The sequence below is a fragment of the Rhodococcus sp. ACS1 genome, assembly GCF_002300155.1.
GTDB classification, from domain to species: Bacteria; Actinomycetota; Actinomycetes; order Mycobacteriales; family Mycobacteriaceae; genus Rhodococcus_F; species Rhodococcus_F koreensis.
Map to the genome: position 1 here is coordinate 746,275 of NZ_NSDZ01000005.1, position 113,495 is coordinate 859,769.

110 protein-coding genes and 3 pseudogenes (2 of these 113 only partly in view) are annotated in these 113,495 nt (G+C 67.8%); 55 read left to right on the plus strand and 58 right to left on the minus strand.

Annotated features, from left to right (window positions below; translation table 11 throughout):
* The 3 genes in view from CJ179_RS24175 to CJ179_RS24185 are tightly spaced (at most 21 nt apart) and all read left to right on the plus strand, a layout consistent with a single transcriptional unit that may run on beyond the window.
* Window positions 1-1,036, plus strand: partial view of an arylsulfatase gene (locus CJ179_RS24175; protein WP_095863121.1) — the 3' portion only. Its footprint begins 503 nt before the window's first position; only the last 1,036 of its 1,539 coding nucleotides appear in the window; the start codon falls outside the window, past its left edge; its stop codon occupies window positions 1,034-1,036.
* Window positions 1,037-1,041: 5 nt separating this feature from the next.
* A complete protein-coding gene (locus CJ179_RS24180) occupies window positions 1,042-1,983 on the plus strand; it encodes an HAD family phosphatase (protein WP_095863122.1) in 942 nt (313 codons plus the stop codon).
* A 21-nt stretch (window positions 1,984-2,004) separates the two neighbouring features.
* Entirely contained in the window at window positions 2,005-2,943 is a 939-nt protein-coding gene (locus tag CJ179_RS24185) for a formylglycine-generating enzyme family protein (RefSeq protein WP_095863123.1), read from the plus strand.
* Here the strand turns inward: CJ179_RS24185 and CJ179_RS24190 are convergent.
* From CJ179_RS24190 to CJ179_RS24205, 4 genes are all read right to left on the minus strand, one after another.
* Window positions 2,935-3,282: a YidH family protein gene (locus tag CJ179_RS24190; RefSeq protein ID WP_095863124.1), complete on the minus strand. Its 348-nt coding sequence runs from the start codon at window positions 3,280-3,282 to the stop codon at window positions 2,935-2,937. The genes CJ179_RS24185 and CJ179_RS24190 overlap by 9 nt on opposite strands.
* Window positions 3,279-4,766 (minus strand): hypothetical protein, encoded by a 1,488-nt coding sequence (locus tag CJ179_RS24195; protein WP_095863125.1) that lies wholly within the window; start codon window positions 4,764-4,766, stop codon window positions 3,279-3,281. The genes CJ179_RS24190 and CJ179_RS24195 overlap by 4 nt, the downstream gene beginning before the upstream one ends.
* 138 nt (window positions 4,767-4,904) lie before the next feature.
* Window positions 4,905-6,275, minus strand: coding sequence for an amidase (locus CJ179_RS24200; protein ID WP_095863126.1), 1,371 nt, complete (start codon window positions 6,273-6,275; stop codon window positions 4,905-4,907).
* Window positions 6,276-6,311: 36 nt separating this feature from the next.
* Window positions 6,312-7,286 (minus strand): D-2-hydroxyacid dehydrogenase, encoded by a 975-nt coding sequence (locus tag CJ179_RS24205; RefSeq protein ID WP_095863127.1) that lies wholly within the window; start codon window positions 7,284-7,286, stop codon window positions 6,312-6,314.
* Between the two features lie 80 nt (window positions 7,287-7,366).
* Here CJ179_RS24205 and CJ179_RS24210 point away from each other — a divergent pair, with 80 nt between their 5' ends.
* From CJ179_RS24210 to thpD, 4 genes are read left to right on the plus strand one after another with little or no spacing between them, the layout of a single operon-like run.
* Complete coding sequence (locus CJ179_RS24210; protein WP_083395640.1) at window positions 7,367-8,110, plus strand: Asp/Glu/hydantoin racemase; 744 nt, start codon at window positions 7,367-7,369, stop codon at window positions 8,108-8,110.
* A gap of 32 nt (window positions 8,111-8,142) precedes the next feature.
* Window positions 8,143-8,883 carry a maleate cis-trans isomerase gene (locus tag CJ179_RS24215; protein WP_095863128.1) on the plus strand — a complete coding sequence of 247 codons (741 nt, stop codon included), beginning with the start codon at window positions 8,143-8,145 and terminating at the stop codon, window positions 8,881-8,883.
* On the plus strand, window positions 8,870-9,547 hold the full coding sequence (locus tag CJ179_RS24220; protein ID WP_072939146.1) for a GntR family transcriptional regulator: 678 nt from the start codon (window positions 8,870-8,872) through the stop codon (window positions 9,545-9,547). Before CJ179_RS24215 ends, CJ179_RS24220 begins: the two co-directional genes overlap by 14 nt.
* 36 nt (window positions 9,548-9,583) lie before the next feature.
* On the plus strand, window positions 9,584-10,498 hold the full coding sequence (thpD, locus tag CJ179_RS24225; RefSeq protein WP_095863129.1) for an ectoine hydroxylase: 915 nt from the start codon (window positions 9,584-9,586) through the stop codon (window positions 10,496-10,498).
* A 41-nt stretch (window positions 10,499-10,539) separates the two neighbouring features.
* Here the strand turns inward: thpD and CJ179_RS24230 are convergent, their stop codons facing one another.
* Window positions 10,540-10,983 carry a MarR family winged helix-turn-helix transcriptional regulator gene (locus tag CJ179_RS24230; RefSeq protein ID WP_072939140.1) on the minus strand — a complete coding sequence of 148 codons (444 nt, stop codon included), beginning with the start codon at window positions 10,981-10,983 and terminating at the stop codon, window positions 10,540-10,542.
* A gap of 155 nt (window positions 10,984-11,138) precedes the next feature.
* Between CJ179_RS24230 and CJ179_RS24235 the strand changes: the two genes are divergently transcribed.
* Window positions 11,139-12,338, plus strand: coding sequence for an MFS transporter (locus CJ179_RS24235; protein ID WP_095863598.1), 1,200 nt, complete (start codon window positions 11,139-11,141; stop codon window positions 12,336-12,338).
* A gap of 102 nt (window positions 12,339-12,440) precedes the next feature.
* On the opposite strand, the gene CJ179_RS24240 is transcribed toward CJ179_RS24235, so the two are convergent.
* From CJ179_RS24240 to CJ179_RS24250, 3 genes are read right to left on the minus strand one after another with little or no spacing between them, the layout of a single operon-like run.
* Entirely contained in the window at window positions 12,441-13,217 is a 777-nt protein-coding gene (locus tag CJ179_RS24240) for an enoyl-CoA hydratase (protein ID WP_095863130.1), read from the minus strand.
* The gene (locus CJ179_RS24245) at window positions 13,214-14,290 is read right to left on the minus strand and encodes an enoyl-CoA hydratase/isomerase family protein (protein ID WP_095863131.1); all 1,077 of its coding nucleotides are present in this window, start codon (window positions 14,288-14,290) and stop codon (window positions 13,214-13,216) included. Before CJ179_RS24245 ends, CJ179_RS24240 begins: the two co-directional genes overlap by 4 nt.
* The gene (locus tag CJ179_RS24250; RefSeq protein WP_095863132.1) at window positions 14,291-15,439 is read right to left on the minus strand and encodes an isobutyryl-CoA dehydrogenase; all 1,149 of its coding nucleotides are present in this window, start codon (window positions 15,437-15,439) and stop codon (window positions 14,291-14,293) included. It lies immediately after the preceding gene.
* A gap of 131 nt (window positions 15,440-15,570) precedes the next feature.
* Between CJ179_RS24250 and CJ179_RS24255 the strand changes: the two genes are divergently transcribed.
* Entirely contained in the window at window positions 15,571-16,065 is a 495-nt protein-coding gene (locus CJ179_RS24255) for a MarR family winged helix-turn-helix transcriptional regulator (protein WP_095863133.1), read from the plus strand.
* Entirely contained in the window at window positions 16,062-16,973 is a 912-nt protein-coding gene (locus CJ179_RS24260) for a LysR family transcriptional regulator (RefSeq protein WP_095863134.1), read from the plus strand. The genes CJ179_RS24255 and CJ179_RS24260 overlap by 4 nt, the downstream gene beginning before the upstream one ends.
* Before the next feature lie 75 nt (window positions 16,974-17,048).
* Here CJ179_RS24260 and CJ179_RS24265 read toward each other — a convergent pair whose 3' ends face one another.
* The 6 genes from CJ179_RS24265 to CJ179_RS24295 all read right to left on the minus strand — a co-directional run bounded on the left by CJ179_RS24265 (window position 17,049) and on the right by CJ179_RS24295 (window position 23,702).
* Window positions 17,049-18,263: a CaiB/BaiF CoA-transferase family protein gene (locus tag CJ179_RS24265; RefSeq protein ID WP_095863135.1), complete on the minus strand. Its 1,215-nt coding sequence runs from the start codon at window positions 18,261-18,263 to the stop codon at window positions 17,049-17,051.
* 14 nt (window positions 18,264-18,277) lie between these two features.
* Window positions 18,278-19,780 (minus strand): aldehyde dehydrogenase family protein, encoded by a 1,503-nt coding sequence (locus CJ179_RS24270; protein WP_095863136.1) that lies wholly within the window; start codon window positions 19,778-19,780, stop codon window positions 18,278-18,280.
* A 51-nt stretch (window positions 19,781-19,831) separates the two neighbouring features.
* Complete coding sequence (locus CJ179_RS24275; protein WP_095863137.1) at window positions 19,832-20,401, minus strand: adenylate kinase; 570 nt, start codon at window positions 20,399-20,401, stop codon at window positions 19,832-19,834.
* Between the two features lie 37 nt (window positions 20,402-20,438).
* On the minus strand, window positions 20,439-21,365 hold the full coding sequence (mmsB, locus tag CJ179_RS24280; protein ID WP_373560151.1) for a 3-hydroxyisobutyrate dehydrogenase: 927 nt from the start codon (window positions 21,363-21,365) through the stop codon (window positions 20,439-20,441).
* A gap of 503 nt (window positions 21,366-21,868) precedes the next feature.
* A complete protein-coding gene (locus CJ179_RS24290) occupies window positions 21,869-22,342 on the minus strand; it encodes an SRPBCC family protein (RefSeq protein WP_095863140.1) in 474 nt (157 codons plus the stop codon).
* A gap of 46 nt (window positions 22,343-22,388) precedes the next feature.
* On the minus strand, window positions 22,389-23,702 hold the full coding sequence (locus CJ179_RS24295; protein ID WP_306454249.1) for a PDR/VanB family oxidoreductase: 1,314 nt from the start codon (window positions 23,700-23,702) through the stop codon (window positions 22,389-22,391).
* 109 nt (window positions 23,703-23,811) lie between these two features.
* Here CJ179_RS24295 and CJ179_RS24300 point away from each other — a divergent pair, with 109 nt between their 5' ends.
* The 3 genes and pseudogenes from CJ179_RS24300 to CJ179_RS24310 all read left to right on the plus strand — a co-directional run bounded on the left by CJ179_RS24300 (window position 23,812) and on the right by CJ179_RS24310 (window position 27,275).
* On the plus strand, window positions 23,812-24,252 hold the full coding sequence (locus CJ179_RS24300) for a winged helix-turn-helix domain-containing protein (protein WP_072939107.1): 441 nt from the start codon (window positions 23,812-23,814) through the stop codon (window positions 24,250-24,252).
* A gap of 214 nt (window positions 24,253-24,466) precedes the next feature.
* Window positions 24,467-24,829, plus strand: a complete 363-nt coding sequence (locus CJ179_RS24305) for a transposase (RefSeq protein WP_072939104.1) — start codon at window positions 24,467-24,469, stop codon at window positions 24,827-24,829.
* Window positions 24,830-25,399: 570 nt separating this feature from the next.
* Window positions 25,400-27,275, plus strand: a pseudogene (locus CJ179_RS24310) (zinc ribbon domain-containing protein).
* A 109-nt stretch (window positions 27,276-27,384) separates the two neighbouring features.
* Here the strand turns inward: CJ179_RS24310 and CJ179_RS24315 are convergent.
* Entirely contained in the window at window positions 27,385-28,236 is an 852-nt protein-coding gene (locus CJ179_RS24315) for an NAD(P)/FAD-dependent oxidoreductase (RefSeq protein WP_257015743.1), read from the minus strand.
* A gap of 230 nt (window positions 28,237-28,466) precedes the next feature.
* Between CJ179_RS24315 and CJ179_RS24320 the strand changes: the two genes are divergently transcribed.
* Entirely contained in the window at window positions 28,467-29,135 is a 669-nt protein-coding gene (locus CJ179_RS24320; RefSeq protein WP_257015745.1) for a TetR/AcrR family transcriptional regulator, read from the plus strand.
* Window positions 29,128-30,096, plus strand: coding sequence for a helix-turn-helix domain-containing protein (locus CJ179_RS24325; protein WP_095863141.1), 969 nt, complete (start codon window positions 29,128-29,130; stop codon window positions 30,094-30,096). Before CJ179_RS24320 ends, CJ179_RS24325 begins: the two co-directional genes overlap by 8 nt.
* Window positions 30,097-30,129: 33 nt before the next feature.
* Here CJ179_RS24325 and CJ179_RS24330 read toward each other — a convergent pair whose 3' ends face one another.
* From CJ179_RS24330 to CJ179_RS24345, 5 genes and pseudogenes are all read right to left on the minus strand, one after another.
* The gene (locus tag CJ179_RS24330) at window positions 30,130-31,350 is read right to left on the minus strand and encodes an MFS transporter (protein ID WP_095863142.1); all 1,221 of its coding nucleotides are present in this window, start codon (window positions 31,348-31,350) and stop codon (window positions 30,130-30,132) included.
* 33 nt (window positions 31,351-31,383) lie between these two features.
* Window positions 31,384-31,521 (minus strand): annotated as a pseudogene (locus CJ179_RS52805) (ester cyclase); the annotation flags it as partial.
* 64 nt (window positions 31,522-31,585) lie between these two features.
* Window positions 31,586-31,807 carry a nuclear transport factor 2 family protein gene (locus CJ179_RS52810; RefSeq protein ID WP_257015746.1) on the minus strand — a complete coding sequence of 74 codons (222 nt, stop codon included), beginning with the start codon at window positions 31,805-31,807 and terminating at the stop codon, window positions 31,586-31,588.
* Window positions 31,808-31,854: 47 nt separating this feature from the next.
* Entirely contained in the window at window positions 31,855-33,453 is a 1,599-nt protein-coding gene (locus tag CJ179_RS24340; RefSeq protein WP_257015747.1) for an amidohydrolase, read from the minus strand.
* 59 nt (window positions 33,454-33,512) lie between these two features.
* Window positions 33,513-34,370, minus strand: coding sequence for an SDR family NAD(P)-dependent oxidoreductase (locus CJ179_RS24345; protein ID WP_083395639.1), 858 nt, complete (start codon window positions 34,368-34,370; stop codon window positions 33,513-33,515).
* A 165-nt stretch (window positions 34,371-34,535) separates the two neighbouring features.
* Between CJ179_RS24345 and CJ179_RS24350 the strand changes: the two genes are divergently transcribed.
* The 5 genes from CJ179_RS24350 (at window position 34,536) to CJ179_RS24370 (ending at window position 40,027) form a co-directional block, all read left to right on the plus strand.
* Complete coding sequence (locus CJ179_RS24350; protein ID WP_072939089.1) at window positions 34,536-35,117, plus strand: TetR/AcrR family transcriptional regulator; 582 nt, start codon at window positions 34,536-34,538, stop codon at window positions 35,115-35,117.
* 258 nt (window positions 35,118-35,375) lie between these two features.
* Window positions 35,376-36,824, plus strand: coding sequence for an aldehyde dehydrogenase (locus CJ179_RS24355; protein WP_072939086.1), 1,449 nt, complete (start codon window positions 35,376-35,378; stop codon window positions 36,822-36,824).
* A 57-nt stretch (window positions 36,825-36,881) separates the two neighbouring features.
* Window positions 36,882-37,709: a MoaF C-terminal domain-containing protein gene (locus tag CJ179_RS24360; protein WP_095863143.1), complete on the plus strand. Its 828-nt coding sequence runs from the start codon at window positions 36,882-36,884 to the stop codon at window positions 37,707-37,709.
* A gap of 88 nt (window positions 37,710-37,797) precedes the next feature.
* Window positions 37,798-39,258, plus strand: coding sequence for an APC family permease (locus CJ179_RS24365; protein ID WP_095863144.1), 1,461 nt, complete (start codon window positions 37,798-37,800; stop codon window positions 39,256-39,258).
* A 79-nt stretch (window positions 39,259-39,337) separates the two neighbouring features.
* Entirely contained in the window at window positions 39,338-40,027 is a 690-nt protein-coding gene (locus CJ179_RS24370; protein ID WP_072939078.1) for a response regulator transcription factor, read from the plus strand.
* Between the two features lie 85 nt (window positions 40,028-40,112).
* Here the strand turns inward: CJ179_RS24370 and CJ179_RS24375 are convergent, their stop codons facing one another.
* Window positions 40,113-40,871 (minus strand): alpha/beta hydrolase, encoded by a 759-nt coding sequence (locus CJ179_RS24375; protein ID WP_095863145.1) that lies wholly within the window; start codon window positions 40,869-40,871, stop codon window positions 40,113-40,115.
* A gap of 371 nt (window positions 40,872-41,242) precedes the next feature.
* On the opposite strand from CJ179_RS24375, the gene CJ179_RS24380 reads away from it, so the two are divergent.
* The 8 genes from CJ179_RS24380 (at window position 41,243) to CJ179_RS24415 (ending at window position 49,061) form a co-directional block, all read left to right on the plus strand.
* Window positions 41,243-42,604: an NAD(P)-binding domain-containing protein gene (locus CJ179_RS24380; RefSeq protein WP_072939073.1), complete on the plus strand. Its 1,362-nt coding sequence runs from the start codon at window positions 41,243-41,245 to the stop codon at window positions 42,602-42,604.
* Entirely contained in the window at window positions 42,601-43,938 is a 1,338-nt protein-coding gene (locus tag CJ179_RS24385; protein ID WP_072939070.1) for a TRAP transporter large permease subunit, read from the plus strand. Before CJ179_RS24380 ends, CJ179_RS24385 begins: the two co-directional genes overlap by 4 nt.
* A 20-nt stretch (window positions 43,939-43,958) precedes the next feature.
* A complete protein-coding gene (locus tag CJ179_RS24390) occupies window positions 43,959-44,234 on the plus strand; it encodes a hypothetical protein (protein ID WP_095863146.1) in 276 nt (91 codons plus the stop codon).
* Entirely contained in the window at window positions 44,231-45,226 is a 996-nt protein-coding gene (locus CJ179_RS24395; RefSeq protein WP_095863147.1) for a cyclase family protein, read from the plus strand. The genes CJ179_RS24390 and CJ179_RS24395 overlap by 4 nt, the downstream gene beginning before the upstream one ends.
* 54 nt (window positions 45,227-45,280) lie before the next feature.
* Window positions 45,281-46,045, plus strand: a complete 765-nt coding sequence (locus CJ179_RS24400; protein WP_095863148.1) for an IclR family transcriptional regulator — start codon at window positions 45,281-45,283, stop codon at window positions 46,043-46,045.
* 85 nt (window positions 46,046-46,130) lie between these two features.
* Window positions 46,131-46,916, plus strand: a complete 786-nt coding sequence (locus tag CJ179_RS24405) for an alpha/beta fold hydrolase (protein WP_095863149.1) — start codon at window positions 46,131-46,133, stop codon at window positions 46,914-46,916.
* Window positions 46,917-47,006: 90 nt separating this feature from the next.
* The gene (locus tag CJ179_RS24410) at window positions 47,007-47,441 is read left to right on the plus strand and encodes a YciI family protein (protein ID WP_072939544.1); all 435 of its coding nucleotides are present in this window, start codon (window positions 47,007-47,009) and stop codon (window positions 47,439-47,441) included.
* Between the two features lie 99 nt (window positions 47,442-47,540).
* A complete protein-coding gene (locus tag CJ179_RS24415) occupies window positions 47,541-49,061 on the plus strand; it encodes a carboxylesterase/lipase family protein (RefSeq protein ID WP_095863150.1) in 1,521 nt (506 codons plus the stop codon).
* On the opposite strand, the gene CJ179_RS24420 is transcribed toward CJ179_RS24415, so the two are convergent.
* The 6 genes from CJ179_RS24420 to pruA all read right to left on the minus strand — a co-directional run bounded on the left by CJ179_RS24420 (window position 48,994) and on the right by pruA (window position 55,931).
* Window positions 48,994-50,265: an MFS transporter gene (locus tag CJ179_RS24420; protein ID WP_257015748.1), complete on the minus strand. Its 1,272-nt coding sequence runs from the start codon at window positions 50,263-50,265 to the stop codon at window positions 48,994-48,996. The two genes, CJ179_RS24415 and CJ179_RS24420, sit on opposite strands and share 68 nt — an antisense overlap.
* Window positions 50,266-50,278: 13 nt before the next feature.
* Entirely contained in the window at window positions 50,279-51,064 is a 786-nt protein-coding gene (locus CJ179_RS24425; protein ID WP_095863151.1) for an ABC transporter ATP-binding protein, read from the minus strand.
* Window positions 51,061-52,068, minus strand: coding sequence for an iron ABC transporter permease (locus CJ179_RS24430; protein ID WP_095863152.1), 1,008 nt, complete (start codon window positions 52,066-52,068; stop codon window positions 51,061-51,063). The genes CJ179_RS24425 and CJ179_RS24430 overlap by 4 nt, the downstream gene beginning before the upstream one ends.
* 56 nt (window positions 52,069-52,124) lie before the next feature.
* Window positions 52,125-53,174, minus strand: a complete 1,050-nt coding sequence (locus CJ179_RS24435; protein ID WP_095863603.1) for an ABC transporter substrate-binding protein — start codon at window positions 53,172-53,174, stop codon at window positions 52,125-52,127.
* A gap of 154 nt (window positions 53,175-53,328) precedes the next feature.
* Window positions 53,329-54,294 carry a proline dehydrogenase family protein gene (locus CJ179_RS24440; RefSeq protein WP_095863153.1) on the minus strand — a complete coding sequence of 322 codons (966 nt, stop codon included), beginning with the start codon at window positions 54,292-54,294 and terminating at the stop codon, window positions 53,329-53,331.
* Window positions 54,294-55,931 carry an L-glutamate gamma-semialdehyde dehydrogenase gene (pruA, locus tag CJ179_RS24445; protein WP_095863154.1) on the minus strand — a complete coding sequence of 546 codons (1,638 nt, stop codon included), beginning with the start codon at window positions 55,929-55,931 and terminating at the stop codon, window positions 54,294-54,296. The genes CJ179_RS24440 and pruA overlap by 1 nt, the downstream gene beginning before the upstream one ends.
* 163 nt (window positions 55,932-56,094) lie before the next feature.
* Between pruA and CJ179_RS24450 the strand changes: the two genes are divergently transcribed.
* Window positions 56,095-57,807: a CdaR family transcriptional regulator gene (locus CJ179_RS24450; protein ID WP_095863604.1), complete on the plus strand. Its 1,713-nt coding sequence runs from the start codon at window positions 56,095-56,097 to the stop codon at window positions 57,805-57,807.
* A gap of 127 nt (window positions 57,808-57,934) precedes the next feature.
* On the opposite strand, the gene CJ179_RS24455 is transcribed toward CJ179_RS24450, so the two are convergent.
* From CJ179_RS24455 to CJ179_RS24480, 6 genes are all read right to left on the minus strand, one after another.
* Window positions 57,935-58,426, minus strand: a complete 492-nt coding sequence (locus CJ179_RS24455; protein ID WP_072939043.1) for a helicase associated domain-containing protein — start codon at window positions 58,424-58,426, stop codon at window positions 57,935-57,937.
* A gap of 140 nt (window positions 58,427-58,566) precedes the next feature.
* On the minus strand, window positions 58,567-59,385 hold the full coding sequence (locus CJ179_RS24460; protein ID WP_095863155.1) for an amino acid-binding protein: 819 nt from the start codon (window positions 59,383-59,385) through the stop codon (window positions 58,567-58,569).
* Between the two features lie 213 nt (window positions 59,386-59,598).
* Entirely contained in the window at window positions 59,599-60,939 is a 1,341-nt protein-coding gene (locus CJ179_RS24465) for an MFS transporter (RefSeq protein WP_095863156.1), read from the minus strand.
* A gap of 126 nt (window positions 60,940-61,065) precedes the next feature.
* The gene (locus CJ179_RS24470) at window positions 61,066-61,455 is read right to left on the minus strand and encodes a RidA family protein (RefSeq protein ID WP_143548917.1); all 390 of its coding nucleotides are present in this window, start codon (window positions 61,453-61,455) and stop codon (window positions 61,066-61,068) included.
* A complete protein-coding gene (locus CJ179_RS24475) occupies window positions 61,452-62,186 on the minus strand; it encodes a hypothetical protein (RefSeq protein WP_095863157.1) in 735 nt (244 codons plus the stop codon). The genes CJ179_RS24470 and CJ179_RS24475 overlap by 4 nt, the downstream gene beginning before the upstream one ends.
* Complete coding sequence (locus tag CJ179_RS24480) at window positions 62,183-63,139, minus strand: membrane dipeptidase (protein ID WP_095863158.1); 957 nt, start codon at window positions 63,137-63,139, stop codon at window positions 62,183-62,185. The genes CJ179_RS24475 and CJ179_RS24480 overlap by 4 nt, the downstream gene beginning before the upstream one ends.
* 86 nt (window positions 63,140-63,225) lie before the next feature.
* On the opposite strand from CJ179_RS24480, the gene CJ179_RS24485 reads away from it, so the two are divergent.
* Entirely contained in the window at window positions 63,226-64,368 is a 1,143-nt protein-coding gene (locus CJ179_RS24485) for an RNA-guided endonuclease TnpB family protein (RefSeq protein WP_095863159.1), read from the plus strand.
* 137 nt (window positions 64,369-64,505) lie between these two features.
* Here the strand turns inward: CJ179_RS24485 and CJ179_RS24490 are convergent, their stop codons facing one another.
* The gene (locus CJ179_RS24490) at window positions 64,506-66,149 is read right to left on the minus strand and encodes a hypothetical protein (protein ID WP_257015750.1); all 1,644 of its coding nucleotides are present in this window, start codon (window positions 66,147-66,149) and stop codon (window positions 64,506-64,508) included.
* A gap of 70 nt (window positions 66,150-66,219) precedes the next feature.
* A complete protein-coding gene (locus CJ179_RS24495) occupies window positions 66,220-67,701 on the minus strand; it encodes an aldehyde dehydrogenase (protein ID WP_095863160.1) in 1,482 nt (493 codons plus the stop codon).
* Window positions 67,702-67,811: 110 nt separating this feature from the next.
* On the opposite strand from CJ179_RS24495, the gene CJ179_RS24500 reads away from it, so the two are divergent.
* Window positions 67,812-68,699: a LysR family transcriptional regulator gene (locus CJ179_RS24500; RefSeq protein ID WP_095863161.1), complete on the plus strand. Its 888-nt coding sequence runs from the start codon at window positions 67,812-67,814 to the stop codon at window positions 68,697-68,699.
* Window positions 68,700-68,737: 38 nt separating this feature from the next.
* On the opposite strand, the pseudogene CJ179_RS24505 reads toward CJ179_RS24500, so the two are convergent.
* The 3 genes and pseudogenes from CJ179_RS24505 to CJ179_RS24515 all read right to left on the minus strand — a co-directional run.
* Window positions 68,738-69,193 (minus strand): annotated as a pseudogene (locus CJ179_RS24505) (neutral/alkaline non-lysosomal ceramidase C-terminal domain-containing protein); the annotation flags it as partial.
* A gap of 196 nt (window positions 69,194-69,389) precedes the next feature.
* Window positions 69,390-70,118, minus strand: coding sequence for an acetoacetate decarboxylase family protein (locus CJ179_RS24510; RefSeq protein WP_095863162.1), 729 nt, complete (start codon window positions 70,116-70,118; stop codon window positions 69,390-69,392).
* Window positions 70,115-70,966, minus strand: coding sequence for an SDR family oxidoreductase (locus tag CJ179_RS24515; protein ID WP_095863163.1), 852 nt, complete (start codon window positions 70,964-70,966; stop codon window positions 70,115-70,117). Before CJ179_RS24515 ends, CJ179_RS24510 begins: the two co-directional genes overlap by 4 nt.
* A gap of 141 nt (window positions 70,967-71,107) precedes the next feature.
* Between CJ179_RS24515 and CJ179_RS24520 the strand changes: the two genes are divergently transcribed.
* Window positions 71,108-72,283 carry a cytochrome P450 gene (locus tag CJ179_RS24520; RefSeq protein WP_095863164.1) on the plus strand — a complete coding sequence of 392 codons (1,176 nt, stop codon included), beginning with the start codon at window positions 71,108-71,110 and terminating at the stop codon, window positions 72,281-72,283.
* A gap of 66 nt (window positions 72,284-72,349) precedes the next feature.
* Here the strand turns inward: CJ179_RS24520 and CJ179_RS24525 are convergent, their stop codons facing one another.
* Window positions 72,350-73,231 carry an aldo/keto reductase gene (locus CJ179_RS24525; RefSeq protein WP_072939013.1) on the minus strand — a complete coding sequence of 294 codons (882 nt, stop codon included), beginning with the start codon at window positions 73,229-73,231 and terminating at the stop codon, window positions 72,350-72,352.
* A 66-nt stretch (window positions 73,232-73,297) separates the two neighbouring features.
* Between CJ179_RS24525 and CJ179_RS24530 the strand changes: the two genes are divergently transcribed.
* The gene (locus tag CJ179_RS24530) at window positions 73,298-74,110 is read left to right on the plus strand and encodes an HAD family hydrolase (protein WP_072939011.1); all 813 of its coding nucleotides are present in this window, start codon (window positions 73,298-73,300) and stop codon (window positions 74,108-74,110) included.
* A gap of 51 nt (window positions 74,111-74,161) precedes the next feature.
* Here CJ179_RS24530 and CJ179_RS24535 read toward each other — a convergent pair whose 3' ends face one another.
* The 5 genes from CJ179_RS24535 to fadD3 are packed head-to-tail and all read right to left on the minus strand — an operon-like array spanning window position 74,162 to window position 79,750.
* Window positions 74,162-75,211, minus strand: a complete 1,050-nt coding sequence (locus CJ179_RS24535) for an acyl-CoA dehydrogenase family protein (protein WP_095863165.1) — start codon at window positions 75,209-75,211, stop codon at window positions 74,162-74,164.
* Window positions 75,208-76,176: an acyl-CoA dehydrogenase family protein gene (locus CJ179_RS24540; protein ID WP_095863166.1), complete on the minus strand. Its 969-nt coding sequence runs from the start codon at window positions 76,174-76,176 to the stop codon at window positions 75,208-75,210. Before CJ179_RS24540 ends, CJ179_RS24535 begins: the two co-directional genes overlap by 4 nt.
* Entirely contained in the window at window positions 76,173-77,333 is a 1,161-nt protein-coding gene (locus CJ179_RS24545; RefSeq protein ID WP_095863167.1) for an acyl-CoA dehydrogenase family protein, read from the minus strand. Before CJ179_RS24545 ends, CJ179_RS24540 begins: the two co-directional genes overlap by 4 nt.
* Window positions 77,334-78,206, minus strand: coding sequence for an enoyl-CoA hydratase (locus tag CJ179_RS24550; protein WP_072939001.1), 873 nt, complete (start codon window positions 78,204-78,206; stop codon window positions 77,334-77,336).
* Window positions 78,203-79,750, minus strand: a complete 1,548-nt coding sequence (gene fadD3 / locus CJ179_RS24555) for a 3-[(3aS,4S,7aS)-7a-methyl-1,5-dioxo-octahydro-1H-inden-4-yl]propanoyl:CoA ligase (RefSeq protein WP_095863168.1) — start codon at window positions 79,748-79,750, stop codon at window positions 78,203-78,205. Before fadD3 ends, CJ179_RS24550 begins: the two co-directional genes overlap by 4 nt.
* A 48-nt stretch (window positions 79,751-79,798) precedes the next feature.
* On the opposite strand from fadD3, the gene CJ179_RS24560 reads away from it, so the two are divergent.
* From CJ179_RS24560 to CJ179_RS24630, 16 genes are all read left to right on the plus strand, one after another.
* Complete coding sequence (locus CJ179_RS24560; RefSeq protein WP_095863169.1) at window positions 79,799-81,019, plus strand: acyl-CoA dehydrogenase family protein; 1,221 nt, start codon at window positions 79,799-79,801, stop codon at window positions 81,017-81,019.
* Window positions 81,016-81,819 (plus strand): SDR family oxidoreductase, encoded by an 804-nt coding sequence (locus tag CJ179_RS24565; protein WP_095863170.1) that lies wholly within the window; start codon window positions 81,016-81,018, stop codon window positions 81,817-81,819. Before CJ179_RS24560 ends, CJ179_RS24565 begins: the two co-directional genes overlap by 4 nt.
* A gap of 91 nt (window positions 81,820-81,910) precedes the next feature.
* Window positions 81,911-82,522, plus strand: coding sequence for a TetR/AcrR family transcriptional regulator (locus tag CJ179_RS24570; RefSeq protein ID WP_072938993.1), 612 nt, complete (start codon window positions 81,911-81,913; stop codon window positions 82,520-82,522).
* A gap of 13 nt (window positions 82,523-82,535) precedes the next feature.
* On the plus strand, window positions 82,536-83,684 hold the full coding sequence (locus CJ179_RS24575; RefSeq protein WP_072938991.1) for an acetyl-CoA C-acetyltransferase: 1,149 nt from the start codon (window positions 82,536-82,538) through the stop codon (window positions 83,682-83,684).
* 117 nt (window positions 83,685-83,801) lie between these two features.
* A complete protein-coding gene (locus CJ179_RS24580) occupies window positions 83,802-85,430 on the plus strand; it encodes a transposase (RefSeq protein WP_095863605.1) in 1,629 nt (542 codons plus the stop codon).
* A 165-nt stretch (window positions 85,431-85,595) separates the two neighbouring features.
* On the plus strand, window positions 85,596-85,925 hold the full coding sequence (locus tag CJ179_RS24585; protein WP_072938989.1) for a hydrogenase maturation nickel metallochaperone HypA: 330 nt from the start codon (window positions 85,596-85,598) through the stop codon (window positions 85,923-85,925).
* A gap of 5 nt (window positions 85,926-85,930) precedes the next feature.
* Entirely contained in the window at window positions 85,931-86,725 is a 795-nt protein-coding gene (gene hypB / locus CJ179_RS24590; protein ID WP_095863171.1) for a hydrogenase nickel incorporation protein HypB, read from the plus strand.
* 160 nt (window positions 86,726-86,885) lie between these two features.
* Window positions 86,886-87,941 (plus strand): hydrogenase expression protein HypE, encoded by a 1,056-nt coding sequence (locus CJ179_RS24595; protein WP_095863172.1) that lies wholly within the window; start codon window positions 86,886-86,888, stop codon window positions 87,939-87,941.
* Window positions 87,942-87,998: 57 nt separating this feature from the next.
* Window positions 87,999-89,792 carry a nickel-dependent hydrogenase large subunit gene (locus CJ179_RS24600; protein ID WP_072938983.1) on the plus strand — a complete coding sequence of 598 codons (1,794 nt, stop codon included), beginning with the start codon at window positions 87,999-88,001 and terminating at the stop codon, window positions 89,790-89,792.
* 10 nt (window positions 89,793-89,802) lie between these two features.
* Window positions 89,803-90,759, plus strand: a complete 957-nt coding sequence (locus CJ179_RS24605) for a NifU family protein (protein ID WP_072938981.1) — start codon at window positions 89,803-89,805, stop codon at window positions 90,757-90,759.
* Window positions 90,759-91,403 carry a DUF5947 family protein gene (locus tag CJ179_RS24610; RefSeq protein WP_072938979.1) on the plus strand — a complete coding sequence of 215 codons (645 nt, stop codon included), beginning with the start codon at window positions 90,759-90,761 and terminating at the stop codon, window positions 91,401-91,403. Before CJ179_RS24605 ends, CJ179_RS24610 begins: the two co-directional genes overlap by 1 nt.
* Window positions 91,400-92,047, plus strand: coding sequence for a DUF6084 family protein (locus tag CJ179_RS24615; RefSeq protein ID WP_095863173.1), 648 nt, complete (start codon window positions 91,400-91,402; stop codon window positions 92,045-92,047). Before CJ179_RS24610 ends, CJ179_RS24615 begins: the two co-directional genes overlap by 4 nt.
* A complete protein-coding gene (locus tag CJ179_RS24620; RefSeq protein WP_095863174.1) occupies window positions 92,044-93,468 on the plus strand; it encodes a hypothetical protein in 1,425 nt (474 codons plus the stop codon). Before CJ179_RS24615 ends, CJ179_RS24620 begins: the two co-directional genes overlap by 4 nt.
* On the plus strand, window positions 93,465-93,584 hold the full coding sequence (locus tag CJ179_RS54070) for a hypothetical protein (protein ID WP_371851542.1): 120 nt from the start codon (window positions 93,465-93,467) through the stop codon (window positions 93,582-93,584). Before CJ179_RS24620 ends, CJ179_RS54070 begins: the two co-directional genes overlap by 4 nt.
* 6 nt (window positions 93,585-93,590) lie before the next feature.
* On the plus strand, window positions 93,591-94,097 hold the full coding sequence (locus CJ179_RS24625) for a hydrogenase maturation protease (RefSeq protein WP_095863175.1): 507 nt from the start codon (window positions 93,591-93,593) through the stop codon (window positions 94,095-94,097).
* Window positions 94,098-94,100: 3 nt separating this feature from the next.
* Window positions 94,101-94,355, plus strand: a complete 255-nt coding sequence (locus CJ179_RS24630) for a HypC/HybG/HupF family hydrogenase formation chaperone (protein WP_072938967.1) — start codon at window positions 94,101-94,103, stop codon at window positions 94,353-94,355.
* On the opposite strand, the gene CJ179_RS24635 is transcribed toward CJ179_RS24630, so the two are convergent.
* Both CJ179_RS24635 and CJ179_RS24640 read right to left on the minus strand, forming a co-directional pair.
* On the minus strand, window positions 94,352-95,146 hold the full coding sequence (locus CJ179_RS24635; RefSeq protein WP_072938965.1) for a hypothetical protein: 795 nt from the start codon (window positions 95,144-95,146) through the stop codon (window positions 94,352-94,354). The genes CJ179_RS24630 and CJ179_RS24635 overlap by 4 nt on opposite strands.
* 103 nt (window positions 95,147-95,249) lie before the next feature.
* Window positions 95,250-96,227, minus strand: coding sequence for an NAD(P)-dependent oxidoreductase (locus CJ179_RS24640; RefSeq protein ID WP_095863176.1), 978 nt, complete (start codon window positions 96,225-96,227; stop codon window positions 95,250-95,252).
* Between the two features lie 35 nt (window positions 96,228-96,262).
* On the opposite strand from CJ179_RS24640, the gene CJ179_RS24645 reads away from it, so the two are divergent.
* On the plus strand, window positions 96,263-96,910 hold the full coding sequence (locus tag CJ179_RS24645; RefSeq protein WP_095863606.1) for a ScbR family autoregulator-binding transcription factor: 648 nt from the start codon (window positions 96,263-96,265) through the stop codon (window positions 96,908-96,910).
* Here CJ179_RS24645 and CJ179_RS24650 read toward each other — a convergent pair.
* The 8 genes from CJ179_RS24650 to CJ179_RS24685 all read right to left on the minus strand — a co-directional run bounded on the left by CJ179_RS24650 (window position 96,907) and on the right by CJ179_RS24685 (window position 103,910).
* A complete protein-coding gene (locus CJ179_RS24650) occupies window positions 96,907-97,857 on the minus strand; it encodes a ScbA/BarX family gamma-butyrolactone biosynthesis protein (protein WP_095863177.1) in 951 nt (316 codons plus the stop codon). The genes CJ179_RS24645 and CJ179_RS24650 overlap by 4 nt on opposite strands.
* Before the next feature lie 96 nt (window positions 97,858-97,953).
* Window positions 97,954-98,529, minus strand: coding sequence for a hemerythrin domain-containing protein (locus CJ179_RS24655; RefSeq protein ID WP_095863178.1), 576 nt, complete (start codon window positions 98,527-98,529; stop codon window positions 97,954-97,956).
* Window positions 98,530-98,627: 98 nt separating this feature from the next.
* Window positions 98,628-99,392 (minus strand): HpcH/HpaI aldolase/citrate lyase family protein, encoded by a 765-nt coding sequence (locus CJ179_RS24660; protein WP_095863179.1) that lies wholly within the window; start codon window positions 99,390-99,392, stop codon window positions 98,628-98,630.
* Between the two features lie 14 nt (window positions 99,393-99,406).
* The gene (locus CJ179_RS24665; protein WP_095863180.1) at window positions 99,407-100,363 is read right to left on the minus strand and encodes an aldo/keto reductase; all 957 of its coding nucleotides are present in this window, start codon (window positions 100,361-100,363) and stop codon (window positions 99,407-99,409) included.
* A complete protein-coding gene (locus CJ179_RS24670; RefSeq protein ID WP_095863181.1) occupies window positions 100,363-101,220 on the minus strand; it encodes an ATP-binding cassette domain-containing protein in 858 nt (285 codons plus the stop codon). The genes CJ179_RS24665 and CJ179_RS24670 overlap by 1 nt, the downstream gene beginning before the upstream one ends.
* Window positions 101,217-102,032 carry an ABC transporter ATP-binding protein gene (locus CJ179_RS24675; protein ID WP_095863182.1) on the minus strand — a complete coding sequence of 272 codons (816 nt, stop codon included), beginning with the start codon at window positions 102,030-102,032 and terminating at the stop codon, window positions 101,217-101,219. Before CJ179_RS24675 ends, CJ179_RS24670 begins: the two co-directional genes overlap by 4 nt.
* Before the next feature lies 1 nt (window position 102,033).
* Window positions 102,034-102,978, minus strand: a complete 945-nt coding sequence (locus CJ179_RS24680) for an ABC transporter permease (protein ID WP_095863183.1) — start codon at window positions 102,976-102,978, stop codon at window positions 102,034-102,036.
* A complete protein-coding gene (locus CJ179_RS24685; RefSeq protein ID WP_072938939.1) occupies window positions 102,975-103,910 on the minus strand; it encodes an ABC transporter permease in 936 nt (311 codons plus the stop codon). Before CJ179_RS24685 ends, CJ179_RS24680 begins: the two co-directional genes overlap by 4 nt.
* 400 nt (window positions 103,911-104,310) lie before the next feature.
* On the opposite strand from CJ179_RS24685, the gene CJ179_RS24690 reads away from it, so the two are divergent.
* The 5 genes from CJ179_RS24690 to CJ179_RS24710 all read left to right on the plus strand — a co-directional run bounded on the left by CJ179_RS24690 (window position 104,311) and on the right by CJ179_RS24710 (window position 110,940).
* Window positions 104,311-105,885, plus strand: coding sequence for an ABC transporter substrate-binding protein (locus tag CJ179_RS24690; RefSeq protein WP_095863184.1), 1,575 nt, complete (start codon window positions 104,311-104,313; stop codon window positions 105,883-105,885).
* A complete protein-coding gene (locus CJ179_RS24695; RefSeq protein WP_257015752.1) occupies window positions 105,878-107,173 on the plus strand; it encodes an exo-alpha-sialidase in 1,296 nt (431 codons plus the stop codon). Before CJ179_RS24690 ends, CJ179_RS24695 begins: the two co-directional genes overlap by 8 nt.
* Window positions 107,170-107,856, plus strand: a complete 687-nt coding sequence (locus tag CJ179_RS24700; protein ID WP_072938933.1) for an SDR family NAD(P)-dependent oxidoreductase — start codon at window positions 107,170-107,172, stop codon at window positions 107,854-107,856. The genes CJ179_RS24695 and CJ179_RS24700 overlap by 4 nt, the downstream gene beginning before the upstream one ends.
* A gap of 76 nt (window positions 107,857-107,932) precedes the next feature.
* Window positions 107,933-110,161 (plus strand): 4-hydroxythreonine-4-phosphate dehydrogenase PdxA, encoded by a 2,229-nt coding sequence (gene pdxA / locus CJ179_RS24705; protein WP_095863185.1) that lies wholly within the window; start codon window positions 107,933-107,935, stop codon window positions 110,159-110,161.
* A gap of 11 nt (window positions 110,162-110,172) precedes the next feature.
* Window positions 110,173-110,940 (plus strand): DeoR/GlpR family DNA-binding transcription regulator, encoded by a 768-nt coding sequence (locus tag CJ179_RS24710; RefSeq protein WP_072938927.1) that lies wholly within the window; start codon window positions 110,173-110,175, stop codon window positions 110,938-110,940.
* A gap of 7 nt (window positions 110,941-110,947) precedes the next feature.
* Here CJ179_RS24710 and CJ179_RS24715 read toward each other — a convergent pair whose 3' ends face one another.
* The 4 genes in view from CJ179_RS24715 to CJ179_RS24730 are tightly spaced (at most 36 nt apart) and all read right to left on the minus strand, a layout consistent with a single transcriptional unit that may run on beyond the window.
* On the minus strand, window positions 110,948-111,448 hold the full coding sequence (locus CJ179_RS24715; RefSeq protein WP_095863186.1) for a hypothetical protein: 501 nt from the start codon (window positions 111,446-111,448) through the stop codon (window positions 110,948-110,950).
* 36 nt (window positions 111,449-111,484) lie between these two features.
* Window positions 111,485-112,276: a DUF6390 family protein gene (locus CJ179_RS24720; RefSeq protein ID WP_095863608.1), complete on the minus strand. Its 792-nt coding sequence runs from the start codon at window positions 112,274-112,276 to the stop codon at window positions 111,485-111,487.
* A 7-nt stretch (window positions 112,277-112,283) separates the two neighbouring features.
* Window positions 112,284-113,411, minus strand: coding sequence for a hydrogenase formation protein HypD (gene hypD, locus CJ179_RS24725; protein WP_095863187.1), 1,128 nt, complete (start codon window positions 113,409-113,411; stop codon window positions 112,284-112,286).
* Between the two features lie 25 nt (window positions 113,412-113,436).
* Window positions 113,437-113,495, minus strand: the final stretch of a protein-coding gene (locus tag CJ179_RS24730; protein ID WP_005244643.1) for a HypC/HybG/HupF family hydrogenase formation chaperone. It continues 214 nt past the right edge of the window; only the last 59 of its 273 coding nucleotides appear in the window; its start codon lies beyond the right edge, outside the window — the gene reads right to left on this strand; the stop codon is at window positions 113,437-113,439.

A 113,495-nucleotide genomic window follows, 5' to 3' on the forward strand; every position in this document is an offset into this window, starting at 1 on the left:
CACCGAGGAAGACGCCGGTGAGGTCGATCCGCGATACGGGCCGCTCGGGAAGCAGCGCATCGAGGACACCGGGCCGCTGACCAAGAAGCGGATGGAGACCATCGACGACGAGACGGTCGCCGCGGCAATCGACTTCATCACGCGGCAGAAGGAGGCCGAAACCCCGTTCTTCGTGTGGATGAACACCACACACATGCACCTGCGGACGCACACGAAGCCGGAAAGCATCGGGCAGGCCGGGCACTGGCAGTCGCCCTACCACGACACCATGGTCGATCACGACAAGCATGTCGGCCAGTTGCTCGACGCCGTCGACGAACTCGGTCTCGCCGAGAACACCATCGTCATCTACAGCACCGACAATGGCCCGCACGCGAACACCTGGCCGGACGGCGCGACCACACCGTTCCGCAGCGAGAAGGACACCAACTGGGAGGGCGCGTTCCGCGTCCCGGAAGTGATCCGCTGGCCGGGCAAGATTCCCGCCGGCGTGGTCTCCAACGAGATCGTTCAGCACCACGACTGGCTGCCCACCTTCCTCGCCGCCGCGGGTGCGCCCGAGGTCGTCGAGCAACTGAAGAGCGGTCACGACGCCGGCGGCAAGAGGTTCAAGGCGCACATCGACGGCTACAACCTGCTGCCGTATCTCACCGGTGAGGTCGACAAGTCCCCGCGCCGGGGCATGGTCTATTTCTCCGACGACTGCGACGTGCTGGGCATCCGTTTCGACAACTGGAAGATCGTGTTCATGGAGCAGCGGGCGCAGGGCACCCTCGGACTGTGGGCGGAGCCGTTCACTCCACTGCGGCTACCGAAACTGTTCAACCTGCGCACCGACCCGTTCGAGCGGGCCGATATCACGTCGAACACCTATTGGGACTGGTTCCTCGACCACGACTACATCGCGATCTACGGAACGGTCATCACGACTCAATTCCTCGAGACGTTCAAGGAATTTCCTCCGCGGCAGGAGCCGGCAAGCTTCACGATCGACCACGCGGTGGCGAAGCTGCACGCCTTCCTGTCGAAGGACTGACCGGGATGGGTGCCGGACTGGGTGGTTCCTGGGCGGACGGATCGACGCGGTCCGCGATCGAGGACTTCGTCGGACGGGTAACGGCGCGCGGGCCGGACTTCGTCGAGCCTGCGGACCGGGTCGCCGTTTTCGACAACGACGGCACACTGTGGTGCGAGAAGCCGATGCCGATCCAACTCGACTTCACGATCCGGCGCTTGGCGGAAATGGCCGCTGCCGATCCCGATCTGCAGCAGACGCAGCCCTGGCAGGCCGCGCACGAGCACGACCTGAAATGGCTCGGCGCCGCGATGGTCAAGCATTATCACGGCGACGACGCGGATCTGAAGCTGTTGATGGGTGCGATCACCCGGGCGTTCGACGAGGTCAGCGTCGAGGACTACGACGCCCGCGTCACCGCATTCTTCGACGGGGCGGACCATCCGACGCTCGGTCGACCGTACCGGGGCTGCGGATACGCACCGATGGTCGAACTGCTGCGCTACCTGGAGGCGAACGGATTCACGATCTACCTCGCGTCCGGCGGTGACCGGGACTTCATGCGCCCGATCGCCGGGCAGCTCTACGGGGTGCCGCCGGAACGGATCATCGGCAGCGCACTCGGCCTCTCCTACCGCGCCGAGGAAGGCCGGACGGAGCTGCTGTACAAGGCGGCGATGGATTTCTTCGACGACGGACCGGAGAAACCGGTCCGGATCTGGAGCAGGATCGGGCGTCGGCCGATCCTGTCGGTCGGCAACTCCAACGGCGACCTGCCGATGCTGGCGTTCTCCGGGCTGCCCGACCGGCCGTCCCTGCGGGTGCTGATCCTGCACGACGACACCGATCGCGAATTCGACTACGTCGCCGGCGCCGAGCAGGCCCTCGAAGAGGCACGAGCGAACAACTGGACCGTGGTAAGCATGAAGAACGATTGGACGAGCGTCTTCTCGCCAGCCGTCACCTGAGCAGTCGGAAGGGGAGACTTCGTGGATACCGTGACCGTTTCCGATGTCCGTCGCATCCCCGCCCAGACGTTCACCATGGGCTCGGATCGGCACTATCCGGAAGAGGGTCCGGCGCATCGGGTGGCGGTCGACGCGTTCGCGATCGAGGCGTACCAGGTCACCAACGAACAGTTCACGACGTTCGTGCGGGACACCGGTTACGTCACGGTCGCCGAGCGTCCGCTGAACCCCGCCGACTTTCCCGGGGCTCCGGCGGAGAACCTGCAACCCGGATCGATGGTGTTCACTCCCACCCGCGGGCCGGTCGATCTCCGTCACCTGAGCCAGTGGTGGACCTGGACGGTCGGCGCGTCCTGGCACCGCCCCACCGGACCGGCGTCGACGGTCGCGGGTCGTGAACGGCATCCCGTCGTCCACGTCGCCCACGAGGACGCGGCCGCGTACGCACAGTGGGCCGGACGGTCCCTCCCCACCGAGGCGCAGTGGGAGGCCGCGGCGCGCGGCGGTCTCGACCAGGCCGAATTCACCTGGGGCGACATCCCGGACGCCGAGTCCCCGCCGCCGGCGAACTACTGGCACGGGGACTTCCCGTGGCGCGCCGACCCCGGGTACGGCACCACGACCGCCGTCGGTAGTTATCGGCCCAACGACTACGGTCTGTTCGACATGGCGGGAAACGTGTGGGAGTGGACCGCCGACTGGTACGCCGATCGGCACGACGACACCGCGCAGTCGTGCTGTGCGCCACGCAATCCGCGTGGACCCGGCATGGCGGAGAGCTTCGACCCGCGTCAACCCCAGTTCCGGGTTCCGCGGCGGGTGATCAAGGGTGGATCGTTCCTCTGCGCAGACAGCTACTGCCGCCGGTACCGGCCCGCGGCCCGGCGGCCGCAGATGGTCGACACCGGGATGAGCCACATCGGATTCCGCTGCGTCGAGGCCGCGCCGGGGTCAGAGTAGAACCAGCACGGCGAGGAGCGCGAGCAGTGTGACGACGCTGGAGGTGACGACGGCGGCGAACGTCGCCGGCGCGAATACCCCGGATTCGATCTGCCTGCTGATGACCCGGTATCGGTAGGTGCCGTAGGCGGATACCAGCAGGCCCGCGCCGATCAGAATGAATCCGGCGGCAATGGCGTGGTCGCCGCGGTGTGGGGCGAACTTCGCCACCGCCACACCGAGTGCGGCGACACTGATGCCGGTGCGATGCCACGCGAGATAGGTGCGTTCGTTCGCGAGGTGGTCGCGCGCGGTGCTTCCCGTGTTCGGCTGGGTGGGGCCGAAGATGTCGCGACTCATGCGCCGCCGCCCAGGAACCCGATCTCCGACAGGCTCGACTGGAATCCGGATTCGACCGGGGACAGGCCCGAGATCCACACGAGGACGCGGGTGGTGGGTGCGGGCGTGCGGGCGGCGATCCGGGTGACTCCGGGCGCGAGCGTGGCGGCGCCGAGCAACTGGGTGTGGCCGATGTTGGCCCAGGCGGCGGGCGCGGTCCGGATCTCGACCCTGGTGCCCGGCGTCGGTGATTCGATCCAGACGGTCCGCAGATCGACGGGCTTGGGGAACGACACGATCAGGCCCACTCCGCCCTTCGTCGGCGGCAATTGCTGCGGGTAGCGGTCGGTGGCCCAGAACGTTGCCGGGTTCGCGTCGACCGCGAGCGACGCCCTCGTCCCGTTGTCCGGGAAGTGCTGGGGGGAGTAGACGGTCGCGGACGACGGGATCAGCGGTACCGGGTCGGGTTCCGGCGCGGGCACGATCTCGCTGAGCGTGCTGTCCGCGACAGCCGCGGGCGGTGCGTCCGACGCGGTGAACGAGGTGCCGATCGCCCACCCGGCGGCGCCGAGGGCGACGACCACGGCGAGTGCAGCGCTCATCGCGGGAAGCGGCGCCCTCGATCGGGCCGACCGGTCGTCGGCCTTCGGGCGGACCTTCTTCTTCGGGGCGAACGCGGGAGCCGACCGAGCCCGCGCGTCCGCCAGCATCCGGTCGAGGGCGTCGACCACCGCCTGCGCGGTGTCCATCCCGGGTCGCCGGGTGAGCGCGTTGACGGCCACGTCGGACAGTCGCCGGGGAATCGTGGGCCGCACCCGATGCGGCGGGACGACGGAACCGTCACCCCGACGACCGGCGGGGGGCAGTCCGGCCGCGTGGGTCTCGCCGCACGACGGCAGCGGCCACGTGCCGAGCAGCAGTGCGTACAGCAGCGCGCCGAGGCCGGCGACGTCGTCGGCCGTGCTCGCGGCGGCGAGGGTGGCGGGGAAGGCGAGGACCGCGAGTCCTTCCCGGGAGATCCGTACCCGGTTGGGATGATCGAGTGAGATGCGCGCACCGAAATGGTGCGCGTCCGCGGTGGCGGCGGCGAGGTCGCGCACGATGCGCGCGGCGTCCAGCGGCCGCGGAACCGTGCGCGCGATATCCGCGAGACGCCATCCGGGCGTCCATTCCGCGACCACGGCGATCCGGTCGCCGACCACCGCGATGTCGTAGACCTGCGCGATCCGCCCCTCGTGGCTGAAGCTGGTGCCGGTGGTGTTCCGGCAGAACCGCGCCACCGGATCCGGACGGGTGTCGGTGTCGCGGAGGTGCGCCGAGTCGACGAGGCTGAGCGAGACGTCCCTGCACAGTTCGGTGTCGTGCGCGTGCCACCACTGCACCCAGTCGGGTCCGGCGAATCGTCCGAGGAGTGTGTATCGAGTGGCGACGACCATGCCCGGGGCGAACGGATCCCGGTCCTGCGGCGAATGCGGCGGGACCCCGGACACCGGCATTGCTGTCATCTACTCTCCCGGGCTCTCCTCGACCCCGAAAACTTCTGTCAGGCAACTGTCGCCCGGCAGCAGAGCAGATGTTCGGAGCACCGGGCCCAGTTCTGATCATCCTCGGATGCAGCGCGAATCGGGTGCTTTTCGGCCGACCTAGCCGAGGACGTGCTCCGCGTACCGTGCGACCGCGAGCACGAGGTCGTCCGAATGCCGGGGGCCGATGATCTGCAGGCCCACCGGCAGACCCGCCGCGGTGCGACCGACCGGGATGCTGATCGCCGGCTGCTGGGTCAGGTTGAACGGGTACGTGAACGGCGTCCACTGCGGCCAGCCGGTGAGGTCGCTGCCCGGCGGGACGTCGTGGCCCGCCTCGAAAGCCGGAATGGGGACGGTGGGTGTGAGCAGGACATTGTGCGTCAGATGGAATTTGCCCATCGTGATGCCGATGTCCGCGGCGACCGCGCGAGCGTCGAGATACTCGACCGCGCTGAACTTCTCGCCTCGTTCCCAGACCTTGCCGAGGCCCGGGTCGACCTTGTCGCGTGCCCCCTCCGGGAAATTCTTCAGCATGGCGGCGGCCCCGGCCGCCCACAACAGTTCGAAGGCGTCGATCGGATCGCCGAACCCGGGGTCGGCGGCGGTGACCGGCAGGCCCGCCGCGTCGATGGCCTGCACCGCCCGGTCGACGATCGCCCGGACCTCCGGATCGACGGTCACGTAGCCGAGTGTGGGGGAGTAGGCGACGCCGAGTCCGACCACGTCGCGGCCGATTTCGCCGCGGAAGGTGGTCGGGGACGGCGCGAGCGACGTCGGGTCGCGCGGGTCGGGCAACGCCAGGATGTCCATCAGCAGCGCCGCGTCCTCGACCGTGCGGGTGATCGGGCCGGCGTGCGCCAGCGGCCCGAACGGGCTCGCCGGGAACAGGGGGATCCGGCCGTGGGTGGGCTTGAAACCGACGACGCCGCAGAACGACGCGGGGATCCGCACACTGCCGCCGCCGTCGGTGCCGACGGAGCAGGGACCGAGACCCGCGGCGACCGCCGCGGCACTGCCGCCCGAAGAACCGCCGGCCGTCTTGGTCGGGTCGGCGGGGTTGCGGGTGATGCCGCACAGAGCGCTGTCGGTGACGGCCTTCCAGGCGATCTCGGGGGTTGTGGTCTTGCCGAGGAACACCATCCCGTCCTCGCGCAGCCGGGCGGCGACGGGACTGTCGACGTCCCACGGCTGGTCCTCGTCGACGGCCTGCGATCCGCGGAGCGTCGGCCAGCCGTCGGTGAGGAAGATGTCCTTGATGGAGATCGGGACGCCGTCGAGCAGTCCCTTGGAGTAGCCGGTGTTCCAGCGCTCCTCGGACTTCCGGGCCTGCGCGAGCGCCCGCTCCTCGTCGACGAGGCAGTACGAGTTGATGGCGCGATCACGCTCGGTGATGGCGTCGAGCATCGCCTGCGTCGCCTCCACCGGCGAAAGTTCTCCGGACGAGTAGGCCGTGACCAGTTCGACGGCGGTCATGTCGGTGGGATTCATGAGAACTCCTTCAGCCTGGACGTTCGGGCCCTGTCATCATCGGCTCGGTACGTACCCGAGGTGCTTGTCAACTACGTTCTCGAGCGGGTACCCCGTCACCCAGCGTTCGAAATTGTCGGTGAACACGGTGATGAGGTCGTCGCGCCAGCCGGCGAAGTCGCCCGAATTGTGGGGCGTGATCGACACGTTCGTCATGTCCCAGAGCGGATGGTCCGCGGGGAGCGGTTCCGTGTCGAACACGTCGAGCGCGGCGCCCGCGATCGTTCCCGCCCGCAGCGCGGCGACGAGGTCGTCGGTGCGCACGAGCTCACCCCGTCCGACGTTGACGAACCGCGCGCCCGGCTTCATAGCGGCGAACGTCGTATCGCGGAACAGGTGACGGGTCTGCTCGGTGAGCGGGGCCACCGCGATCACGTAATCGGCGGCCGCGAGTTGCTCCGGGAGATCTTCGGTGGCGGTGACCGTCCCGAAGTCGGGATCGGCGTCGCGGGCGGTGCGACCCGAACCGCTGACCTTCATCCCCGCTGCGCGGAGAAGTCGGGCGGTGGCGCGGCCGATGGGGCCGGTGCCGACGATCAGGGCGGTGCGGCCCGCGATCCGCTCGGATTCGCGGTGCTGCCACGTGTGGGACTGCTGCAGTCGCAGCGAACCCGGCAGATCCTTCGCGAACGCGAGGATCTGGGCGAGCACGTACTCGGCGATCGCGCCGTCGAACACGCCCCGGGAGTTGGTGATCGTGACGTCGCTGTCGCGGGCCTCGGGGAACATGACGGGATCGACGCCGGCCGCGGCGATGTGCAGCCACTGCAGGGAACCGGCGGCATGCCACGCTCCGGGCACCGCGTCGGTGAGGAAGTCGTAGAGAAACAGCACGTCCGCGCCGTCGAGGGCGTCGCTCAGCCCCGCCTTGCCGGTGTAGCGAACTTCGGCACGGGACGCGACCGGTGCCATGAGTTCGTCGCTCGGCAGAACGTGGGCATGTAGCACCGCGACGATCGGGTTCCGACTCACGTTGACACCGTAAGAGTAACTCGTATGATTGTCAACAATCTGATAATGCTCGGGCGCGGTCGAATCGAAGGTGAGGCCTGGTGTTGGAACTGAACATTCCCGAATTCGAGGGGCCGATCGCGCAACGGGGAATAGGCATCATCGCCCCGTTCGACCTGGCGCTCGAACGTGAACTGTGGCGTTGGGCTCCCCTCGAGGTGAGCCTGCATCTGGCGCGCACGCCGTACGAACCCGTGCCCGTCAGCCTGGAGATGGCCGAACTCGTGTCCGAGCGAAGACACCTCATGGCGGCGACGCGCGACGTCCTGCACGTCGAGCCGGAGGTCGTGGCCTATCTGTGCACGTCGGGAAGTTTCATCAAGGGCCTCGAATACGAGCGGACGCTGTGCGACGCGATCTGCGAGGCCGGCGCCCTGCACGCGGTCACCACGTCCGGGGCGCTGGTCGAGGCGATCGAGCACCTCGAGCTGAGCAGGCTGTCGGTGATCACGCCGTACGACGCCCCGCTGACCGAACGGTTGCACGCGTTCCTGAACGAGGCCGGCACCGAGGTGGTGCGCTCCGATCACCTCGGGCTCGGCGGCGGCATCTGGAAGGTCAACTACCGCACGATCGCCGAGCGGATCATCGCGGCGGACGACCCCCGGTCGGAGGCGATCTTCGTCAGCTGCACCAACCTGCCGACCTACGACGTCATCGCGCCGCTCGAACAGGAACTCGGCAAACCGGTGCTCACCGCCAACCAGCTCACGATCTGGGCCTGTCTGGGCCGGATGAAACTCCCCATGACGGGGCCCGGGAAGTGGCTCCGCAACGTCTTCTGACACACCCCCACGACACGGAACGAGGAGAACGCATGACGAGCACGCCGACCCCCACTGTGGGATTCATCTACCCGGACCACGCCGCCGAAGACGACTACCCCTTCGCCGCGGAGATGCTCGGAGTCGATCTGCCGGTCGTGCACATCTACGGCACCGACCTGCACGCCGTGCCCGAACTGCTCGACCTCGGTAGCCCCGAGAAACTCGCCGGCGGGGCCGCGCTGCTCGCCGGCGAGAAGCCGGACGCCGTCGTGTGGGCGTGCACGTCGGGCAGCTTCGTCTACGGCCCCGACGGCGCGAAGCAGCAGGCCGATGCGCTCGCCGCCGCCACCGGTGTGCCCACGTCCAGCACCAGTTTCGCGTTCGTCAACGCCCTGCACGCCCTGGGGATCACCCGGGTCGCGGTGGCCGCGAGCTACCCGGAGGACGTCGCGAAGCTGTTCGTCGAATTCCTCGCCGCCGCCGGCATCGAGGTGCTGTCGATGTCGAGTGCGGGGATCGACACCGCCGCCGAGGTCGGTCAGCTCAGCCCCGAATCCGTGGTGGAACTCGCGGTGGAGAACGACCATCCGGACGCCGAAGCCCTGCTCATCCCCGACACGGCCATGAGGACGCTGGGTGCGCTGAGTACTCTCGAGCAGCGCCTCGGCAAGCCGGTCCTCACGGCAAACCAGGTGACCATCTGGGAAGGCCTGCGTCTTGCAGGCCACACGGCGGTGCAACCGTCGTTAGGAACCTTGTTCGAGAAAGGCCACAGTCATGGCTCTGACTGACCTGGAACCCGTCAGTCGTCAATCGACTGCCGAATTCATCGCGGACCGCCTGCGGGTCGCCATCATGAAGGGTGCGCTCGAACCGGGTGCACAGCTGGGCGAGGCGGAACTGGCCGCGCATTTCCAGGTCTCGCGCGGACCCCTGCGCGAAGCCATGCAGAGGCTCGTATCCGAGGGCATACTGCACAGCATCCGTCACCGCGGGATCTTCGTGACGGAACTGACCCTCGACGACGTCGTCGACGTGTACCGCAGCCGGTCGGTCATCGAGCGCGGGGCCCTCGAGATGATTCTCGCCGACGGTCGCCGGGAAGCCACCTACCTGGCGCTCGAACCCACCGTGCTCGTGATGCAGGCCGCGGCCGAGCGCGGCGACGCCGCCGCCGTGTCGGACGCAGATCAGCAGTTCCACCAGATCCTGGTGGAGAGCGCGCAGAGCCCGCGGCTCATCCGCGCGGCGCGGACGCTGCTGATCGAGACCCGGATGTGCCTGGGTGCACTGCAGACCACGTACGACGACATTCGCGAGCAGGCGCAGGAACACGCGACCCTGCGCGAGGCGATCCGGTCGGGCACGGCTGACGAGGTGCAGAAACTGCTCGCCGAACACCTGGACGACGCCGTCCAGCGGCTCCGCGCCGATCAGAAGACTCTGTCGCCGTAGCGACAGTGAAGCAGAGGTAAGTGCCGAGGAGGGACAATGACTCAGGTAGCTGAGGTTCAGGGATTCACCAACCACAACGATCGCTACCCCACTCGGATCACCTCCGAGCCGTCGATGCTCCAACGGAACGAACCTGCCGCCTGGGGAACGCCCGCGGACGGACCCTTCGACGCGGCCGCCCTCGCCGGACACGAGGCGCGCGGCTTCACCATCGTCGACCACGTCCTGAACACCGGCGAAGTGATGACGTGCCGGGAGGAACTCGACCGGCTGTCCCGGGACCCGTCGATGCGCGACAGCGGTCGCGTCATCACCGAACGCGGTTCCGACGAGGTCCGGTCGGTCTTCGACGTCCACCGGCGCAGCGACGTGGTCGCCGCGCTGATCCGCGATGGCCGGATTCTCGACCGCGCGCGACAACTCCTCGGCTCCGACGTCTACATCCACCAGAGCCGGATCAACTCCATGCCAGGTTTCAAGGGCACCGGCTTCTACTGGCACTCGGACTTCGAGACCTGGCACGCCGAGGACGGGCTCCCGGTGCCGCGGGCCGTGAGCTGCTCGATCACGCTCACCGAGAACTACCCGTTCAACGGGTCGCTGATGGTGATGCCCGGTTCGCACAAGCGGTTCGTCCAGTGCGTCGGCGCCACCCCCGACGACAACTACACGTCCTCGCTCGTCGAGCAGGAGGTCGGGGTTCCGCGCCGGGAGGATGTGACCCGGATGGCCGCGGAGTTCGGGATCGACCAGTTCACCGGTGCGGCGGGCACCGCGCTGTGGTTCGACTCCAACGTCATGCACGGGTCGGGCAACAACATCACGCCCTACCCGCGGTCGAATCTGTTCCTGGTGTTCAACAGTGTCGAGAACACGCTCGTCGCGCCGTTCGCCGCACCGCGGCCACGGCCGGAGTACATCGCGTCGCGCGACTTCACACCGCTGTCCTGACGTGAGTGGCAAAGTGTGCTCCCGCACGCTTTGCCACTCACCTATGCGGGGAGCTCGTGCAGGGTGCGGGCGAGGTGGGCGAGTTCGGGAACCTCGGCCGCCCGGTCGAGCGCCGCTTCCAGCGTGGCGTCGTGGGTGGGACGCGCCTCGTCCAGCGCCGCCCGGCCCGCGGGTGTGAGTTCGGTGTAGATGCCGCGACGGTCGTCGTCGCACAGGATCCGGGTGAGCAGGCCGCGGTTCTCCAATCGGTTCACCAGCCTGGTGGTGGCGCTGCTGCTCAGCGCGGCCGCGCGGGCGAGCTGCGCCATCCGCATGTGCCAGCCGTCCTGGCGGCTCAGTGCGTCGAGCACCGTGTACTCGACCACCGAGAGGTCGTGACCCCGCTGCAGGGCGCGTTCGAGTTCCGCCTCGAGCAAACCATGCAGGGCCGCGAGCGTGCGCCATCCCTGCGACCGGATCTCGACGGCGTCGTCAGCGACTGCCATGGCCACCTCCTGTGGATACGAGTGCCAGGTCAGAATACCAGCTTGCGCACGTAGCAGGCGTGTGCAACTATTTATGACGCGCCTGCAACTAATGCAGACGCGGTATTCGAGCTAGCGCTCTTATCTCTCGAGTCTGTACGAAAGGAGTGGCCGCGATGCCACTGGGTCTGCTCGCCCTCGCAATGGGCGGCTTCGGGATCGGTCTCACCGAATTCGTCATCATGGGACTGCTGCCGGAGGTGTCGGCCGACTTTCAGGTGAGCGAGTCCGTGGCCGGCTACCTCATCTCCGGCTACGCCCTCTCCGTCGCCGTCGGAGCCATCGTCATCACCGCGGCGGTCACCCGCTTCGACCGCAAAACGGTCCTCCAGGCGCTGATGGTGCTGTTCATCGGCGGCAACCTCCTGTCGGCGCTCGCCCCGACCTACGAGGTCATGATGGGCGGACGCGTCCTCGCGGCCCTGTGCCACGGCGCGTTCTTCGGCATCGGGTCGGTGCTCGCCGCGGACCTCGTGCCCGCGAGCAAGCGGGCCGCGGCCATCGCGACGATGTTCGCCGGATTGACCATCGCCAACGTTCTCGGTGTCCCGTTCGGCACGTTCCTCGGCCAGCAGTTCGGCTGGCGCTCCACGTTCTGGGCCATCACCGTCATCGGCGTCGTGGCCTTGATCGGCATCACCGCGCTGGTGCCGTCCGTGTCCCGTGCGGCGGACGCACCGGAACCTGCCGGTCTGCGCAGCGAACTGCGGGCCTTCCGGAATCCGCAGGTGTGGTTCTCGATCGCCGTCACCATTCTCGGATTCGGCGGCATGTTCGGTGCGTTCACCTATATCGCGTTCACGCTCACCGAGGTCGGCGGATTCGCGTCTACCAGCGTCCCGTGGCTCCTCGTGCTCTTCGGCGGCGGCCTGTTCGTCGGCAACGTCCTCGGCGGACGCGCCGCCGACAAGGCGCTCACCCGCACGCTGACCACGGTCCTCGCCGTGCTCGCCGTCGTGCTCGTCGTGTTCGCCCTCACCGCAGGCAGCAAGCCGATGACGATCGTCGCCCTGTTCCTCATGGGGCTCTTCGGATTCGCGACCGTTCCCGGACTGCAGATGCGCATCATGAACTACGCGGCGCAGGCGCCGACCATGGCGTCCGGCGCCAACATCGCCGCCTTCAACGTGGGCAACGCACTCGGGGCCTGGCTCGGCGGCATCACCATCGCCGCGGGACTCGGCTTCACGTCCCCGATCTGGATGGGTGCCGCACTCACCGTGGCCGCGCTCGCCGTTCTCCTCGTCGCCACCGCACTCGACCGGCGGTCGAAAGATCAGCCGGTGGAGAACGATTCGGTGGTCGTGCCGGTATAGCGCTTCGCGGCCAGTTTGTCCGCTCGCGAAAGTCGAGGACGGCACAAACACGAACACCCCGCTACGGATGCTCGCTGCGGGGTGTTCGGGTCGGGTGAGGGATTACCGGTGGGTGAACGCCGGCGACCGCTTTTCGACGAACGCGGCCATGCCTTCCTTCTGGTCCTCGGTGGCGAATGTCGAGTGGAATACGCGTCGTTCGAAGCGAATTCCCTCGGTGAGGGTGGTCTCGAACGACCGGTTGACCGCTTCCTTCGCCATCATCGCGACGGGCAGCGACATCTCGGCGACGGTGGTGGCCGTGAGCAGTGCCTCGTCGAACAGGTCGGCGGCCGGGACGATGCGGGCGACGAGTCCGGCCCGTTCGGCTTCCTCGGCGTCCATGTTCCGGCCCGTCAGGCACAGTTCCATCGCCTTGGCCTTGCCGACGGCGCGGGTCAAGCGCTGTGAGCCACCGATTCCGGGGATGACGCCGAGTTTGATCTCGGGCTGACCGAACTTGGCGGTGTCGGCGGCGAGCAGGATGTCGCACATCATCGCCAGTTCGCACCCGCCGCCGAGGGCGTATCCCGCCACCGCGGCAACGATGGGTTTGCGGGCGGCGGCGATGCGGTCGCCGATCGAGAAGAAGTCGTCGAGGTAGACGTCCATGTAGGACTTGGTTTGCATCTCCTTGATGTCGGCGCCTGCGGCGAACGCCCGCTCGGACCCGGTGATGAGGATGGCGCCGATGTCGCTGTCGCCATCGAGTTCCTCGATTGCCGTGACGAGTTCGCGCAGAAGCTGGGAGTTCAACGCGTTCAGCGCTTTCGGACGGTTGAGGGTGATGATCCCGACCCGGCCCTTGCGGTCGAGGAGGATGGTGTCGTAGTCGGTCACTGCTGGTCTCCGGTTGTCGTAGGGGCCGTGAGGCCGAGTTCGAGGTCGCCGAGGGGGGTGAAGAATGTTGCGACGGCGTCGTCGGTCACGTCGTCGATGGAGGCGGGTGACCAGTGCGGGTTGCGGTCCTTGGCGACGACCTGCGCCCGGATCCCCTCGACCAGATCGGCCGAGCCCAGGCAGGCGACGGACACCCGGAACTCCTCGTTGAGGACCTCCTCGAGGCTGGCCGCCACCCGGGCCCGGCGCAGCGACGCCAGGGTGACCGCGCACGCGGTCGGCGACTTCGCCAGCACCTGCCCGGCCGCCTTCGCCGCCTCCGGCACCCCACTGCCCTGCAGGCGGGCCACGATCTCGGCGACGCTGTCCGCGGAATACGCGGCATCGATCCACGCCTGCTGCGCCAGCAGGTCCGATTCCGGGGCCGGTTCGGTGAACTCCGCCAACGCCTCCTCCACCGACGTGTCCGTCAACTTCTGCACGAACTGCTCGATCTTCTCCGACGGGATGAAATGGTCGGCGAACCCGCACGCGATCGCATCCCCCGCACTGAGGCGGGCGGTGGTGAGCGCGATGTGGGTGCCCAACTCTCCCGGGGACCGGGCCAGCAGGAACGTGCCCCCGACGTCGGGAACGAACCCGATCCCGGTCTCGGGCATCCCGATCATCGACCGCTCGGTCACGATCCGCACACTCCCGTGCGCCGACACCCCGACCCCGCCGCCCATCACGATGCCGTCCATGATCGCCACATACGGCTTCCGGTAGTTCGCGATCGCCGCGTTGAGGATGTACTCGTCGCGCCAGAACTCCCGCGACCCGGTGCCACCGTCCTTGGCGTCGTGGTAGATCGAGACGATGTCCCCGCCCGCGCACAGGCCGCGTTCCCCGGCGCCGGTGATCAGCACCGCCGCCACCTCGTCGTCCCCGGCCCACGACTCCAGTGCCGCCGCAATCTGCTGGACCATGGCGTGGTTGAGGGCGTTGATCGCCTTGGGGCGGTTGAGCACGATCCGGCCGAGGCCGTCGCGCTTGTCGATGAGTACCTCGGGGTCGGTGATTGGTTCGGTCATTTATGCCACTCCTCGGTTTCCGACGACGCTGCGGGCAATCACGACCCGCATGATCTCGTTGCTACCCTCGAGGATCTGATGCACCCGCAGGTCGCGGACGATCTTCTCGATCCCGTACTCGGCAAGATAGCCGTACCCGCCGTGCAGCTGCAGCGCCTTGTTCGCGACCTCGAACCCGGTGTCGGTGGCGAACCGCTTCGCCATCGCACACAACTCCACCACGTCCGGGGCACCCTCCTCCAGCGCGGCCGCCGCCCGCCACAACAGGGTGCGGGCCGCCTCCAGCTCGGTGCGCATGTCCGCCAGCTGGAACTGCAACGCCTGCGAGTCGAGCAACGACGACCCGAACGCCTTGCGGTCCGCCAGATACGCCACCGCCTTATCCAACGCGGTCTGCGCCCCACCGACCGAGCAGGCGGCGATGTTGAGCCGGCCCCCGTTCAGGCCGGCCATCGCGATCCGGAACCCGCCGCCCTCGTCGCCGAGCAGGTTGCCCGCCGGCACCCGCACATCCTCGAGGATCACCTGCCGGGTCGGCTGGGCGTTCCAGCCCATCTTCACCTCGTTCGGCCCGAACGACAGCCCGGCCGAGTCCTTCGGGACGATGAACGCCGAGATCCCGCGCGGCCCGCCCTCCCCGGTACGGGCCATCACCACATACACCTCCGAGGTGCCGGCCCCGGAAATGAACTGCTTGACCCCGTTGAGCACGTAGTCGTCGCCGTCGCGGACCGCCCTGGTGCTCAGCGCCGCCGCATCCGAGCCGGCGCCGGGTTCGGTGAGGCAGTAACTGCCCAGCTGATCCATCGCGCACAACCCCGGCACCCAGGCGCGGCGCTGCTCCTCGGTGCCGAACCGGTCGATCATCCAGGTGACCATGTTGTGGATGGAAATGTAGGCGGCGATCGACGGACAGCCCTTCGCCAACTGCTCGAAGATGCGGGCCGCATCGACCCGGGTCAGCTCGGAGCCGCCCACGTCCTCGCGGATGTAGATCCCGCCCATCCCCAGCGAGGCCGCCTTCCGCAGCATATCGACGGGGAAATGCTTGGCCTGATCCCATTCCACCGCATGCGGCGCCAGATGCTCGGCCGCGAAATCACGGGCCGTGTCGCTGATCGCCCGCTCGTCATCGGTCAAGGTGAACATACAAATCGACCCTTTCAGGTTCGGGTAGTTGGAAGTACTATAGTTGGATATCCATGTAAATTGCCAGTGGGATGTGACCCGAAAGTGGTCGTTCATTGGATGCCCGAGTACGAACCACGAGGAGGCTACCGGTGGCCACTACGCAACCACCCCACCCGGCGCCCGCTGCCGATTCCGTCGCGCCGGCCACGGCGCTGATCGCCGCCGTCCTGCAGACGCAGAAGCTGATCACCCATCACCTCAACTCCACGCTGCGCCCACTCGGCCTGTCCTTCGCCCGGTACGAGGTCCTGGCGATGATGGTCGCCGCGAACGGCCCCCTGCCGATGGTGCGGATCGTCCGTGCCCTGGACCGGCACCCGACCACCATCGGAACGCTCGTCGACGGCCTCGAAGAGGCAGGGCTGTGCGTGCGGACGATCAATCGCTCCGATCGTCGCTCGACCCTCGTCACGGTCACCGACAAGGGCCTCGAGGTGGGGGCCTCGGCGAGCCGAGCCCTCGACGGCGTCGCTCTCGCGGACCCGCAGGACATGCACCGTCTCCACGAGGGTCTGCAACAGTTACTCACCGCAACCCGGCGGGCATCGACCGCGGCCGCCGAAATGTCGGAGGGTCGGCCGTGATCGACGTACGCAACATTCGCTCGGATGATCTGCGGTACCTGCTCGCCGTGGCGCGCACCGGTCGTCGCCAATCCGCGGCGATGGACCTGGGCGTCGATCACACCACCGTCTCGCGGAGAGTGCGCGCGCTCGAGAAGGTCCTCGGCGTCCGACTGCTGCAGCGCAGTGCCGACGGGTGGGAGTTGACCGATGTCGGCCGATCGATCGCGGAGAAGGCGCAACAGATCGAGGAAGCCGTTCAGGAAGCTGCGGACGTGGTCCTCGGCATCAGTGAGAATCCACTCCGCGGAACGGTCCGGATCACCGCCCCGGACGGATTCGGCTCGTTGTTCGTCGCTCCGGCGCTGGCCAAGCTGAGAATGAATCATCCGCATCTCGTCGTCGAATTGGTCACCGATACAAGGCAACTCAACCTCTATCAATCGGGGTTCGACCTGGCCGTCGCGGTGGGGACACCGATCACCAGTCGGCTGGTTTCCGAACGCGTGTGCCAGTACTCGCTCGGGTTGTACGGCAGCGAAGAGTACTTCCGCGACTACGGTGAACCCGGCAGCATCGAGGAGCTGACGGCGCACCCGCTGGTCTTCTTCGTCGATTCCCTGCTGCAGGTCGGGGATCTCGACTTGAACCGGCATCTGCCCGGGGTCGCGGCAAAATTCATGTCCACCAACATCTTCGCTCACGTCGCGGCCACCCGGTGCGGCGGCGGCATCGGACTGCTGCCGGCGTTCATGGCCGACCAGCACGCCGATCTGCGCCGGATCCTGCCCGACACCGTCGACGTCCGGCTCGCCTTCTCCCTGGCCGCTCGCCGCGAAAGCCTGACCAATCCTGCGGTACAGGCTGTCCGGCAAGCGATCCAGGAAGAGGCGCTCAGTCGTCGAGACGAACTGGTCCCGACCCGGTAGTCCCCGGGGCGGCGTTGCAGGACGCAGACTCCCGCAACGCCGCTGACCGGTGTGCCAGGCGGACTCTTGCCGAATTCACGCCTGCGCGGGCACCTTGGTGTCGAGCGGATCGGCGGCGTCCACCGCATCGAGCCAGTCGAGGATCTGTTCGGTGTGCTGCCCGAGCACCGGTGGTGCTGCATGCTCGGCGCGCACCAACGAGTCGCCGCCGGCCGATTCCATCCGCAAGGACGGACCGGGCAACTGCACAGTTCCCACCACCGGGTGCTCGACCTCGAGTAGCAGTCCCTGGCTGCGGGTCTGCTCCCACTCGTATACCTCGTCGATCGTCCGGATCGATCCCGCGGGAACACCCGCGGCCTCGAGCGCGGCGAGCACGTCGACCCGGGTACGGCCGGCGAAGTCGGCCTCGATCGCGGCGATCAAGGCATCCCGGGCCGCGACCCGGTCACGGTTGACCGCGAACCGCGGATCAATTGCCGACAGACCGGCCACCGGGGCGAACTTCGCCCAGATCGCCTCGCTGCCGACCGCGATCTGCACGTAGCCGTCCGCGCAGCGGAAGCTGCCGTACGGTGCGATCTGCGGATGGTGGTTGCCGGACCGCTGCGCGACCTGCCCGCCGACGGTCCACTTCGTGCCCTGGAAGGTGTGCGCGCTGACCGCGGCAGCCAACAGCGACGTGCGGACCACCATGCCCTTGCCGGTCTTCTCCCGGGCCGCCAGCGCCGCCGACACCCCGGCAGTTCCGTGGACACCGGCGAGGACGTCCGCCATCGGCACACCGATGCGCGTCGGTTCCCCGTGGGGATCACCGGTCACCGACATGAGTCCGGCCTCGCCCTGGGCGATCTGGTCGTAGCCCGCCCGGGATCCTTCCGGCCCGTCGTGCCCGAACCCGGTGATCGACAACGTGATCAGCCGCGAGTTGAGCTCTTCGAGCACCTCCGTCGAAAATCCGAGGCGGTCGAAGGCGCCGGGCCGGAGGTTCTCGATCAGCACGTCCGCCCGCCGGATCAGCCGACGCAGCGCGTCCTTGCCGTGCTCGGATTTCAGGTCCAGCACGATCGATTCCTTGTTCCGGTTCGCCGACATGAAGTACGACGACTGCGGGTCGTCCTGCGGCCCGACGAACGGCGGCCCCCAGGTGCGGGAGTCGTCGCCGGTGCCCGGGGCTTCGACCTTGATCACCCGGGCGCCGAGGTCGCCGAGCATCATCGCGGCGATCGGCCCGGCCAGTGCCCGGGAGACGTCGAGCACGAGGATGTCGTTGAGAGGTCCGACAGTCATGATGCGTTCCCTCCTCAGAGTGTGCGCAGGCGCACGTTGACCTGCTTGGTCTGGGTGAATCCGGCGATCATGCCCTCGAGGGACACCTCGCGGCCGAGGCCGCTCTGCTTGTATCCGCCGTACGACTGGCCGATCATCTGGCCGCCACCCTGGTTGACCTGCACCCACCCGGTTTCGAGGGCGTGGGCCGTGGACAGGGCCAGGTCGAGGTTGTGCGTCCACACGTACGCGGCCAGACCGTAGTGCGAGTCGTTGGCCATCGAGACGACGTCGGCGTGGTCGTTCCACGGGATCGCGACCAGGGCGGGTCCGAAGATCTCTTCCCGCGACAGTCGCCAGGTGTTGTCGGCGCCGGAGAAGACGGTCGGGCCCATGTAGTAGCCGTCGGTGTTGCCGATCGTGTCGGGGGAGCCGTCGAGGACGGTGGAGACCTTCGTCGAGCTCAGGCCGTCCTCGAGGAACCCGTTCACCGACGCGAACTGCTTGTCGTTGATGATGGCGCCCATGTCCGTCGACTCGTCCAGCGGGTTACCGACTTTCAGGCCGGCGAGGGTGGTGACGAGTCGGTCGAGGACCTGGTCGTAGATGTCCTGGTGCAGGAACAGCCGGGATCCGGCGGTGCAGCTCTGGCCCTGCCGGTGCACCCGGGTCGAGAGCAGCAGCTGGTTGATGAAGTCGTCGTCGACGTCGACGTCGGGGAACACGATGGAGGGGTTCTTGCCGCCGAGTTCGAGCGAGACGTGCGCCAGACGGCCACCGGCTTCGCGGGCCACGTGGCGGCCGACCTCGGTGGAACCGGTGAACGACACCTTGTGGACGTCCGGGTGCTGCACGAGCGCCTCACCGGCCACCGACCCGGATCCGGTGATGACGTTGAGGACACCGGCGGGCAGGTATTCGGCGCAGATCTCGGCGAGCAGCAGGACGCTGAGCGGTGCGGCTTCGGCGGCCTTGACGACGACGGTGTTGCCGGCGACGAGGGCCGCGGGGATCTTGAAGCCGGCGATCATCAGCGGGGAGTTCCAGGGCAGGATGGCGCCGATGACACCGAGCGGTTCCTGCCGGGAGTACTGCAGCTGGTCGTCGCCTGCGGGCAGCACGGTGCCCTTGATCTCACCGGCGACGCCGGCGAAGTAGCGGAACAGGTTCGCCAGGGTGGTGACCTCGGGGCGGGCCTGGGTGCGCAGCGCGTTGCCGGTGTCGAGGGCGGTGAGGCGTGCGAGTTCCTCGGAGCGGGCGTCGATGGCGTCGGCGATCTTCGCCAGGATCCGGGCTCGTGCGGTGAAGTGCTGGGAACGCCACTGCGGGAATGCCTTGTTCGCCGCGCGGACCGCCCGATCGACGTCCTCGGCGCTCGAGGACGGGACGCGGCCGATCACGTGCTCACGCAGGATCGGGGTCGTCACGTCTCGCCATTCGCCGGAGCGGGCTTCCACCCAACTGCCGTCGACGAACATGGGATAGTCGCGGGTTTCGGGAATCTCGAGATCGGCGAGTGTGGGCTGTGTGGAGGTCATGTCGGAATCTCCTTGAAATACGGATAGGTCTGCCGGGGTGCAGGGAAAGTGCTAGGTGGATGGAGCGACGCTTCCGCGCTCGGACAGCGCGTCGATCGCGTGGGTGTAGACGTCGTCGACCTCACCGTCCGCATCGACCGACAGCAGAAGTGCCGAGTAGTAGTCGAGCAGTGGGCGGGTCTCGTCGTGATAGACCCGCAGACGTCGGCGAATGACGTCCTCGGTGTCGTCGGCGCGGCCACGGGCCAGCATCCGCCCGACGACCGCATCGTCCGCGATCGAAAAATCCAGAACAGCGTTGATCTGGATCAGCTGCTCGCCCAGGAATTCGTCGAGGGCGATCGCCTGAGCCACGGTGCGGGGGAAGCCGTCCAGAATGAACCCGGCGGTCGTGTCGTCGTCGGAGAGTCGCTCCACCACCATCCCGATGGTGACCTCGTCCGGCACCAGTTCGCCCGCATCGAGGAACGACTTCGCTCGCCGGCCCAGTTCCGTGCCCTGCGCGATGTGGCTACGGAACAGATCGCCGGTCGAGATGTGAGGGAGCTGCAGTGCCGACGAAAGCGACTGCGCCTGAGTTCCTTTGCCCGCTCCGGGCGGTCCGGTCAGGATGATGCGCACAACGAATTCCTTTCGCGTCGAGCGGGGATTACGACGGTTATGCCTGCGCGTCGAGAGCGCCGGAACGGATCGCCGTCACGATTGCGGAGAAGTCACGGCCCGGGCCGTCCTGAGCGACGAACTGTTCGTACAGTTCGGTCGCGCGCCGTCCGAGCGAAGTGTCCACCCCGTTATCGGTTGCGGCGGCCTGCGCGAGGCGAAGATCCTTGAGCATCAACGCACTCCCGAATCCGCCGGCGTAGTCGCGGTTGGCGGGGCTGGTCGGCACCGGACCGGGGACCGGGCAGTTGGTCGTCAACGCCCAGCACTGACCGGACGCGGTCGACGAGACATCGAACAGTGCCTGGTCGGTCAGGCCCAGTTTGGCGCCCAGCGCGAAAGCTTCGCTGACGGCGATCATGGAGATTCCCAGGATCATGTTGTTGCAGATCTTCGCGGCCTGACCGGCGCCGGCGTCGCCGCATCGGACGATACGGGACCCCATGGCATCGAGGAACGTGGCGGCCTGGTCCACCGCCTCGGCCGGACCACCGACCATGAACGTGAGGGTTCCGCCGTCCGCACCGACGGTGCCGCCGGAGACGGGGGCGTCCACGGCACTGTGCCCGGCGGCGACGGCGAGTTCGGCGGCGGCCCGTGCGTCGGCGACGTCGATCGTCGAGCAATCGAGGAACAAGGTTCCCGGCCGCGCGGCCGGGACCAGGTCGGTGTAGACGTCGAGCACGTGCTTGCCGCTGGGCAACATCGTGATGATCACGTCGGCATTCTCGGCGGCGGCGACAACACTGTCAGCGGGGGCGACCCCGTGTGCGCGAGCCTTCTCCGCTGCTGCCGGGGAGGGATCGAATCCGACGACCGTGTGGCCGCCCCGCGTCAGATTCGTGGCCATACCCAGGCCCATGTTTCCGAGCCCGAGGAAAGCGATCTTGCTCATCTGTACTCCTTGTGGTTGCCGACGTTCCACGCACGGGGCATCGATCCGAACAACAGGTCGTGGGTGAATCCCGGGAAGCGGGCCGCTGTGCGTCGCTCTCCGCCGGGAACGGTTTCGAGTGTGCCCGCGCGGGGACGATTGCGGAATCACCGAACCTGCACAGGGGATGTGCAAAATTGCATCGCCGCGGTCGCTCGGGCTTGCGATGCGTCACACTTGCCGGATCATCGCCCCCGGCAACTTAGGAGCAGGCGAAAACCGCGGGCGTCATCGACCTGGGGGTGCGCTGGATCCGACGGCTCGTCCTGATCGGGGCGGGTCTCGGCATTGCCCAGCAGTTCACTCCGGGACGCGGGCTATTCCGGACCGCTCCCGATCGAGAACGAGGACTACACCCTCGGCCAGTGAGAGTCCGTCGCCCTCGCCGTCGACACCCTCCAGCGCGCTCGCAGCGCAGCGACCGCCCGGAAACCGACCCCGACGAGGCATTTTACCGTCAACTGCTCGCTCCGTGTTACCGGCGTGAACTCGCCTCACTGGCGACCTGACGTTTCGACATACGACGCCAGGTTGGCAAGCGAGGACGCGATGCCGGCCTCGTGGTCCGCTTGGCTGATGCCCGGTGGCACGTCCGTGGCGGTGACGGTCACCTCGGTCCCGCCACTGGTCGGGGTGAGTTGCCAGGTCATCGTCATGGTGCCCGCGAACGACGGGTCGTCGGCCTCGAACACCGCCTGCTGCACCACCCGCTCCGGCGGCACCAGGGCTGCAAACCCGACGTCGACGACATCCGTCGCAGCCGAACTCTTGCCGAGGCTGTCGGCGGGATCGAGGTAGGTGAGGACCATCCGGAACCCGCCACCCGGCCGAGGGTCCCACTGCTCGATCCGACCCCGCATGCCGTCCGGCGGCAACCAGGCCTCGACGGATTCCCGATCGAGCAGGGCGTCGTAGACGGTTGCCGGTGATGCCGCGATCACCCGGCTGGCGCGGTCGGTCCTTCCCATGGGCCGAGTCTAGGGCGAGGTTCCCGCCCGGCAGAGGCATTTCGATTCACAGATCGAGGACCAGTCGGTCGGACGTGCACCGCGATACGCAGATCATCATGGTGTCGCCGCGCTCGCGCTCGTCGTCGGTCAGGACGGTGTCGCGGTGCTCGGGCCTGCCTTCGAGGACCGGCGTTTCGCAGGTGCCGCACAGCCCTTCCCGGCACGACGAGAGCACCGGAACCCCGTGCTCGCGGACCACGTCGAGGATGGAGCGGTTTTCGAGGACGTGCAGGATGTCGCCGGTGCGGGCGAGTACGACATCGAACGCGGTATTGATCTCATCGTGCTGGGTTGGGGCGCTGAATCGTTCGGTCTGAAGGGTGAGGTCTACGGCGCTGGACGCGGTGGCGAGGGCGTCGAGGAGCGGCGCGGGCCCACAGGCCAGGACTGTCGTGCCCGGATCCGCGGAACCGAGGAACGCTTCGAGGTCGAGAAGCCCGTCGGTGTCCTGCGGGCTGACGAGGACCTTGTCTCCGTGGCGTTCGAGGTGGGACAAGAAGGCCATCGATGATCGGGTTCGTCCGCCGTAGAGCAGCTTCCACGGTTTTGCGCGTCGTTCGGCGTCCTCGATCATCGGCAGGATCGGCGTGATGCCGATGCCACCGGCGACGAAGACGTATGACTCGGCGTCGGGCATGCGGAAGTGGTTGCGTGGGCCACGAACTCGGATCGACGCACCGGCTGCGATGTGGTCGTGTACGTGCGCCGATCCTCCGCGAGAGCGGGGTTCGCGCAGGACGGCGACGCGCCACCTGTCGTGGTCGTGGGGGTCGCCGCACAGGGAGTATTGACGGGTCAGGCTGTCGGTCAGGCACAGGTCGATATGAGCGCCCGGCTCCCAGGCGGGGAGCGTGACCCCGGCGGGTGGGGTGAGGGTGAGCGAGGCGACGCCGTCGGCTTCGGGCTCGACGGCCTCGACCACCAGGCCGGCCTCCCACAGCGTGCGTTGGGAGACGGGCGGACTCGCCGGCCCGTCGGTCACCGACGCGGACCTTCCCTGGGGTTCCGGGTGCTGGCGGACGGTGGTGTCAGTGGCGGCCATGGCCTGCCAGGTTCTGCGTTGGAACATGGCGATGGTCGACTCGCAATTGGTCATCAACCGGCCCTGCGGGACTGCACCGGAGTCGTATCCGCCCTGCTGGGCGGCGACGACTGTCTTGTCTTCGTCGAAGGTGCGGTCGTAGACGTCGAGCCATTGCCCCAGCACCTCCGGGTCGGTGCCGGGTTTGACGAACGTGTCGACGACGAACCGACTGCCGTGTGAGCCCGCCGGTATCTCGGTGAGGTCGATGAGTCCGGACCGGGGTTCGAAGGCCACGATCAGGCTTTCAACTGTTGCCGATATGTCGAACACTAGTTAAAGGTTGCTTCGGCAATAGGGTGTCTCGTTGCGCGTGATTCGCACCGTGCTGCTTGATCATTGATGAATGGCAGGGAAGGAAGCCCGTTCCGGCGAGGGGTCCGACGCCCGGAAAGTCAAGCAGCGCGGGCGGCGGCAGGTGGATGTCGCGGTCGAGTTGGAGGTCTCCCAGCAGACCGCCTCACGCTGGCATCGACAGTGGATCGAAGGAGGCAACGAGGCGTTGGAAGGTGCCGGTCGGGCGGGACGCCGGCCCCGGCTCGATGACGCCCAGATTGCCGTGATCCGAGAGGAATTACTCAAGGGACCCCAAGATCACGGCGTCGCGACCGGGGTGTGGACGCTGGGCAGGGTCGCGATCGTGATCGAGCGGCTCACCGGCGTGACCTACGGACCCACCCAGACCTGGACGATCCTGCGGACCAGGCTGGGCTGGAGCCGCCGGCGTCCCGCACGGCGGGCAGTCGAACGCGACGAGGACGCCATCGTCGCCTGGCGTGAGAGATGAGTGGCCGCGGATAAAAAATAGCGCGGCGCCACGGTGCATGGATCTGATTCCAGGACGAAAGCGGTGTGTCGCTGCTCCCGGTGGTCCGAGCAACCTGGGCGCCGAAAGGCGTGACACCGGTGTTGCGTCACCGATTCTCGTTTCAAGCGCATGTCCATGGCCGCCAGTCCTGGCCTATCGACACGACCGCAGCCGCAGCGCATTCGTGTTCTCCATGACTGACGGTGCCGAGGGCACCGACAAATTCATCGAGTTCCTCACCGAACTCCGCACCCATTTCGCCGGCGAGATTGTCATCGTGATCTGGGACGGGCTCATGGCCCACCGGTCGCGCGCGATGACCGCGTGGCTGGCCACCCAACGCGACTGGCTCCACGCCGAACGCCTCCCTGCGTTTGCGCCTGAGCTCAATCCCATCGAACAGTTTTGGGGCAACATGAAATCCACCGAACTGGCCAACCTGTGCCCCGATGCTCTCGACGAGGTCCGTGTGGCGACCGAGTCCGGGCTGACCCTGATCGGCTCGAGCTACGACCTGTGTCACAGCTTCCTCGACCACGCCCGACTTTCCTTATGATCAGCGCTCACTCAATTACCGAAGCATCTTTGATGGGTTCTGACATTGTCTGCCTGTGTGAATTGGTGAGGCCGCGGAATGCTTGGGATGTCGGTGGTTGTGGTGTGCAATACGGCGGCATGGGGCCGGTGGCCTTCTGGGAGTGTCGGTTCGGGTCACCGAATCATTGACCGCGCGGACCTCGCTGCTCTCTGGGCAGGCCCGGAGGGGAGTGTGCGGGAGCGACGCCGGAGAGGGGGTGGAGGCGGTGTATTGCCGGGTGTGGGGCTCGAGGGGACAACGGGACGTCGATGGCCGATCGGGAAAAGATGGTGCGGGACAGCGCCACTGGTGAGGTGTAGTGGGGGTGGGCATGGATCGCGGCCCCGAGTCCGCGGGGGCGGCGCGCGGGGTTGGGCCGGATGCTCGGCGGCGCGGCCGCGCGTCGGTTCACGGTGGCGCGGGTGGTGTGGCGCGGGATCGATTGGGCCGGTTCGCCCGTGGGCTGGTTCGGGCGGCGCATGTCGGAGGTCGGCGTTACAGTCGAGATCGTACGAGAGGGGGGTGTCACATGTGCTGGTGGGAGGGTCGATGAATGACGTCACGGCGGCGCCGGCATCGTTGTCCGGCCCGTTCTCCGGGCGCTGTGGCCGACACAGCAACAACGACGGGGTCTCCACGACGCCGCGGCAGTTCGCGTTTACCACCCGCGCCCACGTGGCGGTCGACGACGCGACCGGCGAACCGATCGGCCTCGACGACGTCGACACCCGGGTGCGGTGGCTCCTCGACCTGATCACCGCGGCCGGCGGCCAGTTGGTGTCGCGGCTGTGGCAGCCGGCGACGTTCGACGTGCTCGCCGCCGGCCGGGACCGGCACGATCGCAGGCTGCCCGCACAGGGCCACGTCGCCGCGGCCCGCCTCGGCTGGAACCCGCACTACCCGGACGGAATCTACGTGCCCTCGCGGGTGAGCAGGGTGGTAGCGGCGCAGGTGATGGCGACCCTGCGGACCCTCGCCTACCGGGACACCGCGATCACGGCACTGTCTGAGCGGTTCGACCCGGCCACGGGCCGGATAGCCCCACCCACCGCCGCCGCGGACTGCGCGCCGTTGGGTTTCGCCCGAGGCGTGCGGCGCCAGCTCGTCGCCCACGCCCGCCGCACCGGCGGGGCACTGGCCGGCCGGTTGCGGATCACCGACGTCCAGGGGCCGCCGCAGGTCGCGGCGATGGCCCAGCTCTCCGCCGCCGATCGGCAGCTCGCACAGATCACCGCGACAGACCGTGAGTTGGTGTTCACGGTGAAGCTGCCGACCTGCCCGGCCCCGGCGGGGCGGGCGCAGTGGCGCAATGTCCGGCTGACCGCCACCATCCCTGGGCACCTGCACGGCCGGGCGATCACCGACTGGCACCTGCCGACCCTGGTCCTCGACCGGAAGGGTCTGCTCTGGCGGTGCGCGGCGACCGAACTCGTCCCCGACTGTGACCTGGGATCGGCGACCGTCGCGGTCGGGGTCGACTGGTCTCCGTCCACGCTGGGTGCCGCCGCCATCACCACCGAGAACCCGGACGGGCTGTCCTCGGATTACCGGGGCTTCACCTACGACGACCGCGGCCTCGGGACCAAACTCGCCCGCCTACAGACCGAGGGGCAGATGCTGCACCGCAAGGCTGCCCGATTGACCCAACTGGCCGCCACCGCCCCACCCGAGGTCCGCGCCCGGCTGGAGGAAAAGATCGCCGTCCTCAACGAGCACCGCACCTCGGTGGGCGTCAAGCGGGGCAGGATCAACCGGGAGCTGGGATTCCATTTCGCTCGCCAGGTCACCGATTACGCCGAGGCGGCGGGCGCGCAGGTGATCGCGGTCGAGGACCTCACGACCCTCGAGACCCGCGGGCACGGTCGGGTCAACAACAATCGGGCCGCGCAGTCCGCCCGCCGTAAAGCGGTCACCGCCCTTGCGCACACTGCCGCGAGTGTCGGTGTTGCGGTGGTGTCGGTGCCGGCTCGGGGATCGTCCGCGCAGTGTCCGGGCTGCGACGCACCGCTCGCCCGTCCCGGCGGCTACCACACGGCGTGGTGCCCCCGCTGCGGGGTCGGCGGCAACCGGGACCACGTCGCCGGGGTGAACCTGGCCAAACGCGCGCTCCTGGGTAGAGGCAAGGCCATCCGCCGGCGGGGGCAGCTGCCCGCGATCCGGGTCGCCGAGCATGCACCGGTGCGCCGGTCCCGGGACAAGACCAGTCCGACACCACCTCGGCCGCGGCATCGCCGGGTCCGCCGCAGCCAGCCCACCGCAACGCCGCGGGTGGGGGTGACTCCGAAACAGCATGTTCCTGCACCACAAGCGTCGGTGTGGGACACGGTCAAACCCGCACCGCCGCACGGTGATGCGGGTAGCCGTGACACACGTTCTATCTCCGACATCCGCCACGCAAGTGGCAGAGAGTATGAGATCTACGTAGACGCTGTCTCCGTCCATCGGGTATTCGTACTGTGCGAAGTTCAGGACGGCGTCGCTGTCGGCGAGGGCGGCGAACTTCCCGATGTCGCCCTTGACGCGGATCCAGACCTTCACTCCGCTCGATGCCTGCCCCTCGGAGGCGACAGTCCGGGGGTGACGGCGATGCTGCCCAGAATGTTGAGCGGCACGGTGATCACCACCCTTTTGCCGCGCAGTCTGGTTCCGTCGCCGCAGGTGACGGTGACCCCGTCGGCCGTTTCGTCGATGCTGGTGACGGTGGTGTTCAGGCGGATGTCGGCGCCGGCCGCGTCCGCGGCGATCGCGTCGAGAAGCGACTTGGTTCCGCGGGCGAACTTGTAGGTGGCGCACGCCTCGAACATCAATTTCCAGTCGCCGCCGGAGAGGGCACACCAGCGCAGGGCCTGGGTGTAGCCGCCGCGGGCGGGATCGCCGCTGAAGTTCAGTGCCCACATGCCGTCGAGGAGGGCGCGTTGCTGCGGGTCGAGGTCGAGCCTCGCGATCTTGTCGGCCACGCTGACCTGGTCGAGGGTCTTCATCTCCTCGGACAGCGGAAAGTAGTCGTACGGCTGAGGCAGTATTCGGCGGGACTCGGCGAGGACTTCGGTCATCGACGCGTCGAGTAGATCGAGCATGGTGCCGGCGGTCCCGGTGCGGACCTCGTCGCCGACCCGCCAGTAGGCGGTGTCGAGTTCGGGGCTGGCGACCAGGTCCAGGTTGTAGCGGCTGATCTCGGCCCACACGTGCGGCTGGATCCAGTGCACCCAGGTGCCGCCCATGTCCAGCTCCCGGCCGAGGGCCGTGTCGCGGGTCCAGGTGCGCCCCCCGAGGCGGTCGCGGGCTTCGAGGACGACGGTCCGCACGCCCTGTCGGGTCAGTTCCCGGGCGGCGGTGATTCCGGCGAATCCACCGCCGACGACGATCACGTCGGTGTCGTAATGCATGTCAGTACTCCTGAGAAGTGAAGGACGAATTCGTTGACGCGGCAGCGGGTCGGGCGAGCGCGGGTGCCATTGGGGTTTCCGCCCGGGCCGAGAACTGTCCATCTGGACAGCAGTGATCTATGGCACATAGAATGCACCTCGTGGAGAAACTGGTCAAGTGGACAGGGAGAAATTTCTTCGCAGGGTCCGGAACGGCCCAGGTTGGCGACGACCGAGTACAGAATCGGAGAATGACCACGATGAGCAGCTCGCAGGAAGACCCCGCCCGTCAGGCGCCCCGCTACGGAGAGGGCCGCACCGCCCTCCTTTCAGCGGCCGTGCGTGTGGTCGCCGAGCAGGGACTCCGGAAATTGACGTACCGGGCGGTGGCGCGCGAGGCCGGCGTCGCTCACGGGTTGGTGGCCCATCACTTCGGCTCTCGCGACGCGCTCCTCGAAGCGGCGCTGCAGTTCTCCCTGGACAACAGCGTGACCTCCATCAGCACCCGTCCGGGAAGTGGTGATCTCGACGCCGTCTTCGCCGGGTTGGTGACGATGGTGGAGAACAACCCCGACGATCAAGCCTTCCAGTACGAGCTGATCCTCGAGTGCCGACGCCGGCCGGAACTGCGCCCGTACGTCGAGTCGATCTACCAGGCGTACATCGATGGGCTCCAGTTCGAGCTCGAGTGCGCCGGGATGGACCCCGACCCCGCCTTGAGCCACCTGATCTATGCGGCCGCCGACGGCCTGGTTTTCCATCAGATCACCATCGGCTGCCCCGAGTTGACCGAACGATCCCTCACGCATCTGCGAGCCCTGCTCCAGCAGAGCAGATCCGGGCGAGGAGTATCGCCGTCTTCGTCGAAGCCGACGGAGCACCTGCACTCCGGTATCGAGGACCGAGTCAACTATGGGTGAGATCGTCGAACGTCGGAATCGATCCGTCGATCTCGACACGTTCCGAGCGTCGGTGATCGACAGCTTCGTCCCCCTGGAGACGTCGATTGCCCCGGACACCGATTTCGAGGGCTACATCCACGGCACCTCCCTCGGTCAGGTCCAGGTTGCCGAGGTTGTCGCGTCGGCGCACACCGTGCGCCGCACTCCGAGGACGATCCGCGCGAGCGATCCGGGTTTCTACAAGGTGGGGTTGCAGGTCCGCGGCTACTGCGTGCTGACGCAGGACGACCGTGAGGCAGCGTTGACGCCGGGTGACTTCGCGATCTACGACACGACGAGGCCCTATCAACTCTCGTTCGACGATCGGTTCCGGATGCTGGTCATGATGTTCCCGCGCGAGCTGCTGCGGGTCCCGCCCACAGGAATAGCCGAGCTCACGGCGCGGAGGATCTCCGGCCGCCAGGGCATAGGCGCGCTGGTCGCTCCGTTCGTCAAGGATCTGGGGGAGCGGGTCTTCGATACCGCGCCCGCCGTGGCGGTGCATCTCAACGACGCGGTCCTCGATGTGCTCGCCGCGGCATTTGCCGAACAGCTGCAGATCACCGACAGCCTGTCGCTCGAATCGCGGCACACGGCTCTCCGCGTTCGGGTCGGTTCGTTCATCGAGGATCACCTGTCGGATCCGGGCCTCGATACGGCGATGGTCGCTGCCGCGCATCACATTTCGGTGCGGCATCTGCAGAAGATCTTCGAGGCGGACGGCACCCCCGTTGGCGGGTGGATCCGGGAGCGCCGACTCGAGCAGTGTCGGCGAGATCTCCTCGATCCGCGACATTGCCACCTCCCGGTGGCCGCCGTGGGAGCGCGCTGGGGGTTCTCCGACCCGGCGCACTTCTCCAGGTTGTTCAAGACCCGTTTCGGAGTCACCGCCGGCCGCTATCGGTCTGCCGGCGGTGCCCTCGATCAGGCTCTTGACTGAAAGTGCTTGTTCAGCAGCATTGTTTGTTGTCGCCTACTCGACCATCTGCGGAACCGGCGTGGTGACGACAGGCGTGGCGATCCGCCGGGGTTGGGCAGCGATGATCAGTGCCAGCGACAGGACCAGTCCCGCAGCACTGACCGCGATCAACGTTCCGTATCCGCCTGCGCTCTCGACGAGGCGGCCTCCCATGAACGGGCCGATCGCGAAGCCGCCGCCGATTGCGATGTTGGCCAGGTTCACCACCCGCCCCGACCGGTCCAGGCCGGACAGGGTGGACATGATGTAGGGGAGAATGAACGTCCAGGTGAACTTGAAAAGGAGTGCTGCAATGGTGAACCGGAGCAGCCCGGGCATTCCGGCGAGCAGGCCGACCGACAGCGTCATCGCCACATACCCGACGAGGAGGTTGGTTCTCGTGCTCGGCCGGGAGCCCAGGACAGTGGCCAGCGCAGAACCGGCGATACCCAGGACGGTGGCGACCGACAGGATCGAACTCGAGGTTTCGGTGTCGATGGTGGATGCCGCGGCAACGCCGCCGACGAACGTCCAGACTCCGCTGAGGCTCACGTAGAAGGCGAGCACGGCGACGAGTCCGAGTGCGGCGCGCAGCACGTAGTTGCGCGTCGGTCCGGTCTCGTCGTTGCCGTCGTGGTCGGCCGTGACGTTGCGCTCCGGCAGGAATCGTGCGAGCGGGAGAACGAGGATCATCAGCACGGCGAGGGTCCAGTACACGATGCCGATTCCGAAGCTGCTGAAGAAGTGCGGAAGCACCGCCAATCCGATCGCCCCGAAGGACAATTGCCCCATCACCCACAGTCCGTACACGCGGTTGCGGTCGCGGGTCTGGGCGGCGAGCGACATGCACAGGACCATCAACGACCCGCCCGCGAGGGAGGTGAGAAAGCGTACGGCGAGTAGGGTGCCGTAGTCATCGATGTACGCGGAGCTGACGTTGCCGGCGATGAAGATCACGCCGAAGATCGTGGACATCGTCCGGATGTTGAATCTCTTCATCCACCACAGTGCGGGGATCGAGGCGAAGCTCATCGCACCGAGTTCGGCAGAGAACAAGTCACCCGTCTGCGAGGGATTCAGTCCCAGCTGAAGTTGGAGCTGACTGGCCACGGCAGGAGCCATGAGCAGGAGAGTGCCGACAACGGAGGAGAAGAGAACGATCAGTGCCACGCGTCCCCTGGAGTTGGGATCGGTGCTGTCGAAGGGGGTGCGTCGACCGTCGAGAGTGTGGGGCATCGGGTGGTCCTTCGTGATTGGGGGAAGTTGGATTCACTGCAGTCCGAGCTGGGTGAGAACGGTGAGCTGATCCCAATACCGCCGGGTCGAAGCGATCCGGCCGTTCTCGACCCGGTGGATGTCGCAGAAGGGAACCGACAGTGTGCGACCGGTGGGGCGGATGTCGTCTCCGTCCGGGGTCGGGAGGGGGCCGGTGTGGGTGCCGACGGCGACGAACTCCGTGACGACAAGACCGTCACCCCCCCGCGAAGGTCAGCTTCTCGCACGTTCCGTCGCGGAACGGCCCGTCCCAGTGCCAGTAGTTGTCCGCCATCCCGTCGTGGCCCGCATGGATCTCTCCGGTGGGCAGATTCGTCCAGGTCGCGTCGGGGGTGAAGGAATCGACCCAGGCCGCGATGTCTCGGGTGTTCCACGCCTCGTACAAGGCTGCGACGATGTCGAAATCGGGATTGGACACGGTGGGTCCTCCAGGATTGGTCAACGGTTGGTAGGGGTGTACTGCGCTCAGCGCTGATGAAGATCGGTGGCGGTCGATATTTCGGCGTCGAAGACGGTGCGCCCCTCGAAGAGGGTCCGCAGCACCTGCGTGGATCCGACGTGCTCGGAAGGGACCTCGAAGATGTTGCGGTCGAGCACGATCAGGTCGCCGGACTTCCCGGGGGTGATCGTGCCCTGCACGTGGTCGCGACCGACGACCCGTGCGCCGCCGAGGGTCATCAGATACACAGCGGTGGCGAGATCGACGGCCTCGTCTCCGCGTTGCAGCATGCCCTGAAGGGCAGGGAACAGGTTCGGATTCGGGGTGATGATCCAGTCCGAGCCAACGGTCATCGTGGCACCCGAGTCGAGGATGGTGCGAAATTTGAATGCATCGTCGTGCCCGGGAATGTCGAGGTGCCAGATCGCGGGCGACATCTCGGCGATCACGTCGAGCTGGCCGAATCTCTTGTAGTCGTCGTCGTGGATGAATGGGCAGTGCGCGATCTCGTGAGCTGGGCCGCGTGTGCCGTTGATCCGGCGGACGGTCTCGAAGGCGTCGAGTGCGGCGCGCACGGAACCCGCACCGGCGCAGTGAATTTTCACCGACAATCCAGCCGCGTCGAATCCGCGTAGCACCTCGGTGAGTTGATCTTCGTCGACGAGAATGTTGGTGGGGTCGACGCTGCCGTGGGCGTCGAGGTCCGCCTGTGTCATGTGCGGCGGCAGGGGTGACCCGTCGAGCCAGATCTTGATGCGTTCGGTGTCCAGATGTTCACTGGTGAACGTCGCCCGTTCGGCGATGGTGCGGTCGAGTTCGGCGGTATCGGCCATGCCGAAACCCTCCTCCTTCCAGACCAGGTGCGCGGCAACGTGCAAGTTCAGTGCGCCGTCCCGGTCGAGGTCCCGGTAGGCCGCGAGCGCCTGCGGAGACGCGGAGGCCTCCTGGACGGACGTGATGCCGTACCGATGGCACACCGACGCCGCCCAGGCAACCGCGTCACGATAGATGTCGGCACGGTAATCGGACATGGCGCGCATGACGGGCCAGCGGGCATGATCGACGAGTTCCCCGGTCAGCTCGTTCGTCCCTTCCCGGCGGACCAGTCGGCCACCAGGTGGGTCCACCGAGTCTTCGGAGAGCCCGGCGAGGTCGAGTGCGGTGGAGTTGGCCAGGGCGTGGTGAATGGTGTAGTCGTACAAGAACACCGGCTGATCAGGAAACGCTTCGTCGAGGAATTTGCGGTCCAGTTCTCCCGCGGCGAAGTCGGCAGGAACGAACTCGCCGCCGACGATCCAGGGCTGCACGTCCTCGTCGACGAGTTCGGCGCATCTGCAGTGACCGAGGTCGTGCACGATCTCCTTCGGGGAGCCACCCGGTGTCAGGCGGGCCTCGTAGCGAAACTTCAACCCGCTGAACAGCAGATGGGTATGGGCATCGTGCAGTCCGGGCATCGCCATGCGGCCGTCGAGGTCGACGAATTCGGTACCGTCCGGGGCGGCGTCACGGACGTCGTCGTCGGACCCGACGACCGTGAAGACGCCGTTGTCGACCAGAACGGCCTGCACCCAGGGTGCGGCCGGGTCGACGGTGTAGATGCGGCCGTTGAGCAACGCGGTAGGCATCGGTTCTTCTTTCCATCGTGGGTAGGGGCGTCGATTTGAGCAGTTCGCACTGTGGTCCGTCAGGGCATGGGGACGGCGAGCGAGAATCGTGGGTCGAGGGAGACGGTGCCGACGTCGACCGCGCTGTGCCCGCCGTCCACCGGCAGCACGGCGGCGTTGACATAGGAAGCGGCGGGGGAGAGCAGCCACGCAATGGTGGCGGCAACTTCGGCGGCATACGCGGGCCGAGGCAACGGGACGAGTGCGGAGGCGAGGCGATAGGCCTGCTCCGCGTCGACGCCGCGTTCACCGCCGAGTTGGGCCATTTCCTCGTCGGCCATCTCGGTGCGGGTCCAACCGGGGCAGACGACGTTGGCGCGCACTCCTCGCGGCCCGTAGTCGACGGCGACCGACTGCAGCAACATGCTCAGTCCCGCCTTGGTGGCGTTGTAGCCGGGGGTTCCGCCCGAGGCGCGCAGCCCGCTGACCGAGGACACGCCGACTACTGCCCCGCTGCTCCTGACGAGGTGCGGCAGGGCGGTGTGCAGCAGGCGGTAGGGGGCGGTGAGGTTGGTCTCGACCATCGCCGCCCAATCGCTGTCGGACAATTCGCCGACCGGCCCGGGGCGGACGACTCCGGCGTTGAGGACCAGTCCGTCCAGGCGCCCGAAGCGGGTGACGGTGCTCTCGACGAGGCGGGCCACGGCGGCCTTGTCGGTGGTGTCGGTGACGATCGGATGTGCCCCGGTGGCGTCGGCCACGCGCTCGAGGGCTTCCGCCCGCCGCCCGCAGATCGCAACGGACCAGCCGACGGCCGTGAGCGCCTGCGCGGTGGCAGCGCCGATCCCGCTCCCGCCGCCGGTGACGATGGCGACTGCGCCGGACGCCTCCCGGTCAGTGAGTGTGGCCTGCGGTTCGTGGTCCGCCGTGTTCGTCATGGTGGGGGCTCCTTCTGAGTGCCGAGGGCAATGGCGCGGTCGAAGCGGACCGCGAGCGAAGAGAGGCGAAATATCCAGATGGATAGATGTGATCAGTGGCACAAATATGCCCCGTGCTGTACAACTAGTCAAGTGGATAGATGAAAAGGATGTTGGAGGACACCGATGACCGCTGTTGCGTCCACACCGGGTCGGAGTTCGCCGATGTATGGCGAGGGCAGGCAGGCGCTGCTCGCCGCCGCCGTCCGTGTCGTCGCCGCCCAGGGGTTGCGACATCTGACCTACCGCGGCGTCGCCCGCGAGGCGAACGTCACGCACGGCCTCGTCGCCCACCACTTCGGCAGCCGCGACGCCCTGCTCGAAGCTGCCCTGCAGTATTCCGTCGAGAACAGCGTCACCTCGATCAGTACCCGGCCCGGCACCGGTGATCTCGACGCGATCTTCGCCGGACTGATCGGGATGGTCGTAGTCAATCCTGACGAGCAGGCCTTCCAGTACGAACTGATCCTCGAATCGCGGCGCAGTCCCGAGCTGCGTCCGCACGTCGAGTCTCTGTACGGCACCTATCGGCAGGCCCTCCGTGAGGAGTTGGCGCACGGCGGAATCGACTGCGACGAGGCGATGGCTCAGCTGTTCATCGCGGCCGCCGACGGACTGATCTTTCAGCAGATCACCCTTGACCGCCCCGAACTCAACGAGGCCGCGCTCGCGCACCTGCGCCGGTTTCTGCGCACGCTTGTCGAGTGAGGTGCGTGGCTCCGTGCTCCCTCAAATAGGTTCTGGTGACATGGTATTCGCCTCCGGTCGTCGTGCGTTGTCGCTTCGCCGCCCGCCCCGCCTCGTCGTCCGTCGGCCGTGGCGCTCTCGATTGACCTGTCGCCGCCGAAGGTGTGCGGGATTAGTCAATGCTTGTACGGACTTCGGCAATGCATTCCCACAGATCCCGGAGCAGAGTGAGACTCACGTCACGTGACCTGGTCACGAGTATTTCGAGGAGTTCTCACAATGGATGTGCGCGAGCAGTTGCTGATCGACGGCCGGTGGGTTCCGGCCCGGTCCGGTGCCGAGTTCAAGACCTACGATCCGGCGACGGGTGAGCCTCTGGGCACGGTCGCGGACGCCGGCGCAGCGGACGTCGACGCCGCGGTCGCGGCGGCGCGGCAGGCGCTGACCGATCCGGCGTGGAAGGCACTGGTGCCCGCCGCCCGCGCACGGCTGCTGTGGAAGGTCGCCGACCTGATCGAGCAGCACGCGGACGAACTCGCCGAACTCGAAACCCGCGACCAGGGCCAGCCGCTCGGGGTCGCGAAGACCGTCAGCCTCACCATGGCCGCCGAGGTCTTCCGCTACTACGCCGGCTGGTGCACCAAGATTGAGGGCAAGAACTCGGCGGTGTCGATCCCCAACACGATGCACTACACCCGCCGGGAACCGGTCGGAGTGTGTGCCCTGATCACTCCGTGGAACTTCCCGCTGATGATCGCCGCCTGGAAGCTGGCCCCGGCGCTGGCCTGCGGCAACACGGTGATCCTCAAGCCCGCCGAACAGACGCCGCTGAGCACCGTGTTCCTGGCCGGGCTGTGCGTGGACGCCGGTTTCCCGCCCGGAGTCGTGAACTGCCTGACCGGCGGCCCCGAGGCGGGCAAGGCCCTCACCGAGCACGTCGACGTCGACAAGGTGTCGTTCACCGGGTCGACCGCGGTCGGTAAGCAGATCGTCGTCGCCGCCTCGGGCAACCTCAAGCGCGTCACCCTCGAACTCGGCGGCAAGGCGCCGAGTGTCATTGCGCGAGATGCGGATATCGACGCAGCGGTCGCGGGGAACCTACAGGGCGCCCTGCTCAACAGCGGTCAGGTGTGTGCCGCCTACACGCGGTTCTTCGTCGACTCGAAGAGGGTGGACGAGTTCACCGAGAAGATCGCCGCGGCGGCGAGCGTGCTGCCGATCGGTCCCGGCATGTCGCCCGAGACGGTGATCGGCCCGCTGGCCTCGCCCGAGCACGCCGACCACGTCGAGCGGCTGGTCAACGCCGGGGTCGCCGAGGGCGCGCAGTTGGTGACCGGCGGCAGCCGCGTCGGCGGAGAGTTGTCCGGCGGGAACTTCTTCGCGCCCACCGTGTTCTCGGGTGTGCGTGACGACATGACCATCGCCCGGGAAGAGATCTTCGGGCCGGTGTTGTCGATCCTGTCCTATGACGACGCCGACGAGCTCGCCGCCCGCGCCAACGACACCGATTACGGTCTGGCCGCCTGCATTTGGACCAAGGACCTCGAGCTGGCGCACAACCTCGCCGCGTCGATCCACGCCGGCAGTGTCTTCGTCAACATGCTGCCGTTCCTCGATCCCGCCGCCCCGTGGGGCGGATTCGGTTCCAGCGGATGGGGCCGGGAGATGAGCTCCAACGCCATCGACGAATTCACCGAGACCAAGGGCGTCTGGGTCAACCTCGGCTGACCCGGCCCCGAACGACCCACCGGAAATCCCTCCACAGATTCAAGGACACCTGACACCATGAGCACCTCCACTACCTCGGCCTTCAGCTGGAACAAGGACGACTGGGCGTCGCTGAGCGAGATGGCCGACGGCTTCGACGAATACCGGCCCGCCGACAGCCGCGCCCTCGACGGCCGGGAACTCAGCCTGAACGCCCGCTTCGTGGATTCGGGTGACGAGTTCACCCTCACCCACGCATTTTCCGAAGGAGAACTGAGCTGGCGCACCGGCGAGCAGGCCGGCACCGAGACTTACGAACTGTTCGAGATGCAACCCGGACTGTTCTACCTGCACTACCGGCGCAGCGGCGAGGACCACCCGGTCGTCGTCAGCGCGGCGCTCGATCTGACCACCGGTCAGGTCACCGGCGCGGTCGGCGAACTCGGACTCGGCCCCAACCCTCACCTCGCCCGCCAGCGGTGGTTCCAGGGCCAGATCGCCGGCAGCACCGCCACCGCGGCCGACGCCCACGAGCCGACCGACGAGCTGATCGGGCGCCGGGTGCGCTACGCCTACAGCGGCGACGACGTCTACGACCACGTCTACCTCAACGAGAACCTCTTCACCTGGCTGTGCATCGGCGGTGCCGAGCTGGGAGTGGGGGACACCGACAGCTGCACCTACTGGAAGCTGCGCGAGAACACGTACCTGTTCTCCTGGCTGGAGAAGAACGTCGGCGTCGAGGGCATGGTCCTGGTCGACCTGAACGCTCTCCGCACCGTCGGCATCCAATTCGGCATCGACCAGCAGAGCGGTGACCTGGTCAACATAACCATGGGCTCGTACGCGCGCGAATTCGAACGCACCCCGTCCGTCGACGACGCCCGCCCCGGACCCACGGCCTGACGCGGATCCGTCCGCCAACTGTCAACCACCAACACGCCGCGACACCCACCCCGCACTACCCCGCGAATGTCTTTCTTCGGAGGCTCCAATGTCCACCCCTCCCCACCAGGCCGTCCCGCCGCAGAACACCGGTCACAACGAGCCCCCCGGGGAGGGGCGGGCGGGGTTGCGGGCCGGCAGGCTCGGGGTCGCGGCGATCGTGTTCTTCGTCGTCGCCGCAGTCGCCCCGATGGCCGCGATCGTCGGCGCCTCTCCCGTCGTCTTCTCCGTCAACGGCGTCGCCGCCCCCGCGACGTATCTGCTGGCGGCCCTGTTGTTCGTCGTCTTCTCCGTGGGGTATGTGACGATGAGCCGGCACATCACCAATGCCGGCGGCTTCGTCGCGTACATCGCGCAGGGATTCGGGCCACGACTGGCCACTGCCGCCGCCGGGCTGGCCATCCTGGCATACATGGCGCTGCAGGCGGCCCTGTGGTCCCAGTACTCGGTGTTCGCGCAACAGTTGATCACCGACAAACTCGGTGTCGACGTGCCGGCGTGGGTGCTGCTGTTCGCCACCTTGGCCTTGGTCACCGCACTCACCGTCCGCGGTGTCGACGTCAGCCTGAAGGTGCTGGGGCTGCTCGTGTTGCTCGAGGTCGCCGCCTTCGTCGTCCTGGACGTCGCGATCATTTTCGGGGGCGGCGTCTCGGGGAACTCGCTGGCGGCCTTCGATCCGTCCGCGCTGGTCGGTCCGGGGCTCGGTGTGGCGTTCCTGTTCTGCATCACCTGCTTCACCGGTTTCGAGGCCACCGTCGTCTTCTCCGAGGAGGCGAAGGACCCACACCGCACCATTCCTCGCGCCGTGTACACCTCGATCGCGTTCATCGGCGTCTTCTACGCCCTGACGACCTGGGCGCTGGGCAACTCAGTCGGCGCGGACGCCGTCCAGGCCGCCGCCACCGACGACCCGGCCGGATTCGTGTTCGCCATCGCCGAGTCCGAAGTCGGTGCCTGGTTGAGCACGGTGATGGAAATCCTGGTGGTCACCAGTTTCATCGCCATGCTCATCGGCTTCCAGAATATGCTCTCCCGCTACCTCTATGCGCTGGGACGAGCGAAGGTGCTGCCGCACCGCCTCGGTGAAGCCAACGCCAAGACCGGCACCCCCGCTGCGGCCGCCTTGGTAGTCGGCGTCGCGCTCGCGATCATCCTCGCCGTCTTCGAAGTCGCCGGCGCGGACCCGATTACCGTCACCTTCAGCTGGTTGCTGTCTCTGGGCACCGTCTCGCTCATCGTGATCCTCGCCCTCACCTCGGCGTCGATCATCGCCTTCTTCGTCCGCACCCGCCTGGAGACGAGCATCTGGAAAACCAAGGTGGCACCCGCCGGCGCACTCCTCGGGTTCGCGGTGGTCGGATGGCTCGCCGTGCAGAACTACGACGTCCTGCTCGGCGGACAGGGCGGCGTCGCACGATGGCTGCTGCTGCTGATCCCGCTCTGCGCGGCACTGGGATTCGGCTGGGCGGCACTACGTCCGGACATCGACTACCAGGCCGAACTCGTCTGACCCTCACCCCTACTCCGCCGCCCACACAGTCGCGGGGCGTGCCCCAGCCGGCACCCACACACCACCTCGGACATCGCGAATGACCTCACCGCTCACTCCTGCCTCGACACCAGCGATCATCCTCGCCCTCCCACCACACGGTGAGGCGTCACTCATCACCCGGCTCTCAGCCGACGCCGGCTTCCGCGTGATCCGCGGAGCAGCCGTGCAGTCCACGCCTGAGCGACCCGATGTCGTCATCATCGACTCCCGAGTCCCGTGCTTCGACGGCCTCGCGGTTTTACGGGACGTCAGAATTGCAGAACCGGACATCGGCATCGTGGTGATCACCGGACCGCAACCGACCGGCTCCGACAGCGTGTGCGAGTTCCTCGAGGCGGGCGCCGACGACGTCTTGATTGCCCCGGTTGTCCACGATGAAGCCATCGCCAGGCTACGCGCGTTGCTCCGGCGCCTCGCACCCCCGGCACTGAATCCGTCACACCCCGCGTACATCGCCCTGGATGTTGCGCGCAGGGCAGCCGAAATACACGACGCCCGAATTCTCCTGACCAGAACTGAATTCGAACTGATGGGCATCCTCACCGAGAACGCGGGCCGTGTCGTCAGCCGCCCACACCTCCTCCGTACCGTCTGGGGCTATCCCGGCGAAGCCCGCACCAACGTGCTCAACATGTGCGTCAGCTCGTTGCGCCGCAAGCTCGCATCGAGCGGCATCCCGCCCCTCATCCACACCGTCCGCGGGATCGGCTTCACACTGCACGCCTAATCTACGCCGGGCATCGTGCGGATCCGGAAGGGCGACATCGATATCGGCGGCCGAGCTGGGTGTCCGGCCGCCGATACCGGTCACGTCAGGCCGGTGCCATGCCGGCCCGGCGGAGGTGGCGGGCGAAGAACCGGGCCGAGCTGTCACGCTCGTACTCGGGCACCTGGTTGTACCCGCCCGGGTGGGCGTGCAGTGTCTTCTCCCTCGAGCCGAAGGCGTCGAACAACGCGAGACCGGCTCGGCGGTCGATGTATTCGTCGTCCCACGGAATCCGGTACTCGACCGGGACGGTGATCTTTCGTGCCGTCTCGATCAGAGCGTCGTCCACGAAGACCGCACCGATGCTCAGGGCGGCGATCCGGGGTTCGACCGTTGCCAACATCAGCCCGGTCACGACACCCAACGTCATGCCGCCGTAGCCGACGGGCGCTCCGGAGCCGATCTCGGGCAGCGCCTGCAGTGCGTCGAGGGTTTCCTGCCATTCCGGCACCGCACGCTCCGCGAGCGACGCGTTGTAGTCGATGACGATCGGGGCGATCGGCTCGCCCGCCGCCCGGGCCTGATGGATCGCGTCGCCCCACCGCTGATCCTGAGGGCTCCGCGGCCGGTCACCGTGTCCGGGCGCGTCGATGGCGGCGACGGTGTACCCGTAGGTGCTCACGCAGTGGAGTGCGCCGGCCACCAGTCCGGGCGCCTTCTTGTGCATGCCGCCGCTGTGCCCCGACAGCAGCAGCGGTGCGCCGACTGTTCCGGATGCGGGTGACCAGAGCACGCCGGTGATCTCGCCCAGGGTGAAGGTTCGTTCGATGACACCGTTCGACGATGCCTCAGAGGTGAAGTGCATGGTGTTGCCTTTCGGGATTGCCTTGTTGTCGAGGCGCTCCCGGCGACATCTACGTCGATCGCCCGGCCGTGAAGAGGGGGAGCACCCACCTGCGTACTGCGTTCATGGGTCTCACCTCCTCGCTCGAAGTCACGGTCCCCCGAACGTTAGCAGTGCGGGCGTCGTGCCCGCCAACCATTTTCCGGCCGCCCGTCGGGTCTCACGACCGTCTCCCCGCAATCGCTGACATGCCGAAATGGCGCGTGGCCTGTGGTGCCCGCGCCTTGTTCCATCCGACTTCTCGGGAGCTGTGGCGCCTTGACAACCACCGCCCTCTGTGACCACGATTACTCCATCACGTGATAGACGTTATCACGGTATGAGAGGAAATCATGAAGGTCGCTGTTCTCGGGCTCGGTGAAGCCGGAAGTCTCTACTCGTCGGGATTCCTCGCGAAGGGCTGGGAGGTGACCGGCTTCGACCCGGCAGACACCGCCACCCCGGCGGGGGTGCTGCGCTTCGACGCCGTCGCCGACGCCGTCCGGGGCGCGGATCTGGTGCTCAGCCTGACCAGTGCGAAGGTGGCCGTGCGGGCCGCCACCGACGCTGCCCCCCATCTGTCGGACGGCGTCTGCTTTGCGGACATGAATGCCGCTGCGGCCGAGATCAAGGCGCAGGTCGCCCACGTGGTCACCGCAGCCGGTGCCTCGTTCGCCGACGTCGCAGTCGTCGGCTCGGTTCCCGCCAACGGGGCGCGCACCGCGCTCGTGATCAGCGGCGACGGATCAGCATCGGCAACAGCATATTTCGAGGAACTCGGCGCCTCGGTCGAGGACATCGGCAGCGCCCCCGGGGACGCCTCGAACCGCAAGCTGCTGCGCAGCACGTTCATGAAGGGCCTCGGCGCGTTGATCGTCGAATCGGTCGATGCCGGGATCGCCGCCGACGCCGAGCAGTGGGTGCGTGCCCAGATCGCCGGCGAGCTGTCCGGCAGCTTCGCGGCCCTGGACCGGTTGCGGGACGGCACCCGCAAGCACGCCGCACGACGCTCGGTGGAGGCGACCGCCTCGGTCGAACTCCTCGACACGCTCGGCGTCCGCCCGGTCCTCACATCCGCAACGGCACAGGCCCACCGCACGCTCGCCGATGCGAACGGCCGCGCCGCCGACGAACTGCTCGACTCCTACGCCGGGCTCCCGGTCGCCAACATCGGCGACGCCCGCCAGCGCATGGGAATGGTCGATTCGGGTATCCACGCAATGTGGAAGGGTGCACGTATCGTCGGTCGCGCCCGCACGGTGTGGACCCGCGCCGGTGACAACAAGGCGCTGCACGAGGCGCTGGCGAAGGTGCAGCCGGGTGAGGTGATCGTCATCAACGGACAGGGCGACCAGAATCGGGCCCTGATGGGTGAACTGATCGCCGAACGCGCCCGCTCCCGCGGCTGCGTCGGCATGATCATCGACGGCGCCGCCCGCGACATCGACGTCCTGCAGGAAATCGGGTTCGGCGTCTGGGCCCGCGCGGTCAACCCGGCAGGCCCCTACAAGGACGGCCCCGGCAAGATCGACGTCCCGGTCGCGGTCGGCGGTGTCGTCTGCGCCCCCGGCGATCTGGTCGTCGCCGACGACGACGGCGTCATCATCGTCCCGGCCGCCGAGGCGTTCACCAGCCTCGCCGGTGGCCGCGCGGTCGAAGCCGACGAGGCGCAGCGCCGCGCCGCGATCATCGCCGCGCGCAAGGTCGCATCATGATCGCCATCTGGGCGTTGCTGGCGTTCATCGCCTCCATCGTCTTCTGGAATGCGGTCCTCAAACGCAACATCGGCGAGGCGATGATCGTCGGGTTCGTCGTCGTCGGTGCGTTCGCCGGTCGCGACGCCCCGAAATACATGTGGGACGGCTTCGTCGATTCGATGCAGGAGGAAGTGACGTTCGCCGGTTTGGCGTTCATCTTCATGAGCTTCATCCTCGCGAAGACGCCGGTGCTGGACCGGCTCATCGACATCCTCAACTCCTTCCTGGGACGGCTGCGCGGCGGCCCGATCTACACCTCCACTGTCGCGGGCGGCATGTTCGGTGCCATCGCCCACGTCGGGGCCTCGGTCACCGCAGCGGTCGGCTCGGTCACCGTGCCGTGGATGAAACGCTCCGGCGTCAGCGGTGAACTGTCCGCCACCGTCGTCGCCGGCTGCGCCGGCATGGGTGTGACCTTCCCGTTCAGTGCGACCATGTTCATCCTGGTCGGGTCGAGCACCGTCACCGGCATGATGGCCGCCGACGACATCATCGTCCCGCTCGCGATCGCCGGCCTCTGGTGCCTCGGCTACCGGCTGGTGCTGAGCTACTACCTGGTGCGAAAGAACGGCCTGCAGCCCATCGCCCCCGAGGACCGCATCCCGGTCAAGCGGAGTCTGCGCGTCGGCTGGACCTCGCTGTTGCTGTTCGTCCCGATCGTGATCCCGCTGCTGCTCACCCGCGGGCCGATCGCCGCCCCCATCGCGCACTACACCGACCTGGTGATGTCGAGTGCCCTGAGCCTGATCACCTGGATCCCGGTCCTGATGATCCTGCTGGTGCTCTTCCTCGGCCGCCGGCACCTGCCCAAGACCACCACGGGCTGGTGGAAGGTCCTCGGCGACGCGGCACCCCAGTTCGGCGTCATCGGCATCACCATCGTCGCCGCGTTCTCCGCTTCGGCGGTGCTGGCCAAGCTGAAGCTGCCTCAGCAACTGACCGCGATGCTCGAAAGCCTCAGCGCACCGTCCTGGTTGATGGCGATCCTCGTCGGCATCATCATCGTCATCATCGCGATCCCGCTGACCGCCTCCGCCACCATGGCCTCGGTCGGCCCCGTCGCAGTCGCCGCACTGGTCGGCACCGGCATCGCCGCCCCCGTGGCCGCGGCCGCCGTCCTGGTGTTCGCGTCCACCGAAGGCGCCTCCCCGCCGTCCGGCGCCCCGATCTACGTCGCCTCCGGCATCGCCCGGATCGACCCGTCGAAGATCTTCATGCCGCTCCTGAAGTACTACTGCGTCCCCATTCTTGGCATCGGAGTGCTCATCGCCCTCGGCCTCCTCCCCGTCTGACCCTCGCGACAGGACACGTCATGTTCCAGAAAAGCTTCTCCACCCTCTTCCGCATCAGCGTCGTCGCATTCCTGCTCGGCGGACTGGCGATCGTGCTCGGCCAGACCGTCGGCCTGATCCTCGGTGACGGCCACATCGTCACCCACGTCGAGGAACTGCTCGCCCCCTACGCCTACGGCGCCGCGGGCATCGCCGGACTACTCGCCTTCGTACTGTCGTACTTCCACCACGGCGGAGAGGAGGACGCCCTCGGAAACGAGGACTCTCCCGCCCGCGCCGCCGAGCACGTCGGATGACCAGTCCCGTGAGCACGATCGGCCCCGACTCCACCTACGCCGACCTGTGCGCCCGCACCGACGGCGCCCCGGCGGGGTCGAGCTGGGGAGTCTTCGACGACCCCGACCGGGGGACGGCGAATTTCGCCGGCCCCGAACAGGTCCGGGCCGCCGCGGAGCTCGTCCGCCGCGGAGCCGTGTTCGCCCTCGACCATCCGCTCGGCGCGTTCGATCCGCCGATGGCGCGGTCGCGCACGGCGCCGAAGCACACCATCGTCTCCGCGCACGCCGAATCCCGCGACGACCTCCTCGACGGCTTCTACCTGCAGGCCAGTAGTCACCTCGACGGGCTGCGCCACCGACGGGTGTCCGGACACGGCTTCTACGACGGCACCCCCGACGGCCAGGTCACCGAGAACGCCCCCGCTCTCGGAATACAGGCCTGGTCACAGAACCCGATCGTCGGCCGCGGACTGCTCCTCGACCTCGAGGGGCTGTTCGCGGACCGGGGCACCCCACTCGATCACGTTCGCGGACCGGCGGTCCAGGCCGCCGACCTCGACGCCGCCCTCGACCGTCAGAACACCCGGATCCAGGACGGAGATCTGATCCTCGTCCACACCGGCTGGGCGCACTGGTACCTGACCGCCACCGACGACCAGCGCAACGAGGTCCGCGCCGGCCGCCGCTCCACCGGATTCGCACAGAGCCGCGAACTCGCACGATGGTTGTGGGACAACAAGATCGCCCTGTTCGGCACCGACACCTTTGCCGTCGAGGTCCTGCCCGTCGTCCCAGGCAGCCCCTTCGCCGAGTCCGCTCCCGAGGACGCCGGCATGATGCACCAGGAACTGATCGGCAAACTCGGCGTCCCACTCGGCGAACTGTGGAACCTCACGGCCCTCGTCGAGGACAGCCGCCGCACCGGTACCTGGGACGCCCTCGTCACCGTGAAACCGCTCAACTTCGTCGGTGGCGTGGGTTCACCGTGCAACGCGACCGCCATCCGCTGACCGTTCTCGCACAATGATAAGTTCGATCGAAAGTGGGTCCATCGAGGAGGACAAATGGCGGTGCCGACCAACAACATGCGTTCCCTGGACCGCGCGTTCGACGTCCTCGGCGTCCTGCAGGACGCCAAGCAGCCACTGCGATTGAGTGAGGTCGCCCGGCATGCCTCCCTGCACGTCGCCACCGTCCAGCGCATCCTCGGAGTGCTCCTCGACCGCGGCTACGCAGCGCGGATCGGCGACACCTACACCGCCGGGCCCGCCGCGCTGGCGGTCGCCCACGCATTCATGGTCACCAACCCGCTCAGCGTCCTCGCCCAGCCCACGCTGCAACAACTCGCCGCCAACACCGGTTTCACCGCGTCGATGTACGTGCGGGTCGAAAACTCGCGAGTCCTGATCGCCCGAGTCGAAAGCGAACACCCGCTCAACTACATACTTCCCGTCGGCGAGCGCCTCCCGCTGTACCTCGGCGGCGCCGGCAAGACCATCCTCGCCCACCTCGGCGCCGAGGAACTCGAGACGATCCTCGCCGGCATCGGCGACGTCCCCCTCGCCGGCGGCGGCACACTGCGGAAGGACGAATTGCCCGCCCAGCTCGACAAGATCCGCAGCGACGGCTTCGCGGTCTCGGTCAGCGAACGCCTCTTCGGCATCGTTTCCGTCACCGCTCCTGTCCGGGCCGCCGACGGCACCCTCGTCGCCGTCCTCGGCGTCACCGGACCCACCGACGCCCTCGACGACGCCCAGATCGCGCACCTGATCCCCGAAGTCCGTCGCGCCGCCACCACGCTTGGCGCCCGGGTACCGGTCACCGGCTAGCGGATCTCTCCACCCCGCGGTTCCCGCGCGACCCGTGTGGGCGGCGCGGATCGGTGAGGACGCCATGGATCGTTAGGGTGTTGCCATGGAGCGCCGGATCGACGAAGCCGTGGTCCATTGGGTCGAGCACGGTGGTGGTGTGCCGATTGTCGCCCTGCACGGCGCCGGCGTGGATCATCGTGAGATCGAGGCGGCGATCGAGGCCGTCGTCCCGGGCACGGGGTACCGGCGGATCTACCCGGACCTGCCGGGGATGGGCCTGTCGACAGCAGACGGGCTGACCTGCAACGACGATGTGGTGACGCTGCTCGGCGACTTCATCGACGGCCTCGGGGCGGGCCCGGTGACGCTGGTGGGGCATTCGTACGGCGCCTATCTGGCTCGCGGTGTAGCCGCGCAGAGGCCAGACGTGGTGCTCGGTCTGGCGTTGTTGTGTCCGGTCGGCGAGCGGTCGCGGAACGTACCCGACCACACTGTGGTTCGTCGGGACGCCGATGCCTACGACGAACTCGACCCTGCGCAGTGGGCGGGGTTCGACGAGTACTTCGTCGTTCACACCCGGGCCACCGCTCGCCGCTACCGCGACCATGTGGTGCCGGGTTCGACGCTCGTCGACGAGGAGGCGCTCGGACGTATCTTCGCCGGGTGGGCGGTCGACGTCGGGTCGAGTGTGTTCCCGGGGCCGACGGTGATCGTGGCCGGCAGGCGCGATTCGGTCGCCGGGTACGCCGACGCGTGTGAATTGCTCGAGCGCTATCCGCACGCCGCCCTGGCTGTCATCGAGGACGCCGGTCATGCGCTCGTGCACGAGCGGCCCGAACTGCTCGCCCCGCTGCTCGGCAACTGGCTCGATCGCCTCGATCGAAAATAGTCCCGGAGACGATGTCGAGAACCGGTGATCGGCTCCGTCCCTGTGGTGAATGCGGCCAGAATGGGTCGCACCCGTACCGAGGAGAACATGATGGCCAAGTACCTTCTGCTCAAGCACTACCGCGGCGCGCCGGCGGCGGTCAACGACGTGCCGATGGCGGAGTGGACGCCGGAGGAGATCTCGGCGCACGTGCAGTACATGCAGGATTTCGCGACCAAGCTGGAGGGGACCGGGGAGTTCGTCGACGGTCAGGCGCTTGCTCCGGAGGGGACGTTCGTCCGCTACGACGGTGAGGGACGGCCGCCGGTCACCGACGGCCCGTTCGCGGAGACGAAGGACCTGATCGCGGGCTGGATGGTGATCGACGTCGAGACCCACGAGCGGGCGCTCGAACTGGCCGGCGAGCTGTCGGCGGCGCCGGGTGCGGGCGGGAAGCCGATCCACGAATGGCTCGAGCTGCGGCCGTTCCTGTCCGCGCCGCCGACCATCTCGGACTGCCACGGTGGATCAGGCCTCGAGGCCTGACGCATTTCGGCCGGCATCGAAGCCCCGTGGCAGGCTGGGGCGAGGGGAACCGATTCGGACGACCCCCTCGGCCTGGCCACACGAAAGGGGACGTCGCTGATGACCGTCCGTACCGTGAATACAGAGGCGGGGCGACTCTCCGGTGACCACACCGACGGGGTCGCCCGCTTCCTGGGAATCCCCTACGCGGCAGCCCCGGCGGGCGAACGCCGATTCGCACCGCCTGCCCCGACCGAACGATGGGCAGGGACCAGGGACGCCACCGGCTACGGCGCGACCGCACCCCAGCCGCAGTTGCATCCCACTCAGGCGTGTCTGGCGCCGCTGGTCGGGCCCGGATGGGTAACCGGAGACGGCAACTACCTCAATCTCAACGTCTGGACACCCGACCCCGGCACGAGCGGGCTCCCGGTGATGGTCTACCTCCACGGCGGCGGGTTCATGATCGGTTCGGGTGCCGCCCCGGCGTTCGACGGCACCGCGTTCGCGCGCGACGGCGTCGTCCTGGTCACCGTCAACTACCGACTCGGCGCGGAGGGCTTCCTCGCGCTGCCCGGTGAGATCACGAACATCGGACTGCGCGACCAGATCGCCGCTCTGCACTGGGTTCGCGACAACATCGCCGGGTTCGGCGGGAACCCGGACAACGTCACCGTCTTCGGCGAATCGGCCGGCGGCACCTCGGTCGCGTTCCTGCTGCACTCCCCGCCGGCCGCCGGCCTGTTCCGGCGTGCGATCGTCCAGAGCGGACACGACGAGATGGCCCGCCCGCTCGCGCTCACCGAAAAACTCACGAAGGCAGTCGCCGCCCGGCTCGGAACCTCCCCGACCGCGGACGCATTCCGAGCATGCTCTGCCCCCGACCTGCTGCGCGCGCAGGGCGCCCTGCTCAGAACCGCACCCCGCCCAGACCTGCGCGACGACAACGGTTTCGACCCGGGCCACGGACGCGCACTGTTCCTCCCCACCACGGGGGACGACGTCCTCCCCGACCCGGTCGGGGTCCCGAGCACCCACGCGCGCGGCGGCGAGCTGTTGATCGGCACGACACTCGAGGAAGCCAACCTCGGTTTCGGTGCCGACGGGTTCGCCGCCTTCGACGCGGACGACGCGGTCGCCGAACTGGCCGCCACCTACCCCGAGGCCGAAGCGCTCCTGGAACGACACCGTCTCCACGACCCGGCCGTGACCCCCGCGCAGGCACTCACCGCCGCCTACACGGACCTGATGTTCCGGTCGCCGAGCCGCCGCACCGCGCACCGTCACCCCGGCCCCGCTTACGTCTACGAATTCGCATGGCGATCACCACTGCACGGCGCAGCACACGGCCTCGACGTTCCCTTCGTCTTCGACACCACACAGACATGCCGCGGCCTCATCGGCGACGACGCTCCGGACGCCCTCACCCGCGCGATGCACCGAACCTGGCTCGACTTCGCAGCGCACGGGGATCCCGGCTGGCCCACCTACGACATCGCCGGACAAGCGATGAAGTTCGACGCCGACCCCCGACTCGGCGAGGACACCGCTCCCGACGACATCGGCGCCGGATTCAGTCGGTGGCCTCGTCCCGTCGGCGAGCAGGAAACACGACACGAACGGTCAGTGCGCTGCCGGTGAGGAGTGCTCCGACAGCGCACCACGGTGCGGCGAGGGGCCACCCGGTGGACGGCACGGCGTCGATCAGGGCGCCGACGGCGACGGATCCCAGCAGGACGGCGGCTCCACCGATGGAGGCGAACACGCCGTAGTACGTTCCGAGCCGGCGGCCGGAGGCCATGCGGGCAATCGCATCTCGTGCGACGGGCATGGCGATCATCTGGCCGAGTGCGAGCAGGAGTACGAACGCGGCGGGTGGAATCAGTCCGGGTATCCCGCGGGGTTGCGCGGGGACGGCGACGGCCATGACGGCGAAACCGACGGCCATGACGGCGAGGCCGAGGGGAAGCGCGGCGTGGGTGTGCGCCCGTTTCGTGATGGGGAGTTGGGCGGCGACGACGAATACCGAGGACAGGGCGAAGAACCAGCCGAGCGGGGATTGCGAGCCCCAGGCCCGCTCCACCTCCAGCGGCAGCAGCAGGTACAGCTGGTTGTACGCGACCAACTGCGTGCTCATCGCCGCGGCGAAGAGGAGGAACGGCTTGTTTCCGAGTACTTCCCGCCAGCCGTCGCGCCAGCTGTCGGTGGCGTGGACGCCGGGCCCGGACGGCAGCCACCGCAGGTGCGCGAGCAGGATCGCGACGAATACCCCGGCTGCGGAGAGGCACGCGGCCGAGAAGTCGGCGAGCAGCAGGACCGATCCGACGAGCGGCCCGGCGAACGACCCGATCTGCCCGCACACGTTGAACAGTGCGAACGCGTCCACCCGGGACCGTCCCCCGTCCTCGGTTCCGCCGGCGGCCGTGGCGAGCGCCGATTCGACAGCGGGCGAGAACAGCGCGCCCGCGAACCCGGTCAGGACGGTCGCGACCACGATCCCGGGCACGGACGTGAACAGTGCCAACCCGGCGAAACCGAGGATGCGGCAGACACAACCGGTGAGGACCACCGGTTTGACGCCCCAGCGGTCGGCGAGCGAACCGCCGACGAAGAACAGCCCCTGCTGCGAGAAGGTGCGGAGACCGAGCACGGCGCCGACGAACGCCGCCCGCAGACCGAGATCCTCGAACAGGTACACCGACAGGTAGGGCAGCACCATGAAGAAGCCGACGTTGAACGCGAGTTGGGTGAGGACCAGCAGCCGGACCTCCGGGGTCGCCGCGGCCAGACTGCTCAGCAGCGACCATCGACCCACGAAGCGCCGGCGGGTGTCCGTCTCCGTCACGAGTTGTCGTTCCTCAGTGGACGGGAACGGGAACCGGACCCGGCTCGAACAGGATGGACAACCGCCCCTTGGCCTCGTCGACGAGTACCTCGGCCCGGACGTTGTACACCTGGGCGATCAGGTCCGACGTCAGCACGTCGGCGGGGGTTCCGCCGGCGACGACGCGACCCTCCTTCAGCACGATGACGGTGTCGCAGAACATGGCGGCGAGATTGAGGTCGTGCAGGGCGATCACGCTCGTGACCGGCAGCCGCGTGACGAGCGAGAGCAACTCCAGCTGGTGATGGATGTCGAGGTGATTGGTCGGCTCGTCGAGGAGCAGCTCGCGCGGTTGTTGCGCCAGGGCACGGGCGATCTGCACTCGTTGCTTCTCGCCGCCGGACAGTCTGTGCCAGAGACGATCCGCCTTCGCCGAGAGGCCGGTGTGCTCGAGAGCGGCGGCGACGGCGGCCTCGTCGGCGGCCGGGTTGCCGCCGAACGTTCCACGGTGCGGGATGCGTCCGAGTCGCACCACGTCGCGCACACTGATGTCGACGTCGGTGTCGGCGTGCTGGCTCACGACGGCGACGGCGCGCGCAATGTCCTTGCGACGCACGGTGGTGAGGTCGTTGCCGTCGAGGGTCACGACACCCGAGGTGGGGCGGACGACGCCATTCAGCAGGCGCAGGAGCGAGGACTTGCCGGATCCGTTGGGTCCGAGCAGACCCACCGTCGCACCCTGTGCCGGTGTGACGGTGACACCGTCGACGACCAGTGCGCCCCCACGATTCCAGGTGACGCCGTTTGCGTGGAGTGTCACTGGGCTCTCCTTCGCCGGGACAGGATGACGATGAACGCGGGAACGCCGACGAGGGCGGTGCCGACACCCACCGGCAGCGGTGTGGGTGCGAACGCGACCCGGGAGACGGCGTCCACCCACACCATGAAGACGGCGCCCATCACCGCGGTCGCCGGGATCAGCCGACTGTGTGTGGGGCCCACGAGGAATCGTGCGGCGTGGGGGAGTACGAGTCCGACGAAGCCGATCGCCCCGGCGACGCTGACGAGGGTCGCGGTGATGATCGCCGTGACCACCAGCAGCAGGAGGCGGACCTTGCCGACGGCGATGCCGAGCGACGCTGCCACCTCGTCGCCGAAGGAGAAGGCGTCGAGGACGTACGCGTAGCGCAGGCACAGGGCGGTGCCGGCGAACACGACGATCGCGCACAGGGTCACGTCGTCCCAGCGGACGCCCTCGAGGGAGCCGAGTAGCCAGAACATCACGCCGCGGGTCTCGTCGGAATCGGCGAACGCGAAGATGACGAACGACGTGAGCGCCGAGAACAATTGGGTGCTCGCGACGCCCGCGAGGATGACACGGTCGTTGTTGCCGCCGGAGATGTGGGCGAGCAGCAACACGAGCCCGAACGCGACCAGTGCGCCGATGAATGCGCCTCCGGACAGTCCGAGCGCGGCGCCACCGACCCCGAGCACACCCACCACCACCGCGCCGGTCGACGCACCCGACGAGATCCCCAGCACGAATGGATCGGCGAGGGGATTGCGCAGCAGTGACTGCATGATGACGCCGCAGAGTCCGAGTCCGGCGCCGCACGCGGCGGCGACCAGTGCCCGGGGCAGGCGCTCCTCCCACACGATCGCGTTCTTCGACAGCCGCACCGGAATATCCGCCAGCCCGGTGTGATTGAGCAGCACGTCGCGGACGTTGACCAGTGAGACGTCCGCCGGTCCGAGCGTGACTGCGACGAGAATCGACAGTCCGAGCGCGACGATCCCGCCGGCCGCGATCAGGGTCCCGAACACCCACCGCCGCCGAACCGGTGCGGGGACACCGGTGTCGGCGTGGTCGAGGGTGGCGGTCAGGACGGGACCTTCTGATCGCGCAGGCCGGCAGCGACCTTCTCGAGGCCGTCGACCGCGCGGATGGACGGGTTCATCTCGGCGCCGTGCAGGGCGATGTACCGCTTGTTGCGCACCGCGTCGAGGTTCTGCGTCACCGGATCGGATTCGAGGAACGCGATCTTGTCCGCCAGCAGGTCACCGGGGAAGCGGTTGCGGAGCAGGTCGCCGAGGATCAGGACGTCCGGGTTCCGTTCCACCACGATCTCCCAGCCCACGGGCGACCAGTCGTCGGTGAGATCGGAGAACACGTTGGTGGCACCGACGGAGCGGGCGAGGAGGCTCGCGGACCCCAGACCGCCGGCCACGTACGGACTCTTGGTGTCGGCGAACCAGAATGCCGTCGACACAGTCGACTTCTCGATGGACGCCAGTGCGGCGGCTTCTCGTTCTTTCAATTCGTCGATCAGCTGTGTGCCGCGCTCGGTCACGTCGAACACCGCGGCGAGCTCACCGATTTCCTGGTACAGCGCTTCCATCGTCAGCGGGTTCGTGCGCTTGCCGCCGCCGTTGATGCTGACCCCGTTGTCGCAATCGGTGGGAGACAGGTACGACTCGACTCCGGTCTCGGCGAACCGGGCGCGCTCCGCCACGCCACCCTGCTTGAAATGCCGGCCGAACGACGCCGTCACGAAGTCGGGATCGGCGTCCAGGACCACCTCGTACGTCGGGGCGTTGTCCGCGAGCCGCGGCACCGACGCGTTGGCCTCCGCGAGGTTCTCGCGGATCGGGTCCGTCCATGACGCCGTGCCCACCAGCCGGTCGGCGAGGCCGAGCGACAGCAGGATTTCGGTCGAACCCTGGTCCAGTGACACCACCCGCTGCGGCGCGGCGTCGACGGTGACCTGCTGTCCGCAGTTGTCGAGGAGGAGGGGGTAGCTCGTGCTGCCCTCGCCGGTCGACGCGGCGCCGGAGTCGTCGACGGTTTCGGATTGCCCACAGGCGGCCAGGGTGCTCGCCAGTACTGCAGTGATGGCCACGAGGCCGATTCGGCCCACGGATGTTCTCACGCTCGTCATGCTTTCTGTTCGTCCAGGATCAGCGCCCCACTCGGGCGTCGATCCCGGCTGTCGAACGAAAAGAGCGATCAGCACGTGCACGCGAGGAAGCGCGTGAACGTTATCACGAAGTAAACCTAACCTAATTTACTGGTGTGGTCTCGGCCTACTTCGTCGAGGCCAGCGAGCGCAGGAAGAAGGCCAGGTTGGCGGGGCGTTCGGCGAGGCGGCGCATGAAGTAGCCGTACCACTGCTCGCCGTAGGGGAGGTAGACCCGCAGGTGCTGCTGCTCACCGATGAGCCGCAGTTGTTCGGCGTCCCGGATGCCGTAGAGCATCTGGAGTTCGAATTCGTCGACGTCGCGGCCGTTCGCCTCTGCGTACTGCAGTGAGGCGTTGATCATGGCGGGGTCGTGCGAGGCGACCATCGGGTAGCCACGGCCGTTCATCAGGATCTGCAGACACCGCAGGTAGGCGTCGTCGACGGCGGCCTTGCCCTGGTACGCGACCGAGGCCGGTTCTTTGTAGGCGCCCTTGCACAGCCGGATCCGGGATCCGGGCCCGGACAGGTCCCGGCAGTCGGCCTCGGTGCGCTTGAGGTATGCCTGCAGCACGGTGCCCAGCGACGGGAAGTCCTGACGTAGTTCCCGCACGATGGACAGGGTCGAGTCGGTGGTGGTGTGGTCCTCGGCGTCGACGGTGACCCATGCCCCGGCTTCCTCGGCGGCGGTGCAGATCTTGTGTGCGTTCTCCAGGGCCACCGTGTGCCCGTCCCGGGGCAGGAACTGACCGAGCGCGGACAACTTGAGTGAGACCTCGATGTTGCGCGGTTCACCGGTGTGCGCACCGGCGGGTGCGAATTGCGCCAGCGAGGACAGCAGGGTGAGGTAGTGCGAGACGGTGTTGTTGGCCTGGGCGAGGTCGGTGGTGTCTTCGCCGAGATGGTCGATGGTGATGTAGCGGCCGGAGTCCAAAATCGAGGTGGTCGCGGCAACGGCCTGGTCCTCGGTTTCGCCGGCGACGAACCGGTCGACGAGGTTGCGGGTCACCGGGATCTTGGTGATGGTGCGTTCCATGCGGGGGGAGCGGGCGGCGGCGAGCAGCGCCGGACGGAGCAGATCGGAGGCGGCCATCAGATGTCCTGGTGGGGGTAGTGGTGGTCGGTGGCGGGGACGAACGTTTCCTTGATGGTGCGGGCGGACGCCCAGCGCAGCAGGTTCTGCGGGGAGCCGGCCTTGTCGTTGGTGCCCGACGCCCGGGCACCGCCGAAGGGTTGCTGTCCGACGACGGCGCCGGTGGGCTTGTCGTTGATGTAGAAGTTGCCGGCCGCGAATCGCAGGTCCTCGGTGGCTTTCGCGACGGCGGTGCGGTCGTCGGCGATGATCGAGCCGGTCAGCGCATACTTCGAGCCCTTGTCGACCAGGTCGAGCACGGTGTCGAAGGATCCGGCGGCCGAGTCGTCGTAGACGTGTACCGCCAGGATCGGCCCGAAGTATTCGGTGCGGAACGCGTCGTCGGTGGGGTCGTCACCGAGCAGCACGGTGGGGTCGACGAAGTAGCCGACGGAGTCGTCGGCGTGTCCGCCTGCGGCGATGGTCAGGCTGGGGGTGGCCTTGGCGCGGGTGAGGGCGTCGGCGTTGCGGTCGAAGGCCCGCTTGTCGATGACGGCGCCGCCGAAGTTCGAGAAGTCGGTGACGTCGCCGTATGTCAGCGTCGACGCCTTGTCGATGAAGTCGTTGCCCATTTTCGCCCACACCGATTTCGGGACGAACGCGCGGGAGGCGGCGGAGCACTTCTGGCCCTGGTAGTCGAAGGCGCCGCGGATCAGGGCGGTGGTGAGGGTGTCCGGGTCGGCGGAGCTGTGGGCGAGGACGAAATCCTTGCCGCCGGTTTCGCCGACCAGGCGCGGGTAGGAGTCGTAGTGGGCGATGTTGGTGCCGACCTGACGCCACAGGTGCTGGAACGTGGCGGTGGAGCCGGTGAAGTGGATCCCGGCCAGGCGACGGTCCGCGAGGACGACGTCGGAGACGGCGGCGCCGGGGCCGTTGACGAGGTTGATCACGCCGGGCGGCAGGCCGGCGGCCTCGAGGAGTTTCATCGTCCAGTACGCGGCGACGGCCTGTGTCTCGGAGGGCTTCCAGATCACCGTGTTGCCCATCAGTGCGGGGGCGGTGGGCAGGTTGCCGGCGATGGCGGTGAAGTTGAACGGGGTGATGGCGTAGACGAAGCCCTCGAGGGGGCGGTATTCGACCTTGTTCCACACGCCGGGGGAGGAGATGGGTTGGTCGGCGAGGATCTGCCGGGCGAAGTGGACGTTGAACCGCCAGAAGTCGATCAGCTCGCAGGGGGTGTCGATCTCGGCCTGGTACGCGGTCTTGGACTGGCCGAGCATGGTTGCGGCGGAGAGTGTTTCGCGCCACGGACCGGACAGCAGGTCGGCGGCGCGCAGGAACACCGCGGCGCGGTCCTCGAAGGAGAGGGCTCGCCATACCGGGGCGGCGGCGGCAGCGGCGGTGACGGCGTCCTGGATGTCCCGGGCGCCGGCGTTGGTGAAGGTGCCCAGCACCGCGGCGTGCCGGTGCGGCTGCACCACGTCGATCGTCGGGCCGTTGCCGCGTCGGTGCTGCCCGCCGATCACGTGGTGGATCTCGGTGGGGTTCGATCCGAGTTCGGCGAGCTTGGCCTGCAGTCGGGCACGCTCGGGGCTGCCCGGCGTGAAACTGCCGACCGGCTCGTTGACCGGCTGCGGGGTGGTGGTGACGGCGTCCATGAAACCTCCTACGAGATGTGGCGGCGAGTGGACCGCCGCAACGAACTAGTCACAGTGAACACCGGAAAAGCCGCTGGTTGATGAGTCAGCCGAACAAATTATGGTTCACTGAGTTGTACGCTTGGCCAAGCTGCTTTTCGATTTCCGAACTGGAGACATCACCATGAGCCGCCGCGATCGACCCGTATCTCCGATCCCGGAGAAGGCACCGGACGAGGTCGAGATCATCACTCTGCGTGAGCTTCTCAGTGCTCTCGACACCGCGGTCGTCGAACTGGTCGAGGCTCCCGCCGGTGACGACGTCGTCCTCGAATCGGTCGCCCTGGTCGACGGCACCGATCTGGCCGCCGAGATCGAATCGCAATCTCCGCTGCCGGACCTGCTGTTGCACGTCGGGGTCGGCAAGGCCGAGGCGGTGCGCTGGTTCGATCGCGTTGCGCAGCGGCCACCGGGACAGCGACCGCGCGCAGTGATGTCGAAAACGGCAGTCGACCCGCGCGCACTTCAGGCCGCGGCTCGCCGCGCCGGTGTCGCGCTGGTGGCCGTGCACCCGAGGGCCCGGTGGGACCATGTGTTTCCCCTGGTGCAGCGCATGCTGGACCGTTCCCGTCGGCTGCAGGCCGGTCTGGGAGACCAGGAACTGCTGGCCACCGACACCGACCTGTTCGGACTCGCCCAGATCGTGGCCCAGAACTCCGGCGGGATGGTGTCGATCGAGGACGCGCAGTCGCGCGTGCTGGCGTATTCGTCGTCCGACGAGTCGGCGGACGAGCTGCGGATGCTGTCGATCCTCGGCCGCGAGGGACCGCGGGACTATCTGCGCGTGCTGCGGAAATGGGGCGTGTTCGACCGGCTTCGCAAGAGCGACGAGGTCATCGACGTCCCGGCACACCCGAAGCTCGGTACCAAGCGGCGGCTGGTGGTCAGCATCCGGGAAACCACCGAAGGGGCGAGTGTGTCCCGGCAGCTCGGCTCGATCTGGGTGCAGCAGGGCGACGCACCACTGACGCCGGACGCGGCCGACGTGCTGCGGGGTGCGTCGGCGATTGCCGCACGGATCATCTCACGCACCCTCAACGCCCCGTCCACGGAGGCGTTGCTGATCCAACGGCTGTTCGGTGCGCGCGGGGGAGGGGTGGACGTCCCGTCGGTGGCCAGTGCCCTGAATCTGCCGGTGACCGGCCCGGCCGCCGTCGTCGGGTTCGCTCCGACCGCCACGGACACGGCAGCGCCGATCGGCGACTTCGCGGAATCGGGCAGCATGCTGCGCCTGCACGCCAGTTCCTTCAGCCGCGACTCGGTGGCCACCATCATCGGCGACCGCGCGTATGTGCTGTTGCCGCGCTACAAATCGGCGAACACCGTCTCCGCTTGGACCCGGCAACTCGTCGACCAGTTCGAAACGAAACGGTCGATCGTCCTCCGGGCGGCGATCGCCGTCCCGGTCATGGATCTCGGGCACGTCGCCGGCGCGCGGACCGAGGTCGACCGGGTCCTCGACGGCACCGCCGCCACCTTCCCGGAGGGGCGGGTGACCACCCTCGCCGAATCGCGCACCGCGGTGCTGCTCGGCGAGATCCTGGACCTCGTCGATCAGCACCCCGAACTTCACGATCCACGATTGGATGCCCTGTTCGAGTACGACACCACACACGCGTCGAACCTGAGCGAGAGTGCTGAAAGCTACCTCGCGCATTACGGCGACGTCCGCAGCGCCGCGGCGGCCGTGCAGGTGCATCCGAACACCCTGCGGTACCGGATCCGCCGCGTCGAGGAAATCGTCGGGGTGGATCTCCAGGACGCCTCCGATCGCCTGCTCCTCGAGTTGCAACTCACCCTGCGCCGACGCCGCGATCGGGAGAAGCCCGCCACCTGAACGGGTTCGGAACCGTGAGACAAGTACTGCAAGTACCCAAGGGTGAACCTGCCATTCGACGGAAACAGCATGACTGGTCCGTGACTGTCCCGGGGGGGTCCTCCGTCCATTTCGAACGGCGGAATGCCTATCCGACGTGCGAAGCCGAGGTCCGCGGCCCTCGTGGGCGCGGACCGGGGGAGACACCGAGCACGACGAGCGGGCGACGCTCTTCGTCCGGCAGCGCGTCGGCCCGCCACTTCTTCACCGCTCGATAGAGCCACTGGCCCACCTGTTCTCCGTCGGCGGTGACGTAGTTCGCAGGAACGAGTGCGTTGCCGTGCTCTTCGCGGTAGGCGGCGATGGCGGTGAGCATTCGTCGCCGCTTGCTGTCGGCCGGTGACACGGCCGGGAGCGGGACGGCGTCATCGCTCCACAGGAAGCCGATCGCGTCGAGTTGCTGGATGCGTTGGGGCGGCAGGGTGCCCAGCATGCGGGCCACGCGCTGGCGATCCTGCCAACGTCCGAGTCGGAAACCGCAGTCGGTGACGTAGTCGGAGGGCATCACGCTGCGCGGATGCTGGTGTCGAAAGGCGCAGTAGAGTTGCAAGGCGGAGGCTGCGGACTGGTTATCTCGCATCGAGATCGCATCCTTGTGAGAGCCGTGAAACATTGTCCGGGTAGTCATTAGTTCAAGTATGTCAAACACATTGACGATCTGTCACGGAAGTCGGCTCGTGTTGGGGTGCAATTGTGTGCGAATGACCGTCCTTGCGGGCGTTACACCGCCATCTCCCGTGTCTTCTGCGCCAGCTCGCCGAGGCGCCGGGCCCGGGCGATCTCGGCCGGCGTGAACGGCTCGTCCGCCGACCGCACGAAGATGAGCAGCTCATCACCCGACGGGATCTCGACACTCGCTGCCGTGGTGGGAACGTCGCTCACGCGCGTATCGACGTATTGGGCCCCGAGGAGTTCCGCGATCGACAGGGGAAGTTCGGACGGATCGGCCACCACCCGCGACGCCAACGTCAACGCCTTGGTCTGGCCGTCGATCAGGGCGAGCGCCGATGCCGGCCAGATGCCGACATCGTGACCGCCGCCTGCGCGAACGGCATTCGACAGCGCCTCGGGCGACGTGTCCCGGCACGCCCCGACGATCAATTCGTCGAGTGAACCGCCGTCCAGGTGATGGACGTGCACGGTCAGGATGTTGGCGTCCAGCTCCGCGAGGTTGCGGGCCAGCGATTCCAGCTGCCCCGGGCGATCGCTCACCCGGACACGGATGCGCCAGAGCGACTGTCCGGTCACGAGGTGGCCGTGCTTACCGTCCGCGGGACCGTGCAGCCACCCGCCGAGGAGCCGCATCGCCGACGGCTCGACCACCCAGATGACCAACACGGTGGTGGTGACGGTGAGAACCGCGACGGTGATCAGATAGGAGACGTGGAAATGAATGACCAAGGCGTGGAGTAACAGCTCGACGGGAAACACGGCGCACAGCTTCGCCAGCGCCAGCCGGACGCGGCGGGGATGCGGAAGCCGGCCGCACGCCTCGCACGCGTTGACGTGAACTCCGGGTTCTCTCACGGGATCGTTCATGCCCCCACTGTCGACCCGCCGTATTGCGAAGCGGTTTCCTCGCACGGTCGGTGATGTGACGGTCGATCGTGAAATACGTTGGCGTGCAGCGGACATGTGGCGCGGCAGACATGTGGTGCGGAAAACACCGCGCGGCCGGTGTGAGCGGGGACATGGAAGCGCCGCTGCCGCCGGGGACTGGCGCCCGGCAGCAGCGGCGTGTTCGGGGAGAACTCAGCGCAGTGACGCCGCGTCGCTCAGGTCCGTTCCCCGAGTCTCCGGGGCCATGAGGAAGCTGACGAGTGCGCCCACTCCGGCGATGCCCGCGGCGATGTACATCGTTGCGGAGAGTCCGAGGTTGGACAGCGCCCACGGGGTGGCGAACGTGCCGATCGCCGCACCGATCCGGCTGATTCCCGTGCACAGGCCGACGGCGGTGGCCCGCACCTCGGTGGGGAACAGTTCGTTGGGGTAGATCCATTCGAGGATGGAGGGTCCGCCGTTGAAGAGCGCATAGATCGCGAACGCGAATGCGATCACCCACAGGCCCGCGTCCGGCTTGATCGCGAGGAACAGCAGTCCGAGACCGGAGAGCACGAAACCCCAGATCAGGATCGGCCGTCGCCCCAGTCGATCGACGAGGAGCAGTGCGACGACATTGCCGATCAGGAAGAACAGGTTGATGAGGCCGTATCCGATGTGGGCGAGATTTCCGGAACCGAGGTTGAAGAGTTCGAGGATCTGCGGGCCGAAAGCGTAGATGGCGAACAGCGTCACGATCGTGCACGTCCAGAAGATCGAGATGAACACGACGCGCTTCAGGTATCCGCCGCGCATCAATCCGCGGATGGACGTGCTTCCCTCCTCGTCGGGCAGGTCGTCCAGCGTGGCATCCGTCCCGATCGTCTTTCGCAGCACGGCGAGTGCCTCGTCGGACCGCCCCTTGCTCAGCAGCCACCGGGGAGACTCGGGGATGCTCGTGCGTGCGACGACGATCAGGGTGGCGGGAACCGCGGAGGAGAGCAACATCCACTTCCATCCGTCGGGGTTGCTGAGCAGCAGGTATCCGACGAACGCGGCTGCCGTTGCACCGACGAACCACATGGCGTTGAGGCCGCCGACGAGTTTGGCGCGCCACGCCTTCGGCGCGAATTCCGTCACCAGCGCGGTGGCGATCGGATAGTCGGCGCCGACCGCGATGCCGATGATCAAGCGCAGTATGAACAACTGCATCTCGTCCGCGGCGAAGAACTGCAACACCGAACAGACGATGATCACGATCAGGTCGATGGTGTACATCAACTTCCGGCCGATCCGATCGGTCACCGCACCGAACACGGCCCCACCGAGGAACACCCCGATGAGCGCGGAGGATCCGATGAGGCCGGCCCACAGTGCGCTCATGTCCCACTGTGCCTGGATCTGCACCATCGCGATGCCGATGATGCTGAGGATGTAGCCGTCGAGGAAGGGGCCGCCCGAGGAGAAGAGGGCGAGCTTGGCGTGAAAGCCGTTGAGTCTGGCGCTGTCCAGTGTGACGCCCGATCGGGCGGAGACGGTGGTGTCGAGGTTCATCTGAGGAATCCCATCGGGGGTGTGGGCTTGAGGGTGTGTCCCCACGTGATGTGGTTGCTGCCACAGTAGGAAGAGAATTCGCGGCGCGGAATTACCAATCTCCTACCAATTCATGCTCTGTGCTTATCAATTCGCCGGGTCGACGGCCGCGATCCCGTCGATCTCGATTCGCTTGTCGCCGCGGAACCGAGCAACCTCGACAGTCGTCCGCGGCGGCAGGGGAATGCCGTCCAGCCGGGCCAGGTACGCGGTGTTGTATTCGTCGAATTCCGACAGGTCGGCCAGGTACACCGTGGCCTTCAGAAGGGTGTGCAGGCCACCGCCCGCAGCGTGGAGGGTGGCCTCCAGATTGTCGAGCGCGACCCGGACCTGGTCGCCGATCGCGGTCGGGGTCCGTCCGTCCGCGGTGGTGGGGATCTGCCCGCAGGCCCAGATGGTGCCGGCGAACACCGCCGCCCGCGCGTACGGTCGCTCGGTGCCCGCGGGATGTGGGACGAGTTCACGCTGATCGGTCACGAATGTGCCTCCGGGACGAGGAATCGCCTGCCGAGTTCGTAGGCGCGCGACCACGTCGCGGCGTCGACGAACACGCCGTAGGAGACGGCGTGGCGGTAACGCGTCTCCCGTTCGGCGGCGGTGTGGACGGGACGGGACAGGTGTGCAGCGGGCGGTGCGGTCTGGAGGAGCGTTCCCGCGATGGCCGGTACGCCGGTGGTGAGCGCCGCGGCGGCGGCGTCGCGGTACATGTCGCCCGCCTCCGTCACGACGGTCGCGCCGGCCGGGTGCCCACCGTCGTCGAGCGTGATCAGGCGCAACGTGGCACCGGACCGGGAGACGGCGTGCAGGGCGTACCAGGCGACGGCCTCGTGATCGACGATCCGGGGCAGGAGAACCGGACGAGACTGCGACAGGGCCAGATCGACCGCCGGCGGACCCGTGAGCAGGGCGCTCCGCGGTGACCGCTCGACGATGTCGACTTCCGGGCCTCTCGTCAGCGTGACGTCGGCGGGCCCGGCCGGTGAGTCGAGTTCGGCGATCGTCGCCAGGAGCGTGTCGATGCCGTTGCGGGCGTGGAGTTGCATCGCCGTCACGACGTCGGCCGCGCCACCGGCCTCGCCCGCGCTGACGCCTGCGGCGTAGAGGGCGCGGAACGCCGTCTCGCGAACCTCTCGTACCGCCAGCCTGATTCGGTTTCCCGGCGTGAGAGCGGTGTCGTCTTCGAGGGTGTGGGTGAGCATGTCGGTCATCGGCGTTCCTGTGATTCGGGCAGTCCGGGGAAGACGTCGTCGAAGATCCGCAGCCAGTTCTCGCCGAGGATCTTCGCGATGGTCGCGTCGTCGAGGCCGACCTTCTGCAGGCACTCGGTGAGAACCGGGAAGTCCGCCGGGCCCGAGAACCAGTTCGGCCACATCGGCCACTCGGGTTCGACCGGATTCTGGCTGGGCGGTCGCCAGCGACCGTTCCGCAACCACGCGACGTAGTCCTCCGACCAGTTGCGGGTGCAGTCACTACCGATCGCGACGTGGTCGGGACCGATCTGGTCGACGAGCCGCGCGACCATGACCGCGAAATCAGCGCTGGACGTGGCTTCCCCACCCAGGACGTTCGGGTAGAGGCAGCAGCCGATCACACCGCCGCGTGCGGCCAGCGCGTCGATGACCTCGTCCGGTTTGTTGCGGGGACTGTCGACGAACCAGGTCGGGTTCGAATGGGTGATCGCGACGGGCGTGCGCGATGCGTCGATCGCGTCCAGGCAGGTGCGGTTCCCGACGTGGGAGAGGTCGACGAGCATGCCGACCCGATTCATCTCCGCAATCATGATGCGTCCGAACGCGGTGAGTCCAGAATCGTGCTCGTCGTAGCAGGCGCCGCCCGCCAGGTTCTGAATGTTGTAGGTGAGCTGCGCGACGCGCACCCCCAGCCGGTGGAAGATCTCCACCATGCGATAGTCGTCCCCGAACGGGGAGGAATTCTGGAACCCGAGCAGCACGGCGATCCGGTTGTCCCGCTTCGCGTTGCGAATGTCGTCGGAGGTTTCCGCGAGGGTGACGATGTCGTCGTTCTCGGCGGCGAGCTGATACCACTGTGCGACGGCGCCGAGCGTGTCGGCCGGACCGTCCCACACCGCGCAGGTGGCATTCACGCCGGTGACCCCACCGGCGCGTAGTTCTTCGAGGACTTTCCGGTCCCAGTTGTTGATCCGTGAGTCTTTCGGCGCAAACCCGGTCCTTCAGGGCCGGGGTAGCCGATCCGACTTTGTCGGACCGTGTGGCTAGTGTCTGGGGCATGGCGGGGAGGGTGGTGAAGCGGGCGTTCAAGTTTCGTTTCTATCCGTCTGCGGTGCAGGCGGAACAGCTTGCTCGGACGTTCGGGTGCACCCGGTATGTCTACAACCGGGCGTTGGCCGAGCGGACGCGTGCCTGGTCGCAGGAGCAACGGCGGGTCACCTACGCGGACACCTCGAAGATGCTCACCGGATGGAAGCGGGACACCGAGACCGCGTGGTTGGCGGAGCCGTCGAAGGGGCCGCTGCAGGAATCGCTGCGGCAGTTGCAGGGCGCGTTCGAGAAGTTCTGGCGCAAGCAGACCCGCTACCCGCAGTTCAAGAGGAAGGGCCAGTCGAAGGATTCGGCGACCTACTACTCGAACTGCTTCACCTACCGGGGTGGGCAGGTCCGGTTGGCCAAGCAGGCCGAACCCCTGGATATTCGGTGGTCGAGGCCACTGCCGGAGGGGGCTGTGCCGTCGCAGGTGACGGTGTCGCGCAATGCCCGCGGTCAGTACCACATCTCGATCCTCGTCGAAGACACGATCACCGAACTCGAGCCGTCCGATCGGGTGGTCGGGCTCGATGCCGGGATCACCAGCCTCTACACGCTCTCGACGGGGGAGAAGATCACCAACCCGCGCCATGAGCGCGCGGACCGTGCGCGGTTGGTGAAGGCGCAGCGGGTGCTGGCCAAGAAGGAGAAGGGATCGCGTAATCGGGTCAAGGCTCGACTGAAGGTCGCGAAGATTCATGGTCGGATCGCTGATCGGCGTCGCGATTATCTGCACAAACTTTCCACTCGGCTGGTGCGCGAAAATCAAGTGATCGCCATCGAGGATCTGAGTGTGCGGAACATGGTGAAGATTCGGTCGTTGTCGCGGGCGATCTCGGATGCGGGGTGGTCGGAGTTCCGGTCGATGCTCGAGTACAAGGCCGAGTGGTACGGGCGGCGGGTGGTGGCGGTCGATCGGTTCTGTCCGTCGTCGAAGACCTGCTCGGTGTGTGGGGAGGTCGCCGGGGCGATGCCGCTGGATGTGCGGGTGTGGGCGTGCCGGTGCGGCGTCGTCCATGATCGGGATGTGAATGCTGCGAGGAATATTTTGGCCGTCGGACTGGCGGTGGCAGCCTGCGGAGACGGTGTGAGACCGCCTCGCACATAACGTGTGGGGTGGCGACTGTCGGTGAAACAGGAACCTCGGGACGTGAGTTCCGAGGGGAATCTCGGTCGTTCACTGCCGAGAGGAGGTCAACTGGAGTCCGTCCACCACCAGCAGGTCGGAGTGTGTGAGCGTGTGCACTAGGCGTCCTTTCGCGGCTTGCGGGTGAAGATCCAGTCGTCGTCCACCCCGGCGGCGACGTCTTCGGCCCGTGGGGCTCCCGAGTAGAGGGTCACCCGGAGCCAGTCGGTCGATTGCGGCATGTAGTTGTCCATCCCGTACATCGCCAGCTGGAAGCGCTGCAGATTCAGGGGCAGGAAGTTCCGGGCGAGCAGGTTGTCGTGGGCCTCCGCGTACGGGACGCCGGTGAGCGTCTGCACGCGGGCGACGATGCCGCGGTGCCGCGGATGTTCGACGAGAAACGCGGCGACCGTGGTCTCGTCGCGGGCGGACGCCAGATCGCGTTCCAGGGCGGTCACGGATCGGGCGACATCGATCGGATGCTCGACGTGCTCGCCCGGATCGACACCGCGGCGTCCCCGGCGCGGCTCCTCCTTGTACTCGGACGAGAACCAGAAATGGGCCTGCTCGTCGGGATCGTCGAAGTCGAACCGCTGCACCCACGCGTAACGGTCCCGGAGGACGGCGCGGAGTTCGGCGCAGGTCTGCGCCGGTTCGACGGCCAGCCGCTGATCGCAGCACAGCAATTCATCGACCTCGGTGTCGAGTTCCGGATGGACCTCGACGATCACGGAGTCCATCACTCCGCGGGCCTCCGCGCCGATCGACGCGGCCCGGTCGTGCAGCGCCCGCCAGGCGTGGTCGGTCGGCGTCCCGCCGACGGTCCCCGACCCGATGTACTCGGACAGCAGGTCCCGGAGCACGGCGAGTTGGGAGGCAAGCTCGCCGCAGGTGACAAAGGGCGCGGTCGACATGTCTGCTCGCTCGCCGAAGTAGAGCGTGGCACGGTCGAGCAGGTCACGGGCGCGGTGGATGCGCGGGCCGCCGGGTGCGGTCGTCTGCGCCAGCGCATGCGCGAGAGGCAGTTCGCGGGTGGCGCACCAGGCGTCGAGCACCTGCGGATGATTGACGACGTACGGCACCATGCCGAGACCGGTCGCATTGCCGAGCCCGAGGTAGCGTCGCCAGTCTCCGGACAGCCGCGCCGCCCGCGGGTTCCGGGCCCGGGCACAGTGCTCGACCAGGTCGTAGCTGAACTCACGCAGCAACCAGGCGGTCAGCATGTGTGCCCGGTACGGCTGTCGCAGGGGATGGTCGGCACCGAGCCGATCGAAATCTGCCAGCCCGAACTTCCCGTTGCTGTAGAACGCGGTGCTCCGCAGGATGTAGGCGGCGTCGCCCATCGTCTTTATGTCCGGTTGACCGCCCGCGGACAGGCGATCGGCGACGTAGTCGAAGAACCGTGCGCTGCGATTCGCCCGGGTCCAGATGAGGGTGCCGTCGTCCGCCCGGCCTTCTTCCTGACGCGGCACCTGCATTCGCAGTGCGCTCGAACGACTCTCGGTGAGCGGCCCCTCGATCAGGGCTGCGGTGACGTCCCAGGCCTTGGCGATGACGCGGTCGGTTCGGTCGCGCTCGGCGAGGGTCGTCGAGAACACGACGAATCTCACCTCCCGCGCGCCGATCCCGACGCGGTACACGACCTCGCCGCGGCCGTCGGCGTCGACGTCCCACCGCTCGCGTTCGACCCGCCAGTTCTCGGCGGCCGCGGTTCTGAGGAAGGACCGGGCGAAGCTGTGCCGGGTGTAGCGGGCGGCTCCCATGTCGGCCGGGTCCAGAACCTGTTCGGTGACCGGGCGGATGTCTGCGTCCGCCGCAGCAGTTCGGTCGGTCTCATGCCTCGCTCCTCGGTGTTCCGGTGCGGGAGTAGGCGATCTTGCTCCAGGTGAAGAACTCGGCGCTCGTCGCGGCATTCTGCTCACGGGGCGCCGGGAACGACGAATCCTTGAGTCCGCCGAAGGGAGCATGCAGTTCGGACCCGGTGTTGGGTGCGTTGACCTTGATCAGGCCGGCGTCGAGGTCCCGGATGCAGCGGCGGACGGCCCGCTCGTCGCACGTGAAGACCGCGGCGGTGAGACCGAACGACGTCGCGTTCGCGAGGTCGATGGCCTCGTCGAGGTCGCACGCACGCAAGACGAGGGTGACGGGACCGAACACCTCGTCCCGGCTGATGGTCAGCGCCGGCGTGCCGGCGAGCAGCGTCGGGGCCACGAAGGCCGCACCCGACGTGGGGAGTGGTGCAGACCCCAGCAGTTCCGCGCCCTCGGACAGCGCCTGGTCGATCGCGGCCGTCACTTCCTTTGCCGCGCGGGCGGAGACGAGCGGACCGATCTGCGACTCCGGGGCAAGCCCGTCGCCGACGACCAATTGCTCGACCCGTGCGACGAGTTCGGACACGAGGTCGTCATAGGCGTCGCCGACGGCGATGATCCTCCGCGTCGCCGTGCATTTCTGGCCACTGCTACCCATCGCCCCGGCGATCAGGACCGCCGCTGCTTCCCTCGGATCGACGTCGGGGAGCACGATTGCCGCGTTGTGCCCGCCGAGTTCCATCTGAACCTTCGCGCCGCGCGGAACCGCGGCGGCCTGGATCGACCTGCCCACCGGAACCGATCCGGTGAAGGTGACTCCCGAGATCTCCTCCCGCGCCACCAGTTCGGCGCCGATCGTCCCCGGGCCCAGGATCATGTTGACGACTCCGGCCGGAACACCCGCTGCGGCAAGGACTTCGGCGAAGGCTGCCGCGACCGCGACCGTGTCGCTGGCCGGTTTCCAGACCACCGTGTTGCCCCACAGCAGCGCCGGCGCCAGCTTCCACGCCGGAATCTGCAGCGGGAAGTTCCACGGGGTGATCGCGGCGACCACGCCGAGCGGTCGGCGGACCGTGCGGATCACCTCGTCGGGATGCGAGGAGGGGAACGTGGCGCCGTCGGCGTTGCGCGCCTGCGCCGCGTGGTAGTGCAGGGTCTCGACGGCGGCTCCCACCTCGGCCCGCGATTCGGGGAGCGTCTTTCCCTGCTCCCGGGTCATGAGTTCCGCGATCGCGTCGGCACGCTCGGCGAGGATCTCGGCCGCCCGGCGGAGGACGAGTCCGCGTGCGATGATTCCGCGGTCGTCCCACTCGCGGCGTGCCGACACCGCGGCAGCCACCGCCGCGTCGAGGAGCCGGCTGTCGGCCGGATGGTATTCCGCGACGACCGTCTCGTCGGCCGGGTTTGTCGTCGCTGCGACCGGACCGTCGCCGTCCACCCACTCGCCGCCGATCAGGTGGCGGAGACGGGTGTCCGTGTCTGGTGCGGTGAGATGGTGCTCCACTGCTGACTCCTCGAAGGGCTGGTAATTCGGTGCCCTCAACGCTAGGCCCGGCGACCACCGTGCAGAAGTACCTATTGTCAACCGACTGATAAGTTGCAAGTATCAATCGGGTGGAACTGCGGCAGCTTCGATACTTCGTCACGGTGGCCGAGGAGATGAACTTCAGGCGCGCCGCGGAACGCCTGCACATCGCGCAGCCCGCGCTCAGTCAGCAGATCAGCAAGTTCGAGAAAGAACTGCGCACCACCCTGTTCGAGCGGACGACGCGACGCGTCGAGCTCACCGACGCGGGTCGGGTACTCCTGGACGAGGGCAGGCGTGTCCTCGCGGAAGCCGATCACGCGCTCGCCGCGGTGGAACAGGTCGCGCACGGGGAGGTGGGGCTGCTCCGCATCGGTTTCGTCAGTTCCGCGGCGCTGCGGATCGTCCCCGCGACCATGCTGGCCCTGCAGAAGGAGTGGCCCGGAGTTCAGGTGGAGTTGTCCGAGTCGACGACCGACCGCCAGCTGTCGGCGATCGCGGACGGCATCCTCGACATCGGGCTGGTCCGCGAAGTCGACCGCGCGGACGGCATCGTGGTCCGGCCGCTGACCCGCGAGCCTCTGCTGGTGGCGATGCACTCGTCGCATCCCTTCGCCGCCCGGGAGTCGGTGCGGCTCGTGGAATTGCGCGACGAACGGTTCCTCACGTTTCCGCGCGGCCAGGTGTCACGACTGTACGACCACATCGCCGCCCTGTGCCATCACGCGGGCTTCCGGCTGGAGGCCGCGCAGGAGGCCGTCCAGTTTCCCACCCTCCTCGGGTTGGTGGCGGCGAACACCGGAGTCACCATCGTTCCGGCCAGCCTCCGGGCCCTGCACCTCCCGGACCTGCGGTACGTCGCACTCTCCGACGCGCAGGCGGTATCGACGGTGTCGGTCGCGTATCGCGCCGACCGGCAACAGATCCCGGCGATCCGGCACTTCCTCGACGTGGCGACCGCGCTCGACCTGTCCTAGCGTCCAGGACAGTCGGGCGTCCGGGGTCGTCGGGGCGGCTACTCGACGTCGAAGTCGTTCGACGTCCCGGTGAACGAGGTGACCGCTCCCGCCGCGTTCCGGCTGTCGCCGCAGTGCTGCACCCGGTATCGGCCTGCGGGCGTTCCGGGCGGAACGTCCCACGTGATGCGCGCGACCGACCGGTGGGGCTCGGTGCGTGTCCAGTGGTACTTGGTCGACCAGTCGCCGTCGTCGGCGTGCCGGAGCCAGTGGTCTCCGCTCAGGCGCTGGATCTCGAAGAACGTTCCCCCACGGCGCGGGTTGTTGCGCGGGTGTCCGGTGACGAACTCGACGGTGACCTGTTGGCCCGGAGCTATTTTCGCGGCCGGCTGGGTGAGTATGTCGCCGAAGGCGCGGCCGGCGGGTGGCTCGTCGTGGTCGATGCCGGGACCGAAATACGGCTGGAACTGCGACAGGTCGCGAGGTGCCGGGCCGCGCGGGACGTCGCTGCCGGAGTAGCCCATCATCCCGACGTCGGCGACCGGCCCGGTGGCGTCGGAAATGCCGACGCCGACCAGGAATTCGCCGGAGTCAGGGCCGCGCCCACGAGCACGCTGCGTCGTGTGATCTGCACTACCGGTCGTCCTTTCGGCGGCAACCCCACGTGAGTGACAAAGCGTGCCGGGGCACACTTTGCCACTCACCTGCGGGTCAGGCGGGCTGCGCGTCCCCGAACGTCATCTTCAGTTCGGGAATCGACGACGTGAGGAGCGCCCGCTTCGGAAGTCCCAGCGACCGCAGTTCGTCGGCGATCGGATGGCTGCCCAGTTTCAGTTCCGCGCCTCCCGGCCGGGAGCGGACGCCGGTCGGGCTCATGTCCCAGGTGGTGAACCGGGTGAGTCCGTCGAGGTGCGAATAGGCGGCGAGCGACGCACTCGCGCCCGAACCCGGCACCGGAATTCCCTGTTTGACACTCAACTGGGCGATCAGCCGACCGCCCTGGCTCACCGACCCACGTTTGACGGAGCCGGAGTGGTCGACGTCGAAATGGGCGAGGACCTTCGGGAAGCCCCAAATGCCGCGGCCGGCGGCCAGGGTGAAGTCGCCGTCGACCGGCAAGTGGTGGATCAGCGCCCCGGCCCGGCCCCGGGCCAGCGCCTTCAGATCCTGCGGGACCGAGGTCCCGGCGGCCCGGTGGTCGCGGACGAGGAACGACACCCCGAATTCGTTGTACGGGCCGAGGTCGCCGTCCACGTAGTCGACGAACACCAGGACGCACACGCCGCGCCCGGGCCGGAACTGCAGGATCTCCAGTCCGGTGTAGTCGATCAGCGACTGGGCCGCGGCGGTCGACACCGAATACATCGCCGTGAACGCCGACGCCGCCCGGATCTCCACGGGCATGTCGACCTGCTTGCCCAGAACCTGATGCGACGTCACGGCGCGACCACCCCGCGCAGGCCGTCGGCGCCGAACATGGGCTCGAACATCGACCCGAAGTCGGGGCCGCGCCGCAGCATCTGCCCGCCGTCGACGTTGATGATCTGACCCGTGATCCAGGTGGAGTCGGGGCCGAGGAGGAACTTGGCGAGCGCGGCGATGTCGGTGACCTCGCCGACCCGCGAGATCGGGGTGTTGGCCAGGTAGTCGTCCAGGACGGGTCCGCCGTCGGTGATGAGCGCGACGAGGTCGGTGCGGGTGAGTCCGGGGCGGATGCAGTTGACGCGGACGTTGCTGGCCCCGAGTTCGTCGGCGGCGAGTCGCGTCAGGTTGTCGACGCCCGCCTTCGACGGGCCGTACGCGCCGAACCAGCGGTGGGTGTTGCTGCTCGCGATCGAGGAGATGGTGACGATGGAACCGCCGCCCCCGGCGACCAGTGCCCGGGCGGAATGCTTGATCGTCAGCATCGTGCCGGTGACATTGAGATCGACGGTTCTGCGCCAGGCGTCGACGTCGAGTTGGGTCACGGGCCCCACCGTCTCGTTGCCGCCCGCGCAGGTGACGACGCCGTCGAGTTGCCCGGTGCGCTCGCTCGCCTTCGTGACCGCGCGGACGACGTCGTCCTCGTTCGTGACGTCGGCGGTCACCGCGTCGACCGTCCCCGTCGGGTTGTCGGCGCTGATCTGCTCCGCCGCGCGTGCCAGCTTCTCCTCGTTCCGACCGCAGATCGTGACGTGGACGCCCTCGGCGGCCAGTGCGGTGGCGATGCCCAGTCCGATGCCACTGCCGCCGCCGGTGACGAGCACGGACGTCTTCGCGAGCCCGCTGCTGCCGTCGTTGGTAACCACGCACACCTCCAGGTAATAGAACTCGTGTCAATTCTCGAGCCGTGGATCTGTGAAAACTGCCGCTATACCTCTGCGTCATAGTAGGAACACGTTCTATTATCGGGGCACGAACGGCGGGATTCAATGCGGAGGAGCGTCTCGATGACGGACAGGCCGGAATTCGATCTCATCGACGGACGGTTCTACTCGGGCGAACTCGGCGACCCCCGGCAGGCATACGCCTGGATGCGCGCCCACGAACCGGTGTACCGGACAGGCGGCATTCTCGGCGCCGCGTCGTACGAGGCCGTCCTGGCCGCCGAACGCGATCCGGAGTTGTTCTCGAACGCGGGCGGAATCCGGCCCGGGGTGGGCCCGCTGCCCCAGATGATCGACATGGACGACCCCCAGCACCTGCAGCATCGCCGACTCGTCAACGCCGGCTTCACCCGCAAACAGGTGGAGGCGAAGGTCGGCCGGATCCGCGAGATCTGCGACCACCTCATCGACGCCGCGTGCGGCAAGGAGGAAGTGGACTTCGTGCGCGATCTGGCGGCGCCGCTGCCCATGGCCGTCGTCGGCGACATGCTCGGCGTGCGCCCCCAGGAACGCGACCTGTTCCTGCAGTGGTCCGACGACCTGATGAATGCGCTCGGCAGCAACGCCACCCCGGAAGGACTGCAGGCACAGGCCAACGCCTACCTCGCGTTCAACGAATTCACGCTCCGCACCATCGAGGAACGGCGGCAGAACCCGACGGACGACCTCACCAGCATCCTCGTGCACAGCGAGATCGACGGGCACCGGCTGAGCGACGCGGACATCGTCGGCGAAACCCTGCTGATCCTCATCGGCGGCGACGAGACCACCCGGCACGTCCTCAGCGGCGGCATGGAACAACTGCTGCGCCACCCCGAACAGCAGGCGCGTCTCGTGAACGACCCCGACGGCATCCCGACGGCGGTCGAGGAGATGCTGCGCTGGTCGTCGCCGATCAAGAACATGTGCCGCACCGTCACCCGCGACGTCGACTTCTTCGGAACCGCCCTCCGCGAGGGCGAGAAGATGATGCTGCTGTTCGAATCCGCCAACTTCGACGAGGCGGTATTCCACAACCCCGACGTGTTCGACATCGGACGGTCCCCGAACCCGCACGTCGCATTCGGCTTCGGCACCCACTTTTGCCTCGGCAACCAACTCGCCCGGCTCGAAGCGAAGATCATGTTCGAGCAACTGCTGTCGCGGCTACCCGACATGATGCTCGTCGACGACACCCCGCTGCGGCGTCGTCCTGCCAACTTCGTGTCCGGGCTCGAGGAGATGCCGGTCAAGCTGTAGGCGCTTCGCGCCCGTGCGTGGTTGAGGAGTCTCTGGACTCGCTAACCGCGCACGGGCGCGAAGCGCCTATTCCGGGGCGCCGATGTTCAACTCGTCCGGGTGGGCTCCGACGCGGGCGCCGTCGTCCATCGTCTCGATCTCGCTGAGGTCCTGCTCGCTGAGTTCGAAATCGAACACGTCGATGTTCTCGCGGATCCGCGACTCGTGGACCGACTTGGGGATGACGATCAGCCCGCTCTGCAGATGCCAGCGGATCAGCACCTGGGCAGGGCTCTTACTGTGCCGGTCGCCGATGCGCGTGATGATCGGATCGGTGAGCAGGACGTTCGGCTTCGAGTCGTCGCCCCACCCCGAGTTGCTGGTGCCGCCGAGCGGGCTCCACGATTCGACGGCGATGCCGTGCTCGACCGCGTACGTCCGGATCTCCTGCTGGGCCAGATGCGGGTGCAACTCCACCTGGTCGACCGCCGGGACGACGCCGCCCCGGTCGATCAGCAACTGCAGGTGGCGCGGTTCGAAATTGCACACACCGATCGCCTTCGCGCGCCCGGACTCGGCGATCTTCTCCAGCGCGTCCCACGTGCGGAGGATGCGGTCGTCGTCCTGCAGCGGCCAATGGATCAGGTACAGGTCGACGTAGTCGACACCGAGACGTCCGAGGCTGGCGTCGAACGCTTTCAGCGCTGGCTCGTAGCCCTGGTCCGAGTTCCACAACTTGGTGGTGAGGAAGATGTCCTCGCGCGGGACTCCCGAGTTCGCGATGCCGCGGCCGACCCCCTCCTCGTTGCCGTACGCGGCGGCCGTGTCGATGTGCCGGTAGCCCGCCTCGTCCAGGGCGAACCCGACGGCGTGTTCGGTCTCGTCGTTGTCGGCCTGCCAGACCCCCAAGCCGAGCTGGGGGACGATGGTTCCGGAATTCAGCACGATGCTGGGTACTCGAGGACTCATGCTGTCCAGGCTATCGACTGCGATGGGGTCGTGAGGGGTACATGCGCCGCCTGGCATCATGCGGAGGTGACCCGAATTCGGCTATTGGCGACGGACCTCGACGGCACCCTGCTGCGATCGGACCGCACGATCTCCCCGCGCACCGCGCAGGCGATGGAGGATGCCCGACGGTCGGGGGTCGAGGTGGTGTGGGCCACGGCCCGCGCCCGGCATTCGGTGCACGAACTCGCGCAGTCGTGCGGATTCCGCGGCAAGGCGATCTGCGCGAACGGTGCGGTCGTCCTCGACCTGGCCGACGGCACCCCGGTGATCACGGCGACGACGACCATCGCGATGGCGTCGGCCGCCGCGGCAATGGACCGGGTGCGGACGCTGATGCCCGGTGTCGTATTCGCGAACATCGGCCCGACGCGCTTCGTCGCCGAACCGGCGTACGCGGCACTGTGCGAGTTCGCCGACCACCACCGGCATCCGCACGAGATGATGCTGTCGGAACTGCTGCCCGATATCGACGAGCCGATGGTGAAGATCGTCGCCCGGCACCCCGAGGTTCCCAGCGCGGACCTGTACCGCGCGGCGGTGGCCGCCGGCGTCGACGGCGTCGAACTGACGCACTCCGGTGCGCCGTACGTCGAGATGGCGGCGTCCGGTGTGTCCAAGGCGAGTGCGCTCGCCGAACTGTGCGCCGTCGACGGGATCTCGACGGACGAGGTCGCCGTCGCCGGGGACGCCATCAACGACGTCCCGATGCTGACATGGGCGGGCACGGCGCTGTGCCCGTCCAACGCGCTGCCCGAAGTTCTCGCCCTCGCCGACCACGTCCTGCCCAGCAACGACGAGGACGGGGTCGCCAGCTACCTGGAGGGGCTGCGCCCGTGAGTGGTTGACGAGTGCAGAGACTCGTGAACCACGCACGGGCGGCGGAGCCGCCTACAGTCCGGCGGCGGTAGCGAGCTCGGCGAGGTAGTCGCGCGGCTGCCCGAAGAGCTGTGCGCTCCCGTGCGCGCGTTTGAAGTACAACTGCGCGTCGTGCTCCCAGGTGATGGCGATGCCGCCGTGCAGCTGGATGGCCTCGGCCGCGACGTTCTGAAGCGCCTCCGAGCAGTACACCTTCGCGACGACGGCATCGTCGTGCGTCCCCGACAGCGCCGCCGCGTACGACATCGACCGGGCCGTCTCGACGAGCGCGTACATGTCGGCCATGCGGTGTTTCAGTGCCTGGAAGGATCCGATGGCGCGCCCGAACTGCTTGCGCGACTTCGCATATTCGACCGTCTGTTCCAGCGCCGCGGACGCCGCGCCGACCTGTTCCGCCGACAGCGCGACCAGCGCGACGGTGCGCAACTGGTCGACGAGGTCGGTGGGGGAGACGAGCCTTCGCGCCGCGACGCCGTCGAACACGACCTCCGACAGCGCGCGCGTCGGGTCCATCGCCGGGACGCGACGTTGGGTGACGCCGTCCGCCGCCGGGTCGACCTCGAACATGCCTTCGGATGTGAGGACCAGCAGCACGTCCGCGACGTCACCGCCGAGGACGTACGACGCCGTCCCCGACAGCGTCTCGCCCGACGCGGTGACGCCGAAACCGGACCACCCGTCCGGGCCCGCCCAGCACAGCGCGGCCACCGAGCCTGCCGAGATGCCGGGAAGCAGCCGGGCGCACGCGTCGTCGTCCCCCGACAACACCAGCGCCTGCGCGGCCAGCACCGCGCTGCCGAGCATCGGCGACGGCGTCAGCGTGCGGCCCAGCTCTTCCTGCACCACATGGACTTCCAGCAGCGATGCCCCGACGCCGTCGTACTTCTCCGGGATGGCGAGCGCGGCGACACCGATCTGCTCGCACAACTTGGACCACAGCGCGTCGTCGTAGCCGTGCCCGGTGGTGATCGCCCGGCGGACGGCGGCGGAGTCGGAGTGCTTGCCGAGCAGGTCCCGGACCGACGACCGGAGCGCGGCGCGTTCCTCGTTGTCGAAACTCATGATGCCTCCACGAGCGAATCGACGACACGACCGCGGTGGAAGTCCGGTGTGCCCCAAGCGGACACGAGCGCGCGGACCTTCGTCAGCCATAACGACAGATCGTGCTCCTGCGTGTACCCGATGGCGCCGTGCACCTGGAGCGCCACCCGCGCCGCCCGGTACGCGGCATCTCCGCACGCCACCTTCGCGGCCGACACGTCCCGGGAACTGTCTGCGGAGCCGTCCCGCACGGCCAGCGCCGCACCGTGCAGAAGCGGCCGCGACATCTCCAGCCCGACAGCCACTTCCGCCAGGTGATGTTTGATGGCCTGAAACTGTCCGATCGGCTTGCCGAACTGCTTGCGCTGCTTGGCGTAGTCGGTGGTGACGTCGAGCAGGGTCTGGCCGAGTCCCTGCAGTTGGGCCGCGGTCGCGAGGGCGCCGAGGTCGAACGCGGGCCCGAAGTCCACGTCACCGAGGGTCTCGCCGGCGGTCAGCGGGAACAGCCGCCGAGACTGATCCACCGAGTTCTGCACCGCACCGGCCTGTCCGAGAGACAGGGTGGCACCGTCGACGAGCAGGACCAGATCGGCCGAGTCCGCGTCCACCGCGAACGGCACGTGCGGGCCGGCGGCGACTGTGGCGAGCAAACCGGAAGCCAACGCCGACAGCCGGTCCGATGACACCTGCGCGAGCAGGGCCGGCGCGACGGCGACGGTCTCGGCCACCGGGCCGGGGACCGCGTGGCGTCCGAGTTGTTCGACGGCCACCACGAGGTCGACGGCGTCGGCGCCGAGGCCGTCGTGTTCCTCGGACACCAGCAATCCGTTCACGCCCGTCTCGGCGAGGCGCTGCCACACCTTCAGACCGGGGCCGGTGTCGCCGGTGTTCCACGACCGGATCACCGCCGGCATGTCGGCCTTCGACAGCAGTGCGTCGATGCTGGACGCGAAGTCCTGATGGGAGGAGTCGAGTGTGAATCTCATCGATCCGCCTTCGGTAGGCCGAGCAGGCGCTCGGCGATCACGTTCTTCTGAATCTCGTTGGTGCCGGCGTAGATCGGGCCGGAAAGGGAGAACAGGTAGCCGTCCGTCCAGTTGTCGGCGAGCTCCGCCGAGGCGCCCTGCAGCTCGAGCGCAGTCTCGTGCGTGGTGATGTCCCACTCCGACCAGAACACCTTGTTGATCGACGACTCGGCCCCGAGTTGGCCGCCGTCCGCGAGCCGGGTGACGGTGCCGAATGTATTCAGCTGGTACGCGCGGGCACCGATCCAGGCGTCGGCGACCCGGTCGCGCAGCGCGGTGTCGTCGGTGCGTCCGGAGGTCTCGAACAGCGCGATCAGCCGGTCCACCGTGGCAAGGAACCGTCCCGGGCTGCGCAGCGACAGCCCACGTTCGTTGGACGCGGTGCTCATCGCGACCCGCCAGCCCTCGTTCACACCGCCGATCACTCCCGACTCGCCGGGGTTCGCGGCGTCGTCCGGCACGAAGACGTCCTCGAGGAAGATCTCCGCGAACCCGGGTTCGCCGTCCAGCTGATCGATCGGGCGGACGGTGACACCCTGTGACCGCAGGTCGAACATGAAGTACGTGATGCCCTTGTGCCGCTGGGCGTCCGGGTCGGACCGGAACAGCCCGAAACCCCAGTCAGCAAAGCTCGCGCGGGAGCTCCACGTCTTCTGCCCGTTCAGCACCCAGCCGCCGTCGACACGGCGGGCGGTGGAGCGGAGCGACGCGAGATCACTGCCCGACTCCGGTTCCGACCAGGCCTGCGCCCAGATGTCGTCGGCGCGGGCCATCCTCGGCATGATGCGGGCCAGCTGCTCGGCGTTCGCGTGCTCGAACAGCGTCGGGGCGAGCAGGAAGATGCCGTTCTGGCTGACGCGTCCGGGTGCACCGGAGCGGTAGTACTCCTCCTCGAACACCACCCATTCCAGCAGCGACGCGTCGCGTCCGCCCAGTTCCTCCGGCCACGACACCACGGACAGCCGGGCGTCGGCGAGAGTGCGTTCCCACTCGCGGTGCGCCTCGAAACCCTCCGCGGTGTCCATCGACGGTAGCGGCTCGGCGGGAACGTTGTCGCGCAGAAAGGTTCGCACCTCCTCGCGGAAGGCGACGGTGGCGTCGTCGAACTCGAGATCCACTTACTTGGCTCCTTCGTTCGAGTTGCGGGCGCTGGCGGCCATCGACTTGGCGTCCATGCCGCCGAGCGGATCGGTGTCGATCTCCGCATTGTGCGCGTGCGCGAAGTGGTGGAGGCCGAAGACGGAGTCCATGCCGTTCCGCATGCCCATCTGGTCTTCGCACTGGTTGACGGCCTTCTTGGTGAGCGCGAGACCGAACCGGGGCATCGCGGCGATGCGGCCGGCGATCGCCAGGGTCTCCGTCTCGAGGTCCTCGCGCGGCACGACGCGGTTGACCATGCCCACCTCGTACGCGCGCTGCGCGGTGAACCGGTCGCCGGTGAAGAGGATCTCCTTCGCGAACCGCGGTCCCAGCATCCACGGGTGCGCGAAGTACTCGACCCCGGGAATGCCCATACGTACGACCGGATCGGAGAAGAAGGCGTCGTCCGACGCGACGATCAGGTCGCACACCCACGCCAGCATCAGACCGCCGGCGATGCAGGCGCCCTGGATCATCGCGATGGTCGGCTTCGGGATCTCGCGCCAGCGACGGCACATCCCGAGATACACCTCCATCTCGCGGGCGTAGCGCTGGTCGCCGCCGGGCTTGTCGACGTGGTCCCACCACATCACGGCCTTGTTGTCGTAATGGACGTGATGGTCGCGGCCCGGGGTGCCGATGTCGTGCCCGGCGCTGAAGTGCTTGCCGTTGCCTGCGAGGACGATCACCTTCACGTCGTCGTCCTCGACGGCCCGCTCGAACGCGGCGTCGAGCGCGTACGTCATCACCGAGTTCTGGGCGTTGCGGTAATCGGGGCGGTTGAGCGTCACGAATGCGACACCGTCGCGCACGTCGTAGGTGACGACGTCACCCTCGTCCGGAACCGTCATTTCTTCTCCTCACGCAGAACGTTTTTCATGACCTTCCCGGAGGGGTTCCGGGGGAGGGAGTCGACGAAGCGCACCGAGCGGGGCACCTTGAAGTTGGCGAGGCGCTCCTTGCAGAACGCGATCACGTCGGCCTCGGCGAGCGCGGTACCCGCCTTCGCCACGACGAACGCGCGCCCGACCTCGCCCATCCGCTGGTCGGAAACACCGATGACGGCAGACTCCGCGACACCGTCGAGCCTGGCAAGGGCGTTCTCCACCTCAGCGGGATACACATTGAACCCGCCGGAGATGTACATGTCCTTGAGACGGTCGGTGATGTCGACGTATCCGCGGTCGTCGAGGGTGCCGACATCGCCGGTGTGCAGCCAGCCGTCCGCGTCGATGGTCTTGGCGGTGGCCTCCGGGTCGTCGAGGTAACCGAGCATCACGTTCTCACCGCGCACCAGGATCTCGCCGTGATCGCCGATCCGAACCTCCATCCCGGGGATCGCGCGACCGGACGTGGTCGAGACGGTCACCGGGTCGTCGTCGGTCCGGCACATCGTGACCACCACGGCCTCGGTCTGGCCGTAGGCGGTGAGGACGGCGTCGAAGCTGAGTTCCGACTGCATGCGTTCCACCAGGGCGACGGGCACCGCGGCCGCGCCGGTGATCGCGACCCGCAGGCTGGACAGGTCGTACTTCGGGCGGTCGGGGTGGTCGAGGATCGACTGGAAGATCGTGGGGGCGCCGGGCAGCACCGTGATCTGCTCGTCGTGCACGGTCGCCATCACCTTGGGGACGTCGAACACGGCCATCGGCACGACGGTGACCCCGTTCAGCAGGCATACCAGGAACCCGGCCTTGTAGCCGAAGGTGTGGAAGAACGGGTTGATGATGAGGTAGTTGTCGTCCGACGTCACCTCCGCGCACTCACCCCACGCCCGGGCGATCCCCACCGACTGCCGGTGCGCGCTCATCACCCCCTTGCTCCGGCCCGTGGTGCCCGACGTGAACATGACATCGGAGACGTCGTCGGGGGAGACGCCGACCGCGCGGGCGTCGGCCTCGGCGCGGGTGTCCTCGTCGGCGAGGGCGAGGAAGTCGTCGAAGTCGACGACACCCGGGGTCGGGGCGTCGCCGCCGTCGACGGGCACGCGGACGACCGTCGGCAGGTCGAGGGTGCTCGACTCGTTGCGCAGCGACGCGTACCGGTCGGTGCCGAGGAAGTTGCCCGCGACGACGAGTGCGGTCGTCTTGGTGCGCTCGAGGATGTCGAGGGTCTCCGGTGCGGTGTACCGGGTGTTGATCGGGACGAGCGTCGCGCCGGCGTAGTGGATGCCGAGCGCGGCGACCACCCAGTGATACGTGTTGGGCGACCACACCGCGACGTGGTCGCCGGGCCGCACGTCCTGCGAGCAGAGTGCGGCGGCGAAATCGCGGACACGGTCGTGCAGTTGTGTGAAGGTCAGACGGACGTCGCCGTCGGACACCGCCGGAAGCTCGCCGTATGCACGCGCGGCGTGGATGACGGCGGACGGGATGGTTCTCGGATGTTCGGTCACTGGGCTCCCTACCTACCTAGCAAGTGCTTGGTAGGTTATCTTACAGACGTGGACCAGAGCGAGAGCCCGGACGGGCTGATCACCGACGACGACTTCGCCGAGAGCGTCAGAACGTGGCTGAAAAACAATCTGACCGGCGACTTCGCCCGGCTGAAGGGCAAGGGCGGCCCCGGTAGCGAGCACGAGTTCTTCGAGGAACGGCTCGCCTGGGACCGGCACCTGGCGGCCGCCGGATGGACGTGCCTCGGCTGGCCGAAGGAATACGGCGGGCGCGGAGCGACGCTGGCTCAGCAGGTCGTGTTCCACGAGGAATACGCGAAGGCAGGGGCACCGGCACGCGTCAGTCACGTCGGCGAGGAATTGCTCGGACCGACGCTCATCGCGTTCGGCACCGAGGAGCAGAAACGACGCTTCCTGCCGGGGATCAACACCGTCACCGAACTGTGGGCGCAGGGCTACTCCGAGCCCGGTGCCGGCTCCGACCTCGCCAACGTCGCGACCACCGCACGACTCGACGGCGACAAGTGGGTGATCAACGGCCAGAAGGTGTGGACGTCGCTCGCGCACGTCGCGCAGTGGGCGTTCGTGCTGTGCCGCACGGAACCCGGGTCGAAGCGGCACCAGGGGCTGAGCTTCCTGCTCGTGCCTCTGGACCAGCCCGGCGTCACCGTCCGGCCCATCCAGCAACTCACCGGCACGTCCGAGTTCAACGAGGTGTTCTTCGACGACGCCGTCACCGACGCCGATCTGGTGGTCGGGGAACCCGGCGACGGCTGGCGGGTCGCGATGGGGCTGCTCACCTTCGAACGCGGCGTGTCCACGCTCGGGCAGCAGATCGGATTCGCCCGCGAACTGCAGGGCGTCGTCGACCTCGCGAAAACCACCGGCGCAGCGTCCGACCCGAACATTCGCGAGAAGATCGCCCGCGCCTGGGTGGGGCTGCGCGTGATGCGCGCCCACGCCCTGCGGACCCTCGAGGCCGTCGACGCCGGAACGTCCGGGCCCGAGGCGTCCGTCGCGAAACTGCTGTGGGCCAACTGGCACCGCGACCTCGGACAGCTGGCGATGGAGGTGCAGGGTGCGTCGTCGCTCCTCGCCCCCGTCGACCCGACGTCCGACATCACCGATCCCGAACATCTCGAACTCGGCGAATGGCAGCGGCTGTTCCTGTTCACCCGCGCCGACACCATCTATGGCGGATCCAACGAGATCCAGCGCAACATCATCTCCGAGCGCGTGCTCGGACTCCCCCGAGAGGCACGACCGTGACAAAACCCGCACCGCTCGCCACCGCACCCGTCGAGACGCCGGGCCACGACCTGCTGAAAGGAAAGAAGGTCGTCGTCACCGCCGCCGCGGGCACCGGCATCGGCTACGCGTCCGCGCGACGTGCCCTGCTCGAGGGCGCCGACGTGCTGGTGTCCGACTGGCACGAACGACGGCTCCGCGAGACCCAGGAGAAGCTCGCCGCCGAGTTTCCCGGGCAGGCCGTCGAGGCGCTGACGTGCGACGTGTCGAGTACCGAACAGGTGGACGCCCTGATTTCCGGGGCGGCCGACGCCCTCGGCCGGATCGACGTCCTCGTCAACAACGCCGGACTCGGCGGTGAGACGCCGCTCGTCGACATGACCGACGAGGAGTGGGACCGCGTCCTCGACATCACCCTGAACGGCACGTTCCGCGCCACCCGCGCGGCGCTGCGCTACTTCAAGGGCGTCGAGCACAACGGAGTGCTCGTCAACAACGCGTCCGTCCTCGGCTGGCGGGCGCAGCACTCGCAGGCCCACTACGCGGCGGCGAAGGCCGGCGTCATGGCGCTCACCCGTTGCAGCGCGATCGAGGCCGCCGAATACGGGGTCCGGATCAACGCCGTCGCACCGTCCATCGCCCGGCACGCCTTCCTCGCCAAGGTCACCAGCGAGGAACTCCTCGACAAACTGGCATCCGACGAGGCCTTCGGCCGCGCCGCCGAGGTGTGGGAAATCGCCGCCACCATCGCCATGCTCGCCAGCGACTACACCACCTACCTCACCGGCGAGGTCGTGTCGATCTCGTCGCAGAGGGCGTAGCCGCCCCGTGCGCCTTTTTGGTAGCTCCGACAACCAGAAAGGCGCACGGGGCCGGAGTACCTAGCAAGCGCTTGGTTGATAGGATGTGACGATGACTCCACCCCTCGACGACACGACCGGCAAGACCGGACGCAGGGCCGAACTCCTCGACATCGCGGCCACCCTCTTCGCCGAACGCGGCCTGCGGGCCACCACCGTGCGCGACATCGCCGACGCCGCGGGCATCCTGTCGGGCAGCCTGTACCACCACTTCGACTCCAAGGAGTCGATGGTCGACGAAATCCTACGGGGCTTCCTCGACGACCTGTTCGGCAAGTACCGCGAGATCGTCGCATCCGGACTCGACAGTCGCGCGACCCTCGAAGCGCTGGTCACTACGTCCTACGAGGCGATCGACGCGTCGCATTCGGCGGTCGCGATCTACCAGGACGAGGTGAAGCATCTCGTCGCCAACGAGCGCTTCACGTACCTGTCCGAACTGAACACCGAATTCCGCGACCTGTGGATGGGTGTGCTCGAGGCGGGGGTGAAGGACGGCAGCTTCCGGGCCGACATCGACGTCGAACTCGCCTTCCGTTTCCTCCGCGACACCGCCTGGGTCGCCGTCCGCTGGTACCGGCCCGGCGGTTCCGTCACGGTCGACACCGTGGCCAAGCAATACCTCTCGATCGTCCTGGACGGACTCGCGAGTCCCCAACACTGACTAGGAGTTTCACATGACCGAGGCCTACATCGTCGACGCCGTTCGCACCCCGATCGGCAAGAAGAACGGTGGCCTGTCCGGCGTGCATCCCGCCGACCTGGGTGCGCACGTCATCAAGGCCGTCGTCGAGCGCACGGGCATCGACCCGGCCGGTGTCGACGACGTCGTCTTCGGTTGTGTCGACGCGATCGGCGGACAGGCAGGCAACATCGCCCGCACCGCGTGGCTCGCCGCCGGCTACCCGGAAGAGGTCCCGGGGGTCACGGTCGACCGGCAGTGCGGGTCGAGCCAGCAGGCCGTCCACTTCGGTGCGCAGGCGATCCTCAGCGGCACCGCCGACCTGATCGTCGCGGGCGGTGTGCAGAACATGAGCCAGATCCCGATCGCGTCGGCGATGGTGGTCGGGCAGCAGTACGGATTCGACACCCCGTTCGGCGGATCGACGGGCTGGGCCGAGCGCTACGGCGACCAGGAGGTGTCGCAGTTCCACGGCGCCGAACTGATCGCGGACAAGTGGGACATAAGCCGCGAGGCACTCGAACGCTGGGCGCTGCAGAGCCACGAGCGGGCGCGGACCGCCATCGCCGAGGGTCGCTTCGACCGCGAGATCGTGCCGGTGGGCGACTTCACCACCGACGAGGGTCCGCGCGAGACCAGCCTCGAGAAGATGGCCGCCCTGAAGACCCTCACCGACGGCGGACGTCTCACGGCCGCGGTCGCGAGCCAGATCTCCGACGGTGCGAGCGCGGTGCTGCTGGCCTCACCGGAAGCGGTCGAGCGGTACGGCCTGACGCCCCGCGCCCGCATCCACCACCTCAGCGCCCGCGGCGCCGACCCGATCTTCATGCTCAGCGCGCCGATCCCCGCGACCCGCTACGCGCTGGAGAAGACCGGCCTGAGCATCGACGACATCGACCTGGTCGAGATCAACGAGGCCTTCGCGCCGGTGGTCCTCGCGTGGCTCGCGGAGATCGGCGCCGACCCGGCGAAGGTCAACGTCAACGGCGGCGCGATCGCCCTCGGCCACCCACTCGGCGCGACCGGCACCAAGCTGATGGCGACGCTCCTCAACGAACTCGAACGCACCGGCGGCCGCTACGGTCTGCAGACCATCTGCGAAGGCGGCGGCACCGCGAACGTCACCATCATCGAACGCCTGTGAGTACTTCTTAACCGCCGGGGGGCTGTTGCAAAATTCCGGGTCGGGGTGTCCGCGTGTCACCCTGGTCTGACCTGGGGTTTCCTGGATAATGTGTTGGTGGCCAAGGGATATCGACCGGTGAATCGTGATCAGCAGTTCCTGTTGCCGCCGGACATGCGGGAGTGGGTGCCGCCCACGCATCCGGTGTGGACGGTGATCGAGATCGTCGACGAGCACCTCGACACCTCGGCGTTCCACGCTTCTCGTCGCACCGGGGGCGCCGGCCGGGCCGGGTACGACCCGGACATGCTGGTGACCCTGCTGATCTGGGCGTGGTCGCGGGGGATGCGGTCCTCCCGGCAGATCGAGCGGGCCTGCACCGAGGTGGTGTCCTACCGGGTGATCTGCGCCGGCGACACCCCCGACCACGTGACGATCTCCCGGTTCCGCAAGGACAACCACACCGCCTGTCAGGACCTGTTCACGCAGGTCCTGATCCTGGCGGCGTCGCTGGGGTTGGGGCGGCTCGAAACGATCGCGTTGGACGGGGTGAAGATCGCCTCGAACGCCTCGAAGGACGCCAACCGCACCGAGGCCGGGCTCCGCAAGGCCGCCGCCGCCGAGGCCGCGCGGATCGCCGCGGCCACCGCGGCGGCGCACGCGGCCACCGATGACGCCGAGGACGACCTCTACGGCGAGGACGATCCGGGCCCGGGCCAGGTGCCGGCGGAGTTGGCCGATCCGGGCACCCGGTCGGCGCGGATCGCGGAGGCGTTGGCGCAGCTCGACGCGGACAAGCGGGCCGAGCAGGCCGAGCGGGACGGGAAGTCACGGCACTACCTGGCCCGGCTCGACGCCGGCCAGACGGTGATGGGCCGGGTCCCGGTCGGGGCCGAGGTCGCCGCCGCCGAGCGGCGACTGGCCCAGGCGGTCACCGCCCAGCAGGCGGTGCTCGACCGATTCGAGGAGCGCACCGCGTCCGGGGCCCGGGGCGGGTTCGTCCCGAAACCGGTCGACGAGCACCACCTGGTCCGGCGGCGGCGCACCGAACTCGACACCGCCCTGCGCAAGCAGGCCGCACGCGATGCCACCGCCGGGCAGCGTCGCCGCAACACCACCGACCCCGACTCGCGGCTGCAGCCGCTACGCGGCGGCGGCTGGCTGCAGGGCTACAACTGCCAGGCCTTCACCAGCGTGGACGGGGTGATCCTGGCCACCGGGGTCGGGACCGGCCCCGCCGACTACGACTACTTCCCCGAGATGGTCGACAAGGCCGGTAAGGCCGCGCAACTGATCGACACCACCCGCCGCCACACCAACCCGAACCCCGCCCCCGCTCCGGCTCCGGCCCCGGCTCCGGCTCCGGAGGAGTTGATCGGGGTGATGCTCTTCGACGCCGGCTACTGCTCCCGCGAGAATCTGACCGCCCCGGGCCCGGACCGGTTGATCGCCACCGGCAAAGCCCGTGACCTCGAAACCGCGGCGGCCGAGAACCCGGTCACCGGATCCCCACCACCACACGCCGATCCGATCGCAGCGATGACCCACCGACTGCGCACCGAGGCCGGCATCGCCACCTACCGCCAACGCTCACCCATCGCCGAAACCGTGTTCGGGCACGCCAAACACAACCTCGGATTCCGCCGGTTCACCAGCCGCGGCCTCGACCGGGCCCGCAGCGAATGGGCCTTCCACGCCGCGGTCCACAACATCGGCAAGATCCTCACCCACCTGACCGCAGGACACACCCTCCCGGCCACCACCTGACCAGGCGGGGCCACCCCCGCCCGCACCGGCACCCGCCCAACGCGCCGAACACAGCCACACCACCGTCACTCAATTCCGCAACATCCCCCCGGCGGTTAACAAGTACTCACGGGTGCGAAGCGCTACGCTCGAACAGGATAGTGACGAGTCCTGAACGGGGCCGTGATGCACGAATTGGCAATCACCCAGAGCGTCGTCGACGCCGTCTGCGAGACCGCTGCGGGACGGACGGTCCACAGCGTGCGGGTGCAGGTGGGGGCGCTGACTGCGGTAGTCGCCGATTCGATGCAGTTCTGTTTCGAACTGGTCACCGAAGGGACCGTCGCGCACGGTGCCCGTCTCGACATCGACCACACGCCGGGCGGTGCGCACTGCCGTGAATGCGGCGACGACTTCGTGCTCACGGACCTGGTGTTGCTGTGCCCGTGCGGAAGTGCGGACGTAGAGGTCACGTCGGGTCGGGAACTACGAATCCTCTCGATGGAAGTGAGCTGACGCAAATGTGTGCCACCTGTGGATGCGGAGACGAGACGGGGACCAGGATCACGGTGCCCCACGAGCACCCCCACGACCACGAGCACCCGCACGACCACGCACACGAGCACACCCACGAACACCCCCACGACGAGCACCCACACACTCACGAACACGCGACCGAGACGGTCACCCTCGAACAGAAGGTGCTGGCGAAGAACGACCTCACGGCCGAGCGCAACCGGGGCTGGCTGGCGGGGCGCGGGGTACTCGCCCTCAACGTGATGAGTTCGCCCGGGTCCGGGAAGACGACGCTGCTCGAACGCACCATCGCCGACATCGGTGGGCAGCGTCGGGTCTCGGTGGTGGAGGGCGACCAGGAGACGATGCTCGACGCCAACCGCATCAAGGCGACGGGATGTGCTGTGGTGCAGGTGAACACGGGCGCCGGGTGTCATCTCGACGCCGAGATGATGCGGGACGCGCTGACCGCCCTGGACCCCGAGCCGAATTCGCTGCTGTTCATCGAGAACGTGGGGAATCTCGTCTGTCCGGCACTGTTCGATCTCGGTGAGAAGAGCCGGGTGGTGGTGATCTCGGTGACCGAGGGGACGGACAAGCCGCTGAAGTATCCGCACATGTTCGCGGCGGCGAACCTGGTGATCGTGAACAAGGCGGACCTGTTGCCGTACGTGGACTTCGACGTCGACCTCTGCACGAAGTACGCCCGGTCGGTGAACCCGGACCTGCAGATGATCACATTGTCGGCGACGACCGGTCAGGGCATTCGGCAGTGGTACGACTGGATCGCGAAGAAATGAAGCCACTACACGACGGGGCCGGACGACGCGGCGCGACGCGCCGGGGACCGTTGACATCCGCTCGGCGGCGGAGCTAAATAAATATCAGCGCCACGCAGGTGGGCCGACGGTCGACTCCGGTGGCGACAGGAGTTGTGTTCACTCCGGAAAGCGACCTGATATGCCGACACAGGAAGCAATCAACGCCGAGGACACCCTGATTCACGTGCTGTGGATCAATGCGGGACTCAGTTGCGACGGCGATTCGGTGGCCTTGACGGCTGCGACGCAGCCCAGTGTCGAGGAGATTGCCCTGGGGGCCCTGCCGGGCCTGCCCAAAGTGGCCGTGCACTGGCCGCTGATCGACTTCGACAACGGTCCGGAGGGCGGCGCCAACGACTTCCTGGAATGGTTCTGGAAGGCGGACCGCGGCGAACTCGAACCCTTCGTGCTGGTGGTGGAGGGTTCCATCCCGAACGAGCAACTTCACGACGAGGGTTACTGGTGCGGCTTCGGCAACAATCCCGAGACCGGTCAGCCGGTGACGACGAGTGAGTGGCTCGATCGTCTGGCTCCGAAGGCGACGGCGATCGTCGCGGCGGGCACGTGCGCGACGTACGGCGGCATCCACGCGATGGCGGGCAACCCGACCGGGGCGATGGGTGTTCCCGATTATCTCGGCTGGGACTGGAAGTCGAAGGCGGGCATTCCGATCGTCTGCGTTCCCGGTTGCCCGATCCAGCCGGACAATCTGTCGGAGACGTTGACGTATCTCCTCTACATGGCCACCGAGCAGGCGCCCATGATTCCGCTCGACGACGCGCTGCGTCCGCAATGGCTGTTCGGCGCCACGGTGCACGAGGGCTGCGACCGCGCCGGCTACTACGAGCAGGGTGATTTCGCCACCGAGTACGGCTCACCGAAGTGCATCGTGAAGCTGGGGTGCTGGGGTCCTGTCGTCAAGTGCAACGTCCCGAAGCGGGGCTGGATCAACGGTGTGGGTGGGTGCCCGAATGTGGGTGGTATCTGCATCGGGTGCACGATGCCGGGCTTCCCGGACAAGTTCATGCCGTTCATGGACGAACCGCCGGGCGGCAAACTCTCCACCACGGCGTCCGGACTGTACGGATCCGCCATTCGCAGTTTGCGCAGGATCACCAAGAACACGTTGGACAAAGAGCCGCACTGGCGCAGTCGCGGTACGAAACTGACCACGGGCGCGACACGCACCTGGTAGTCCCGCTCGGGGTCTCGGGCGGTGGTCCGCCGGCCTCGAACACTGAGAGGTACGTCGATGACAACGATCATTCCGGAACCTTCGCACAAGTCGGAATCCGACGGCCTGGTCGAGATGGCGTGGGATCCGATCACGCGCATCGTGGGTAGCCTGGGCATCTATACGAAGATCGACTTCAAGCAGAAGGAAGTCGTAGAGTGCCACAGCACTTCGTCGATCTTCCGCGGCTATTCGATTTTCATGAAGGGTAAGGACCCCCGCGACGCCCACTTCATCACGAGCCGGATCTGCGGCATCTGCGGTGACAACCACGCGACGTGTTCGTGCTACACCCAGAACATGGCCTACGGTGTGAAGCCTCCGAACATCGGCGAGTGGATCGTCAACCTCGGCGAGGCCGCGGAATACATGTTCGATCACAACATCTTTCAGGAGAACCTCGTCGGTGTGGACTTCTGCGAGAAGATGGTCTCCGAGACGAATCCGGGGGTGCTGGCGCAGGCCGAGAAGACCGAGGCGCCGCACGCCGGGGAGCACGGCTACAAGACCATCGCCGACATCATGCGGTCGCTGAACCCGTTCACCGGTGAGTTCTACCGGGAGGCGTTGCAGGTCAGCCGGTGGACCCGAGAGATGTTCTGTCTCATGGAGGGTCGGCACGTGCACCCGTCCACCCTGTACCCGGGTGGTGTGGGAACGGTCGCAACGATTCAGCTGATGACCGACTACACGACGCGTCTGATGCGCTACGTGGAGTTCATGAAGAAGGTCGTCCCCATGCACGACGACCTGTTCGACTTCTTCTACGAGGCGATGCCCGGCTACGAGAAGGTCGGCCTGCGCCGGACCCTCCTCGGCTGCTGGGGGTCGTTCCAGGATCCCGCGGTGTGCAACTTCTCCTACAAGGACATGGAGAAGTGGGGTCGGGCGATGTTCGTGACGCCCGGCGTCGTGGTGGACGGAAAACTGGTCACGACGTCGCTCGTCGACATCAACCTCGGTATCCGAATCCTTTTGGGCAGTTCGTATTACGACGACTGGACCGACCAGGAGATGTTCGTGAGGAACGATCCGCTCGGGAACCAGGTCGACCGCAGGCATCCGTGGAACCAGCACACCAACCCGCACCCGCAGAAACGCGACATGGAGGACAAGTACAGCTGGGTGATGTCGCCGCGGTGGTTCGACGGCACCGACCACCTCGCGCTGGACACCGGCGGCGGACCACTGGCCCGGCTCTGGAGTACCGCCCTCGCGGGCCTCGTCGACATCGGGTACGTGCAGTCGACCGGTCACAGCGTGAAGATCAACCTGCCGAAGACCGCGCTGAAGGGCCCGGTCGAGTTCGAATGGAAGATCCCGCAGTACGGCAGCAACACGATCGAGCGGGACCGGGCGCGGACCTACTTCCAGGCCTACGCGGCGGCGTGCGCGCTGCACTTCGCGGAGCAGGCGCTCGCCGAGATCCGGGCCGGGCACACGAAGACCTGGGAGAAGTTCGACGTCCCCGACGAGGGGATCGGCTGCGGCTTCACGGAGGCGGTGCGCGGAGTCCTGTCGCACCACATGGTGATTCGCGACGGCAAGATCGCGAACTATCACCCGTATCCGCCGACGCCGTGGAACGCCAACCCCCGCGACAGCTTCGGTACACCGGGGCCGTACGAGGACGCGGTGCAGGGCCAGCCGATCTTCGAGGAGAACGACCGGGAGCACTTCAAGGGCATCGACATCATGCGGACCGTCCGCAGTTTCGACCCCTGCCTGCCGTGCGGTGTGCACATGTATCTCGGTGAGGGAAAGACGCTGGAGAAGCTGCATTCGCCCACCCAGTCCGTGACCGGCGAGTGACGGGGTACGCATGGAGAGTGGCGGATCGGAGACGTGGGGGAGTGACGAAGTAGCAGACGACCCCGATCGGTGGCGGACAGCCGGCGAACGGATCGACAGCCTGTTGGACGCGAGTTCGACAGGTGGCTCGGTGGCCCGCGAGCGCGCCGAGCAATTGGTCCGGGAGGTGGTCGAACTCTACGGCGCCGGGTTGCAGCGTGTCCTCGACATCATCGGTGACCGCGACGACGACCTCGTAGAACGTCTCGCCGCCGACGAACTCGTGGCCAGCCTGCTCCTCGTGAACGGACTCCATCCGCACGATGTCGAGACGAGGGTTGCCTCCGCACTCGACAGCGTGCGCCCCTACCTGGGCTCCCACGGCGGTGACGTGGAATTGCTCGGCGTGGTGGACGGTGTGGTGCGGTTGCGGCTGACCGGCAGTTGTCAGAGCTGCCCGTCGTCTGCGGTGACGTTGGAACTCGCCGTCAAGGACGCCGTGCTGGCGGCCGCGCCGGAGACCGTGGACATCGAGGTGGTGGGCGCCACCCCGGCCGCCGGTTCCGGGCTGATCGCCGCGGAATCGCTGTTCTCCCATGTTCATCCGAACGGATTGGACGGGTCGAGCGGCACCGGGACGTGGGTGTCGGTGCCCGAACTCGAGGAACTGACACCCGGGGAGGTGGCCGGGTTCTCCGTCGCCGGGCTGCCGATCCTGGTGTGCCGGATCGGGGAGCAGTTGTTCGCCTACCGCGACCGGTGCGCCGCCTGCACCCACTCGCTGGCCGGGGCCACGCTGCAACGGAAGGCGGGAGGGCAGGTGGGGGACGCGGTGCTGCGCTGCCCGTCGTGCCGGGCGCATTTCGACCCGCGTCGCGCGGGCCTGCGCCTGGACGGCGACGCGGACGCCGAAACGCTCTCGCCGCTCCCGGTCCTCGTGCGCGACGGCGTCGTCTCCGTGGCCGTGCCCGCCGCGGAGGTGGCGTGATGAGCCCGTCGGGGAACGGGCTGCGCATCCTGCAGCGCATCGCGTCCGAGCGGCCCAAACCGGTGGTCGGGGAACGGTGCGACATGTGCGCCGTGCCGATCGCCGACGCCCACCAGCACGTCGTGAACGTGCAGGACCGGCAACTGATGTGCGTGTGCCGCGGGTGCTACCTGCTGTTCACCGACGAAAACGCCGAACTGCGCTTCCGGGCCGTGCCGGAACGCTACCTGTCGTTTCCGAACTTCGAACTCGCCCCCGGTCGCTGGGACGAACTGGAGATCCCCGTCGGGCTCGCGTTCGTGTTCCGGAATTCGCTGCTGGCCAAGACCGTCGCGTTCTATCCCGGTCCGGCGGGCGCGACCGAATCGGAACTGCCCCTCGACGCCTGGGACGGTGTGCTCGCGGTGAACCCCGCGCTCGGCCGGCTGTCCGCCGACACGGAAGCCCTGTTGCTGCGGGTCCCCGAACACGGCGAGGGCGACCCCGAGTGCTACCTCGTACCCATCGACGCCTGCTACCAGTTGGTGGGGCAGTTGCGGCAGGTGTGGCGGGGATTCGACGGCGGCCAGGACGCACGGCGGGTCATCGACACGTTCTTCGACGACGTGCGGGCGCGCAGTCGCGTCGCGAAGGAGCCGACGTGACCGAGTTGACGTTCCGTGTGGCGGACGTGTTTCCGGAACCGTTCGCGGTTGCGCCGAATCTGACTGCGCGGGTGGAGGTGACGGAGTCCAGCGATGCTGTCGTGCATGCGATGGCCGTCCGCTGCCAGGTCCGCATCGACCCGCAACGCCGCCGGTACACGGACGGCGAGGCGGAGGGCCTCCTCGATCTGTTCGGGCCCCGCGAGCGGTGGACGGCCACGCTCAAACCCTTCCAGTGGATGCAGACCAGCACCGTGGCCCAGGGGTTCACCGGGTCCAGTGTGGTGGAGTTGCCGCTGCCGTGCACGTACGACTTCGAGGTGACAGCCTCGAAGTACCTGCACGCCCTGGATGAGGCCGGGTCGACGGTGCCGCTGGTGTTCCTGTTCAGCGGAACGGTCTTCACGCGCGGGGTCGCCGGGTTCGGCGTGGAACGGATCCCGTGGGACCGCGAATCGACGTACGACTTGCCGGTGGCGGTGTGGCGCGAACTCGTCCAGGCGCACTACCCGAATACGGGCTGGGTGCGCCTCGACCACGACACGCTGGCGGCACTGGCGAAATACAAGGCGGCGCACGGACTGCTCGGACTGGATGTCGCCATCGCAAACCTGCTGCAGGGAGCCGGGGAGGTGATCGCATGATCTCCCCGGCGTCCCTGCAGCGAGTACGGGCCGTGGCCGACGCGGTCCTCTACGAGGGCTACCTGCTGTATCCGTATCGTGCGAGTTCGTCGAAGAACCAATCCCGGTGGCAGTTCGGCGTCCTCGGACCGCCGGGTGCGGCGGAATCGGGAGTCGGCGAGGAACCGCGCCTGTCCTGTCAGACGCTGATGCGCCCCCGTCCGGGTCAGCGGTCCGGAGTGTCGGTGACCGTCCGGTTCCTGCAACTGCAGGTGCGTGAGGTGGAGAAGGCCGCGGGGTCCGGGTTCGAGCCGGTCGGGGAACTCACCGTCGCCGGCCGCAGCTGGCTGTCGTGGGACGAGGCGGTGGAACGCGAGATCGACCTGGGCGCGGTGTTCCCGGCCGAGGAGCTCGAGGACTGCCGGCTCGACGTGGACGTCGAGGGGGGAGTGGACGTCGAGGAGTTGCGCGAGGACGACGGCACCCTCGCCGGGCGCGTGGTGCGGACCAGGTGGCCGCTGCGCGCCGTCGTCCGCGTCGGCAGCGACCGGCACGACGGACTGGACCTACTGCGGGTGTCGATCGAGAACGTGAAGATCGACGCGATCGGCACGTGGTCGAAGGATTCGGCCATCAGGCACTCGCTGATCGGGGCGCACCTGATGTTGGCTGCGGAGGACGCCGAGTTCGTCTCGCTGCTCGAGCCGCCCGACGACGCCGCGCCGCTCGCGTCGACCTGCCATCAGGAACGCTGCTACCCCGTGCTGGCCGGGCTGCCGGGGGAGACGGACCTCGTCCTGGTGTCGCCGATCATCCTGTACGACCACCCGGAGGTGGCCGAGCAGAGCGACGGCGCCCTGTTCGACGCCACCGAGATCGATGAGATCCTCACCCTGCGGGTCATGACGCTCACCGAGGAGGAGAAGCGTCAGGCGCGCGCCACCGACCCGCTCGCCGCCCAGATCATCGACCGCTGCGAGCAGATGTCGCCGGCGACGCTCGCCCAGATGCACGGCGTCCTGCGAAACCCGCATTTCCCGAGCCCCGACATCCCGGAGCAAGGTAACGCCGAGCGCGGCCTCCCCGACATGGGTCTCGTCCCGGAACTGACCGACGACGTGCCGTGGTGGGATCCGGACGCCGACACCGCCGTGCGCCCCGACATCGACGGTGTGATCGTCAACGGCGTCCGGGTGGCGAAGGGCACCGTCGTGCGGATCCATCCGTCGCGCCGCGCCGACGCCCAGGACCTGTTCTTCGCGGGACAGCTCGCTCGGGTGGTGACCGTGCACGCCGACGTCGACGGTGGCACCCACGTCGGCGTCGTGCTGATGGACGATCCCGCCTCCGAGTTGCACGAGTGGTACGGCAGGTATCTGTACTTCGCCCCGGACGAGGTGGAGCCCGTATCGGCAGACACCGGAAAGGAAGAACAGTCATGAAGATTCTCGGAGAGGCCACCACCGCCGCGCTGGCGTTGCTGGCGGTCGCCGGTGTGGCGGTCGCCGTCTTCTCGCTTCCCGACATCAAGCGGTACCTGCGTATGCGCAAGATGTGAGGCCACGTGACGGACAGGCGGGTGCTGGTTGCCGGTGTGGGCAACATCTTCTTCGGCGACGACGGATTCGGTCCCGAGGTGCTGCGTGGTGTCGCGACGAGGTCGCTGCCGCCGGGAGTCCGGGCCGTCGATTTCGGCATCCGTGGAACACATCTGGCGTACGAACTGCTCGACGGGTGGGGTGCACTCCTGCTGGTCGACGCCGTTCCCGATCGAGGTGAGCCGGGGGCATTGAGGGCGTTCGAGGTGGGACCCGATTCGGTGCCCGCGGCGCCGCTCGACGCGCACAGCATGGATCCGGGGGCGGTGTTCGCCAGTCTCCGCGCGCTTGGCGGAACCCTGCCGCGCGCCGTGGTCCTCGGCTGCCAGGTGGACAACACCGACGAGGGAATCGGGCTGTCACCGCGCGTCGCCGCCGCCGTCGCACCGGCCGTCGACACGGTCTTCGAAATCGTGGACCAACTGCTGGCGGCCCACGCAGCGACGCTGCAACCGGAGAAGACGGAGGGCTGAATCGTGTGTCTCGGAATTCCCGGCCGGGTGGTGCGCATGCTGGAGGGCTACGGCAACCAACTCGCGCTCGTCGACGTCGTCGGCGAACAGCGCAAGGTGAACGTCGGCATGCTGCCCGAGGACGTCAGCCTGGAACCGGGCGACTGGATCGTCATCCACATGGGATTCGCGATGGAGAAGGTGGACGAGGCAGGCGCCGAAAAGGCGATGGCGGGGCTGGAGATGATGGGACGCTCGCGGACGGCGGACGAAGACTAGCTCTGCGTTCCGGCGTGGCGGGGGTCCGGCGGTCCGGCGACGAAGTCGCGCGCCCGATTCCAGCGGGCGTGGTAACGCTCCCCGAACCGTGCCTGGGAGCGTGCCAGCCGGCGCGGTCGGGTGCCGTAGCGGCGCACTGCCCACCAGGAATCGGGTTTGGCCAGGCGAATCGCGCCGACGATCGCGACGGGCTGGAACACGATCCCCACGATCCCCGTGACGAACTTGCCCTTGAGCAGGCAGATCAACGAGATGCCGAGTGAGATGAGCAGATAGCCGATCGACGTCCACCACTGGGCGGTGCCGATCTGCCCGCTCACGAGTTCGGCGCCCCCGATCATCAGACCGGTGATCATGAGCGCGCAGAAGATCGCGTCCACCGACTTTCGTCCGGACGTGCTCCAGTACACGTCGTCGAGGTGTACCCACAGAGCGAACTCGTCGAAAGTCAGTGCGAGACCGACCCCGAACAGCGCGGCGAAGACGTTGAGCGCCGTGCCCTCCGGGGTGGTCGCGATCAGTGCTAGCCCCGCCAGCGTCATGAACAGGATCCCGAAAACCTGGTGGTGCAGGTGCACCCCGCCGACGGTGATGTCACCGATCAGACCGCCCCCCGAGTCCGCGGCGTCGTCCGTGGGCTCCGCTCCCGTTTGCGAGCGAATACGGCGGGTGATGATCCGGGTGACCACGAACGTCACCAGAACCGCGATGAACAGCCACATCACGGGATACAGGACCACTATCCGGCTGTCGCCTTCGGTGTCCACGACGATTTCGGCGAGAAGGGCCATCTCGACACTCCGTCAGGTGGGGGAAATCGATCTCTATCCGGGTATACACCCCGACCGCGGACCGCAAACGACGTTCCGCCCACCGACTTCCTGCCGGACCTCGTCACGCCGGGAGACCGGCCAAAGGGCGGTGGCCGAAGGTCGTGCCGGTGGCGGTCAGCAGGCGGGTGGGGTCGTACCAGTGGTCGCGGCCGATCAGATCGAGGTGCCGTTCGGTGAGGCCGTGCCGGGTTCCGGCGGTGACGGCGTCGTCGAAGGTGAGTGAGCTGCCCGGCAGTCGGAGGCGGCCGGAGTCCGCGAGTGCCCGGCCGAGTTCGCGGGCGGTGACAGGGTCGGGATGGCAGGCGTGGAAGACGTCGCCGGAATGTGCCGGGGCCTGCGCGGCGAGGGTCGCGAGAATCCGGGCGAGGTCGGTCACCGCGACGACCGAGATCCGGGACCGCCCCTCGTCCACCCAGGCGCCCAGCGTCTCGAGGATCCGGATGAATCCGGGGACGAACCAGCGGTCGCCGGGCCCGTGGACGAATCCCGGCCGGACGACGCAGCCGCCCGATGCGAGGACGCGGTGTTCGGCGGTCAGCCTGCTCGCGCTCAGCGCCGAAACGGGTGCGGGCGTGGTGTCGAACTCACCGATACCGCTGTGCGGTCCGGCACCGTACACGCCGATGCTGCTGACGTAGAGCACCCGGCGGATACCGTTCCGCGCCGCGGCGGCAAGGAGATTCTCGGTGCCGTCGACGTTCACCGCGATGCAGTGCGCCGCGTCGCTGCCGGTGTAGGAGGCGGTGTGGATCACGACGTCGGCGCCGGTGAGCGCCCTGCGGAGGCTCACCGGATCGGTCAGATCCGCCTGCGCGGACGGCACGCCCGGAATGTCCTGGTCCGACGGTCTGCGCGCGACCGCGGTGCACGCAATCCCGGCCGATACGAGGGCCCGCACGGTGGCGGACCCGATGAAGCCCGTCGCTCCCACGACCGCGACACGTACCGGCGCGGAGGGTGTTCGACCACGCTCGCTCGCGGTCGACGCTGGTACCGTCTCTCCGGGCAATGGGCGCGTGTTCCGTGCTTTCATCGTCATCGTTCTTCTCTCGTGCGGCAGGGAAAGGTGTGAACGTGGTTCAGCAGGCGCGTGCTGCGGCGACTCGACAGCAGATCGTCCGCGGGGCGGCGGAGATGTTCGAGAAGTCGGGTTTCGAAGGAGCCAGACTCGGCAACATCGTCGAGAACGCCGGAATCACGAAGGGGGCCTTGTACTTCCATTTCCGTTCGAAAGAGGATCTGGCGCGTTTCATCATCGGTGAGCAACACCGGATCTCCATCGCGTCGGTCGAGGCGATCGGCCGTGAGCAGGTGTCGGCGATCGAGCAGATCGTGATGCTGTGCCACGAAATGGCCCGGCAGATCGTGAACGACCCGATTGTGCGAGCCGGTATCCGGATCACCCTCGAACTCAGTGCCGACGACCAGGGCCCCGCGGATCCCTATCTCGACTGGATCAACAGTTGCGAGATGCTCGCCACTCGGGCCGTCGAGCAGGGGGATCTCCGCGCGGACATCGACCCGCCGAGGCTGGCGCGGTTCGTCATCGGCGCCTTCACCGGCGTCCAGACCGTCTCCCAGGTGTTGACGCAGCGCACGGACCTCGAGCAACGCGTCGACGACATGTGGGGGTTCCTGCTCCCCGGGATCATGCCCGCGACCCGGCATCAGGACATCGCCCGTATCCGCCGGGCCCGCTGGGTACCGGACGACGCCGACTAGCCGCCCGCACATGCGCTCACCGCGGTAGGTGCGAGCGCCCCGGTTCCGCGCACGACCGCCACACCGCCCTGCCGTATCGACCCGCTGATGGACAACGCGCCGTCGTCCATTACGTCCAGCCGGATCGTGGTCCGTTCGTCGAGTTCGGCGAAACGGTGGAACGTGGCGCCCAGGGACGCGAGGTGCGCGTCCGGCAGGCCGAGTCGGGCGCAGGCCGCCTGCCGCATCGCCTCGAGCAGCAGCATTCCGGGAATGTGATCGCACGGATGGTCGAACAGCACGGGGTGCGTGTGGTCGATCCGCAACTCCCACTCGTTCTCGGAGCGTCGCGGGCCGAGGACCACGTGCGCGTCGTCGACGTGACCGACCAGCGCAGCCGGGGCGGGAGTCGGGCACCACGGCGCGTCGATCGCCCGCGGGCCGCGCTCACCCCACCGGGCGCGTGAGTATGCGGCCGGAGGGAAAACTACCGCGTGACCCGTCGCGGAGCCGGCATCCTGTCCGGCGATCCGGAACCGCAGGTCGACGTGGAACGCGGACAGCGCCCCGCCGCGGTACACGTGCTGGGACACGGTGACCTCGACGACCACATCCGCGGCCGCCGCACCCACCGCGAGCGCGCCGGGTACCGCATGCACCTCGAGGTGCTGCATGACGAACCGGTTCGGCAGGGGGACGGAGAAGCGGGTGTGTCCCAGGTAGATGGCGGTCTGCCGGAGCGTTTCCGCCAGCAGCATGGTGTCGTAGTGCCCGTCTCGGGCGCGGTAGAAGCCGTGCAGGCGGGGCCACTGCGCGGCGACGACGAACCGATCCGGCGCAGGCAGCGAGACGCAGTCGGTGAGGAAGACCTCGGCCACGGATTGGCGGTGCACGTACCTGCGGGGCACGGTCCGCTCGAACGACATCGGAGGAAGGGCATCGGGTACCGGACGGGAAATTCGCGCCACAACCCCATCTCCCCACAGAACCGGTCGGCCCGATGCCGCGGACCGCCCGAACTATAGAACACAGACCGCGCGGTCTGTGATGTGGGGAGTGCGTTGCTACCGGCCCTTCAAGCTGCCGATTCGAAGCGATCCGGGGTTGTCGTCCTCGTCGAGGTCCTCTTCGATCTCGCGGACGTACTCCTTCGGGTCCTTGTCCGAGGTGTCCACCTCCGACACGGTGCGGTGAACGAGGAAGTATTCGGCGAACCGCCGCCCGAGCGACTCGCGAAGATCATCCGGTGCGGTCCGGAAATCGGCCAGGCCCTTCCGTTCCTCCTCGGCCATGTGTTCGTCGTTGGCCCGGCGCGTCCGGCCGACTGCCGCCCACCACTCCTCGGAGAGGACGGGGTTCCCCGCCGCCGCCCGGACGCCGTCGCGGATGTCGTTGTGGTCCCCGATCGCGTCGAGGGTCTCGGCTTCCGCCTCCGCGTCCTCGCCGACACGAAGGAGTTGGGGATAGAAGATTTCCTCTTCCGCTGCAGCGTGCAGATCCAGGCGTTTCGCCAACGGCGTCCACACCGCCTCCACGGCCGTGATCTCCACCCGGCGCCGGGACTTCAATTCGTCCAGTGCGGCGAACTGCCGCCGGAACCACTCGTGGTCGTCGAAAATCAACTCGATGATGTCGGGCATGATTCGATCCATCTTTGCATCAGTCAGGCGGCTTCGCCGCCCGTGCGCCTTTTTGGTAGCGCGAACAACCAAAAAGGCGCACGGGCGCGGAGCGCCTGTCAGTCCCCGGTCGCGGCTTTGAGATGCGCGGCGGAGGCCGCCTTGAGATGGGTGAGATCCGACGCGACGGTCGCGAACGTGTATCCCTCCGCGAGTCGGCGGGCTGCTACCGACCCGTCGGGGGTGTGGATGCCCGCCGCGATGCCCGCCGCTGCGGCGGCCTCCCGGACCCGGGTCACGGCCGCCTCGAACTCGTCGTCGACGCTCGGATCGTTCGGGTGCGCGCCACCCACGGCGAGGCGCAGGTCGGACGGCCCCACGTAGACGCCGTCGAGTCCGGGGACGGCGCAGATCTCCTCCACGTTCGCCAGCCCCTGCGGGGTTTCGATCATCACGACGACGACCGTGTCGCGGTTGGCATCCGACGGGGTCGGGCCGATCCGCAGTTGCGAGCGCATCGGCCCGTACGAGCGCACGCCGGCGGGCGGGTAGGTTGCGGCAGCAACGGCGCGGGCAGCTTCCTCTGCCGTGTTCACCAGCGGAACGATCACTCCCGCCGCGCCGGCGTCGAGTGCCCGGCCGATCGGTGTTGGGTCGTTCGACTCGACCCGGATCATGCCGACCGTGGAACCGGAGGCATCGATGGCGGTGAGCCCCGCGACCATGCCGGAGTATCCGATCAGGCCGTGCTGGAGGTCGAGGGCGATGTAGTCCCAGCCGACGTGGGCGAGCCACTCCGTCGACACCGGGCTGTCGATCACGGACCAATAGCCGACGATCCGTTCCCGGCCGCGGAGTCGGGCGGCGAATTCCTGGGCGCTCATGAGGGCGATTTCTCCTAGCGGTTGTAGTTGGGCATGGGTCCGCGCAGGGCGCTGCCCACTTCGTCGCACGCGTCGATCAGTTCGTCGTCGAGTGTGCCCTTCGCGACAGCGGCGATGTTCGACTGCAGGTGCGCGACCTTGGATCCCCCGAGGAGGATCGGCCCCGCCGCCGGCTTGGACACCAGCCAGCGCAGAGCGAGTTCGGTGAGCGGGATCCCGGCCTTGTCGGCGATCACGGACAACTGGGTGATCGCATCGAAGATCGCGGTGTTCCAGTACCGCTCCTTGTACATCTGTGCCAACCGCGAATCACCGAAGCGGCCATCGGCCGGCTTCGTGTCGTACGAGTGCCGTCCGGTGAGGAGACCGCCGCCGAGCGGGTTGTAGACCATCGTGATCAGTCCGGTGACTGCGGCGAATTCGACGTACTCCTCCTCGATCCGCCGGGCCAGCAGGTTGTAGAGCTGCTGGGCGACGATCGGGCGGGGTGCGCCGACGGCGTCGGCGGTGTGGTTCAGTTCGGCGATCTGCCAGGCCGCGAAGTTGGAGACACCGAGGGCGCGGATCTTGCCCTCCGACACGAGTTCGGCGACGGTGGAGAGGGTGTCGGCGAGGGGTGTGGCCCGGTCGGGCTGATGGAGATAGAACAGATCGACGTAGTCGGTGTCCAGTCTCTTCAGGCTCGCCTCGACGCTCGCCCGGAGGCCCGCGGGGGACAGCGGTGAGTGGTCGCCCGCGTCGGGGTGCGGCATTCCCGCCTTGGTGGCGAGGGTGATTCGGTCGCGGCGCGTGCCGAGCAGTCGGGCGAGGAGGCGTTCGGACTCTCCGCCGGCGTAGCCGTTGGCGGTGTCGATGTGGGTGATGCCGGCGTCGAGCGCGGCGTCGACCATCGCGGCGGCACCGTCGAAGTCGACGGTGTCGCCGAACGTCATCGTGCCGAGAACGAGTGAGGTCAGGTCGAGTTCGGGCATCAAGCTACTCCTCGGGATGCGGTGCGGGAAACGTCGGCCGCGCCGGGTGAACGCGAGACGAGGTGGCGGGGTTTGATCCCGACCATGGTGGTGGGGTCGAGCGCGGCGGCGCGCAGGGCCTGGGTGTACGGCTTGGCGGGACGTTCGAGAACGTCGGTGGTGGAACCGCTTTCGACCACCTGTCCGCGGGACATGACGATCACGGTGTCGCTGATCTCGCGGACGACGCCGAGGTTGTGGGAGATGAAGACGTAGGTCAGGCCGGTGTCGTGCTGGATCTCGCGGAGCAGATCGAGCACCTGAGCCTGCACCGACACGTCCAGTGCGCTGGTGGCCTCGTCGCACACGAGGAGTTCCGGTCCGCTCGCCAGGGCCCGGGCAATGCCGATGCGTTGCCGCTGACCTCCCGAGAATTCGGCGGGGCGGCGATGAAGCGCCGTGGCGGGCAGGCCGACGCGGTCGATCAGCTCCGCGGCTCTGCGCGCCCGCTCGGACTTGCTCCGGACGCCCTGCAGGCGGAGCGGTTCGCCGACGATGTCGACGGCCGTCAGGTGCGGGTCCAGTGAGCCGTACGGGTCCTGGAACACCATCTGCACGCGAGACCGAAAGGGCCGCAGCGCCTTCTCCGACAGCTGCGCGATGTCGGCACCGTCGACGAGGATCCGGCCGGAGGTGGGGGTGAGCAGCCGGACGATCGATTTCGCGATAGTCGATTTCCCGCACCCCGACTCACCGACGACGGCGAGGGTCGCGCCCTTGTCCACCGAGAAGCTGACGGTGTCGACGGCGCGGAACACACCGTCGGGGACCGGGTATTCGACGACGAGGTCCTCGACGGACAGCAGAGGGGCATTCATGTCGACGCTCCTACGGTCGTGGTGAAGTCGCCGAGCCGCGGCACGGCGTCGAGCAGTTTCTTGGTGTAGGCGCTGCGAGGATGGAGAACGAGATCCTCGGCTCCGCCGTTCTCGACGAACCGGCCGTCCTTCATGACGTAGATCCGGTCCGACATCAAGCGGGCGACGCCGAGATCGTGAGTGATGACGAGCATTCCGACGCCGGTGCGCTCCTGGAGTTCGAGCAGCAGGTCGAGGATGCTCGCCTGCACGGTCACGTCGAGGGCGCTGGTGGGTTCGTCGGCGACGATCAGTTCGGGACCCGACGCGAGCGAGCAGGCGATCAGCACACGCTGCAGCATTCCACCGGACAACTGGTGCGGATACTTCCCGAGTTGTCCCGCCGGATTCTGGATCCGTACCTGCTCGAGCAGTTCCACGGCCCGCGCGGTTTCCTTCGACCTTCCGGTGATGCCGCTGTGGCGCACCGCCTCCCGCAGCTGGGATCCGACGGTGTGCACCGGGCTCAGCGCCGTCATCGGGTCCTGCGGGATCAGGGCGATGTGCCGGCCCCGGACCTTCGCGAGCGCCTTCGGCTTCCCGAGGATGTCGCAGTCCTTGAACCGCACCGCGCCGGAGAGGACGGCGAGGTCGTCGGGCAGCAGACCGAGGAGGCCCATCGCCGTGGTCGATTTTCCCGACCCCGATTCGCCGATGATCGTCACCGTTTCGCCGGCGTCGATGCTGAACGACACGCCGTCCACTGCGCGGATGACGCCCCGGGCGGTGATGAGTTCGATCTGCAGTTCGTCGACTCGCAGCAGATTCGTCATGTCACGCAATTCCCTTCCACGCCCGGAGTCGCTGTAGTACACCCGGTTGCAGTCGCAGCGACTTCGGCCGATCCCGGAGCCCGTCGCCGAGCAGGTTGACACCGACGACGAGCAGCACGATGACGAGGCCGGGGAGTGTCACCAGCCACCACGAGGTGGTGATGTAGTCCTGCCCGTCGGAGATGATCCGGCCCCAGGTGGCGAATGGACGTTGCGGTCCGGCACCGAGGTAGCTCAGCGCGCTCTCGAGGAGCACGGCCTGCGCGAGCAGCAGCAGCACGACGAGGGACGCCTGCTTGATGATGTTGGGGACGATGTGGCGGAGCAGGATGGCGGTGCGTCCGAGTCCGAGCACGCGGGATGCCGCGATATACGGTTTCTCGCGTTCGACGAGGACGAGTGAGCGGGTCAGCCGGGCGATCTCCGGCCACTGGGCAATGGCGATGACGAACGTGATGACCGGGATCGACGGGCCGAACAGGGCGACGACGAGTAGCAGCATCATGAGGAGCGGCAGCGACAGCTGGGCTTCGAGGAGACGGCTGACAACGGTGTCGGCCCAGCCGCCGAGGTAGCCGGCGAGTGCGCCGAGGCACAGGCCGATCAGTCCGGACACGACCACCGCGAGAATTCCGACGGTGAGCGATACCTGCCCGCCGTAGAGGACGCGGGAGAGGAGGTCGCGGCCGAGTTGGTCGGTGCCGAACAGGTGCCCGGGTGTCAGCGGTGGCAGCCGGCGCTGGGTGAGGTCGGTGGCGTCCGGAGACGGCAGGGGCAGTAATTGTGCGCAGGCGACCGGCAGAATGACGGCCAGGGCGCAGATGCTGCCGATCCAGATCTTCACCCGGCTGTCGCGAGCGACTCGGGTGGCACCGGCCCGGGCGATGTCGCGGCGGGTGACCGTGGACGGGCGCGCGTGCGCCGGGGGATCGACGATGGTGGTCATTTACTCGTTCCCTTTCCGAGTCGGACGCGCGGGTCGAGGAGCGGATAGCAGAGGTCGACGAGAAGCTGGACGAGAACGGCGAGTACTGCGGTCACCAGGACGGTGGCCTGGATGAGGGGGTAGTCCCTCGTCTCGAGTGCCCGTACGACCAGCGATCCGACGCCGGGCCACGCGAAGACGACCTCGACCACGACGACACCGTTGAGCATGGATGCGAACCGGGTGCCGAGAGCGGTCAGCACGGGGATCGCGGAGTTCCGCAGCGCGTACCGCCAGATGAGCTCCCGCTCCGGGACACCCCGCGAGCGGGCCACTGTCATGTACGGCGAGGAGAACGCGCCGACCATCTCGCGGCGGACCATGCGGGAGATCAGGGCAATCTGCAGGACGGCCACGGTCACGGTGGGCAACACCAGGCTGGACCAGGTCGTGAATCCGGCCGCGGGAAAAATCGGGATCAGGACAGCGAACACGGTGATGAGCATCAGCCCGGTCCAGAAGTCGGGCATGGACTGGCCGGCGATCGTGACGACGTTGGCGCCGAGTTCGCGCCTCGTGTCGGCGCGGCGCGCCATCCACACGCCCAGCGGGATGGCCACCAGCGTGGTGAGCACGATCGCCGCGACGGACAGGGTGATCGTGTATGGCAGCCGGGCGAGGACGACGTCGAAGGCGGGTGCCTGGAACGAGTACGAGGTGCCGAGATCGAGGTGGAGAAGGCCGCGGAGATACAGCAGGTACTGGGTGAACACGGACTGGTCGAGGCCCATGTCCGCCCTGATCCGGGCGAGGTCCTCGGTGCTGGCCAGCGGCCCGGCCATCGAGTAGGCGGGATCGCCGGGCGCCATCCGGATGAGGACGAACACGGTGGTCAGCGTCAGGAAGACGGCCAGCGCGCTCTGTCCGAGGCGTTTGACGACGTAGCGGGGCATGGCCGCCGTCAGCACCCTCGGGGCGCGGGAGGTCCGGGTCCGGCGGGGAGCCGATGATGCCGAGTCCGGGGGCTGGGCTGCAAGCGCCGTGTCGGCGGCGTGCTGCGTCATGAGGTCACCGGCCGTTCGGGGTCTGCGTGAGGGGTCATCGTCGACCTTTCGATAACGCCGGCGATGGAGGTGTCGACACCGCGGCGTGTCGGGTACAGCAGCTTCGTTTGTAACTCAGCTCACAATCGCACTAATGCGCGTTGTGCGCAAGTCCCGCTCGCCATCTTGCGCATCTCAAGCAACTCTGAGTAGAGTTTGGATGTGCCGGCGATCACATCGCCTGGTGGGCAACCGCCTCGCGCCGTGCCTGATCGCTGCGCCCCACACCCATAGTCCCGAGAGGTCGACGATGACCAATTCTCTTTTCGAACAGCGTTTTTCGAGGAGAACGCTGCTCAGGTCGGGTCTCCTGCTCGGCGCCGGCCTCACGCTCGGTTCCGCAGCGGGCTGCGCGACGCCGACCGGAACACCCGGACCGAGGACCGTGAGCCTGGCCCTGAACCGATCGCTCGTGAGCCTCGACAACAAGCTGAACCAGTTCGATGCCGCACTGACGGTGCAGCGGGGGGTGCGGCAAGCCCTCACCGAAATCGACCGCGACCTGCGGCCCCGGCTCGTTCTGGCCGACCGGTTCGAACTCGTCGCACCCACCCAGTGGTACGTGCACCTGCGGCCCGGCATCCGCTATTCGGACGGAACGCCGGTGCGGGTGCAGGACGTCGCGACGGCCCTGCAGATGTACAGCCAGGTCGACGGATCCTTCGTCGGCGGATTCTTTCCCGAGTGGCCCACGGTCGACCAGATCGACGACACCAGCTTCACCCTCAACACCGAACGTCCCGTCCCCGTGCTCGACTACCTCATGTCGAACATTCTCGTCACCCCGGCGGCCGCGAACCTTCCCGAGGAACTGCAGTCCGGTGTGGGAACCGGACCGTATGTCGTGACCGAAAGCGACCGCGGCACCGGCAACTACACACTGGTGCGCAACGAGAACTACTGGGGAACGCCGGCGCAGATCGAATCGGTGCGCGTCCGCTTCGTGCCGGACGAGTCGAACCGCGTCGTGACGTTGCGGAGCGGCGAGGTCGACGTCATCGACTCCATCACCCCGGACGCGGCGGACCAACTCGCCGGACTGTCGGGTGTCTCGATCGACCGGATCGACGGCGTGCGACTGAATCAACTCTTCTTCAATTTCCGGAAGCCGCAGGGGCATCCGCTGGCCGACGCGCGGGTGCGCAGGGCCCTGACCTACGCGATCGACGGGCGAGCCCTCGTCGACCAGGTTCTCCAGGGCTCCGCCACCCAGTCGCGCGGGGTCATTCCCCTCACCCTCGACGGCGCTGTCGAGACCGGCGAATACAGCTACGACCCGGCGCGTGCCCGCGGCGAACTCGACGGCCTCGGGGTCCGCGACCTGGAGCTGAAGATCATCTGGGAGACAGGCGAGTTCGCCGCCGACACCGACATCATGGAATCGGTGCTGCAGATGCTGTCCGCGGTCGGTGTGCGAACCACCCTGCAGCAGTTCGAACCCGGCGGCGACATCTCGCAGTGGCGTCAGGGCAAGGCCGGCGACTGGGACGTCCTCGGCAACGGCTTCCCGAGCCCGACCGGTCTGGCCCTGACCATCATGCAGGGCATGTACGCCGGCACCGCGGAGAAGGAAGCGACCCGGGACACCTACCACGGGTATATCTTTCCCGAGATCACCCAGACCATCACCCAGGCCTCCGAGGAGGCCGACGCCACCCGGCGCGGCGAACTTCTCGCGGATGCGCAACGCCGGATCTGGGACACGTGCCCGTGTCTGTGGTCGTTCGTCCCGAAAGCGGTCCTCGCGCGCCGCTCGCGGATCGACGGTGTCGCGTTGCGGCCCACGAATTCCTACGACCTGAGTGTCGCGGCGCTGCATGCCTAGACGTGACGCGACCGCCGCCGTCGACAACCCGCCCGCCACCATCCACGCACTGGAGACGCAGATGACCACACCGAGTCCCGCAACCGATACCCGGCTCACCGACGGCGTCCTACGTGACGTCGCCGAGGCGGGTCGACGCGACGCTCTGCTCCCCGCGCCGCAGGTGCAGAATCACGCGGCCAATCTCACGGTCCTGCCCGACGGGTCCCTCGGGTGCGTGTGGTTCGCAGGCACCCAGGAGGGTGTGCCGGACATCAGCGTCTGGTTCTCCCGGCTCGCCCCGGGCGTGGGCGTGTGGTCCGGGCCGGTGCAGCTGTCCGATGATCCGACGCGGTCGGAGCAGAATCCCGTTCTGCACGTGACGAAGACGGGCGCCGTGTGGTTGCTGTGGACGTCCCAGCACGCCGGCAACCAGGACACGGCGCGGGTCATGCGGCGCATCTCCGCCGACGGCGGCCGGACGTGGGGCGAGGCGCACATCCTGCTGCCGGAGACCGACGCCGGCGGCGTGTTCGTGCGGCAACCGGTCATCGCACTCCCCACCGGGCGGCTCCTGCTGCCCGTGTTCCACTGCGTCCGCATCGAGGGCCGCAAATGGGTGGGCGATCGCGACTACAGCAGCGTGATGATCTCCGACGACGGCGAGTCCTGGCGGGAGGTGGTCGTGCCGGGCAGCGTCGGCTGTGTGCACATGAACATCGGACGCCTCTCCAACGGCACCCTCGTCGCCCTCTACCGCAGCCGCTGGGCGGACTCGATCTACCGCAGCGTCTCGACGGACGACGGCGACACCTGGACCGAGCCGGAGGCCACCGAACTGCCCAACAATAATTCGTCCATCCAGTTCGTCGTGCTGTCCGACGACCGGCTCGCCCTGGTGTTCAACGAGTCCAGCGCCGTGAACGCCACCGCGCGGCGGACGTCCCTGTACGACGAGATCGACGACGACGGACTCGCCGACGCACCGCCCGCGGCGGCGGACGCGGAACCGGAACCACTCGACGACGGCGACAGCCGCAGCGCGTTCTGGGGTGCCCCCCGCGCGCCGATGACGCTGGCGATGTCCGAGGACGGTGGCCGGACGTGGCCGCATCGCCGCGACATCGAGGTCGGCGACGGCTACTGCCTGTCCAACAACTCCCGCGACGGCCTGAACCGTGAGTACTCGTACCCCAGCATCACCGCCGGGAACGACGGTCACCTGCACGTGGCGTTCACCCGGTTCCGTCAGGCGATCGAGTACGTCGAACTCGAGGCGGGCTGGATTGCCGACGGGGGCCGGTCGTGACGGGGGATGCGAAGCGGGCGGTCGTGACCGGGGTCAGCTCCGGCATCGGCGCCGCCACCGCCCGCCGGCTTCTGGACGACGGGTGGTCGGTCACCGGATTCAGCAGGCGGGATCCCGGCATCGATCACGATCGGTTCGCCCGGGTTGCCGTCGATCTCGGTGATCTCGACGCGTTGTCCGCGGAGGCGACGGCGGTCGGTCCGGTGGACGCCGTCATCCATGCGGCCGGACTGCAGTCCTCGGCGCCCCTGGGGAAACTCCGGGTGGAGGACGGCCTGGACATGTGGCGTATCCACGTCGCGGCCGCCGAGGTCCTCGTCAACGGGCTCGTGCCGTCGATGCGCGACGGTGGCCGGGTGGTCCTGGTCGGGAGCCGCACGATGTCCGGGGCGGCGGGCAAGAGTCAGTACGCCGCCACCAAGTCGGCCCTCGTGGGGATGTCGCGGTCCTGGGCCGCCGAGTTGGTGCACCGGGCGATCACGGTCAACGTGGTCGCGCCGGGGCCGACGGACACCCCGATGCTGAACGATCCGGCACGCACGTCGACGCCCCCGAAGCTTCCGCCGCTCGGCCGTTTCATCGCGCCGGAGGAGGTGGCGGGGCTGATCGGCTTCCTCGTCGGACCGCTCGGCGGGAGCATCACGGGTCAGGCGATCGTGCAGTGCGCGGGGGCTTCACTGTGAACATGCTGCGCGCAACGCGCATAACTGCTAGCATTCGATGCACGGAACGCGCACATAATCGGGCAAAGGCGGCGTCATGAGACCGAACTCGATCGGACCGGATCCGGCCGTCGCGGTCTTCGCCGACGACCTGTCCGGTGCGGCGGAAGTGGCGAGCGCCTTTCTCGACCGGAGTGCGCCCCTGTCGCTTCTTCTCGGCGCCGGCGAGGCGCACGCGGCGGGCGGAGTCGTCATCGCGGATCTCGACACCCGGTCGATGAGCGCCGAGGGTGCGGCCCGGACGATGCGCCGTGCCCTCGACGGCGTTCCGTCCGGCACGCTCGTGGTGAAGAAGATCGACTCACTTCTGCGCGGGAACATCGGGGCCGAGGTGGGAATTCTCGCCGACAGCGGTCCGGTGGTTTTCGCGGCGGGCCTGCCCGCACTCGACCGGACCGTGCGCGGCGGCGTCGTGCACGTCGGTTCGACGCCACTCCATGCCGCCGGCGTCTGGTCGGCGGAACCCACCCCGCCGCCGGAATCGGTGGCCGCACTCTTCCCGGGCCGTCCCACGCGGTGCGTGCCCCGCGGTCCCGGCGTCGGCCAGGCGCTGGCCCGCGCGGCGTCCGACGGCGCCATCGCGATCTGCGACGTCGAGACCGAGACCGACCTCGACTCGATCGTCCTGGCCTGCCGCACCATTCCCGGAGTGCGACTGGCCGGGACGTCCGCCCTCGCCGCGGCCGTGGCGCGCACCCTGCCCCGACGCGACGTCACCGCTCCCGCGGTCACGCCCGCGGACTCCGTCCTGACCGTCGTCGGAACGGCGGAACCCATTGCTGTGCAACAGGTTGCATCACTCGTCGCCGACGGTGCCCGGCACATCCCCGTCGGCGCCCGCAACCTTCTCCTCGGCGACGTCGACACCGGGCCCCTGAGCCGCGCACTCGACAGCGGTCACGCAGTCCTGACGGTCACCGGAGACGTCGACCCGTCGAACGCGCGGACGCTGTCGGCGGCGCTCGGCCGACTGGTCGCCGCCCTGCAGAACGGCCACCGCTCCGATCTTGTGCTCACCGGCGGGGAGACGGCGCGGGCCATCGTCGACGCGCTGGGCATCACGTCACTCCGGCCGGTCCACGAGGTGCACCACGGCGCCGTCGCCTCCGTCGCATCCGACGGCCGTCGCGTCGTCACCAAGCCCGGCAGTTTCGGCGACTCGACCAGTCTCTCCGCGATCGCGGCCTACCTGTGCGGCCATGAGCCGCCCACCCACACTCCCACACAGCGAGGACCTCACATGAGCGCGTCAACCGATACCGCGAACCTGCCCATCGTCGCCGTCACCATGGGCGACGGCGCCGGAATCGGCCCCGAGGTGATCGTCCCCGCCCTGCTGGACGAGGCCACCCTGTCCTGGTGCAAGCCCGTCGTCATCGGCGACGCGAAGCGGCTGCGTCTCGCGGCGAACGTGCTCGGCATCGACGTCGACATCGTGACCGTCGAATCGATCGCCGACGCGCAGTCGGTGCCCGGGCGCGTCAACGTCATCGATCTCGACCTCCTGCCCGAAGACCTGGCGTGGGGCGAACTGTCCCCGGTCGCCGGTCACGCCGCGTACGAGTACATCCGCGTCGCCAGCGAACTCGCGGTGCGCGGGGAGGTGCAGGCCATCTGCACGGCCCCGCTCAACAAGGAGGCTCTGCACGCCGCAGGCCACATCTTCCCGGGGCACACCGAACTCCTCGCGCACCTCACCGGCACCGAGGAGGTGTCCATGATGCTGTCGACGCCGAAGCTGAAGGTGATCCACGTGACCACCCACATCGGCCTGCTCGACGCCGTCGCGAAGATCGAACCCGGACTCGTCGAGCGGACGATCCGGCGTGGGCACGAGGCGCTCGTGCGCTCCGGAATCCCGGAACCGAAGATCGGGGTGTGCGGCATCAACCCGCACGCCGGCGAGCACGGGCTGTTCGGCTACGGGGAGGAGGAGCAGAAGATCATTCCCGCGGTCGAGCTGCTGAAGGCGGACGGCATCGACGTCCACGGACCCCTGCCTGCCGACACCGCATTCTTCCTCGCGGGACGCGGCGACTACGACCTGATCGTGGCGATGTACCACGATCAGGGGCACGGGCCGGTGAAGGTCCTCGGCATCGAGGCGGGTGTCAACATCACGGTCGGGCTGCCCGTCATCCGGACGTCCGTCGACCACGGCACCGCCTTCGACATCGCAGGCAAGGGTATTGCGGAGGCCGGTAGTATGGTCGAAGCTCTTCGTCAGGCTGCCGAATTGGCAACCAGCACAGCGGTTGTGAAGTAGGGGGACGAAACATGGCGGTTCGCGAGTCGGAAGCACGCCGATCCGAGATCGTGCGGCTGGCCCGGTCGAGCGGGCTGGCCAGCGTCGACGACCTGTCGGCACAGTTCGGTGTCACCGCCTCCACCATCCGGCGGGACCTGAGCCAGCTCACTTCCCAGGGGCTGATCGCCCGCACCTACGGTGGCGCCATCGCGCTCGACCCCCAGCAGGAATCGTCACTCCGCCAGCGCGCTCTCGAGGGTTTCGACGCGAAGCGCGCTATCGCGGAATGGTCCGCCAGCCAGGTCCGGCCGGGCGAGACCATCCTGCTCGACGCGGGCACCACGGTGGGTGCGATGGGGGAGTTTCTGCGCGACATCGAAGACATCACGGTCATCGCGGCCGGTCTGACCGCCCTCGAATCGCTCGCCGACGCCGACTCCGTGCGCGTCGAGTGCATCGGGGGAACACTCCGCCATCTCAGTCAGGGGTTCGTCGGACCGCTGGCGGAGGCCACCCTCCAACGTGTCACGTTCGATCGCGCGTTCCTCGGGGCGGATGCCGTCACCGCGGATCTGGGCATCTGCGAAGCCGAACTGGAGCAGACGCGCCTCAAGGAAATCATGATCGCCCGCGCGGACGAGGTGTACGTGCTGGCGCACGCGGCAAAACTCGGGCAGCGCCCGTTCCATGCGTGGGCGCCGATCCCACCCGGAACCACCATCGTCACCGACGACTCCGCAGACATCGGGGAGACGGCGTCCTTCGAAGCCGCAGGGATGCGTGTCGTGCGCGTCTGACGCCGGTTTACCGCTTGTCCTTCTTCGCTTGTTTCCGTGCGCCCGCGGCGATGGTGGAGGCTTCGAATTTCTTGCGGCCGGACGATTTCCGGGTGGCGTCGACGCGGGCCTTGCCGGACGAGCCGACCTTGCCGTCACTGTCGCCGAGTTCGCTGAAGGAGGGGGAGTCGCTGCGGGCACGGGCGAGTCGTTCGTCCTTCAAGTCCTGAGCGCTGGCGCGTGCCGCCGTCGCCAACTGGCGGCTCACCCGGCTGAGTGCTGCCTCGAAGACTTCGGCCTTGTCGGCGTTGCGGACGTTGGCCGCCTTACCGGCCGCACGCGCTCCCTTGTCCTCGACCTTCGCTGCGCCTTCCTGGCGGTACAGCTTGACGTGCTTGTTGCGGGCGCGGCGAACGCGGGTGTGCAGCTTGATCAGCTTGTCCTCGTCCAAGCCGGCCATCTGCGCCTTCTTGGTCTCGCGAATCAGCACGAACTCGTCCTCGGACAGGGAATTCAGAATCTTCTTCATGTCGGCTCCGATCCGGCCACAGGCCGTGAGTTGTAGTCATGGTAACCGGGAAACGTTCCGGTCGGTCCGTTTCGGTGAAGTGGTGGTCACCTCCCGATCGAGTCGTCGATTGGTCTGTGCAAGTTGCCATTCCGTCTGCCGGGCCAACCGCTCGACCTGGTCCGGGTCGAGGCGGTCGCACACGAAATCCCAGTGCACCGCCACCCGGTCGCCCACGGCGAGATCGTGCACGAAAGTTCCCTCGGGCACGCGGTAGTCGGCCGGGTCGTCCTGCTCGGGGCCGAGCGACAGCCGGGTTCCGTCCCACGACAGGCGGCGCGACCGGACGAGCGCACGATCGGCGTCGACCCCCACCACCTCACCCCAGCGGATGCGGCAGGAGTCGAGAACCTGCAGTGGCTGCGGCATTCCGGTGTCCAGCAGCCGCGACCACGGGTACACCCCGAACACGTGAAAGTTGTGGGTCGGCGCCGCCTCCCCGAGCAGGTCCGCGGTGAGGTGCTTCCAGTAGTGACCGGCCTGCGACGCGAGGCGGGACAGCAGGGCGGAGCCGAACTCGGCCCGGTCGATGTGGTCGGAGAGTTCGTCCGCGATCCAGTACCCCCGGACAACCCTCTCGTCCAATGGGTCCGCGATTCCGGCGAGCCGGGCGATCACCTCCTGGTACGGCCACGCGCCGCTGAACTGCCTCGCCATCGCCACCACATCGGTCTCCGGCGTGCCGCCGCACGCGACGGCCTGCAGTCGCTCCGAGCCGGGAGGACCGCAGTACCCCAGGGCATTCGGGGCGTGCGCGTACTGCGCGAACACGCGGTGCCCGGGAGGGATCACCTGGTCAGCCTCGCTGACCGAGCAATTGCGCCGTCTCGCGGTGGAGCCGGCCGAAGTTGTAGTACGCGGCGCACGCACCCTCGGGGGAGACCATGCACGTGCCGATCGGAGTCTCCGGGGTGCACGCCGTCCCGAACACCTTGCATTCCCAGGGTTTGATGACGCCCTTGAGGACCTCGCCGCACTGGCAGGCCTTCGGATCAGCCACCCGCACACCCGGCATCGAGAACTTCTCCTCGGCGTCGAACTCGGCGTAGTTCCGGTGGACCTTGAGCGCGCTCTGCGAGATGAAACCGAGTCCGCGCCATTCGAAGTGCGGGCGCAGTTCGAACGTCTCGGCCATCAGCTTCAGTGCCTGCACGTTGCCCTCCGCGCGCACCACCCGCTTGTACTGGTTCTCGATCTCACAGCGGCCCTCGCGAATCTGCTGGAGCAGCATGTGCACCGACGCGAGGATGTCGAGAGGCTCGAAGCCCGCGACCACCATCGGTTTCCCGTACACCTCGGACACGAACCGGTACGGCCGCAGCCCCACCACGGTGGACACGTGGCCCGGGCCGAGGAAACCCGACAACCGCAGGTCGGGGGATTCGAGGATGGCCTTGATCGGCGGAACGATCGTGACGTGGTTGCAGAACACGCTGAAGTTCTGCACGCCCAGCGCCCGCGCGCGCACCAGGGTCACCGCGGTGGACGGCGCGGTGGTCTCGAACCCGACGGCGAAGAACACCACCTGGTGGTCGGGGTTGTCGAGGGCCACCTTCAGCGCGTCCAGCGGCGAATACACGAAGCGGACGTCCGCGCCGCGGGCCTTCGCCTCGATGAGGTTTCCCTTGGATCCGGGCACCCGCATCATGTCGCCGAACGTCGTGAAGATGACGCCGGGTTGCTCGGCCAGCCACATGGCGTCGTCGACGCGGCCCATCGGGATGACGCACACCGGGCATCCGGGGCCGTGCACCAACTCCACGGACTCCGGAAGCAGGTGCTCGATGCCGTGCCGGTAGATGGTGTGGGTGTGCCCGCCGCACACCTCCATGAACTTGAACTCGTCACCGCGGGCCAGTTCGGTGATGGATTTGACCAGGGCGCGCGCCGCCGCCGGGTCCCGGAATTCGTCGACGAACTTCATCCCTGTTACCTCGTTCTTGCTGTAGTCACGCGATTTCGGACGAGTTGAACGCGTCGATCTCGTTCACGTAGTCGGCGCCCATCT

Coding starts and splice junctions, on each gene's coding strand:
- CJ179_RS24180 (WP_095863122.1), top strand. CDS start 1,042: ATGGGTGCCGGACTGGGTGGTTCCTGGGCGGACGGATCGACGCGGTCC.
- CJ179_RS24190 (WP_095863124.1), bottom strand. CDS start 3,282: ATGAGTCGCGACATCTTCGGCCCCACCCAGCCGAACACGGGAAGCACC.
- CJ179_RS24195 (WP_095863125.1), bottom strand. CDS start 4,766: ATGACAGCAATGCCGGTGTCCGGGGTCCCGCCGCATTCGCCGCAGGAC.
- CJ179_RS24200 (WP_095863126.1), bottom strand. CDS start 6,275: ATGAATCCCACCGACATGACCGCCGTCGAACTGGTCACGGCCTACTCG.
- CJ179_RS24215 (WP_095863128.1), top strand. CDS start 8,143: ATGACGAGCACGCCGACCCCCACTGTGGGATTCATCTACCCGGACCAC.
- CJ179_RS24220 (WP_072939146.1), top strand. CDS start 8,870: ATGGCTCTGACTGACCTGGAACCCGTCAGTCGTCAATCGACTGCCGAA.
- thpD (WP_095863129.1), top strand. CDS start 9,584: ATGACTCAGGTAGCTGAGGTTCAGGGATTCACCAACCACAACGATCGC.
- CJ179_RS24230 (WP_072939140.1), bottom strand. CDS start 10,983: ATGGCAGTCGCTGACGACGCCGTCGAGATCCGGTCGCAGGGATGGCGC.
- CJ179_RS24235 (WP_095863598.1), top strand. CDS start 11,139: ATGCCACTGGGTCTGCTCGCCCTCGCAATGGGCGGCTTCGGGATCGGT.
- CJ179_RS24245 (WP_095863131.1), bottom strand. CDS start 14,290: ATGACCGAACCAATCACCGACCCCGAGGTACTCATCGACAAGCGCGAC.
- CJ179_RS24250 (WP_095863132.1), bottom strand. CDS start 15,439: ATGTTCACCTTGACCGATGACGAGCGGGCGATCAGCGACACGGCCCGT.
- CJ179_RS24265 (WP_095863135.1), bottom strand. CDS start 18,263: ATGACTGTCGGACCTCTCAACGACATCCTCGTGCTCGACGTCTCCCGG.
- CJ179_RS24270 (WP_095863136.1), bottom strand. CDS start 19,780: ATGACCTCCACACAGCCCACACTCGCCGATCTCGAGATTCCCGAAACC.
- CJ179_RS24290 (WP_095863140.1), bottom strand. CDS start 22,342: ATGGGAAGGACCGACCGCGCCAGCCGGGTGATCGCGGCATCACCGGCA.
- CJ179_RS24300 (WP_072939107.1), top strand. CDS start 23,812: ATGGCAGGGAAGGAAGCCCGTTCCGGCGAGGGGTCCGACGCCCGGAAA.
- CJ179_RS24305 (WP_072939104.1), top strand. CDS start 24,467: ATGACTGACGGTGCCGAGGGCACCGACAAATTCATCGAGTTCCTCACC.
- CJ179_RS24315 (WP_257015743.1), bottom strand. CDS start 28,236: ATGCATTACGACACCGACGTGATCGTCGTCGGCGGTGGATTCGCCGGA.
- CJ179_RS24320 (WP_257015745.1), top strand. CDS start 28,467: ATGACCACGATGAGCAGCTCGCAGGAAGACCCCGCCCGTCAGGCGCCC.
- CJ179_RS24325 (WP_095863141.1), top strand. CDS start 29,128: ATGGGTGAGATCGTCGAACGTCGGAATCGATCCGTCGATCTCGACACG.
- CJ179_RS24330 (WP_095863142.1), bottom strand. CDS start 31,350: ATGCCCCACACTCTCGACGGTCGACGCACCCCCTTCGACAGCACCGAT.
- CJ179_RS24340 (WP_257015747.1), bottom strand. CDS start 33,453: ATGCCTACCGCGTTGCTCAACGGCCGCATCTACACCGTCGACCCGGCC.
- CJ179_RS24345 (WP_083395639.1), bottom strand. CDS start 34,370: ATGACGAACACGGCGGACCACGAACCGCAGGCCACACTCACTGACCGG.
- CJ179_RS24350 (WP_072939089.1), top strand. CDS start 34,536: ATGACCGCTGTTGCGTCCACACCGGGTCGGAGTTCGCCGATGTATGGC.
- CJ179_RS24355 (WP_072939086.1), top strand. CDS start 35,376: ATGGATGTGCGCGAGCAGTTGCTGATCGACGGCCGGTGGGTTCCGGCC.
- CJ179_RS24360 (WP_095863143.1), top strand. CDS start 36,882: ATGAGCACCTCCACTACCTCGGCCTTCAGCTGGAACAAGGACGACTGG.
- CJ179_RS24365 (WP_095863144.1), top strand. CDS start 37,798: ATGTCCACCCCTCCCCACCAGGCCGTCCCGCCGCAGAACACCGGTCAC.
- CJ179_RS24370 (WP_072939078.1), top strand. CDS start 39,338: ATGACCTCACCGCTCACTCCTGCCTCGACACCAGCGATCATCCTCGCC.
- CJ179_RS24375 (WP_095863145.1), bottom strand. CDS start 40,871: ATGCACTTCACCTCTGAGGCATCGTCGAACGGTGTCATCGAACGAACC.
- CJ179_RS24380 (WP_072939073.1), top strand. CDS start 41,243: ATGAAGGTCGCTGTTCTCGGGCTCGGTGAAGCCGGAAGTCTCTACTCG.
- CJ179_RS24385 (WP_072939070.1), top strand. CDS start 42,601: ATGATCGCCATCTGGGCGTTGCTGGCGTTCATCGCCTCCATCGTCTTC.
- CJ179_RS24390 (WP_095863146.1), top strand. CDS start 43,959: ATGTTCCAGAAAAGCTTCTCCACCCTCTTCCGCATCAGCGTCGTCGCA.
- CJ179_RS24395 (WP_095863147.1), top strand. CDS start 44,231: ATGACCAGTCCCGTGAGCACGATCGGCCCCGACTCCACCTACGCCGAC.
- CJ179_RS24400 (WP_095863148.1), top strand. CDS start 45,281: ATGGCGGTGCCGACCAACAACATGCGTTCCCTGGACCGCGCGTTCGAC.
- CJ179_RS24405 (WP_095863149.1), top strand. CDS start 46,131: ATGGAGCGCCGGATCGACGAAGCCGTGGTCCATTGGGTCGAGCACGGT.
- CJ179_RS24410 (WP_072939544.1), top strand. CDS start 47,007: ATGGCCAAGTACCTTCTGCTCAAGCACTACCGCGGCGCGCCGGCGGCG.
- CJ179_RS24415 (WP_095863150.1), top strand. CDS start 47,541: ATGACCGTCCGTACCGTGAATACAGAGGCGGGGCGACTCTCCGGTGAC.
- CJ179_RS24440 (WP_095863153.1), bottom strand. CDS start 54,294: ATGGCCGCCTCCGATCTGCTCCGTCCGGCGCTGCTCGCCGCCGCCCGC.
- pruA (WP_095863154.1), bottom strand. CDS start 55,931: ATGGACGCCGTCACCACCACCCCGCAGCCGGTCAACGAGCCGGTCGGC.
- CJ179_RS24450 (WP_095863604.1), top strand. CDS start 56,095: ATGAGCCGCCGCGATCGACCCGTATCTCCGATCCCGGAGAAGGCACCG.
- CJ179_RS24455 (WP_072939043.1), bottom strand. CDS start 58,426: ATGCGAGATAACCAGTCCGCAGCCTCCGCCTTGCAACTCTACTGCGCC.
- CJ179_RS24460 (WP_095863155.1), bottom strand. CDS start 59,385: ATGAACGATCCCGTGAGAGAACCCGGAGTTCACGTCAACGCGTGCGAG.
- CJ179_RS24465 (WP_095863156.1), bottom strand. CDS start 60,939: ATGAACCTCGACACCACCGTCTCCGCCCGATCGGGCGTCACACTGGAC.
- CJ179_RS24475 (WP_095863157.1), bottom strand. CDS start 62,186: ATGACCGACATGCTCACCCACACCCTCGAAGACGACACCGCTCTCACG.
- CJ179_RS24485 (WP_095863159.1), top strand. CDS start 63,226: ATGGCGGGGAGGGTGGTGAAGCGGGCGTTCAAGTTTCGTTTCTATCCG.
- CJ179_RS24490 (WP_257015750.1), bottom strand. CDS start 66,149: ATGGGAGCCGCCCGCTACACCCGGCACAGCTTCGCCCGGTCCTTCCTC.
- CJ179_RS24520 (WP_095863164.1), top strand. CDS start 71,108: ATGACGGACAGGCCGGAATTCGATCTCATCGACGGACGGTTCTACTCG.
- CJ179_RS24525 (WP_072939013.1), bottom strand. CDS start 73,231: ATGAGTCCTCGAGTACCCAGCATCGTGCTGAATTCCGGAACCATCGTC.
- CJ179_RS24535 (WP_095863165.1), bottom strand. CDS start 75,211: ATGAGTTTCGACAACGAGGAACGCGCCGCGCTCCGGTCGTCGGTCCGG.
- CJ179_RS24540 (WP_095863166.1), bottom strand. CDS start 76,176: ATGAGATTCACACTCGACTCCTCCCATCAGGACTTCGCGTCCAGCATC.
- CJ179_RS24550 (WP_072939001.1), bottom strand. CDS start 78,206: ATGACGGTTCCGGACGAGGGTGACGTCGTCACCTACGACGTGCGCGAC.
- CJ179_RS24570 (WP_072938993.1), top strand. CDS start 81,911: ATGACTCCACCCCTCGACGACACGACCGGCAAGACCGGACGCAGGGCC.
- CJ179_RS24575 (WP_072938991.1), top strand. CDS start 82,536: ATGACCGAGGCCTACATCGTCGACGCCGTTCGCACCCCGATCGGCAAG.
- CJ179_RS24585 (WP_072938989.1), top strand. CDS start 85,596: ATGCACGAATTGGCAATCACCCAGAGCGTCGTCGACGCCGTCTGCGAG.
- hypB (WP_095863171.1), top strand. CDS start 85,931: ATGTGTGCCACCTGTGGATGCGGAGACGAGACGGGGACCAGGATCACG.
- CJ179_RS24595 (WP_095863172.1), top strand. CDS start 86,886: ATGCCGACACAGGAAGCAATCAACGCCGAGGACACCCTGATTCACGTG.
- CJ179_RS24600 (WP_072938983.1), top strand. CDS start 87,999: ATGACAACGATCATTCCGGAACCTTCGCACAAGTCGGAATCCGACGGC.
- CJ179_RS24605 (WP_072938981.1), top strand. CDS start 89,803: ATGGAGAGTGGCGGATCGGAGACGTGGGGGAGTGACGAAGTAGCAGAC.
- CJ179_RS24610 (WP_072938979.1), top strand. CDS start 90,759: ATGAGCCCGTCGGGGAACGGGCTGCGCATCCTGCAGCGCATCGCGTCC.
- CJ179_RS24620 (WP_095863174.1), top strand. CDS start 92,044: ATGATCTCCCCGGCGTCCCTGCAGCGAGTACGGGCCGTGGCCGACGCG.
- CJ179_RS54070 (WP_371851542.1), top strand. CDS start 93,465: ATGAAGATTCTCGGAGAGGCCACCACCGCCGCGCTGGCGTTGCTGGCG.
- CJ179_RS24635 (WP_072938965.1), bottom strand. CDS start 95,146: ATGGCCCTTCTCGCCGAAATCGTCGTGGACACCGAAGGCGACAGCCGG.
- CJ179_RS24640 (WP_095863176.1), bottom strand. CDS start 96,227: ATGACGATGAAAGCACGGAACACGCGCCCATTGCCCGGAGAGACGGTA.
- CJ179_RS24655 (WP_095863178.1), bottom strand. CDS start 98,529: ATGCCCGACATCATCGAGTTGATTTTCGACGACCACGAGTGGTTCCGG.
- CJ179_RS24660 (WP_095863179.1), bottom strand. CDS start 99,392: ATGAGCGCCCAGGAATTCGCCGCCCGACTCCGCGGCCGGGAACGGATC.
- CJ179_RS24665 (WP_095863180.1), bottom strand. CDS start 100,363: ATGCCCGAACTCGACCTGACCTCACTCGTTCTCGGCACGATGACGTTC.
- CJ179_RS24670 (WP_095863181.1), bottom strand. CDS start 101,220: ATGAATGCCCCTCTGCTGTCCGTCGAGGACCTCGTCGTCGAATACCCG.
- CJ179_RS24675 (WP_095863182.1), bottom strand. CDS start 102,032: ATGACGAATCTGCTGCGAGTCGACGAACTGCAGATCGAACTCATCACC.
- CJ179_RS24680 (WP_095863183.1), bottom strand. CDS start 102,978: ATGACCACCATCGTCGATCCCCCGGCGCACGCGCGCCCGTCCACGGTC.
- CJ179_RS24685 (WP_072938939.1), bottom strand. CDS start 103,910: ATGCCCCGCTACGTCGTCAAACGCCTCGGACAGAGCGCGCTGGCCGTC.
- CJ179_RS24690 (WP_095863184.1), top strand. CDS start 104,311: ATGACCAATTCTCTTTTCGAACAGCGTTTTTCGAGGAGAACGCTGCTC.
- CJ179_RS24695 (WP_257015752.1), top strand. CDS start 105,878: ATGCCTAGACGTGACGCGACCGCCGCCGTCGACAACCCGCCCGCCACC.
- pdxA (WP_095863185.1), top strand. CDS start 107,933: ATGAGACCGAACTCGATCGGACCGGATCCGGCCGTCGCGGTCTTCGCC.
- CJ179_RS24710 (WP_072938927.1), top strand. CDS start 110,173: ATGGCGGTTCGCGAGTCGGAAGCACGCCGATCCGAGATCGTGCGGCTG.
- CJ179_RS24715 (WP_095863186.1), bottom strand. CDS start 111,448: ATGAAGAAGATTCTGAATTCCCTGTCCGAGGACGAGTTCGTGCTGATT.
- hypD (WP_095863187.1), bottom strand. CDS start 113,411: ATGAAGTTCGTCGACGAATTCCGGGACCCGGCGGCGGCGCGCGCCCTG.